The sequence below is a fragment of the Streptomyces brevispora genome, from assembly GCF_007829885.1.
Classification (GTDB): domain Bacteria; phylum Actinomycetota; class Actinomycetes; order Streptomycetales; family Streptomycetaceae; genus Streptomyces; species Streptomyces brevispora.
In genome coordinates, this window is the sequence record NZ_VIWW01000001.1 from 6,282,586 (window position 1) to 6,396,400 (window position 113,815).

Sequence of the window (113,815 nt, forward strand, 5' to 3'; positions counted from 1 at the left end):
CGTCGAGCAGCGCCGTCAGCATCTGGGTGAACGCCTCCGCGTCCGGTCCGTCCAGTCCGCCCAGCGGCGCCAGCATCCCGTCGAGGAGCCGGTGCACCACCTCGACCGCCCGGCCCGTCACGGCGCGTCCTTCGTCCGTCAGCGACAGCTGGACCGCCCTGGTGTCGGAGGGGTCGGCGGTGCGCCCGACGAGCCCGGCGGCCTCCAGCCCGCGTGCCAGCTTCGACACGTAGAGGGGTTCGAGCCCGGTGTGGTCGGCGAGCCCGCGCTGGCTCGGCCGCAGCCCCAACTGCCGCATACCCAGCAGGGATGCCAGCAGTGAGTACTGTGCGTGCGTCAGTCCCAGCGGCGCCAGCGACCGGTCGATGGCCACTCGCCACTTCATCGACAGACGCCAGACCAGGAAGCCGGGGGTCGGACCCTCAAGTGCGTTGCTCATGGCGGATACAGTACATAGATACTATGTCCATGGCTACTAATTGCGAAGGTCTCTGAGGCTGGCTTCCGGCGACAGCACCGGATCCGTGGTGAGGGGCTCAGGACTCAGGGGTTCAGGGGGTACAGGCCCAGCAGGGCGTCGGCGTGCGACAGGCCGCTCTCCGCCGAGAGCGACTCCAGTGACTGGGCGTCGCGCACCGGTGCGAAGCGCACCGCGGTGCCGTCCTGCCCGGTTCCCCCGGCCGTCCCGAATCCGTACACCGCGGGCCGCGGCAGGCTGTTGTAGGACCACGGGGTGGAGAAGTAGTACGCGCCGGTGTCGTACAGCACCACGTAGTCACCCTCCCGCAGCTCCGGCAGCTCCCGGGCATGGGCGACGACGTCCCCGGCGAAGCAGCACGGTCCCGCGATGTCCTGGACGAGCGGCGGCCCGTCCTTGGGACGGCCCTCGGCATCGAACGCGCCGACCCGCAGCGGCCAGGCGTCCGGCATGAAAACGGTCCGGGTGGCGGTCTGGGCGCCCGCGTGGGTGAGTGCGATACGGCGGCCGCCGGCATCCTTCGTGTACTCGACCAGCGCCCCGATGAAGCCGTTCTTGGCCAGCAGGGACCGGCCGAACTCGGTGATCAGCGCATACCGGCCGTCGAGGAGTCCGGGAACCGCCGCGCGCAGCGCCGCCACGTACGCGGCGAAGGTGGGCCGCACCGAGTCGTCGGCGAAGTTGACCGGCAGGCCGCCGCCGATGTCGAGGCCGGTGATCTGCCGGGTGCCGAGCCTGCTATTGATCTCCTCGGCCAGCCGGTACGTCTGCGCGACCCCGTCCGCGATCAGCTCCAGGGAACAGCCCTGCGAACCGACATGGGCGTGCAGACGGTTCAGCCAGGGGTGTGCGGCGAACGCCTCCACGATCCGTTCGCGCGCGCCGGGGTCGCGCAGCGCCACGCCGAACTTGGAGGTGGCGGTGGCCGTGCTCATCGCCCCGATGGAACCGCCGCCGACCTGGGGGTTGACCCGGAGCCCGATGGCGGACACCGAATTGGCGGGCCGCAGCGCGACGATACGGTCCACCTCGTCGAGGTTGTCGGCGTTGAGCGCCACGCCGAGCGCGAGGGCCCGGCGGATCTCCTCCCGTGTCTTGGCGGGGGAGTCCAGGACGATCTTCGAGGGCGCGAAGCCCGCGTCGAGCGCGATCCGCAGCTCACCGGGGCTCGCCACCTCGCAGCCCATGCCGCACTCGGCGAGCAGCCGCAGCACGGGCACGAGCGACGCCGCCTTGGCGGCGAAGGTGTGCAGCACTCCGGGCGCCCCCGGCGCTCCCGGCACCCCGGAGAACGCCTCGTGGAGCGCGGCGACCGAATCGCGTACCCCGTCCGTGTCGACGAAACCGGCGACCGGGCAGGACTCGCCGAGCAGGCCGGTGGCCACGGCGTGCCGGACCGCGGCCGCGACACGCGCGGAGGACGACGGGGCGGAGGACGGCCGCGCGCAGGAGGCCGACGAGGGAAGGCTCATGGAACGAGAGTCGGTGATGGGGGCCCCACAGATCTCTGTCGAGCAGGACAGCATCGGCACGGGTTCTTGGCCGGGCGGCCAAGGACCGTGCGAACAGGGGGCAAATCTAACCGGTGAGACGGACGGCGAGGGTGATGAGCAGCCTGGTGTCGGGCTCGTCCAGGTCCACGCCGAACCGTTCCCGGGCGCGTCGCAGCCGGTACCGGAGCGTGTTCGGGTGAACCACGAGCCGGGCCGCCGCGCGGGTCACGTCGCCCGACGCGTCCAGGTACGCGGCCAGTGAGCGCACCAGTTCACCGCCGGCCGCCAGATCGGCCCGTACGAGGTCGTGCACCGGCCCGCTGCCCGACTCCCACACCGGTCGTACGGCATCCAGGACCCGCACGACGTCGAGCGAGGGGCCGACGCCCGCGGCATCCGCGTACCGCGCCGAGTCCGCCTCGCCCTCTCCGTCCCGGACCGCCCCGCCGCCCCGGGCCGCACGCTCGCGGAGCACCCGTGCGATCAGCGCGGCCTGCTCGCAGGAGGACCTGGCCCGCAGTGCGGTGGGCACCACCGGGCCCGCACCGGCCCGGACCGGGACCCTGCCCGGCAGGGACCGGGCCAGGGCGGCCAGCTCCCGGGCCAGCCCCAGCACGTCACGTTCCCGGCCCGTGTCCACCGGCAGCAGGACCAGCAGCCGGTCACCGTCGCGCAGCACCCGCACCGACGGGCGGTACGACACGGCCTGCAGGGCGAGGACATCGAGCGTGCGGTCGCCCGCCGGTGCCCCGCTGTCGCGTTCCGCCACCACGACCGCACAGGCCGCGTCGGGCGAAAGGCCCAGCGACCAGGCGTGCGTGCGAGCGTCCCCCTCCCCGAACAGCAGCCCCCGCAACGCGAGTTCACTGCGGCGCGCTGATCCGCTCTCGCGCAGCCGGTGCCGCACCAGATGGGGTGCGGCGGCCTCGGCGGCACGGCGCAGCGCGTCCGCCGCCCACGGGGACAGGCTGCGCCCGTCCGCGGCCGCCCAGATGGAGCCGAGGACCTCGGGGCCGCTGCGGACCGCGACGACCAGGCGCTCCGGACCATCGGCGTCCGCGGCACGGTGGATCACGTCCCGGGAGGTCCACAGTGCGCGCAGCATCCCGCTGCGGCGCAGCTCCGCCACCCGCCACTCGGGCACCCGGCCGCCCAGGACGGTGGACCGGCGCAGCCCGTCGGCCTCCGGCCCGGTCGCGGAGTGGGCCAGGACCCGGAACCGGGTGTCCTCGATGGTGATCGCGCCCCCGGTGTACTCGGCGATGGCCGCGGCGAGCGCGGCCAGACTCTCCGCACCGCCGTCCGGCACCGCCGCGCCCTCCTCGCCGCTGCCCGCCCGCGCACAGGCCAGCGCGGAGCGCACCAGAGCCGCGGTGTCCGTCCAGTCGGCCCACACCGCCCGGGTGAGCAGCGCGATGCCCGACTCCTCGGCGGCGGCCAGTACCTCCGGTGCGGCGGCCTCGCCCTCCGCGTCGCGCAGCACCACGCCCGAGGCGCCGCGCCGGGCGGCCTCACGCACCGGCCCCGCCGCCCCGGCCGACGCGGCGGGCGCACCCACCACCAGCACCAGGCACCCGTCGAGCGGCTGCGCGGGTCCCTCGTCCCCGACCGCCACGGCCCGCACGCCGACGTCCTGGCCGGCCGGGGCCAGCAGCAGCCGCAGCGTTCCGCTGTCGTCGAAGGCCAGGATCTCGCGCAGCGTGACCGCGGGCTCCGGTGGGACGGGCGTACGGCTTGTCATGGGAGCCGAGCATACGAGCGCCCGCCCGGGGGGCTGCCGCGCGCATCGGACGACGGCCGGGTCCGTACGGCCTGCGGCGTCGGTTCAGGCGATGATCGGGACCACGGCCTCCGGCGTCAGCATCCGGAAGGTGAACGACTGGTGGAAGTACAGACTGATGGTCGTCGCGTCATGGTCCTGGTAGCCGATCGACAGGTCCTCACCCAGACACAGTTCGAAGTCGCCGCCCCGGGTGGACAGCAGCACCCCGCCCGCCACCGCCGGCGCCCACAGGATCTGGTCGTCCAGCAGCCGCGCCAGATGCGTGGAGACCGGATACCCGTGGTCGGACGTCTCGGTCGCCTCCGTGAACGCGTCGGCGCCCAGCAGCAGCCGGTACGGTCCGTCGACCCCGGCCAGCCGCAGCTGGGTCAGCGCCTGGCTGACCGTGGCCGGATAGTCCCGGGCATCCGCCGGAAGCGGCAGCGCGGTGTGCGAGGAACCGTCCCGCAGACCGGTGATCCCGGCCGCCGCGTAGCCGTCGATGACCGCCATGTCCTCGGCGAACGCACAGGTCCGGGCGGCGTCCTTGACGGGCTGCCAGTCACTGTCGGCGGAGCCGCGCTCGACGTCGTCCACCGCCGCCCGGGTCACCGTGAACGGCACCCGCCACTCGATGACCGGCGTCGATGTGCGGGCACGGGCCATGACGTCGGGGGTGGGCGGGTCGATGTTCCGGAAATGGCCGTCGCCCACGGCCGCCAGCTGCGGGCCCTCGGGCCCGCGGACGTCGATGACCCGGCGGCCCGCCAGATGGCGGCTGAAGGTGCGCCGGGCCTCTTCTTCGATCTGGTCCCAGGCGGCTTGCGTGACAGGGGCGAGTGCGCGGTGGAGGTTGTTCATCACTGGGCGCTTTCTTGCAGGCTGCCGATGTGCAGCGAACCGTCAGGGGCACCACCCGGCGCAACCAGGACCTGCGCCGTCGGCGCGGACGCCGGCTCCGGCAGAGCCCCCGCCCCGGCGGACCCGGGCGACGGCGGCGGGGCGTCGAGGAAGTCGGCGCTGGGGGCGTGGAAGAGCGTGCCGGTGACCGCGGTCGAGAAGTCGAGGATGCGGTCGTGGGTGCCGGGAGGACTGCCGAGGAACATGTTGCGGAGCATCTGCTCGGTGACGCCGGGATCAGCGGCGTACCCGATGAAGTACGTACCGAACTCCCCCTGCCCGAAGCTGCCGAACGGCATGTTGGCACGCAGGATGTCGCGTTCCGTGCCGTCCGGGTCCGTGATGGTGTTCAGCGCCACATGGGAGTCGGCGGGCTTGACGCCGTCGGCGAGCTCGATGTCGGTGAACTTCGTCCGCCCGATCACCCGCTCCTGCTCCTCGGTGCTCAGCGCGTTCCACGACGCCAGATCGTGGAGGTACTTCTGCACGATGACGTAGCTGCCGCCCGCGAAATCCGGGTCCTGGGAACCGACCAGCGCAGCCGACCGCGCATCATCGCCCACCGGGTTCTCGGTGCCGTCGACGAAGCCCAGCAGATCCCTGTGGTCGAGGTAGCGGAACCCGTGCGTCTCGTCGACGACCTTCACCGCACCGCCGAGCCGGTCGAGCAGCTGGGAGGCCCACTCGTAGCACACGTCCATCCGCTCGGCCCGGATGTGGAACAGCAGATCGCCCGGGGTCGCGGGGGCGTGGTGGCGGGCCCCGTGCAGCTCCTGGAAGGGATGGAGCGCGGCAGGCCGCGGACCCGCGAACAGCCGGCTCCACGCGTCGGAACCGAACCCGGTCACACAGACCAGCCCGGCGCCGGGAAAGCGGAACCCGATGGAGCGGGCGAAGGCCGCCAGATCCGGCAGCGCCTCGCGGACCACGGGCTCACCGCCGGGTTCGATCGTGGCTACCAGGATCAGGGCCGCGCTGGTCAGCGGCGCGACGACGGGCTGCGCCGCGGCCGCGTCCTCGGTGGTCTCGGGCATCCGGCGGCTCCATGAAGTGGCTCGGGCGGCAAGGAGGTACGGCGGAACCCGCCGTGCGTGAGGACAGCGGGACCCGCTGCCACTTACCCACACCCTGAGCGGTGCCGCACCCCGGGTCACCCGGCCGGGCGACGCCCCCACCGGTCCTCCGCCCGAGCCGCCGGGTGATGCCCCCGGCCCACCCGCCGGGGCGCCGCGCTCACTCGTCCGCGAGGTCACTCCGGCTGCACGCCAGCACCCCCGTGGTGCCCGACAGCCGGGCCATCAGCGCGTCCGGATCGCCCCTGCCCTGCACGCTGAGCGCGACCTCGACGGTCCGCTCCGGCGGGTGCACGGTCTCCGGCGGGCGACGGCGCCGGAACATTCCCTCGCCGTCGGCGGCGATCGTGGTGAGCTCGGAGATCGCGAACCCCGCCTCCGTGCAGTGCTTCACCAGCTCCCGCAGCGCGCCCAGGCCCTCGGTGTAGGTGATCCGGTAGCCGATCGAGGCATAGCGCAGCGCCGGGAGCCGGTGGGCCAGCGGGCGGACGCCGTACGACACCAGGAAGTAGGCGAGGGTGGCGAGCGTGGCCAGGAAGGGCAGACCCGCTCCGGCCGCGCAGCCGACCGCGGCGGTCAGCCAGATCGACGCGGCCGTGGTCAGTCCCTTGACCGAACCGCGGTGGACGAAGATGACGCCGCCGCCGATGAACCCGAGGCCGGAGACGATCTGCGCCGCCACCCGGGACGGGTCCAACTCGACCTGCCCGGTGACCAGCACGTCCGAGAAGCCGAACTTGCTGACCAGGGTGAAGAGGGCGGCCCCGAGCCCGACGATCGTGTACGTGCGCAGACCGGCCGCCTTCTGGCGGATCTCGCGTTCGATCCCGATCACGCAGGAGAGACCGAACGCGATGCCGAACTGCGTCGCGTGGGTCCAGTTCTGGCCGAACGGTTCATTGATGTCGATTGCCACAGAGCCTCCGATGCGCTCGAACCTTCCGGGCAACCGGCCCCCCGGAAGAAAAGCGCCGTCGCTCCGCCGTGCCGGGCGGTGCGACGGTTGCGGCGGCGCGACGTCCACCGTACCGGCCTCCCTCGCACGGGCCGGGGCTCCGCCACGTCCCGGTCCGCGCGGCGGACGCTCCGCCGGACCGGGACGGATGCCCGCCGTCTGCTCCATTCACGTCATCCCATTGGCTGCGCTGTGGCTCACCGCGCCGAACCTGCCGGGTCCGGCGGGTTCACAGCCGTACGGTCGGGCTCGTCGGCACGATGTCGCTCCGGATCCGAGGCGACATCGTGCGAAACCGTCCCGGGCGGATGACGCCAGGGCCCTGCGGAAGATGTGACATGGCAAAGATCCTTTTCGTGATGACCGGTTCCGACCACTGGACCCTCGCCGACGGGACCGTTCACCCGACCGGCTTCTGGGCGGAGGAGGCCGTCGCGCCCTACGAGCGGTTCAAGGCCGCCGGGTACGAGATCGTCGTCGCCACCCCCGGCGCTGTGGTGCCGACCGTGGACCGGGGGAGCCTGGCGCCGGAGGTCAACGGCGGTCAGGAGAACGCCGACCGGGTGGCGGCCGTCCTCGCCTCCATGACCGAACTCCAGCAGCCGCTGAAACTGGAGGACGTGGATCCGGCGGACTACGCGGCGGTGTTCTACCCCGGCGGGCACGGCCCCATGGAGGACCTGGCCGTGAACGCCGACTCCGGGAAACTGCTGCTCCGGGTGCTGGATTCGGGCTTGCCCCTCGGGATCGTCTGCCACGCCCCGGCCGCCGTGCTGGCGGCCACGAAGGACGACGGCACCAACGCCTTCACCGGCTACCGGCTCACCGGCTTCACCAACGCCGAGGAGAGCCAGGCCGGATTCGCCGACAAGGCCAAGTGGCTGCTCCAGGACCGCCTCGTGGAGATCGGCACCGACTTCCAGGAGCGCGAGCCGTGGGCCCCGCACGTGGTCGTCGACCGCAATCTGGTCACCGGCCAGAACCCGGCCTCCGCCGCCCCGCTCGCCGGCGAACTGCTCAAGAAACTCGCCTGACGCCGCCGGGCCGGCCCGGGTCAGCCCGCCTCGGTCTCCGTCCGGTCCCCGCCCCAGAGGGTGTGGAAGGAGCCCTCGCGGTCGACCCGCCGGTAGGTGTGCGCGCCGAAGAAGTCCCGCTGCCCCTGGGTGAGCGCCGCAGGCAGCCGGTCGGCGCGCAGACCGTCGTAGTACGAGAGCGCCGCGGCGAAACCCGGGGTGGGTACCCCCTGCCGCACCGCCTCGGCCACGACCGCGCGCCAGTCGTCCTGCGCCGCGCCGATCTCCTCGGCGAACTGCGCGTCGGAGAGCAGGCTCAGCAGCTCGGGCCGTGTGGCGTAGGCGGAGCGGATACGGTCCAGGAAGGCGGCCCTGATGATGCAGCCGGCCCGCCAGATCGAGGCCACCGCTCCCAGGTCGACGTTCCAGTCGTACGCCTCGCTGCCGGCCCGGATCTGGTGGAACCCCTGCGTGTACGAGACGATCTTGGACGCGTACAGCGCCTGCTCCACCCGGTCGGCGAAGGCAGCCGCCTCCTGCGCGCCGAGCGGTGCGGCCGAGGGACCGGACAGTCCCTTCGCCGCCTCGCGCAGATCGGCGTGACCGGACAGCGAGCGGGCGAAGACGGCCTCCGCGATGCCCGAGACGGGTACGCCCAGGTCGAGCGCGATCTGCACCGTCCAGCGCCCGGTGCCCTTCTGCTCCGCCCGGTCCTGCACGATGTCGACGAACGGCCTTCCGGTGGCCGCGTCGGTGTGGGCCAGGACCTCGGCCGTGATCTCGATCAGATACGAGTCGAGGCGGCCGGTGTTCCAACTGCGGAACGTCTCGGCGATCTTCGCGGGGGAGTAGCCGGCCACCGCGCGCAGCAGGTCGTACGCCTCCGCGATCAGCTGCATGTCCGCGTACTCGATGCCGTTGTGCACCATCTTGACGAAGTGACCTGCGCCGTCCGGCCCGATGTGGGTGGTGCAGGGCGTGCCGTCCTTCGCCTTCGCCGCGATCCTCTCCAGCATCGGCCCCAGCGATGCGTACGACTCGGCCGAACCGCCCGGCATGATGCTCGGCCCGTTCAGCGCGCCCTCCTCACCGCCCGAGATGCCGGCGCCGACGAAGTGGATACCGCGCTCGCGCAGTTCCTTCTCCCGGCGCCGGGTGTCCTCGAAGTGGGCGTTGCCGCCGTCGATGACGACATCGCCGTCGTCCAGCAGCGGGACGAACTGCTGGATCACCGCGTCCGTCGGCTCGCCCGCCTTCACCATGATGACGAGGCGGCGGGGCCGCTCCAGCGCCGCGACGAACTCCTGCGGCGTGTGCGCGGCGACGAAGGCCCCCTCGTCGCCGAAATCCTCGACCAGGGCATCGGTCTTCGCGGTCGTACGGTTGTGCACCGCGACCGTGAAGCCGTTACGGGCGAAGTTGCGGGCCAGATTGCGGCCCATCACCGCGAGTCCGGTGACGCCGATCTGCGCAGTGCCGCTCATCTGTGTGCTCCTGCAATCTCTGGGGGGCGGGACGCCGGGACGCTGAGATGCCGCGATGTCCAGTATGGCCACGGGACCGGGGAACGTCCTGTTCAGCGGCGGAGCCGGGTGAGCACACCGGCCCACGGCTTCGACGCCGAGCGGGCGCCCCTCCCGGTGCACGCCCGGCAGCGGCGCCGGGGCATGCGAAACCTCCGGCCGCGGTGGTCGTCCACCGCGGCCGGAGGTGCCGGCCCTCAGGGGCCGGCCCGGGACTTCAGGCGGTCCTGCCCGAGTGGCCCGCTGTCGCCTCGCGGATCAGCTCGGCGTAGCGGCGGCCGCTGCTCTTGACGGTGCGGCGCTGCGTCGCGTAGTCGACGTGGACCAGACCGAACCGCTTGTCGTAGCCGTACGCCCACTCGAAGTTGTCCAGCAGCGACCAGGCGAAGTATCCGGCGAGCGGAGCGCCCTTGCGGACGGCGCGCGCACAGGCGGCGAGATGCTCCTCCAGGTACCGGGTCCGCTCCGGGTCGTGCACCGAACCGTCGGCCAGGACGACATCCTGGTAGGCCGAGCCGTTCTCGGTGACGTAGATGCGCTGAACGCCGTACTCCTCGGTCAGGCGCAGCAACAGCTGCTCCAGGCCCTCGGCGTGCACCTCCCAGTCCATGTGGGTGTGCCGCGAGCCGGGCAGGTAGACCTGCTTGGCGTGCGGGACGGGACCGGTCGCGTCGGCGGTGACGACCTGGCGGAAGTAGTAGTTCACGCCCAGCCAGTCGAGCGGCGCCGCGATGATGTCCATGTCGCCCGGTTGTACGGGGAGTTCGACCCCGTACAGGTCGACCATGTCCTGCGGGTAGCCGCGCCCGAGGATCGGGTCGAGCCACCAGCGGTTGGTGTGGCCGTCGCCGCGCACGGCTGCGGCCCGGTCGGCCTCGCGGTCGGTGGCGGCCTCCACCGGGCTGAGGTTGTTGACGATGCCGACGCGCGCGTCCGGGGACGCCGCGCGGATCGCCTGCACGGCGAGACCGTGCCCGAGGTGCAGGTGGTACGAGGCCCGGACGGCGGCGGTCAGGTCGGTGAGACCCGGCGCCATGGTGCCCTCCAGATGGCCGATCCAGGCGGAGCAGAGCGGCTCGTTGAGGGTCGCCCAGTCCTTCACCCGGTCACCGAGGCGCTCCACGACGACCGACGCGTACGCGGCGAAGTGCTCGGCCGTCTCCCGGACCGTCCAGCCGCCCCGGTCCTGGAGCGCCTGCGGGAGGTCCCAGTGGTAGAGCGTGGCGAACGGGGTGATCCCGGCGTCGAGGAGGCCGTCGACCAGCCGGTCGTAGAAGTCGAGTCCGGCCTTGTTGACGGGGCCGTCGCCGCCCGGGACGATACGCGGCCAGGCGAGCGAGAAGCGGTAGGCGCCCGCCCCCACCTCCTTGATGAGGGCGATGTCCTCGGGAACCCGGTGGTAGTGGTCGCAGGCCACGTCGCCGGTGTCGTTGCCGGCCACCTTGCCGGGTGTGTGGGAGAACGTGTCCCAGATCGACGGGGCCCGGCCGTCCTCCGCCACGGCCCCCTCGATCTGGTACGCGGCCGTGGCGACGCCCCAGGCGAAGTCGGCCGGGAGGGCGCTCAGGTCGTTCACTGACTTCCTTTCCGAAGAGGTCACTTGACGGCTCCCGCGGTGAGGCCCGCGACGAGGTACCGCTGAAGCAGCAGGAACCCGGCGACGATCGGGACGCTGACGACGAGCGAGGCGGCCATCACCTGGTTCCAGTACACGTCGTTCTGGGTGGCGTAGCCCTGGAGGCCGACGGCCAGGGTGCGGGTGGTGTCGTTGGTCATGACGGAGGCGAAGAGCACCTCACCCCAGGCCGTCATGAACGCGTACACGGCGACGGCGACGATGCCCGGCACAGCGGCCGGCACGACGACCCGGAACAGGGCGCCGAGCGGTCCGCAGCCGTCCACCAGGGCGGCCTCGTCCAGATCCTTCGGGATCGAGTCGAAGTAGCCGATGAGCATCCAGATGGAGAACGGCAGGGAGAACGTCAGATACGTGAGGATCAGTCCGCCGCGCGAGCCGTACAGGGCGATGCCGGTGCTGTTCCCGATGTTGACGAAGATCAGGAACAGCGGGAGCAGGAAGAGGATGCCGGGGAACATCTGGGTGGAGAGCACCGTGACGGTGAAGACGCGTTTGCCGCGGAACTTGTAGCGGCTCACGGCGTACGCGGAGAACACCGCGATGATCACCGAGAGCACCGTCGCCGAACCGGCCACGACCAGGGAGTTGACGAAGTACCGGGCGAGCGGGACGGTCTCCCAGATGTCGAAGTACGGCTGGACCGTCAGCCCGGAGGGGATCCAGTGGAACTTCCCCGACACGTCCTGGAGAGGCTTGAGTGAACTGCTGATCATCACATAGACGGGCAGCAGGGCGAAGGCGGCCAGGAAGGTCAGGATGACGCGGCGGGTCCAGAGGAAGGACTGCGGCGCGGCCATCGGGGACCGCCTCCGGGCCGGGGACTTCGGCGCCCCCGGCAGTGCGGCCGACTGGGCTTGGCTAGGCATCGGCGCCCTTCCTTCCGCGTGAGGTGATGAGCAGGTACGCGGCCGTCACGACCAGCAGGAAGAGCAGCAGGAGTACGGACATGGCGGATCCGGTGCCGAAGTTCCAGGTGACGAACGACGACTGGTAGATATGGATCGAGATCAGGTCCGCGCTCTCCGGTGCCGCCTTCCCGAACAGCACGTACGGGGTGTTGAAGTCGTTGAACGTCCACAGGAACAGGACGAGCACGAGGACCTGGTTGACCGGGCGAAGCGCCGGCAGCGTGATCTTGCGGATCTGCTGCCAGATGCCGGCGCCGTCGATCGCGGAGGCCTCGTACAGCTCGCGCGGGATGTTCTGCAGCCCCGCCATCACGATGAGGAAGGCGAACGGCCAGCCCTTCCAGACCGAGACGACGATCAGGGCGTAGATGCTGTTGTCGCCGATCAGCCAGAAGGACGGCTGGTCGGTCAGCCCGAGCTGGTCGTGGAGCACGTGGTTGACCAGGCCGTTGTCCCGCTGGAACATGAAGGCCCAGGTGATGACGGCCGCGTAGACCGGCAGGGCGTACGGGACGAGGAAGATCGCCCGGAGGAAGCCCCGGCCGCGGAAGTTCTCCTGCAGCATGATCGCCGCCGCGACCCCGAACAGCCAGGCCAGGCCGACGGCGAAGAACGTGAAGACGCAGGTGACGAAGAACGAGTGGAGCAGCGCCTCGCCGATCGGGGCGTTGACGTCCACGGCGATCTTGTAGTTGTCGAAGCCGCTCCAGGGCGCTCCGCCCCAGTTGTTGATGTAGAACTGCGTGAGCTCGCGGAAGCTCATCACGATTCCGATGATCATCGGAATCACGTGGACGAGGAGTTCGAGCAGGACGGCCGGCAGGAGCAGGAGGTAGGGCAGTCCGCCCTGGCGGATCCGGTCGGGGATGCGCGGCAGTCTCCTGCGCGCACCCCCGGTTCCCCGGCTCGTCACCCTGTCCGACTTCTCCGTGCTGCTGTCGGTGGTCACGGTGGCGGTCATGAGGGAGCCTTACTGCTGCATCGTCTGCTGGGCCTTTTCGAGGCGCGCCTTGACGGATTCGGTGGTCACGGGGCGTCCGGCTGCGGCATCGGCCCACAGCTCCTTGACCGCCGTACCCACGGCCGTCTCGAACTGCGACTCGTTCGGCACCTGCGGCAGCGGGGCGGCACTGGTGGCGAGGGTGTCACGCAGGACCTTCAGGTCGGGGGCGGAGAACGCCGCGTCGGCCTGGGCGGTCTTGACCGGCGGGATCGATCCGTAGGTCTTGTTGAGCAGCTTCTGCTCGGCGTCGCTGGTCATGAACTTCACGAACTTCTTGGCGCCGTCGATGTTCTTGGTGTTCTTGAACACCGCCATGTTGATGCCGGCGACCATGGAGTTGGTGCTCTTGCCGGTGCCCGGGGTGCCGGACCCGACGGGGACCGGGGCCGCTCCCCAGTCCTCGGGCTTCATGCCCTGGGCGGCGAAGGTGGAGGCCGCGGCCTGCCAGAGCACCATCGCGGTCTTGCCCTTGGCGAAGTCCGTCAGCGACTGGTTCTGGGCGTACTCCGCGTTGCCCGGAGCGATGATCTTGTCTTTGGCCATGAAGTCGATGTACTGCTTCACCGCCGCCACGGCGCCGTCCGAGGTGAAGGTCGGCTTGCCGGCGGAGTCGAAGAAGTCCGCACCGTGCTGCTGGCCCAGGACGAAGGTCTGGTGGATGTTGTTGGAGAGGTTGGCGCCCTCGGCGCCCAGCCCCCACTTGCCGTCCTTGGAGAGCTTCTTGCCGTCCGCGACGAGCTCGTCCCAGGTGGCCGGCGGCTTGCTGATGCCCGCGTCGGCGAAGCTCTTCTTGTTGTAGTAGAGGGCGTACGCGAGCGAGTACAGCGGCACCGCGGAGGGGTCCTTGCCCTCCGCGCCGGCCGAGGCGACCGCCGAGTCGACGAAGCGGTCCCGGCCGCCGATCGCGTCGAAGTTCGCCTTGTCCCAGGGGAGCAGCGCGCCCGTCGCCTGCAGCGAGGCCGACCAGGTGTTGCCGATGTTCAGTACGTCCGGGCCCTGACCGGACGTGGTGGCGGCGAGGATCCGGTTGAGCAGATCGGCCCAGGGCACGACCTCCAGCTTGACCTTGATGCCCGTCTGCTCCTCGAACTTCTTCAGTTCGGGGGTGAGGATCTTCTTGTCGGCCTCGATGCTGGGGCCCTGGTTGGACGCCCAGTAGGTGAGGGTCTTCGGCGAATCGTTGCTGCCGCCCTTGGCGGACGAACCGCCTCCGCAGCCGGTGACGCCGGCGGCGATGGAGATCGCGAGGGTGACGGCTGCTGCGGCTCTGATGGTGCGCATGCTGGATGGCCCCTTTCCGGGGAGGAAGGCCGTGCCGTGTTCGGGCACCGAACGGTCTTTCAGGCCTTAATTTATGACGTGATTTAAGAGGTGAGGGAAGGTCGCGTCAAGTCCGGCGGTCACGGTATGTTGCGGGAAGGGAAGGAGCCACATGGCTGAGCGCAACAGACGGACCGTGCGTGACCTGCGACGGGGCAACCGGGCGAGGGTATTGCAACGGTTGTATTTCGACGGCCCGCTGAGCCGCCAGGAGCTCGGTCCCGCCACCGGGCTGAGTTCGGGATCCATCAGCAACGTCGTCGCGGAACTCGCCGCCGAGGGCCTCCTGGAGGAGGCCGGCGTCGTCGACTCCGACGGTGGCCGTCCCCGCACGCTGCTGCGCGTCGCGCCAGGGGGCGGGCTCCTGATCGGTATCGACATCGGCGAGACCCGGATCAGGGTGGAGCTCTTCGACCTCGCCCTCACCGAACTCGCCCGCACCGAAAGGCTGCTGGCCCAGCACGGCTACGACGTCAGCCGCATCGTCGGCCACGTCCGCAGCGGGGTCGCCGATGTGCTGCGCGACGCCGGCGCCGACCCGCGCCGGCTGCTCGGCATCGGGATCGGCGTCCCGGGGATCATCGAGCGGGACGCTCCGGAGGGCGCCGTCGGCGATGTGGGCTCCGTTGTCCACGGCCAGACGATCGGCTGGAGCGCCGTCCCCTTCGAGCAGCTGCTCCGCGACGCGGTCCCGGTCCCGCCGGAGGTGCCGTTCTTCATCGACAACGGTGCCAAGACGCTGGGCCAGGCCGAGATGTGGTTCGGCGGCGGACGCGGTGCGGGAGCCTCGGCCATCGCGCTCATCGGCTCCGGCGTCGGCGCCTGTGTGAACCACGGCGACCTGCTCGACGAGGACCGCAGCAGCATGGCCCTCGAATGGGGCCACACCACTGTGCAGTTGCGCGGACGCCGCTGCCGGTGCGGCTCGATCGGCTGTCTGGAGGCCTACGCGGGCGCCGAGGCGATGCGCGAGCGCTGGCACGAGGCGGGGGGCCCGCTGCCCGCCGAAGCGGACGACGAGACCGCTCTCGCCGCGCTGCTGGCCGCGGCCTACCCCGGTCCCGGCGGTGAGCCGGACCCGCTGGCGGTCTCGCTGCTCGACGAGACGGCCGAATGCCTGGGCGCGGCCCTCGGCGACCTGATCAACCTCTTCCTGCCCGAACGCATTCTGCTCGGGGGGTGGGCGGGCCTGCTGATCGGACCGCACCTGCTGCCCGACATCCGTCGCTACGCGCAGGAGTACGCGCTCCGGCACGCCGCGGCCCGCACCACGATCGAGATGGGCCGGCTGGGCCCCGACGCGGTCACGGTCGGCGCCGCGACGCTTCCGCTGGCCGCCTTCCTCGCCAGAGGCGGCAGCCGCCCCGCTCCCGAGCCCGGGCCCAGCACCCCGGCGCCGGGGTTCCGGACCGCCGCGGACGCCGTGCGGAAGAGGGAGCGCCCGCGGACCGCTTCGGACGCGACGGGGTGAGGCGGGACCGGGCGGGGCGAGGCGTTGTGGGACGGGGCGTTGTGTGACGGGGCGGGGCCTGTGGGGCCGCCGCCCGTGCGTCATGGCGAGGGCGCTGACCGGCGCACCCGCGCGCGGGGCTTCACCGTTCCGTGTCGCGGTGGCCGGGAGGCGCAACGCCCGCCGGGGCTCCGCGGACACGGCCGGGGCTCTGCGCCGGTCTACGCCGAGTCCCGCACCACCAGCGCCGGTTCGAAGATCACAGAGGTCGCCGCCCCGTCCGGCTTCTCCAGCCGTTCGATCAACAGCCGGGCCATCTCGGCGGCCATCGCCTCGACCGGCTGGCGGACCGTGGTCAGCGGCGGGCGGCAGGCGGACGCCGCGCTGCTGTCGTCGAACCCGATCACCGCGACGTCCTCGGGCACCCGTTTCCCGTGTTCCCGCAGGACATGGCAGGCGCCCACCGCCATCAGGTCGTTGGCCGCGAACACCGCGTCCAGGTCGGGATGCTCGACCAGCAGCCGTTCCATCGCGGCCTCGCCGCTCTCCTGGGTGAACTGCCCCTCGGCGATCGGGATGTACGGATGCCCGAGCCGCGCCATCGTGTCGCGGAAACCGGCCAGCCGCTCCTGCCCGGCCGGTACGTTGAGCGGCCCGGTGATGGTCGCGATACGGCGACAGCCCCGCGCCAGCAGATGCTCGGCCGCCAGCCCCGCACCGTCCTGGTGGGCGAGGTCGACATAGCTGATCCGGACCGGGCGGGCCGGCCGGGCGTACAGCACCGCGGGCAGCCCCGCGTCCGTCAGCAGGCCGGGCAGCGGGTCCTCCGCGTGCGTCGAGACGACCAGGGCGCCGTCCGCGCTGCCCTGGCGCAGGAACGAGACCACGTCCTCCCGGGCCCGTGACGTCTCGGCGAACATCAGCACCGGGTGCATTCCGCGCGGCCGCAGGTAGTTGACCACCCCGGTCACCACCCGGCCGAAGAACGGGTCGGCGAAGACCTGCGCGGTGAACACGGAGCCGCTGTCGGGCTCGCCCGCCTCCGCGGCTTCGGCTCCGGCCGCCCGCGTACCGTCCGCGGGTTCGGACTCGACCCCGGCGCCCGAGACCACGAGCGCGATGGCGTCGGTGCGCCGTGTCACCAGGGAGCGTGCCGCGCGGTTGGGCGCGTATCCGGTGCGGGCGACCGCCCGGCGCACGGCCTCCTGGATCACCGGGTCGACATTGCGTACCCCGTTGATCACCCGGGAGACGGTGGCGCGGGAGACGCCGGCCGCCCTCGCCACGTCCTCCAGGGTGGGTGTACCGGCCGAGCGCAGATCATCCGTCATGAGCGCATTTATAGCATTGACGGAGAGCGCTCTCCATCGAGATCCGGCACCTCGGGAACGCCGGTACCGGGCGATGGCGGCGCCCCGGTCGCCGTCAGTGTCGCGGTGAGCGGCAGTTCGCCCGCCGAACGGCCGCCGAGCAGCGTGAACTCGCCGGCCTCCGTCTCCCACCCGTGCCGCTCGGCCGACCAGTGCGCCAGCGCCCGCCCGGACATCCGCACCACCGCGACCACGCTCTCCCCGGGCTTCGCCTCGACGGCCGCGTATCCGATCAGCCGGCGTACCGGCCGCTCGACCGCCGAACCGCTCCTGGCCAGATAGACCTGGACCACCTCGCGGCCGTGCCGCCGTCCCGAGTTGCGCACCCGTACCCGTACGTCGAAGGGCTCCCCGGCCCGTACCCGCGCCGGGGCCGTCAGCTCCTCGTACTCCCAGTCCGTGTAACCCAGCCCGTGGCCGAACCAGTAGGCGGGCGCGGAGCCGGAGCGCAGCCAGGCGCGATGGCCGATGTGCGGGCCCTCCTCGTAGCGGAGCCGCCCGTCGGGGTCCGGGCGGGTGTTGAGCACCGGTACGTCGTCCTGGGCGGCGCCCCAGGTGGTCGGCAGCCGGCCGCCCGGCTCGGCCCGCCCGAACAGCACGTCCGCCAGCGCGTCCCCGGCCTCCTGCCCCGGGAACCAGGCGAGCAGCAGCGCGGGCACCCGGGTGTGCCAGGGCAGGGCGACGGGACCGCCTGAGTTCACCACGACCACCGTGCGCGGGTTGGCCCGCACCACGGCACGTACGAGCGCGTCCTGCCCCTCCGGCAGATCGAGGTTCTCGCGGTCGTGCCCCTCGGACTCGCTCTGCTCGGTCGTACCCACGAACACCACCGCGACCTCCGCCGCGCGTGCGGCGTCCACGGCCTCGGCGAGCGCGGCGGCCGCGTCCCCGGCGGGTGAGGCGGCGGCGAGGATTGTCGCGACTCCGGAACGCGGAGCGAGCGAACGCCGCGCCACCACCTCCACCTCCTCGCCCGCGGCGAGTTCGGCCCGCGCGCAGTGCTCCGGGGGCGCCACATGGACCCGGGTGGGATCGTCGCTGTCCAGCGGGAAGGTGCCGGCCAGCACCTCCCGGCCGCCGACGGACAGCGAGATCGCGCCCCAGCCACCCACCGCCCAGGTCCACACCCCGCCCACCGGGGGCCGGACGAGCGCCCGGATCTCCACACAAGCGGCGCCGTCGACCACGACCGAGGGCTCCACGATCCGGCCGGACAACCGGTGCTCGGCGTGCAGTTCGGCCCCGTTCTCGTCCAACAGCCTCACAAGCACGCCGGGTTCGCCGGACCGGGGATCGCGCGACCAGTCCCGGCCGAGGGGGCGCGGCCGGGGCGACGGCGGCAGTCCCGGCCGGTATGCGACCGTCGCGCCCCCGTCCAGCGCCTCCTGGATCCCTGCCAGCGGAGTCACCACCGAGTCGGGAAAGACCTCCGCGCTGCCGCCTCCCTGAATCCGTACCGCCGTGGCGTGCGGGCCGATGACCGCGACCGAGCGCAGTCCCACCGAGTCCAGCGGGAGGAGCCGCGCTTCGTTGCGGAGCAGCACCGAACCGGCGGCGGCGGCCCGGCGCAGCAGCGCCCGCCGGGCGGCGGGGGTCACCGCGGGCCGCCGCGGCGGCCGGGGCGAGCCGAGCGCACCCACCCGCCACGCCAGCCGCAGCAGTCGCCGCACCTTGTCGTCGACCGCCTCGGCGGAGACCAGTCCCCGTTCCAGCGCGGTGAGCAGGCCGGCCGCCCAGGGGCCCTCGGGGCCGGGCATCGCCAGGTCCTGCGCGGAGCGCGCGGTGTCCAGGAGGGTGCGCACACCTCCCCAGTCCGAGACCACGGCTCCGTCGAACCCCCAGGCGCTCCTGAGCGGGCTCTCCAGCAGCGGGGAGGCGGACATGGTGGCGCCGTCGACCTTGTTGTACGCGGACATGACGGCCCAGACCCCGGCCTCCACCGCGGCCTCGAAGGGGGCGAGGTAGACCTCGTGGAGGGTCTGCTCGTCCACGCGGACATCGACGCTCAGCCGGTCCGTCTCGGCGTCGTTGGCGACGAAGTGCTTGGCGGTGGCCGCGACCCCGCCGGACTGGATGCCCCTGATGAGTGCTGCCCCGGTCCGCCCGGTGAGCAGCGGGTCCTCGGAGAAGCACTCGAAGTGCCGCCCGCCCAGCGGGGACCGGTGCAGATTCAGGGTGGGGGCGAGGAGCACGTCCACGCCCTTGCGGCGGGCCTCGGAGGCGAGCAGCGCACCGAGATCCGTGAGCAGCCGCTCGTCCCAGGAGGCGGCCAGCGCGGTCGGGGAGGGGAGTACGAGCGAGGTCTCGCGCTCGTCCCATGTCTCGCCGCGCACTCCGGCCGGTCCGTCGGAGAAGGTGAGGGGGCGCAGTCCGGCGGCCGGTTCGGGGTAGGTGCGCCAGTTGCTCTCGCCGGTCAGCAGACGCACCTTCTGCGCCGCGTCGAGCTTCTCCAGCAGCGGATCGATCTCTACGTCCGTCATGACGGCCATGCCCTTCAACCCGGCGCCCTCCAGGGCCGGAGAGCGCTCTCCCGAACGTGCCGGGCCCAGCGTCGCTGGCCGACGTCGGCCGTGTCAATGGGGAACGGTCGCGCGGGGCGTACTCGGGTCACCGGTCGCGCCCTTGTCATCACCCGTTGTCAGCACATAAGTTGACCGCTTGCGACGTGTCCTACAGCCAGTGGGGGAGCCAAGTCATGGCCGCGAACGGACGGCACCGCAGATACCAGCCGAGCCGCATCAACCGCGCCTCGGTGATGGTCACGGCGGGTGGTGCGGGATTAGCCCTCCCGCTCATCGCCGCCGCATCGGCGGGTGCCGCGTCAGGGGATGTGTGGGAGAAGGTCGCCGCGTGCGAGTCCACCGGCAACTGGCACATCAACACCGGAAACGGCTACTTCGGCGGGCTGCAGTTCACCCGGTCGACCTGGGCGGCGTACGGCGGCGCGGACTACGCGCCACGTGCCGACCTGGCCAGCAGGGACCAGCAGATCGCCATCGCGGAGAAGGTCCTGAAGGGGCAGGGGCCGGGCGCCTGGCCGGTCTGTTCCGCGGAGGCGGGCCTGACGCAGGGCGGTGGCTCTCCCCGCATCAGCACGCAGAGCGAACGTACGGCCGAGGTCGTGACGCCGAAGCGGGCCGCCACCGACGGCAGGACCCCGGCGCCCAAGAAGGCGCAGGCGAAGCGGACCTCGGGGGCCGCCACGCCGACGACGGTGCCGGGCAAGCGCGATTCGTACACCGTGGCGAGCGGCGACTCGCTCTCCGGGATCGCGGCCGACCGTGATCTCGGCGGCTGGCAGCGGCTGTACTCGGCGAACCGCAAGGTCGTCGGTGACGACCCGGACCTGATCTTCCCCGGTCAGCGACTCAGCCTCGACCTGGCGGGGACCCCGAGGGCGAGCACGAAGACCGCGCCGAAGGCGGACCCGAAGCCCGCGGCCCGGCCCGGGGAAGCGGCCACGCCGAAGCGGGCTCCGCGGCCCGAGCCGAAGCGGACCACGCAACAGGCACACCCGAAGCAGACGGCCCAGCCGAAGCAGCAGCCGAAGAAGGCGCAGACCCACAAGGCCGAGCACACCGCGAAGCACAGCGCGATCATCGCCCCGATAGAGGCCCGTACCGGCACCCAGTACCGCCAGGCCGGTTCCTGGTCGAGCGGGTACCACACCGGCGTCGACTTCCCGGTTCCCACCGGCACCTCGGTCAAGGCGATGGCCTCGGGCACGGTCGTCACGGCAGGCTGGGGCGGGGCGTACGGATACCAGATCGTCATCCGGCACAGCGACGGCAGGTACAGCCAGTACGCGCATCTGTCGGCGCTCCATGTGCGCGCCGGACAGCATGTCGGCGGCGGACAGCGCATCGCCCGCTCCGGCGCAACCGGCAACGTGACGGGACCGCACCTGCACTTCGAGGTCCGTACCGGCCCCGAGTACGGCTCCGACGTCGATCCGCTGGCCTACCTCCGAGCGGCCGGCGTCAAGGTCTGAACGTGCCCGCCCTGCCCGGCGGCACCGGCCGTTACGGCGGCAGCGGCGGGCAGGGTGGTGGGCCCGGCGGACGCCCCGCCGCGTCGTGCGCTGCCGGTGCCCGGCCGTGCGGCCGGGCCGAACCCGACCTGCCCCACCCGGCGCTCCGGTGTCATCCGTACAGGCGGCGACGGCGGGGTGGGAAACGTTTCCGAGGTCGAGAGCCCCGTCCCCGCGGGCTCGGGAAACGCCACCACGGTCGGCGTCGTCCGGACCGGCTGCAGCGGAGCGCCCGCCGGGTCCGGCGAGCCCGCGGGCCCGCCGAAATCCCCGGAATCCGTGCCGACGACGGAGAAGGCGCCTGGTGCGGGCGCGCTGGATGCGACGGGCGCGGTCGCGTCGGGTGAGGCGGGCACGGGCGCGGTCGTGTCGGGCGCGGCGGAGGCGTCCGAAGCGTCCGAAACCTCGTCCTCATTGCTTCCCGCGGCCTGCCGTTCCCCGCCACCGCCGGCCTTCTGCTGCGCCTGCCGGCGCTCCGCACCCATCCGCTCCGTGGTGAGCAGAATCAGCCCGCCGGCCGCGACGACCCCGCAGACGAGGGCGAGCATCGCGCCCGAGGGGCCGTGCCGGAACTGCTCATCGAACAGCGTGATGCCGACGGCCGCCGCGACCACCGGGTTCACCACGGTCACCGTCGCGAGCGGGGCGGTCAGACCCGCACCCCGGTACGCGGCCTGGGACAGCAGCAGGCCGGTGGCCGCGAGGGCCGCGATCACCAGCAGGGTCGGCAGACCGGACCCCACCGAACCCGAGGTCCACTCCATGGCCTCGGTCTTCGTGAACACCGAGGCGATACCGAAGGCCACACCGGCGCCCCCGGCCAGGACCACGCTCCGGAGCACCGGCCGGCGCATCGCCTTGGAGATCAGGACGAGCGCCGCCACCGCACCGAACGTCACCGTGCCGAGCATCAACTGCTGCGGGCCGCCCAGGGTGTGCGCGTCGGAGCTTCCGGTGAGGGCGAGCAGACCCGCCAGGCCGACGCTCGCCATGATCGCGCCGCGCCAGGCGGTGGCCCCGGCCCTGCGGCGCACGAAGAGCGCGGCCATCGGCAGGGCGAAGACGATGGTCAGGGCCCCCAGCGGCTGCACGAGGCTGAGCGGGCCGTACGCCAGTGCCACCACGTGCAAAGCCGCACCCACGCCGTTCAGCGCCACCGCGGCCCACCAGACACGGTTGCGCAGCGGGGCGAGCGAGCGGCCGTCGGAGACCGTGGCCACGCGCTCCTGAACGATCGCGCCGGCCGCGTAGGCGACCGCGGAGACCAGTGACAGCAGCACGGACAGCGCGAGGGAACTCATGTACACCACGATGTCCCTTCAAAGCCGCCGCGTCGTCGTCCTTGAGACGGCGATCCGGCGTACTGCTTTGGTAGTACGGGGGCGGTTCCGGTGTCCTCCTCCTGACGGTAGTCCTCGCTACGACCGGCATCAGAACGATCATCCCTTGCGGATACGGTGAACGGACAGCCGTGGCACTCCTGGTGTCCGCGGCGTCACGACAGGTGGCCGGGAGCGGAGCGGGCAGCACGATGGACGAGCCGGAAGCGGCCTCGGTGGGCGCGTTCTTCGCGCTGCGGGCGACCCCGCCGCAGGACGGCGGGCGCCGGGCGCTGGCGTGCCTGTACGCGGGGGAGGCCGCACCGCTCACCTCGCGGATCGACACCGTCGCCGAACGGCTCGGTACGTCCGAGCGCCGGGTCGCCGCCTCCGTCGCGCAGCTGGGGCTGGCCGCGCGGCTGTGGTCCACCGCGCTGGGGCCGGCTGCGCTCTCCGGCCGCTTTCCCGACCTGCGGGCGCAGACCCTCCACTGGGATCCCCACCGGCAGGCGCCCGAGGACCTGTGGACGGAGTCCGCCGAACTGCTGCCGGGCACCGCCGCCCGGATCAGGGCCGTCGTCCAGTACGGCCACCTCGAACCGCTCGCCGCGGCGGTCCGCCGCGACACGGCCGTCTCGTCCCGGCTCCTGTGGGGCAACGCCGGATCCGCGTTGGCCGGAGCCGTACGCCAGCTGATCGGCTGGGCGCGTACGCACGGCCGGCCGGATGTCGCCGCACGCACCCGCACCCTGGCGGCCGAACTCTTCGACCACCCCGATCTGCGTGACACCGGTACCCCGCACGGCCCGGGCTTCCGCCGGCGCAACTGCTGTCTCTACTACCGCGGTCCGGGTGGCGGCCTGTGCGGTGACTGCGTCTTCGACAGCGCGCCCGGAACACTTGCGCGCCCCCGGGAAGGCAGGCGTCCCGGCAGCGTCTGACGCGGGCTCCTCCCGGGCGCTCACGGGTGCTCAGGGACGCTCCCGGGCCTGCGGCAGCGTACGAAATGGCTGGTGGCGGGCGCGCCGAAGAGCGGCGCGGCGGGGTCGCGCCGTACTGCGCTGCGCGCCGATGCGCCGTGCGATTCTGCCGGTGTCGCTCCTTCCGCACGGGGCTTGTCATGCACCTGGACAGCGCCGCACTCGTCGTGCTGTCATGCCAACTGCCATTCCTTCCAACGTTGTACATCTTGTTGCAACGAGCCGCCACCCTTCCTCACAAGGAGGATCCGTGCGCATCAGAAAGAAGTTGGTCCTGCTCCTCGCCGCCGTCGTGGGCGCCGCGGGACTGTCCGCCGTACCCGCTGCCTCGGCGGCCGATCAGGACCCCGGGGGCTCGGCCGACGTGCACGGGCTGAAGGGGGAGTACTACACCCAGTCCGCCCCGGGAGCCTTCGACTTCGGGGAGCTCAAGGCCACCGGATTCGATCCGGCCATCGACTTCCCGACGCTGGAGTCGCGGCTGGCCTCGGCCACCGGACAGTCCGACGACGTCAGCATCCGGTGGACCGGAAAGATCGTGCCGGAGAAGACCGGCGCGCATGTCTTCTCCATGATCGGGGACAACGGTTTCCGGCTCTGGATCGACGGGAAGCCGGTCATCGACCACTGGGTCGACGACTGGGAGCGGGAACAGACCTCCCAGCCGGTCGAGTTGACCACCGGGACCGCCTACGACCTCAAGGTCGAGTACTTCGAGCACGAAGGCGGCTCCAACCTGCACCTCAAGTGGACCGAACCGGGCGGCACCAAGGTCCCCGTGCCGCAGTCCGCCTTCCGGCTGCCCGACGACTTCGCGTACGACGGGGCGATCGCCGCCACCGTGCTCGCCGACGGCCGCACCCTCAAGCTGGACTTCGCGCAGAAGCTCGGGGCGCCGCCGACCGGTCTGGTGAACCACCTCGACGCCGTGATCGGCGGAGCCGAGTGGCCGCTCGGCGCCGTCAAGGCCGACCCCAAGGATCCACGCGCTCTGACCGTCGCACTCAAGGAACCGGTCGTCGGGAACAAGGCGGGGAACGCCACGGGCCTGGCCGACATCCGCTACGACGGCGACGGCGCGCTGGCCGGCCAGGACGGCAAGCCGGTCGGCGCCTTCTGGTCCAGCGGGCCGAACCACTCCACGCACGAGCTGAGCACGAAGTGGGCCGACGAGGTGGGGCCGAAGAACGCGCTCCCCGAGTACCCGCGTCCCCAGCTCACCCGCGACAACTGGCAAAACCTCAACGGCTCCTGGGAGTTCGCCGCGGCGAAGGCGGGGGAGCGGCCCCCGGTCGGCAGGAAACTCGGCGAGAAGATCCTCGTCCCCTACCCCGTCGAATCCCAGCTCTCCGGGATCGAACGGCACGAGGACCGCATGTGGTACCGCCGGACCTTCACCGTCCCGAAGAACTGGAAGATCGGCTCCGGCAAGCGGCTCCGGCTGAACTTCGGCGCCGTCGACTGGCAGGCCGAGGTGTACGTCAACGGCAAGCGCGTCGTCGAACACAAGGGCGGCTACGACAAGTTCAGCGCCGATGTCACCGACGCGCTGAGGCCCGGCCGCACCCAGGAGCTGATCGTCGGCGTCTACGACCCCACCGACGCCAAGGACGGCGAGAACCCGCCGATGGGCAAGCAGCGCCTCGACCCGAGCGGCATCTGGTACACCCCGTCCTCCGGCATCTGGCAGACCGTGTGGATGGAGCCGGTCGCCGCCGACCACGCGGACTCGCTGAAGCTCACCCCGGACGTCCCGGGCGCGAGCGTCACCGTCGAGGCGTGCGGCGTGCGGGCCGGGGTCCCGGTCACGGCGACCGCGTACGACGGCAAACGCAAGGTGGGCACCGCCACCGGCCGTACCGGATCGGCGCTCAAGGTACCCGTCCCGCGCCCGCACCTGTGGTCCGCGGACGATCCGCATCTCTACCGGCTCGAGGTCACCGTCGGATCCGACCGGGTCGGCAGCTACTTCGGGATGCGGTCCATCGCCGTCGAGAAGGTGAACGGCACCCCGCGCACCGTCCTCAACGGCAAGCCGGTCTTCCTGATGGCCACCCTCGACCAGGGCTTCTGGCCGGACGGGCTGCACACCGCGCCCACCGACGAGGCACTCGCGTACGACCTGAAGATGCACAAGGCGATGGGCTTCAACTCGGTGCGCAAGCACATCAAGGTCGAGCCCGACCGCTGGTTCTACTGGGCGGACAAGCTGGGCCTGATGGTCTGGCAGGACATGCCGGCGATGAACACCGTCAACCCGTCGGCCGCCGCGCGCACGGAGTACGAGCACGAGATGAAGGAGATGATCGACGAACACTCAAGCCACCCGTCCGTCGTCATGTGGGTCACCTTCAACGAGGGCTGGGGCCAGTACGACGAGGCCCGCATCGCCGACCAGGCCAAGTCCTGGGACCCGACACGCCTGGTCAACAGCATGTCCGGGATCAACCTCGGCGTCGACGCAGGCACCGGCGACATCATCGACGAGCACGGCTACCCGAGTCCCGCCCTGCCGAAGCCGGACGGCCGACGGGCCCTGATCAGCGGTGAGTACGGCGGACTCGGCCTCGCGGTTCCGGGCCATGCCTGGGCCGTGCAGCAGTCGTACATCGCGGTCGACCCGGCCACGTACACCGACGACTACCTCGCCAAGATCGACGAGGTGCGCGCGCTGGCATGCAAGGGGGGCAACGGCGCGGTGTACACGCAGATCTCGGACGTGGAGGGCGAGTTGAACGGTCTGCTCACCTATGACCGCAGGGTCGCCAAACCCGATGTGAAGCGGGTCCACGACGCCCAGCAGGCGCTGATCCGCGACGCTTCGAATCCGGTCGTCGCGGGCTGCCCGGCGGCCTGACCGATGGTGCCGCTCCGGCCCGTACCGTGCGCTGGCGGGCCGGAGCGGCACCGTCCGACCCCTTGACGTGAATCAACGGGCAACCAAGAATGTTCGCGCTCTGACAACGTTGTCTGAAGGAGTACCCCCATGCACCGGACCCCACGGCCCCGACTGCGCGGCCCGGCGGCCGCACTCGCCGCCGTCGCTCTCCTGGGAGGTGTCCTGTACCCCGGGGCCACGGCCCAGGCCGCGCCCCGGACCGACGGCCGGCTGACCGATCTGGTCAACCCGTTCATCGGCACCCAGAACGAGGGCAACACCTACCCCGGCGCCTCCGTGCCCTTCGGTATGGTGCAGCTCTCCCCGGACACCGGCCACAACACCGGTTACGACTACGGCGAGAACCACATCCGCGGCTTCTCCGCGGTCCATCTCTCCGGCGTCGGCTGCGGCCTGGGCGGCGACCTGCCGACCCTGCCCACCACCGGCGACGTCACCGAGACCGACTACGCCACGTACGCGGCCGAGTTCAGCCACGACGACGAGAAGGCGAGCCCCGGCTACTATCGGGTCGGCCTCAAGACCGGCATCGGCGCCGAGTTGACCGCGACGCAGCGCACCGGTGTGCAGCGCTACACCTTCCCGGCCACCGACAAGGCCAACGTCCTGCTCAACGCGGGCCAGTCGCTGCACAGGACGCTCTCCTCCGAGGTCGAGATCCTGGACAGCCGCACCGTGCGGACCACGATCACCGGCAGCGGCTTCTGCCAGGACACCAAGCCGTACACGGTCTACACCGTCACCCACTTCGACCGGCCGTTCACCACCTCCGGCACCTGGAACGGCGACACCGTCACCGAGGGCTCCAAGAAGTCCTCCGCCACCGGTGCCCGCAACGGCGCCTGGCTGCGCTTCGACACCAGCCGGGACCGTACCGTCGAGGCCACCACGGCACTGAGCTACGTCGACGCCAAGGGCGCCGCGCTCAACATCCGAGCCGAGGGCGGCCGCAGCTTCGACCGTGTCGAGCGCGCCGCGCAGCGCAGCTGGGAGGACCGCCTCGAAGGCGTGAGGGCCCAGGGCGGCGGCGACGAGCTCCGCCGCACCTTCTACTCCTCCCTCTACCGGTCCTTCCTCGCGCCCAACGTCGGCAGCGACGTGGACGGCCGCTACACCGGCTGGGACCAGCACAAGCACCTCGCCAAGGGCTTCACGTACTACCAGAACTGGTCACTCTGGGACACCTACCGCACCCAGGCCCAGCTCCTCTCGCTGCTCGCCCCGCGCGAGTCCCGCGACATGGCGATATCCGTCCTGCGGATCGACGCCGAGAGCGGCTGGCTGCCCAAGTGGGGCTACGGCACGGTCGAGACGAACATCATGACCGGCGACCCGGTCACCCCCTTCCTCACCAACGCCTACCAGCAGGGCCTGCTGAAGGGGTACGAGGAGCAGGCGTTCCGCGCTCTGAAGAAGAACGCGGACGGTGTGCCGGCCGCGGACTCGGCGCCGGTCGGCCGGGAGGCCAACGCCGAGTACCTGAAGGACGGCTTCGCCCCGTACATCAAGGACCGTCAGCACGCCAAGCCGGGCGACTCGGACTACGACCACGGTGCCTCCGCCACCCTGGAGTACGCACTCTCCGACGGAATGCTCGCCGAGATGGCCCGCGACCTCGGCCATGACGCCGACGCCGCGCGCTACGACGCCCGCGCCCAGAACTACCGGAAGGTCTTCGACCCCTCGACCGGCTTCTTCCGTGCCCGCGACGCCTCCGGAGCCTTCACCGGTCCCGCCGACCCGGCCGCGAGCGAGGGCTTCCACGAGGGCACGTCCTGGCAGTACCAGTGGATGGTGCCGCAGGACATCCCCGGCATGGTCGAGCTGATCGGCGGCAAGGACGCCGCCAACCAGCGGCTCGACTCCTTCTTCGCGTACGACAAGCTGCTGGCCGACCCCGCGAAGACCGCCCGTGAGGTCTGGGTCAACGGCCCGTACGCGTACTACAACGCCGACAAGTACAACCCGCAGAACGAGCCCGACCTCATCGCCCCGTACACCTATCTCTCCACCGGCCGGCCGTGGCAGACGACCGATGTGGTCCACGCGGCCCTGACGCTCTTCACCAACGGTCCGACCGGCATGACGGGCAATGACGACCTGGGCACCATGTCCGCCTGGATGGTGCTGTCCTCGATCGGCGTCTTCCCGGTCCAGCCGGGCACCGACACCTGGGGTCTGTCCACGCCCGTGTTCGAGCGCGTCGACATCGAGCTCGACCGCCGGTACTACCCGCGCGGCTCTCTCACGGTGAGCGCTCCCGGGGTGTCGGACACCAACCGCTACATCCAGTCGGCCCGGCTCGACGGTGCGCGGCAGTCGCGCACCTACCTCACCACGGACGACATCCGCTCGGCCCGCTCGCTCACCTTCACGGTGGGCAGCGAGCCGTCGGCCTGGGGCACCGCGCCCCAGGACGCTCCGCCCGCGCTGGGCTGACCGGGATGGAAGTGGGGCGGGCGGCGTCCCGCCCGCCCCACAGCTCGGACGCTCAACTGCTCAGTTCGAATTCGGCCCGGATGCGCTTGCCCACCGGCACCCGTTCGGCGGTCAGCCGATCGCAGAGCGCCACGACGATCTCCATGCCGTGGCCGCCGGGGCGCGTCGGATCGGGGGAGTAGAACATCGGAAGCGCCGTACTGCTGTCGTACACCGTGACGGTGACCCGCTCGGCGGTGCCTTCGAGCTCCAGAAGATACGGGCCCTGGCTGTAGCGGTCGGCGTTGGTGACCAGCTCGCTGACCGCCAGCATCAGATCGCTGCGGGTGTGCTCCCCGAACACCGCGAGCCACTCGGCGGCCAGCCGCGCGAGGAAGCGGTCGGCGAGGGCCCGGGCCTGCGCGATGCAGCCGGGCTCGCCGTCGAAGACCTCGGAACTGTGCAAGACCTCCATGGGCCGGTCTCCACCGGGGCGGCCGGCCGGCCGGGAGGTGACCTGTTCGTTCATGTGCTCCAGCCAGGGTGACGCAGGGGAGTTCGGTGACCGTGTCCAGACGTTCGCCTACCCGCCCACGACGGTCCCACTCCGGGAAATTCCGGGCAGATCTCAGCCACGGCCGGGCAGCCTGACCAACTGGACGAAGAAATCGTCGATCTGCTGCACCGCGTCGATGAACTGATCCGCGTCGACGGGCTTGGTCACGTAGGCGTTCGCGTGCAGCGTGTAGCTGCGCAGTACATCCTCCTCGGCCGACGACGTGGTGAGCACGACCACCGGGATCAGCGCGAGCTCCGGATCCGTCTTGATCCGTTTCAGCACCTCGCGCCCGTCGTACTTGGGCAGATTCAGATCCAGCAGCACCAGGTCCGGACGGGGCGCGCCGGTGTGGCTTTCCCGCCGGTACAGGAAGTCCAGCGCCTCCTGCCCGTCCCGCACCACATGGAGCGTGTGGCTGACCCCGTTGTCCTCGAACGCCTCACGTGTCATCAGTTCGTCCCCGGCGTCGTCCTCCACGAGCAGGACCTCCAGAGGGTGCTCAGGTGCGTTCACGAGGTCTCTCCCGACGGGGTGGTGGGTGGGGCGGGGGCGAGCAGTTCCGCCGTGGTGTGGATGGGCGTCTCGGCGTCGACGGGCAGGGTGAAACGGATCCGGGTGCCCTCGGAGGACTCCGGATCCAGCCAGATCCGCCCGCCGTGGAATTCGATGATCTTCCGGCAGAGGGCGAGTCCGATGCCCGTGCCCTCGTACTCGTCGCGGCCGTGCAGCCGCTGGAAGATCACGAACACCTTCTCCGAGAACTCCGGCGCGATGCCGATGCCGTTGTCCGCCACGGTGAAGGACCAGTCGTCGTCCTCGCGCACACAGCCGACCGTGATCACACTCGGCACGCCGGGGCGGCGGAACTTCACCGCGTTCCCGATCAGGTTCTGCCACACCATGGAGAGCGCCGTCGCGTCACCGGTCACCTCGGGCAGCGGGCCCTCCCGGACGACGGTGGCGCCGGACTCCTCGACGATCAGGGCCAGATTGGCCAGCGCACGGTCCAGACACCGGTCGAGGCCGACCGTCCGCCACTTGTCGTGAACCCGGCCCACCCGGGAGAAGGTGAGCAGGTCGTTGATGAGTACCTGCATCCGCTTCGCGCCGTCGACCGCGAAGTCGATGTACTGGTGCGCGCGGTCGTCCAGCTCGCCGGCGTACCGCTTCTCCAGGAGCCGGCAGAACGAGGCCACCTTGCGCAACGGCTCCTGGAGATCGTGCGAGGCCACATACGCGAACTGCTCCAGCTCCGCGTTGGACCGCCGCAGCTCCTGAGCCTGCTCGGCCAGCAGCGTCTCGCGCTGCCGGGACTCGGCGAGTTCACCGACGATGCGCCGGCGCATGTCCTCGACCGCGGCCGCCACCGCCCGGACGTCGGACGGGCCCCGGACCTCGATCCTGTTGCCGAAGGCACCCGAGCGCACCCGGTCCGAAGCGGCGCTCAGCCGGTTCAGCGGGCGGCCCACCATGCGGTGCAGCAGCAGACTCAGCGAGACCACGGCCAGCAGGAACCCCGCGACCAGCGCGAGCACCACCCGGTCCCGGGTGGTGCGGGCCTCGCCCAGATCGGCGCGGGCCCGGTCGCGCGCGGTGTCCAGGTGGGCCTGCTGCGCGGTGTACAGCCGGCGCAGCGTGTCGAATTCGTCCTTGCTGCGCCGGATCGGCACCGAGGACTCCGATGCCGGGCCGCCCCCGCGGACCGCGGCGATCAGCGGCTCGGCGTGATGGGCGCGCCAGTTCCGAGCGGCGACGGCGATCCGGTCCAGGTCCCGGTCGAACGGCTGCTCGTCGCCGACCAGAGCCCGCACCCGGGTCAGCCGCAGCCGCTCCGCGCGCATCCCCGCCTCGTACGGCTGGAGGAAGGACGAGTCGCCGGTGAGGGCGAAGCCGCGGACCCCCGTCTCCTGGTCGAGCAGGGCGTTCTGGAGCTGGAAGGAAGCGGAGCGGGCGGGCTGTATGCGGTCCACCAGTTCGGTGGTGCGGTCGGACATCCGGGACAACACGACGGCCCCGGCCACCAGTGCGCCGCAGACGACCAGGACGAAGCCGCCGAGGATCAGATGGACCCAGTTCTGGACCGACAGACGCGAGATGAGACCCGTTCGGTGCGGGTGCGCACGGTTCACCGCCCGCCTCCGAGTGCCCAGCCCAGATGGAGCACGGCCACGTCGTCGGCGAGACCGCCGTACGGGGCCGCGGCTTCGGACGCCTCGTCGACCAGGGTGTCGACGAAGGAGCGCGCCGTGAGCGCCCCGTGCCGGCGGGCCATGGCCAGCAGGCCGTCCTCGCCCAGCCGGGAGCCGGGCCCGGTACGCCCCTCGAAGAGTCCGTCGGTGAACAGGACGATCCGGCCGTCGTCGGGCAGGGTCAGCTCGGTCGTGGTCCACCGGCCCGCGCCGGGCAGCAGACCGAGCGCCATGCCGGGCTCCGGCTCGATCCAGCCCACCTCCGTGCCGCTGCGTATCAGCAGGCCGGGGTGGCCGGCCCGGACCACCTGCACCCGGCGTCCGCCCGGCCGGAAGGCGAGGGTGACGACGGTGGCGAAGAGATGGGAATCCGACCGCTCGGCGACCAGGATCTCCTCCAGGATCCGGACCTGCTCGAGCTGGTCGGTCGCGCACAGCACCGCCGTGCGCCAGGCCACCCGCAGACAGACCCCGAGAGCCGCCTCCGCGGCCCCGTGCCCCGACACATCGCCGATCACCGCGTGCACCGTCCCGTCGGACGTCTGCACCACATCGTAGAAATCGCCGCTCAGCAGCGCGTGCGCCCGGCCCGGCTCGTACCGTGCCACCGCCTCGAAACGGTCGTCGTGCAACAGCGGGACCGGCAGCAGGCCCCGCTCGAGACGGGCGTTCTCCCGAGCCATCAGCTGGTTGGCGCGCAGCGCACCCGCCGCCCGCTCCACCTGCTTGCGCTGCAGGGCGTACCGCACCGAGCGGCTCAGCGCCTGCGGATCGAGCCGGCCCTTGACCAGGTAGTCCTGGGCGCCGGTCGCCACGGCCGAGAGGCCCGTATCGGCCTCGGCCATCCCCGTCAGCACCACGACGGCGGCGTCGGGCGCCGACTCGACGAGCTGCGTGACGGCGTCGAGCCCGTGCACATCGGGAAGATGAAGGTCGAGGAGCACACAGCAGGGAGTACGGCAGCCGGCCAGGAACCGGCGTGCCTCGGCCAGCGTCTTGCACCACGTCAGCGCGGAGTCCAGCTCGCTGTCCGCGAGCATCTCCTCGACCAGGAGCGCATCACCCGCGTCGTCCTCGACCAGCAGGATCACGGCGTCGACGTTCCACACCGAACCGGTGTCGGCCAGCAGGACCCCGTGCTGCGCCGGGACCCCGGTGCTGTGCGCGGAAGGAGCCACCGCCCGGCCCACAGGGAGCTCGGCCACTCTCCACCCCCTCGTACGGACGGCACAGTCCACTCCGAGCCGTATCGGAGGGAAGCATATGTGACCGAAGCGTGGAGGAAGGGCCGGTGTACGACAACCGCCCGGACCGTGAACGGTCCGGGCGGGGAAGACGGCCGGGATCAGCTCTCGACGCACATCCCGGTGCGCAGCCGGCTGACGATCCGCGAGAGCAGCCGCGACACATGCATCTGGGAGACGCCCAGCTCGGCGCCGATCTGGGACTGGGTCAGCTCCTGCCCGAAGCGCATCTGGACGATCCGGCGCTCCCGGACGCCGAGCTGTTCGAGGAGCGGCGCCAGCGTCTGGATGTTCTCGACACTCTCCATCGCGGGATCGGGCTCGCCGAGCAGATCGGCGAAGGTGCGCCGGTCCTTGCCGGAGTCGCTGTCGACCGCGGGGGTGTCCAGCGAACCGGCCGAGTAGCCGTTGGCGGCGACCAGCCCCTCGATGACCTCCTCCTCGGGGAGATCGAGGTACTCGGCGAGCTCCTTGACGGTGGGCTCCCGGTCCTGCTCGATCGAGAGCTGCTCCTTGGCCTTGGCCAGATCGACGCGCAGCTCCTGCAGACGCCGGGGGACATGCACCGCCCACGTGGTGTCACGGAAGAACCGCTTGATCTCGCCCACGATGTACGGCACCGCGAAGGTCGCGAACTCCACCTCGCGGGACAGGTCGAACCGGTCGATCGCCTTGATCAGCCCGATCGTGCCGACCTGGATGATGTCCTCGGTGTCGTCACCGGCCCGGTTGCGGAAACGCGAGGCCGCGTAGCGCACCAGGGAGAGATTCATCTCGATCAGGGTGTTGCGGGCGTACGCGTGGGCCGGGGTGCCCTCCTCCAGTTCCTGGAGGCGGTCGAGGAACAGTTTCGACAGGGCGCGGGCGTCCTGCGGCGCGATCTTCCCGGTGTCCTCGATCCAGGGCAGGTCGCCGGTCCGCTCGATGCCGTGGCGCGGTGTGCCCACTGCTCCGGTCGCCCGTGCGGAACTGACTGCCATGGTGTCGCCCTCCCTGGAACCCGACTGTGTCGATCCGCTCCTGCCCGGCTGACGCGAAGTCATTCCTCGTGATTCCTTCCGGACGTGCCGGCGCCCGGTGGCAGCTCCCGCTTCACGCGAACGGAGCAGCGTCCCGCGCATGGCAAACTTGACCGGGGCGTTCGCCGCCACGAGTGACAAATGACAGAGGAACGGCAATGACGGTGACAGAGGACAGCCCGGAGCTCGCGCCCGGTATCGAGGAGTTCGGTGCCGGTATCGACCCGCAGCGGCTGGCCGTCTGCCTGAGTGTGCTCGACGAACTCGACGGCATCGAGGTCGACCACCCGGACGCCATCGCGGTGCGCCGTGCAACCGCCGGTGTCTACCGGACGGTGAAGCAGCGCCGCCGCCAGGAGCGCCGGGCCGCCAAGACCGCGCACGACAAGGCCGTCACCGAGGCCACCGCGACGGGTTCGGCCGACCGCATCGACGACGAGACGCAGGGCGTCCTGCCGTCCTCCTCGGCCGCCGCGGAGATCGCCGGCGTCCTTCAGCGCCCCCGGTCCTGTTACATCTGCAAGACCCGCTACGTCGAGGTGGACGCGTTCTACCACCAGCTCTGCCAGTCGTGCGCCCGGGAGAACCGCGCCCGCCGCGACGCGCGCACCGACCTGACCGGGCGCCGGGCGCTGCTCACCGGCGGCCGCGCCAAGATCGGTATGTACATCGCGCTGCGGCTGCTGCGCGACGGCGCGCACACCACGATCACCACCCGCTTCCCCAACGACGCGATCCGCCGCTTCAAGGCGATGGAGGACAGCGACGAGTGGATCCACCGGCTGAAGATCGTCGGCATCGATCTGCGCGACCCCGCCCAGGTCGTCGCGCTCGCCGACTCGGTCGCCGCCGAGGGACCGCTGGACATCCTGATCAACAACGCCGCGCAGACGGTGCGCCGCTCGCCGCAGGCGTACAGCGAGCTGCTCGGAGCCGAGTCCGCCCCGCTGCCCGCGGGCGAGCTTCCCACCGCCGAGGTGATCGGCACCTTCGGCAGCGGCACCGTCGACCGCGTCGCCGCGTTGCCCGCCGCCCGCAAGGAGGGGCTCAGCGCGCAGGACGTCACCGGTCTCGCGCTGGTCACCGGATCCGCGTCACTCGAACGCATCGCCGCCGGTACCGCGATCGACGCGGGCGGGCTCGTCCCGGATCTGCACCACACCAACAGCTGGATCCAGACGGTCGACGAGGTCGAGCCGATCGAGCTGCTGGAGGTCCAGCTCTGCAACTCGACCGCGCCGTTCATCCTGATAAGCCGGCTCCGCCCGGCGATGGCGGCGACGGCCGCGAAGCACTCCTATGTGGTCAACGTCTCCGCGATGGAGGGCGTGTTCGGCCGCGGTTACAAGGGCGCCGGTCACCCGCACACCAACATGGCCAAGGCCGCGCTGAACATGCTGACCCGTACCAGTGCCCAGGAGATGTTCGAGAAGGACGGCATCCTGATGACCGCCGTCGACACCGGCTGGATCACCGACGAGCGGCCCCACCCCGACAAGATCCGGCTGGCGGAGGAGGGCTTCCACGCCCCGCTCGACCTGGTCGACGGCGCCGCCCGTGTCTACGACCCGATCGTCCGCGGTGAAGCGGGCGAGACGATGTACGGCTGCTTCCTCAAGGACTACGCCCCCGCGAACTGGTAGCAGTCCGGACCACCACCACTCCACGCAGTCGCGGACCCGGCCCGGGAAGCTTCCCGGGCCGGGTCTTTTCCGCAATCGGTGGCTGAAAGTGATCCAGGGCACACGTTCCATCGAGCGCGGATGCGCTCATTTGGTTACGCTGAGGGGAACGGACGCCACCAAGGGATCCACGAAGGTTCCTCGGCCGTCCTGGGACAGGCCTGTCAACCAGGTCGCCGTCCCGCCCCGTACCCGGCGCCACCGCGACCGAAGCTGATCCTGCCCCCGCCCCTCACGGGCGGTCGACTGCCGGTATCGAAGTCCGGACTGTCGGCGACGCCCGGGGTTACGCGACACAAAGGAGTGCGCGGTGACGACACCGGAACTGACGAAGCGCGAGAAGCGACCGGCCGAACAGTACGGAGAGCGGGCCCGCAGGCCCGAGAAGCTCCGGAACATCGAGGTCTGGGCCAGGTCCGCACCGATCCGGCTGGCCGGCTACGAGGACGACCTCGCCGAGCCGCACATCCTGCCCGGCATCGACTGAGTGCTTCCACCGAGCTCCGGCCCGTACCCCGAGAAGGGGCGGGGCCGGAGCTCGGCCGTGCGGCGACGTGGCTGACGATCTCGTCGGCTCAGAACGCCGCGCGGGCCACGGCCGCCCCGGCGAACGAGAGGCCCACCCCCGCGCACACGGTGAGCAGCAGATAGCCCGCCGCCAGGGTCACGCGGCGCGCGGAGGTCAGGGTCAGCAGTTCGTACGAGAACGTCGACCAGGTCGACAGGGCCCCGCAGAACCCGGCGGCGAGCAGCAGATGGAGCCGGGCGCCCAGGTCCCCGTCGGCCGCCGCCTCGGCGATGAAGCCGAGCAGCAGGGACGCGCCGGCGTTGGCTGCGAAGGTGCCCCACGGGAAGACGCTGTGCAGACGGAACTTCGCGTCGACCCCGAGGTAGTAGCGCAGCGGTGCGCCCACCAGCGCCCCGGCGATGACGAGCAGCCAGTCGGTCATGACGCGTTATTTTCCGTGGCGTAGGAACGCCCGAAGGCGAAGTGGGTGGCCAACGCCCCCGCCGTCACGGCGGCCAGTGCGGCCACCACGGTCAGCACCAGGCAGCCGACCGCGTACCCCGGCTGATGGTTCTCGAACAGCTTCCGGACGTCGTCCGTGTAGTGCGAGAACGAGGTGAATCCGCCGAGCGCACCGGTGCCGAGCAGCGGGCTGATCAGCCGGGGAGCACCTGGGAAGCGCAGCTTCATGGTGACCATCAGGATGCCCATCAGAAAACAGCCCACCGTGTTGACCAGCAGAATCGTCCACGGGAAGGCCGAAGCGCCGGTCGGCCAGAGACGTTCGGCGCTGTGCCGGGCGACGGCTCCGGCCGCACCGCCGATCGCGACGGCGCCCACCACGGACAGCTGCACCCCGGGGTGGTGATCGGGGTGGGTGTGAAGGTTCAGCCGCATCTTGGGGGACATTCCGCGAATCTACGGAGCGGCCCGGGCGGCCCGGGCGGAGCACGCTTGCCGGTCCGAGCCCGTACCCGACTGGCCCAGCCGGAGCCCACGCAGCGCGATAATCCGATCACTTTGTGCCTTGATGGTTTGCATAGATATGTGCTCTTCCGGCCCGCGGGCCGCAGGGGCCCTTCCCCGTCGAGTCGTTGGAGCCAGCCTTGCCTCTCGCCGAGCCGGAAATAGTCCGTCGGCTGGAGAGCCGTCAGCCGTCCGCGTATGTCCTTGCCTCCCTGCGGGGTTTCGGGCAGGTCGATCTCCAGGCCGCTCTGCTGACCGGCGTGGCGATTCTGATCGCGCTGTGGGTGTCGGGCTGGGAGAACGGCCTCTCCGCCACGCTCGGCACACTGATCGCGACCGCGACCGCCTACGCCCTCGCTGTCGACCGGGCGGGTATCGCGCTCGGCCTTCAGGGATATGCGGGCTGTCTGACAGGCATCGCCCTCTTCTCCTCGCTGGGGAACCACCTCGCCACCTATGTGCTGATCGTCATCGGCGCCATGATGTGCACCCTCCTGATGGCTGCTCTGGGCACCTTCCTCACCCCCTACGGGCTCACCCCCCTGACCGCGCCGTTCTGCCTGGTCTCCGGAGTGATGGTGGTGGGTGCCCCCTCGTTCGAGCGGGTCTGGCACGGCGCCCCGGCCGCAGTGGCCAGCACCACCACCGGGGACACCGCGATGTCCTGGAGCGCCCTGTGGCACGCGTTCTTCAACAACATCTCGCAGGTCTTCCTGATCGACAGCTGGTACGTCGGACTGATCATGCTCGTCGGTCTCGCCCTGGCAGGACTGCGCGTCGTGCTCTACGCGGCGGCCGGCAGCGTGCTCGGCATCGTCGCCGCCTGGGTGCTGGGCGCACCGACGGCCCTGATCGCCAACGGCATCTACGGATACAACGCGGTGCTCGTGGCCATCGCGATCGGTGCGGTGTTCATGGCGAACACGGTCTGGACCGGTGTGTACGCGCTGTTCGGCGCCGCGGCGAGCACCGGGCTGACGGCGTCGCTGACGTCCTTCTTCAAGCCCTTCGGCGGCCACACCTTCACCTGGCCGTTCATTCTCACCACCTGGGTGCTGATGGCCGCCGTGCCGCTGCTGCCCCGTCTGCGCCGGAGCGGCTGACCGCCCCGGCCCCCACCGGGCCCTCTGCCCTCCGCCCGTACAACCCGAGGAAGGTACTGACGATGAACCTCGCCCCTCGCGAGATCGACAAGCTGCTGGTGTACGTGGTGGCCGACCTGGCCCGCAAACGCCAGGGACGTGGCCTCAAGCTCAACTACAGCGAGTCGGTCGCGCTGATCACCGAGGCGATCCTCGAAGCGGCGCGCGACGGCCAGAGCGTCGCGGACTGCATGGAACTGGGCCGCCACGTCGTGGGTGAGTCGGACACCATGCCCGGCGTGCGGGAGATGCTCGGCCTGCTCCAGGTCGAGGCGTCCTTCGTGGACGGTACGAAGCTGGTGTCCTGCCACGACCCGATCGGGGGCTGACCCCGGTGGCCGAGCGCTTCGGTGTCATCGCCGTGTGCGGCCGCGAAGCCGCGTACGGGCGGGCTCTGGACGGGGTCGTGGACCCCGGCGTGAACGTCGTGCCGAGCGGGCGCGAGCTGTTCCGGAGCGTCTCCGCGCACCTGCGCCGGGGCGAGGGCACCGTGGTCGTCCCGATGACGCTCGGCCGTGACCCCGAACTCGTCGCGGACACCGCCCGGACCCTGCGCGCCGTCCCCGGCGGTGAACGGGCCGCGACCGTGCTCGCCGAGCCGTTCGGCACCGCCCAGCACCTCGTCGGCTGGCTGCGCGCCGCCGCGGGCCGGGTCCCTGAGACCTCCGCCCTGCTGGTCACGGCCCCGTCCGGGGACCCGTTCGAGGACGCGGAGCTGTACCGGATCGCCGCGCTCGTACGCCGCTACGGGCGGCACGACCTGGTCGAGGTGGCGTTCACCGGAGGGGATCCCGACCCGGCCGAGGGCGTCCGGCGCTGCCGGCTGCTCGGCGCGGAGCGCGTGACGCTGCTTCCGGCCGGATTCGCGCCTCCGGAGGCGCCCGAGGTCTCCGGCGCGGTTCGGCTGCCCGTTGACGTGGCGGGTCCCCTCGTGCCCGCGTCCGCGCTGCGGCGGGTGCTGGCCGAGCGGGTGTCCGACGCCCGGCGGCGATGGCGCGAGCGCGGCGACGACGGTATCGCGACGGGGCTGACCGCGGCGGAGAACCACGGTCACTCCCACACCCACCCACCGGGCGAGGGACACGACCACGGTCATGGTCACCACCACGGCCCCGGACATACGCACATGCATCAGCACCCGTCCGCCGATGGAGCGGGCCAAGTCATCAGGAGCATCGCATGACGTTCCGTCAGAAGTACATCTACGGCAAGGACCCCGTCGAGATCAACGCGGGCCGCCGCACGCTGAAGCTCACCGTGAGCAACACCGGTGACCGTGCGGTGCAGATCAGCTCTCACTACCACTTCTTCGAGGTCAACTCGGCGCTGTCGTTCGACCGCCATGAGACGCTCGGCATGCACCTCAACATCCCCGCCGGCACCTCCGTGCGCTTCGAGCCCGGTGGTTCGCGTGAGGTCGAGCTGTGCGCGTACGCCGGAACCGGCCGTCTGGTCGGCTTCAGCGGGCTGCTCAACGGCAGCCTCTCCTCCCACCCGGCACGCGTCGAAGCCGTCCGCAAGGCCATCGAGCAGGGCTTCCAGGGAGCGCAGGGCACCCCCGCCGCCAAGAACGTCAAGGCAGCCAAGCCCGGCGCCAAGGACTCCAAGGTCACCAAGGAAAAGAAGAAGGGTTCGCGCTGATGCCCATCCTGCCCCGCAAGCAGTACACCGACATGTTCGGCCCGACGGTCGGCGACCGCTTCCACCTCGCCGACACCAACCTCGTCGTCGAGGTCGAGAAGGACTACAGCGAGGGCCAGTACGGCGACGAGGTCCTCTACGGCGGCGGCAAGACCATGCGGGACGGCATGGCCTCCGACCCGCAGGCCACCAGTGCCCAGGGCGCACTCGACACCGTCATCACCAACGTCGTGGTCATCGACCCGATGGTCGGCGTCGTCAAGTGCGACATCGGCATCAAGGACGGCTTCATCGTCGGCATCGGCAAGTCCGGCAATCCGCAGACCCAGAACAACGTCGACCCGGACCTGGTCATCGGTCCCGGTACCGAAGCCATCGCGGGGGAGCACCTCATCGCCACCGCGGGCGCCATCGACACCCACGTGCACCTGATCTCCCCGCAACAGGCCGAGCAGGCGCTCACCAACGGCATCACCACCCTCATCGGCGGCGGCACCGGACCGACCGACGGCACCAACGGCACCACCTGCACCCCCGGCCCGTTCAACATCGCCAGGTTCCTCCAGGCCGCCGAGGGCTTCCCGGTCAACCTGGGCATCATGGGCAAGGGCAACGGCAGCCTGCCGGAAGCGCTCAGCGAGCAGATCGTCGCGGGCGCCTGCGGGCTCAAGGTGCACGAGGACTGGGGCGCCACCCCGGCCGTCATCGACAACGCTCTGAACGTCGCCGACGCGCACGACGTCCAGGTGTCCATCCACACCGACAGCCTGAACGAGAGCGGCTTCTTCGAGGACACCCGCTCCGCGATCGACGGCCGGGCCATCCACACCTTCCACAGCGAGGGCGCGGGCGGCGGCCACGCCCCCGACATCATGCGGGTCGCCGGCGAGCCGAACGTCCTGCCGTCCTCCACCAACCCGACCCTGCCCTACACCAAGAACTCGGTGGACGAGCTCCTGGACATGGTCATGGTCTGCCACCACCTCAGCCATGACATCCCCGAGGACGTGTCCTTCGCCGACAGCCGGGTGCGGGCCGAGACGATCGCCGCCGAGTCGGTGCTGCACGACCTCGGTGTGATCAGCATGTTCTCCTCCGACTCCCAGGCCATGGGCCGGATCGGGGAGTCCGTCACCCGGGCCTTCCAGACCGCGCACCACTGCAAGGACAAGCTCGGCAGGCTGGAGGGCGACTCGGCGCGCAACGACAACCAGCGGGTGCTGCGCTATCTCGCCAAGGTCACCATCAACCCGGCCATCGCTTCCGGCATCGCCGACCACGTGGGATCGATCGAGAAGGGCAAGCTCGCGGACATCGTGCTGTGGCCCATCCACTCCTTCGCGGCCAAGCCGAAGATGGTGATCAAGGGCGGCATCGTCTCCTGGGCGCAGATGGGTGACCCCAACGCCTCGCTGCCGACCCCGCAACCGGTCATCTACCGGCCGATGTTCGGCCAGCTCGGCAAGGCGCTGCAGGCGACTCATGTCACCTTCATGTCCCAGGCGGGCATCGCCGCCGGGGTGCCGGCCGAACTCGGCCTGGAACGGCAGATCCTGCCGGTCCGCCGCACCCGTACTATCGGCAAGCACAACATGATCCGCAACGACGCCCTGCCGGACATCCAGGTCGACCCGGAGACGTTCAAGGTCACGCTCAACGGCAAGGTCGCCACCATCGACCCGGCCGAGACGCTGCCCCTCAACCACCTCTACTTCCTGGTCTAGGGCCGATGTACCGAAACGAGGACGACACCGCGGGCGAACCCCTGTCGGCCGCGGTGACGGCCGGCACGGGTCTCGGACCGCTGCTGGTCAGCCTCCAGCTGACCGACTCCGCGTTCCCGAGCGGCTTCTACACGCTGTCGCACAGCCTGGAGGGGTTCGCCCAGGCCGGGGCCGTCGACCCGGCCACCGTGCCGCTGCTGCTCCACGACCTGCTGCTGCACGGCGTCGGTCCGGCCGACGCCACGGCCCTCGCCCTCGCCCACCGCGCGACCGCGGCGGGCGACCTGACGGCCGTCGTCCGGATCGACGAGCACCTCTTCGCGACCAAGCTGGGCCGCGAGATGCGCCAGGCCGCCACCCGGACCGGGCGGCAACTGCTCGACCTGGGTCATGAGGTCTTCGACCGCCCGGAGATCGGCGACTACTTCGACCGCGTCGTACGCCGTGAGGCCCCCGGAACGCAGGCGGTGGCCGCAGGTGTCATCTACGCCGCGACCGGGGTCCCGGTCCGGCAGGCCGTCGCCTCCGACCTGTTCGCATTCTGCGTCAGCTTCGCGGGCGCGGCCCTCAGACTCCGGCTGACCGACCACCGCTCGGCGCAGACCCTCCTGCGGGGTGCCGCACCCGTCATCGAAGCGGCCGTCGAGGCGGCGCTGCGGCGCGAACTCGACGACGTCGGCGCCACCGTCTTCGCCTCGGACATCATGTCGGGCCGTCATGAACGCGCCGAGGCAAGGCTCTTCGCCAGCTGAAATCCACCCCGTCTCATACCAGGGAGCACCATGGACGACAACGTACTGCGGGTCGGCATCGGCGGACCGGTCGGATCCGGCAAGACCGCGCTCATCGAGGCGCTGGTGCCGATTCTGATCGAGCGCGGGCACCGCCCCTCCGTCATCACCAACGACATCTACACGCAGGAGGACGCCCAGCACGTCCGCCGCACCCTGGCCGGAGTCCTCGAACCGGAGCGGGTCGTCGGCGTCGAGACGGGCGCCTGCCCGCACACCGCCGTACGCGACGACCCCACGATGAACCTGGCGGCCGGCGCGGAGATGCTGGAGCGCTTCCCGGACACCGACACGCTGCTCTACGAGTCCGGCGGCGACAACCTCACCCTGACCTTCAGCCCGGCACTCGTGGACCTCTTCATCTTCGTGCTGGACACCGCGGAGGGCGAGAAGATGCCCCGCAAGCGCGGCCCCGGCATCACCGAGTCCGATCTGCTCGTCATCAACAAGATCGATATCGCGAAGTACGTCCGCACGGACATCGACGTCATGGAGTCCGACGCCCACCGGGTCCGGGACAACCGCCCCGTCGTCCTCACCGACTGCCTGACCGGTGTCGGCATCGACGACATCGCGGTCTATCTCGAATCGCGCCGCAAGGTGCTGATCTGAGATGACGCTCGCCCCGCACCGGCCACCGGTCGACCGGCTCACCGAGGAGTACTACACCGCGGTCCGGGTCCCCCCGGACGTGGCGGCCCTGGCCTCCGTGCCCGACACCCTCGCGCCCGGTTCCCCGGCGAAGGTCGGCATCCTCGACCTGGCCTTCGCCGTACGGGGCGAGCGCACCGAACTCGTCGAGCGCTACCAGAAGACACCGCTGCAGATCATGCGGCCGCTGTGGATCGACCCCGCACTGACCGGCATGAGTTACGTCTATCTGATGGCGACCGGCGGCGGCGTCGCCCAGGCCGACCGCTACCGGATGGACTTCCGCTGCGGCCCCGACACCCAGGTCCATCTGACCACCCAGGCCGCCACCAAGATCTTCCGGATGGAGCACGACTACGCGAGCCAGCGGGTGCACCTCACTGCGGAGGCCGGCAGCTACGTCGAGTACCTGCCGGACCCGCTGATCCCGTTCAAGGACGCGCGCTTCTACCAGCGCACCGAGGTCACGGTCGCAAGCGGCGCCACCGTCGTCGTCGGTGACACCCTCACCGCCGGACGGCTCGCCCGCGGCGAGCGCCACGCCTACCGGGTGCTCGCCACCGACCTGCGCATCAGCCGTCCCGACGGCACCCTGCTCGCCGTCGACACCCTGCGCCTGGCCCCGGGGCGGGACGGCGAAAAAGTCCTCGGACCCGGTGTGTTCGCCGGTCACGACCATGTCGCCTCGCTCTTCGTCGTGACCGACCGCGCCCCGGCCGCCGAACTCGCCGACACCCTGCACGAGGCGCTGGCCCCACTCGGCGTCCTTTACGGGGTGAGCACCCTGCCCCGGGACTGCGGCGCCTGGGTGCGGCTCCTGGACGACAGCCCGATCCGGGTCGCCGCGGCCCACCAGGTCGCCTGGCAGTCCGTACGCCGGCTGCTCACCGGCCATCCCGCCCCCGACCTGCGCAAGCCGTAGCCTCCGCCCCCACGACACCGACGAGGTACCCGCCGATGAACACCGCTCCCGCGCCGATGCCACCCGCGTACAACTCCGGTGACACCGCCTGGCTGCTCGCCTCCACCGCCATGGTGCTGCTGATGACGCCCGGTCTCGCGTTCTTCTACGGCGGCATGGTGCGCACCAAGCACGTGCTGATGATGATCAAGATGAGCTTCGCCGCACTCGCGTTCGGCACCCTCGTTTGGTGGGTCATCGGATACACGCTCGCGTTCGGACCGGATGTCGGAGGAGCCGGAGTCATCGGCAATCTCGACCATGTGTTCATGCGCGGCATCGACCTGACCACGCTGACCGGTTCGATCCCCACCTATGTCTACAGCACCTTCCAGATGGGCTTCGCCATCATCACGGTGGCGCTGATCAGCGGTTCGATCGCCGACCGCGCCACGATGAAGGGCTGGCTCGTCTTCGTCGTGCTGTGGCTGCTCATCGTCTACATCCCCCTCGCGCACTGGGTGTTCGACACGGACGGCTGGATCGTCAAGCACCTCGGCGCCCTCGACTTCGCCGGCGGTCTCCCGGTGGAGCTCAACTCCGGTGTCGCGGGCCTCGCCGTCGCGCTCGTGCTGCGGGCACCACGCGACTTCGCCCGCCGCGAGGAGCGCCCCAACAACATTCCGCTTGTGGTCATCGGAGTGGGGCTGCTCTGGTTCGGCTGGTTCGGCTTCAACTCCGGCTCGGCGCTGAGCGACCAGGGCACCGCCGCCGCGGCCTTCATCAACACCCAGCTCGGGGCCGCGGGCGCGATGGTCACCTGGCCGCTGGTAGAGAAGTGGCGTACCGGCAGGGTCACCACGATGGGGGTCGTCTCGTCCGCCGTCGCGGGCATGGTCGCCATCACCCCGGCCTGCGGCGAGATCAACACGCTCGGCGCGGTCATCACCGGCCTCGTCGTCGGCGCGGTCTGCGCCTTCGCGATCACGCTGAAGTTCCGTTTCAACGTGGACGACACCCTCGACGTAGTGGGTGTGCACGGTGTCGGCGGGCTGATCGGCCTGATCATGGTCGGCCTGTTCGCCACCGCACGCATCAGCGGCAAGAAGGGACTGTTCTACGGAGGCGGCTGGGGGCTGCTGGGCAAGCAGCTGGTCGCTATCGTCGCCGTGATCGCCTTCTCGTTCATCCTGACCTGGCTCATCGCCAAGGCCGTGGAGCTGACCGTCGGGTTCCGTGCCAAGGAGGAGTACGACAGCGTTCCCGGCGCGGAGGCAGAGCGGGCGTACGACTTCCAGACCGCCGAGCGCCTCGGTGCGCTGGTCTCCGGCAAGCCCGTGACCAGCGACGACGAACTCGTCAAGCAGATCAGCACCCTGCTGCGGGCCCGCGAGCACGAGAAGTAGCCGGACGGGGGGCGGGCCGGGCATCGAATGCCCGGCAGCCCCGGTTCTTCGTCGGCGACTCGCGGGTCATCGACGTACCGGCGGCGGCCCGCAGGACCGGCGAGCACCCCCGGGCGTTCAAGATCGCCTGGTCCGGCTGACCGGAGAGGGACCCGGCGGCACCGGGCGCATGAAGTCCCGCACGTAGGTGCGGTGCCACCAGCGTCCGGTGGCCCGCAGTTCGCGCCAGGTCGTGTACCGGTAGCGGTACACCCTGGCGCGGACGTGCGTCGGCGGAGCACCGGGGAACGGGTTGTGCCGCAGCAGCCGCAGCGTGTCCCGGTCGTTCTCCAGCAGCCGCTGTACGAACGGGCCGAACCACGGGCGGGCGTAGGCGGGCGAGAGCGCGGCGAACCACATCATCCAGTCGAGCCGCAGATGGTACGGGGCGAACTGGCGCGGCAGCCGCCGCGGATCGCCCGGCTTCCCGCGGAAGCCGTACTCCCGCCACACCGTTCCCGGGTGCACGACCGGCTCGTCCGTTCCCTCGACCACCACCTCCAGCCGGACCCGGCTGATGCTGCCGAACGCGCCGTACGCGTTGACCAGGTGCAGTGGGTCGAAGGAGCGGTTCATCGCCTGGCGGCGCGAGACCAGATTGCGGGCCGGGCGGTAGCTGAGGACCAGGACCAGGGCGGTGACGGCGATGACCACCACCTCGTACCAGAGGGGCGCGCCGGACTGCGCGGGCGGCTCGGCGACCAGGGACCAGTCGACGGCCGACAGGGCGAGCGCGATCGTCAGCCAGTTGAGCCACGCGAAGTTCCCCGACAGCACCAGCCACAGCTGGGTGAGGACCATCAGACCCGCCGCCGCGCTCGCCACCGGCTGCGGGGTGAAGAGCAGCACGGGTACGAGCAACTGGGTCACATGGTTGGCCGCGACCTCGGCCCGGTGCAGTGGTCTGGGGAGGTGGTGGAAGAACCAGCTCAGCGGTCCGGGCATCGGCTGGGTCTCGTGGTGGAAGTACAGGCACGTCAGCTTGCGCCAGCAGTCGTCGCCGCGGATCTTGATCAGCCCGGCGCCGGACTCCACCCGGAAGAGCACCCAGCGCAGCAGCCACAGCATCAGCACGGGTGGGGCGGTGTCCGCATTGCCGAGGAAGACGGCGAGGAAGCCGGTCTCCAGCAGCAGTGACTCCCAGCCGAAGCCGTACCAGGTGTCGCCGACCTGGACGATCGACAGGTACAGCACCCAGGGCAGGGCCCACAGCAGCATCGCCGCCCACAACGGCAGCCGGCCGTCCACGCCGGCGATCAGCGCGACGGAGATCGCACAGCCGGTCCAGGCGACCAGGGCGAAGAAGCGGTCGGAGTAGTGGAGGCGGAAGAGCCCGGGTGCGGTGCGCCAGTCCGTGCGCCGCAGGAGTTCGGGCACGGGCAGCATGCCGCGTTCACCGATCAGCGCCCGGAACTGGAGCGCGGCGGTGAGGAAGGCGGTCAGATAGATCACGGCGAGCGCTCGCTGAAAGATCAGCCGGCTGAGCCAGTACCCGTCTGCGGTGAACCATTCCATCGCCTCCAGTATCGGCCCCGCGGCGCCTTTCGGCGCGTCAGTTCCGCTGGTCGCGCCCCTCCGAGACGATCCGGCGCAGTGTGCTGCCGAGCCTGCGCGCGTACCAGCGCTGGGCCACCGGTACGAACGGACCGGCGAGCCGGGCGTACCAGCGGGCGGGCCGGCTGAACGCCATGACGGTGAACGACACCGTCCCGTCGTCCGCCAGGTCGACCACGAAGGACTCCTCGCCGCACTCGGGGTGCCGGGGCAGCGTCCCGTACGCGAATCCGATGCGCTGCGGTCCGTACTCGGTCCAGATGACCTGGCAGGGTGCGATGAAGCGGAACGGGCCGACCCCCAGTGCCACCCGAACGGACGCTCCGGGCTCGGCGCGTGGTGCCGATGCCCTGACCCGGGCTCCGGCGGCGCGGTGCATCCGGAATTCGGTGACCGCGGCGCCTGCGGCCTCGAAGTCGGCGCGGCCGTGGCCGATCCGGTCGCGGTGGTGGAGGTGGTGGTAGCCGTCGGGGAGCGGGCCGAGACGGGTGGCGCCCGCTTCCGGATAGGTCAGGGTGCTCATGCGGTGCGTCCTTCGTGATCGGTGCGGTCGCGGAGCCGTTTCCAGGCGAGCACCGAGCAGAGCGCGAAGCCCAGCGCGTTGCCGACGCCGTGCGTGGCGGCCATCCAGGTCAGGGTGGGGTGGGGCAGTCCGGTCGCCTCGCCCAGTGCCCAGCTCAGCGCGAGCACCATGGTCAGCACGAGCACGGCGGCCGAGATGGCGAGCAGCAGCCGGGTGGCGCGGTCGCGGGCGGCCGGCCGGACCGTCTGCCAGGTCAGCAGGGCGACGGTCCACATCCCCGCCGTCAGCACGACGGCCCCGGCCAGCTCGGTCCGGTCTCCGGCGAAGTAGCCGATCAGGACGAGCAGGGTACCCAGCGGCACACTCAGCGCGGCGAATCTGCCCGCCGTGCTGTCGACGAGCCGGCAGACCAGCCCGGAGACCAGCGCGGCGGCGAACCCGGCGAAGTGGAAGTGCGGCACGGTCAGCGCCAGGATGCCGAGGCCGAAGCCGAACAGGGGGTGCCCCGAGCGTTCGGCGACCAGCGCGGTCGCGGCGATCGAGGGGGTCACCAGAGCGGTGAGCAGCGCGATCTCGGCGGGCGCGGTCCGGATGGAGAGCAGCGGGGCGGGGCGGCGGACGAGTCGCGGAAGGCAGTGCAGTGCGAGGGCTGCGGTCCCGAGGGCGTAGCACAGGGCGAGGGCCGTGGCGGGCAGGCCGCGCGGCAGCCAGAGCGAGACGGCTCCGGGTACGGCGAAGGCCGGCCACAGGCGTCGTATCCGGTCGAGGCCCGGTACGCCCGCCAGCAGCAGCCCGGCCGGCACGATCACCAGCATGCCGAGCATCACGATCAGACCGACCAGGACCGACATGACACATCCCTCGTCTTGAACATGTTCAAGTGATGTCGGTGCCGACTCTAGAGCCTTTCTTGAACGTGTTCAAGGTGAGGGGGCGACGCCGTCCGGCGCACTGCGCCCGTCGCGTGCCGCCGGCTTGCGGGGGAGGGCCGACTGCGGCAGACATGAGGGGACCACTCGCGACCGGTGAACCGGCCATGAGGGGACCGCTCGGGACCGGTTGACCGGCAGGAGACCTCTTCGTGCGCTCACCCATAAGCCTGCGACGTGCCGCCGGCGCCACGCTGTCCGCCGGAATCCTGCTCGCCGCGGGCTGCGCGCAGGCCGCCCCCGGCGGCGGCAGGGGCACCAAGGGGACGGCCGACGCCCAGGAGGTCGTCCTGCTGCCGGCCGCGGAGCGGGGGCCCGACCCCTTCACCGGATCGACGGCGAGGCCGGTCGGTGCGGCGCCCGCCCCGTCGCGCACCGGTTCCCGGGCGGCCCCGGCCCCTGGCGGCCCGGCGGTTCACAGGCTCGCCGGCTCCACCCCCGGCCTCTACGGCGGCACCCGCTCCGTCGCCTCCTGTGACGTCGGGAAGCAGATCCGCTTCCTCGCCGCCGACCGCGCCAGGGGTGAGGCCTTCGCGCGGGCCGCGGGCATCGCCCCGGCGGGCATCGCCGGCTTTCTGCGCGGGCTGACCCCGGTCCTGCTGCGCGCCGACACCCGGGTCGCCGGCCACGGCTTCAGCGGGGGAGCCGCGACCACGGTCCAGGCCGTGCTCCAGGCCGGCACCGCGGTGATGGTCGACCGCCACGGGCTGCCGCGCGTGCGCTGCGTCTGCGGAAACCCGCTGACCCCGCCGAACGGTGCGCGCGCGGCGGCCGGCCGGGGGGAGGGGTGGACCGGCTACGACCCGGAACGCACCGTCGTCGTCGAGCCCACCGCGCGCGAGGTCACGGCCCTGGTGATCGTCGACGTGGACGACAACGCCTGGATCGAGCGCCGGGCCGGGGACGGGGCCGCCCGGGACCGTGTGCCCGAGGTGCCGCCGCCGTACGGCCCGGGCACCGACATCACCGGAAGGCTGCCCGGCCTGCCGCCCGCGGAGCCGACCCCGTCGGGAACCACCGCGCCCACCGACTGTCCGACGCCGGGCGTCCCGACGCCGCCCGGGGAGGAGGCCGCCGCGACCGCGAGCCCTTCGGCTGCGCCGTCGGGGACCCTCGCGGACAGCCCGGCGGCGCCGCCGGGCTGTCCGACGGACCCGCCCTCGCGCGACCCCACCGACGAGCCATCGGGCGCACCGTCGGAGTCTGTGCCCGACGAGCCGCCCGGGGACCTGGTGCCGCCCACGGACGAGGAACCGCAGACCGCCATCGAGCTGCCGTGGCCGGACGGTACCGGGGGTGCCGCCGAGCACGTCGCCGGATGAGGCCGGTGAAGGGTTGAGGGCGAGGCCTGAGGGCGGGGCGGGGATCAGGTCTTCGTGCCCGCCCTGAGGGCGTGGAGGGCGGGAAGGTGATCTGATGTCATCCCGCTTATGGTCCAGACCTATTGACGGATGGTCTGGACCACTTTAGCGTGTGCCGCGTTGTGGCGGACGGGATGCCGGAGAGACGATGTACTTCGACCCGAGCGTGTGGGACATGCGCAACAGCGAGGCCGGGGCCTGGAAGGTAGCGGCCGAGGTGCACTTCAACGGCGGCGGTGGTGACACCGACGACAAGAGCCTGACGGTCTACGTCAAGCGCAACTCCCGCCTGACCGTCAACGCCTCGCCCGAACCGGTGTCCAAGGGCAGGACCATCACCGTGACCGGAAAGGTCACGCGGGCCAACTGGGAGACCAGGAAGTACGCCTCCTACGGAGGCCGCACGGTGAGCCTGCAGTTCAAGCCTGCCGGTGCCGCCTCGTACACCAGGGTGAAGAAGGTGTACGCGAACGGCTCGGGTGATCTCAGGACAACCGTGAAGGCCTCCAGGACGGGTACGTGGCGCTGGGTGTACTACGGCAACACCACCACCGCGCCGTCGACATCGTCCGGGGACAACGTTGTGGTGAAGTGATGTCCGCCGTGCCGGCGGGCTGGTGGTGGCCGAGCCGGCGGTATCGGCTGCGACGGCCAAGGCGTCTGGTCCGCCGCGATCGCGGCGGACCAGACGCCTTGCGTCCTGGCCGACCGGCGAGCGGGCGTGCACGGGCCTCAGCGCAGCGTGAGCCGGCGCGCCGTGCTGACCATGAGGCCGGTTACCGCTCTGACGGACGACGCCCCGATGCTCACTCGATGTCCCGGCCGGCCGCGCCGGTCCAGGCCGCGGACCCGATGCAGGCCGAGCTGGCCGCCGCGCGCGAGTGAATCCGCGAGCTGGAGGGGAACACGACATCCTGCGCAAGGCTGCCCGGTATTTCGCCGGGGAGACGCGCTGGTGAACCGCTGCCAGTTCGTTGACGACCACCAGCGCCGTTACGGCGCGGGCCGCCCGCCAGGCCGCCGACGACCGGCTCGCCCGGCGCATACGCACTGTCCACACCGCTTCGGACGGCACCTACGGCGTCCCCAGGATTACCGCCGAACTCCGCGAGGACGGCGAGCGCGTCAACCACAAGCGCATCGCCCGCGTCATGCGCCCGATCGGGCTGGCCGGCCTGCGACTTCGCCTCAGGCACCGCACCACCATCGCTGACCCGGCCGCGGCCAAGGCGCCAGACCTGATCGGTCGCGACTTCACCGCGACGGCGGTGAACACCAAGTACGTCGGCGACATCACGTACGTCGGCGACATCACGTACTTGAACGTCGGCGATGGCAAATGCTGCTTTCTGGCGACGGTGATCGACCTGTGCTCACGCCGCATGGCCGGCTGGGCGATCGCCGACCACATGCGCGCCGAGCTCGTCATCGACGCCCTGGCGGCGGCCGAGCGGTGCCGCGGCAGCCTCAACGGCGCGACTGCTCACACCGATTACAGAGCCCAATTGCTACGCCGGCCACAGCCGCATAAGCCGGTGTCCAACATCCGGGGTCAAGGTCCAAGGCCGGGTAGTTAGCGCTTTCGCTGGTCACGCAAGGGATGTTGACGGGGCCTCGACGTGAAGCAACGGAGCTCGTTGGTACAGGCAGTCGTCCAAGACAGCTTGTCCCGCAAGGAGCTCCGTTGCCTGTTCACTGTGTCTCGCCGTCGGCGCTGGCGGCCATCACCCGTACGGTGACTGTGGCCGCGGGCCGGTTCGCTCCTGGACATCTGGGGGAGCTGACGCCGGTCATGCCGTTCGAGCTGGTCGACGCGGTCTTGTCCGAGACCGGGACCGTGCAGCGGCGGCTGCGTGATCTGCCCTCGCGGGTCGGCGTCTATTTCCTCGTGGCGATGTGCCTGTTCCCCGAGGTCGGCTACCGGCTGGTCTGGGACAAACTGACCGCAGGTCTGTCGGGGATGCCGGTCGTCTGCCCGAGCACGAAAGCGCTACGTGATCTGCGCCGCAGAGTCGGCAGCGCGCCGGTGCGGGCGTTGTTCGAGGTGCTGGCCGGGCCGTTGGCCCAGCCGACCACACCGGGGTACGGTTCGGCCCGTACCGGACGGTGTCGTTCGACGGTTGCAGCTCGATCAAAGTGCCCGACAGTGAGCGCAACCGCGGCTGGCTGGGGCGGTGCGCGCACGGCGGCTATCCCCAGGTCGAGCTGATGACGCTGGTCGAGACCGGCACCCGGGCCGTGATCGGAGCGGTCTTCGGCCCCACCCGGGAGGGCGAAACCTCCTACGCCACCAGGCTGTTGCACCATCTGGGCCCCGAGATGCCGGTGTTGTGGGACCGGGGCTTCGACGGCAACGACTTCCTCGCCGCCGTGCACTCCACCGGCGCGCAGGTCCTGGGCCGCATCAACCAGCGCCGCCGCCCACCGGTTCTGAAGGTGCTCACCGACTCCTCCTACCTCTCGGTCATCGGCGGCGTCCCGGTACGCATCATCGAGGCCCGGGTAAGCGTCCTCTGCACGGACGGCAGCGCCTTCGAGGGTTCCTACCGCCTGGCAACCACACTGATGGACGCCCGTCGCTACCCCGCCGACCGCCTCGTGCACCTGTATCACGAGCGCTGGGAGCACGAGAGCGCCTACTACGCGCTCCGCCACACCATCCTGCATGCACGGAGCCTGCGCTCGCATGATCCGGTCGGCGTCGAGCAGGAGACGTGGGCCTTGCTCACCCTCTACCAGCTTCTGCGCCGCACCATGGTCGAGGCGGCGGAGTCCCGGCCGGGCACCGATCCCGACCGATGCGGCTTCACTATCGCCCTCCAAACCGCTCGCGACCTGCTGGTATGCGCGGAAGGAGTCTTCGAGCAGGGCATCGGGGAGATCGGCTGGCGAGTCCTGTCGACGCTGTCGCCCGCACGGCGAAGCCGCGTCAGCACCCGCAAGGTGAAGTCACCCATCTCCCGTTATGCGGAAAGGAAATTGGACGGCCGGCCCGACAATAGCAAGGTCGTGAACTCGACGACGATCACTCTCCTGCCGCCCCCGCTGCCGCAGCCCGCACTGCCCGCGACGACCGACCGGGAAAACACCGGCAATCGCATGGCACGTGTCCTGACCATCCTGCAGGCGGAGCCCGAACGACTATGGCGCTCAAGGGAGATCGCCGTGCTCCTCGGCGACGTCACCCTCGTCTCCACCTATCGCCAACTTGCCCGCTGGACCGAGAGAGGAAAGATCAAGAGAGTCCGCACGGGCCGCTACGCGGCCATCACACAGATCCCGAACCCCTTGCGTGACCAGCGAAAACACTAACTACCCGGCCTTGGGTCAAGGTCCCTCTGCCCCGGACCCCGGTCCTCAGACGCCGGACGGGCTGAAACCTAATCGGAGTCCGTCGTCCAGGTGCCCAGGGAGATCTCGGCGGTGATGCCGGGGCCGAAGCCCGCTGTCAGGCCGCGGTGGCCGTCGAGGGCCGAAGCCTCGTCGAACATGCGGCCAAGGGCGTCGAGCACCACCGCGCTGGCTATGTTGCCGTACTCGGTGAGCGTGGCGCGGCTGAAGCGGAACGCTTCCGGCGGCACGTCGAGGAAGCGGCTCAGGTCGTCCAGGATGCGCGGGCCGCCCGCGTGGATGATGTAGAAGTCCATCTTGCCGGCGTTCCACTGGTGCTCCTCCGCGACGTCGCTGAGGGCCGGGGCGAGGGGCTCCATGGTTCCGGGCACACGCTTGTCGAGCTGGAAGTGGAATCCGGTGGACCGGACCGCGTAGGAGATCCAGTCCTCGGTGTCCGGGATGATGTACGAGCCGTTGCGTTCCAGGCGGACTCCGGTGCCACCGTGGCCCCGGACCGCGACGGCGGCTATTCCGTCGCCGAACAGGCCGTTGGACAGCAGGGATCCGACACCCAGGTCGGTGGGCTGGTAGCACAGCGAGCAGAACTCGCAGGCGACGATCAGCACGTTGGCCTCGGGGTACGCCCTGCAGAAGTCGTGGGCCCGGTTGACGGCTGCGCCGCCCGCCGCACAGCCGAGTTGGGCGATCGGCATCTGTCGCGTCTGCGGCCGGAAGCCCATCTCGCCGATGAGCCACGCGGTCGGGGGAGGCATCATGAAGCCGGTGCAGGAGACATAGATGATCAAGTCGATCTGCTGCGGCTCCAGTTGGGCCTGATCGAGTGCTTGGCGCACCACCGCCGGCACCCTGGCCTTGGTCTGCTGTTCGTAGGTGATGCTGCGGGCGTCGAAGCCAGGGTGCTGCAGCACCTTCTCGATCGGTTGGATCAGATGCCGTTTCTGTACCCCAGTATGTTCGATCAGACGAAGGACCAGGTCGATCTGCGGATGGTCGCCGTGCAACCGTTGAGCCAGTTCCAGGGTTTCCTCGTTGGTGATGATGTACTCGGGAACCTCGATTGCCGGCTTGCAGAGAACCGCCATGGAACTCCTCCTAGCGGACGTTTGGTCCGCACCGCCGGGCCCGCAACGGTTACGGGGTGTTCACCGACGCGGGAGTGGCCACCACGGCTCCGCACGTGCGGTGCCGCGCGCAACTGAGCTCTGGTGGATTCCCGCGCCGGGTTCGGTACCCCAGATACGGGCGCGGACGGGCCGACCGTCGAAGACTGAGTTCTAGCCGTTCGTGGGCGGATGCCGATCCGCCACGGCTCGGGTGGGTGGCCTTCGGGATCACGCTACGGCAGGTGGATCGGGGCCGCATGTCGAGCCGACGCCCGGCGTGCAGCGCGACGCGGCAAGGCGCACAGCGCGCAGCAAGGCGCCCGGCGGCCCGGAATCGTTCCGGGTTGCCGGGCGCCCTGGTGCGACGCATCATCAGTGACAGTCACTTTCCGTGCGCAGAGGCCCGGTGCGTTGCCGGACCGCCCCTGTTCACCAGGCGACAGGCAGCTTGAGGGGATAGCGCCAGATCGAGGTCTTGTTCCAGCGCACTTCCTCGGCCGGCGTCGCCAGCTTCAGAGCGGGGAAGCGCTCCAGCAGAGTTCCGATGGCGACCTGGAGCTCCGTGGCCGCGAGCGGGGCACCCAGACAGTGATGGCCGCCCCAGCCGAAGGTCATATGGGACGTTCCCTCGCGCTCCAGATCCAGCTCGTCGGGCCGGTCGAACTTCCGGCTGTCGCGGTTGGCCGTCAGATAGGAGACGTGCACGATGTCCCCCGCCCGGATCGCCACGCCGCTCAGTTCCACGTCCTCGGTGGCGACACGTGGGATGCCGACACCCTTGCGGAAGGGAATGAAGCGCAGTAGCTCCTCGATGGCCTGTGGGAGCATGTCGGGGCGGGCGCGCAGCATCGCGAGCTCGTCGGGCCTGGTGAGCAGCGTGTAGGCGATGTTCCCGATCTCGTACGTGGTGGTGTCCTGGCCCGTGATGAGCAGCACCATGGCCATCACGGTCAGTTCCTGGTCATTGAGGATCTCGTCCCCGTCGCGAGCCGTGGCCAGCGCGCTGATCAGGTCGTCGCCCGGGTTCTCGCGCCGCTGCGCCGTCAGCTTCTGGAAGTAGGCGCGGAGACCGGCCTTGGCCCGCACCGCGTCGTCCCGGTTCTCGACGGTCGTGTCCATCATGGTCCGGGCGTGGGCGCGCAACTGTGCGCGGTCGGCCTCGGGAATGTCGAGGACCTCGCAGATGGTGGTCAGGGGCAGCGGGGCCGCCAGATGCTCGAAGAGATCGGCGGGGGTGCCGTGCTCCTCCATCCGGTCCAGCAACTCGTCCACGACATGCTGGGTACGCACCTTCATGCGTTCCATGTGACGAGGCGCGAAGCCCTTGGAGATCAGGCTGCGCAGGCGGCTGCTGCCCGGCGGGTCCATCACATTGATCGCTTCGTCCTGAACGATCGGCTCAGGGGTCATGCGCGGGAAGTTCCGGCCGATGATGGCTCTCCGGCTGAAACGCCGGTCGGTGGTCACCGTGCGCACGTCGTCGTAGCCGGTGACGAGCCATGCCTCGCCGTCGCCGTGCGGCAGCCGGATGCGTGAGACGGGTTCTTCGGTCATCAAGTGCCTGAGCACCGGGTCGAATTCGAGGGCCTCGGCATAGTCGAACGGGCAGTGCCGTGCGCCGGAGACTGGTTCCATACGGAGCTCCAGAGGTGTATCTGACGGGTGGTTCGAGGAATCCGCGGGCTGGACAGGACATGGGTGCCCGGTCACCCGCACGGGCACGCGCCGCTCCGGGCCGATTGGTCCATATGCAGAGCGGATTCGACGGCCGGGGTCGCTGGACCGGCGCAATCGGTCCAGCGACCCCGCCCGGTCGGTACGGCGGGTACGGCGCGTTCGCCGGGGTCGGATTGGGCGGCCGGCTCAGCCGGGAGGCACGACGTCGGTGGCGTCCACCGCGGGGCGCACCGCCCGGGCAAGCTCGACGCCGTCGCCCACGGCCCCAGAAGTGGGTGAAGAAGAGGCGGGGATCCTCCGCCAGGTGATGGTTGTGCAGCTCGACGAGCTTGATCCCGCCGCGCCGCAATGCCTTCAGTACGTTCTGGACCTCATCGGTGAGCATGACGCAGTCGCCGCTGAGCGCGGCCCGGCCGCCGCCCAGTGGCTGGAAGTTGAACGCGCTGGTCGATCCCAGGCCGGGCGGCAGGATCAGATGACCGTCCGCGATGGTCTCCCGGCGGAGGAAGACGATCTTGTAGAGCCCGTCCTCGATGGAACCCTTGGCGCCGAGCACCGCCTCCATTGCGGCGATGTCCAGGTCGACCGGGGTCGGCGGGCCCGGCGGCAGGGCGGGCGGGGTCCCGGTGCGGTCGAATCCGGCGCGCAGTCCGCGGGCCATGGCCACCGCGTCGTTGCCGTGTGCGTGGACGTGGGTCCAGCAGATGTCGGGGGTCTGGGCGAGCAGGTGTTTGTGGAGCGCGGTCTGCTCGATTCCGTGTGCCTGCCAGGCGTCGGTCACCGACTGCAGTTCGTTCTCGGTGACCACCACGTCGCCCATCAGCATCGTGCTGCCGTCGGCATACCGGACGAAGGCCACATGCGTGCCCAGCGCGAGCCCCGCTGTGACGACGACGCCGTCGGAGACCACGTGAAGGTCCTGCCGGGGGAAGCCCGTGTGGTAGGTCGTTCCGCGCAGCATGTTGCCGGTGCGGCCCAGCGCGCTCGCCACGCCCGCCCAGTCGGCCAGGCCGGTCGGCACCGGCTTGACCCGCCTGCCGTGCCCCGGCATGTCCATCCCGGCGGGCAGGGCGCGAGCGGCGGCGGCCATCGATACTTTGCGCTGCAGCTGCTGCTCTTGCTCCTGGTGAAAGCACATATGAAGTTCTTGTCTGGGTGGATCACTTCAAGCCGTCATGGTGCAACACATCACAAGCTGCTGACACGGCTGGGCCGCGAGAGTCGTCATGGAGTGGGCCACTTCGAACCGCTGCAAAGACCCTGCCCTACCGCAGCGAAGCCGAACGACGCGACGCTTCCCGGGATGGCTACACACCTGAAATCGCCACCGCGGGCACACCGCACCGAAAGGCTCACCACCGCCCGGCCGCGTCTCCAACCTCACGAGTCAGTACAGCTAGGGAGACCGGTGACCCGAGGATCCGTTCGGCCGCGCGGTGCCCTGACTGCAGCGCCCCGTCGACGCAGGCCGGGGCGGCTCCCCAGGTTGCTTCTCCCGCGAAGTGGACAACGCCGTCAACCGGGCCCGCCAGCGCTTCGTGATCCTCGTGGGAGGAGCCGACGGCGATGTAGGAGTACGAGCCGAGGGCGAGCGGGTCCATGCCCCAGCGCGTGATCCAGTGGGCGGCGGGCTCGGGAACGCGGTCGCCGTAGATGTTGCGCAGGGGCCGGAGCACCGACGCGACCACCTCTTCATCGGTCATCTGCTCGATTTCCCGGCCCCAAGCACCGCCGGCGAAGGTCAGCAGCATCGGCTTGCCGCTCACCGCGGAGATGTCGTACCAGGAGTGCCAGGGGACACCGGCCTGGCCGTGCTGCCGGATCACGGAGACGCCGTCCTGCCAGAACCGGTCCGGGAACTGCAGGAAGACCTTGTTGAACACGCCCATTCCCAGCCGGTCGATCGGTCCCGCGACGGCCTCGGGCAGGGCGGGCGTGAACCGGATCGCCCCGGCTTTGAGCACGCCCAACGGCACCGTGACAATCACCTGGGCGGCCTGGAAGGACTCCTCGCGCGTGTCGACCCGCACTCCCGCAGCCGACCTGGTGATGGCGGTCACGGCGGTTCCAAGGCGCACGTCGAGCCCGTCGGCCAGCCTCCGGGGGATCTCGTCGTAGCCACCAGGGAAGACCACTTCGTCACCGTCGATGGTGTCCTCGTCGAGTCCGTGAGCGGCGACCTGCTCGACCTCCGCACCGCACTGCTCCTCGGTGCGATGGCGGTAGAACGCGCGGACCCGCTCGACTCGCCCGGGTTCCCAGCCGGTCGCGGCAAGGGCCCGCTCGGCCGCGGCGGCGTAACTCTCATCGTGGCCCATCGACGCGGCAGCCAGCTGCAAAAGGCCGTCCGCCGCGTCGACGTCGACGGTCCACTCTCGTGCCGCGTCATCGCCCAGCAGGCACGAAGACTCGTCATAGTTGGCGATCGGCCGACCACCGGCCTGAAAACTCCCCACCGTGAACTCGTAGGTGTCGATCCCGAGCGCGGAAACGAGTTCGGCGAGCGGGTTGTTGGTGACACCGTGAATCCACGAGGCGCCACGATCGACGCAGAACCCCGCCGTCCGGTCCGTCCACATCCGCCCACCAACGCGGTCTCGCGCCTCGAGCACGACGACACGCTGCCCTGCAGCGCGAAGCAGGCGTGCCGCCGTGAGGCCGGCGATTCCCGCGCCGACGACGATCGTGTCCATCATCTTCGCTGTTCTCCATGGTATTGACGGCGTGTGCAGCGGATTCTCCGCAGTCGTCATGATCCAACCGGCTGGACACCATTAAGGTCAATACTGTTGGTATAAGCGGTGGATCGACAGCGGAGTCGGGATCGGATCAGGTCGGCGAGTTGGTCGGTGGTGCGCGGGGCGAGGTTGGCGATGCTGCGCTTGTCGTCCGGCCATACCGAGCCCGCGACAGTCTGGGATCGCCGCGCCCCTTCGCGCGAACGACCAACCCCGCACAACATCGCCCGTCTCAGCTTGGCGTCTATCCCTGGCCGGCTTGATGTTCCTTGATCGACTCGGCGCGTTTGACCGTCTTTCCGAGGCCCTGCACCACGTCCGCGACACCACCTTCGCCGAGGACGCCTCACAGCTGCGGACCGGCAATGCGCCCCGCGCGATGGCCACCTGGCGCAACCTCGCCATCGGAGCCCTCCTGACAGCCGGGGTGACATCGCGGCCAGCCTCCGTCACAACGCCCGCGACCCCCGTCGCCCCCTCGCGCTCCTCGGTCTCGGATGAGCACAAACCCGGCGTCACGCAACTACGCCGAAGCCCTGCGCCCTTGAACCGGGCTGAAACTGCCAAGTCGAATTACTCACTCGAATGAGTGGTGAAGCTTTCGTACCGGCGCCCGGGAAGGGAAACGCTGCCAGTCTGAGCTCACGAGTAATTGCTCGTGGTCCGGGTCGCGGCGGGCAATTGTTTCGCCCACCGCTCAGGGAAGTTCGAGGTCTTCGCGTGCCGGAAAAATCCATTATCCACAGCAAGGCCCAGCATTACTACAACGTGTTCCATCACGAGCGCGACGGGTGGGTCAGCGAAACCGATGTGTACGCCTGGGCGGGCCGCACGACGCGGGAATTCAAGCTCACGCCAGGAACCGCCCCCGCCGACGCGCTGCAGAGATCCCTTCTGGAGTACTGGAAGAGATTGTTTGTCCCCATGGACGCAGACGGGGACGGCGTCGTATCACGCGACGAATTCCTGACCGGGTTTGTCAGCCTTGGGGACAAGCCGGATGATTACGCGCGGATTGTCACGCCGTCCGCCAAGGTCTTCGTGGCCACCGCCGACGTCGACGGAGACGGCGAACTCGACAAGTCCGAGTTCAAGCGCCTTTTCCAGTCCTCTTTCGCGCTGAGCGACGAAGACATCGACGTGTCGTTCGCCGACATCGACGCCGACAGCTCCGGCTCCATCTCAACTGACGAGTTGAGAGCGGCCATTCGCGTGTTCCACAGCAGTACTGATCCGAACGACCGAGGTCACCGCCTCCTGGGAGCCTTGCGTTCCTGAGCCGACAGAACCGGACAGTGTCCTCTCGTCCAGAGCCTCTCGCCGTCGGACGCTGATTCCACTCGGCACCGGCGATCAGAGGGGCTCCGCCGGTCCCGCATCGAGCCGCGCTCAAACGACACGCCAGGAGAAACGACCGTGACCACCCATCTGCGGACAACCAAGGCCCCACTGGTGACAGCGCACGCCAAGCACTTGGTGGCCGAGACCGGCGTCCTGACCAATCCGTACTTCCGAACGCTGGTAGACGGAAGCATGTCGTTGGAGAGCTTCCGCACAAGCCAGGAGCAACTCGGTTTCGCCGTCACCTACTTCGCCCGCCCGATGGCCGCGCTGGTGTCGCGGATCGAGCACCCCGCGGACCGCATCGGAATCCTGGGCAATGTCGTGGAAGAACACGGCGGATTCCGCCCTCAGGAATTCCATCACGAGACCTTCCGCCGATTTCTGGCCAGTATCGGCAGCGACACCGCACAGCTGAACGGCCTGAAGATGATGCCGGCCGTCCACGCGTACAACAGCGTTCTCAGTGCGGTGTGTACGTGGGAGGACCCGCAGGTAGGAATTGGCTGCATGGGCGCGATCGAGTACGCATTCGCCTCGGTATCGGCCATCACGGGCAACGCGATTGTGAACCGCGGTTGGGTCGCTCAAGCCGACCTGATGCACTACGGACTCCACTCCGAGATCGACGAACAACACGCAGAGGACTTCTTCCTGCTGCTAGAACCCCACTACCGAAACCCAGCCGCACGACGCCGAATCGACCAGGGCCTCGGCCTGGGCGCGTACGCGCTGAACCGCCTCTACAGCGATCTGTCCGAACTGGGTCGTTCACAGCAAAACTGATCACGGCTGGGCGAGCAGGAAGGCTGCGAGCGCGGGGAATACAGACAGGATCGCGTTTTCCGCTGCCCTGGTCGACCGCCCCAGAAGCGGTGAACGTGCGCGACCGCATGCCCCTCCACCCTACGTTTCCGCAGGTCAGAGGGTTGCCCCGAACAACAACGCCAGTTGGCGCATGATCAGGTTCGTGCGCCAGTACGCTGCGACCAGCAGCGCCCGGTCCTCCAGCGGCAGACCCCAGGGCCGACCCCTGCGGACCGCATCCGCACCCTCGCCCCGCAGAACCGACACCAGCTGGTCGAACTGCCGCGGGCTCAGCCCGGTGAACGGGGCTATCCAGGACGGCTCCGATGCCGTGAGAACACCAGCCACAACAAGATCATCTCACCCGTGACCAGAGGGTTGCCTCAGATGCGGACGCTCAGCCGCAGGTTAGCCTCGCGCTTTCACGAAGCGGGCTGTCCGACGGGTGGTCAGGTAAGCGAAAAGCGCCTCTGACCAGCAAGAATGAGGATTGTCGAGGTCCTTGTTCCTGCCACAGCCGGAGGCACTTCCCAGGTGAAGAAGAGTATCGGGTCGTACCGCGTGTCCGCATCGAGGGCGGTGGCCGCGGGGTGGTGTCCCAGGCCGGCGCCGTGCTGCTGGTCGAGACGGTCCGCAAAGCCGGGCTGGACCAGGTGATATCGGCGGCGCTGGCACCATGGCAACGCCCTCGGGCGGTGCACGATCCGGGGAAGATCCTGCTGGATGTGGCACTGGCGGTCGCGCTCGGCGGGGACTGCCTCGCGGATGTCGGGATGTTGTGGGCTGAGCCGGCCGTGTTCGGACCGGTAGCCTCCGACCCGACCGTTTCCCGCCTCATCGACACCCGCGCCACGGCCGGGCCGAAGGCCCATACCGCGACACGGGCCGCGCGGGCCGAAGCGCGCGAGCACGTCTGGAGCATGGCCAAGAACGCAGCCCCGGACGCCGCAGGGCAGGTGATTGTGGACCTGGACGGGGCAGGGCTTCGGTGTAGTCGGGCCTCGTCCTTTTTGATCATGCGAGGCCGAGAAGGGCGAGGGCGCGGGTTTGGTCCCGGGCTGTCCGGCGGCGATGTTGCGGACGTCGGCGAGGCGGAGGGCTCCGACCGCAGGTTTCTGGAGGTCGCCATCGCTCGGGGTGCGATCCCGGTCCGCAACTGGGAGGCGTCCTCGGTGAAGGTGACATCTCTGACGTGATGCAGGGCCTCGATCGTCCAGTGCCCGCAGGCCAGTTGGGCAAGCTGGGCGGGTGGGGCCTGCTGCGCGGCGAGGCTGGTGACCGCGTAGACGGTCTTGAGGCTGATCTTCTCCGTCGTGCAGTGGACACGGCGCCGGACGATCTGGGCGGCCTGACGGGCGCCGGGGAAGAGCAGGTTGTTGACCGTGCAGACCTTCAGCCTGCGGGTCTCGGAGCGTCCGTGACCAGTCGTGCGTGTCCGGTCCTGGAGCGGTATCTGCTTCCAGGGAAGGGACTTCAACTGCTTGCAGAGCCTCTTCGTGTTGCGCTTCACGATCACGATGTGGTGGGCGTCCCGCCCGCGCAGATAGGTGGCGTGGTCGTACTGGGTGTGCATGGCATCGCTGGTCACGACGGTGCTGGACAGGTCGGGCAGCGTGTCCAGGAGGGGCTGGAAACGCGTGATCTCGTTGGTCTTCTCACCGACGTCCATCTCCGCGAGGACCAGCCCGTCGGCGTGGTGGCAGGCGGCCAGGAGGTGGATCCTCCGTCCGTTGGCTCGGGCCGCACCCCGCAGCGACTTCCCGTCGACGGACAGCCCCTGCAGCCCGTCGCTTCGGCCCTGCCGGTCCGCGAGCCAGCTCTTGCGCGCGGCCCGCGACATGCTGCCCAACCCGGAGAACAGCATCGAGTCCATCGCGAAACTCCTTGGCGTCTCCGCCGGCACCCTCTACAACCACATCCCAGACCTGCGTGAACTTCGCGCCTTCCGAGTTCAGCGCCAGCTCGAGAGCAGTACCTCGTAACTCAGGGCGGAGCCGTTGTGGCTTTTGGCCTCACCTTGGCCGGACCCCTGCAAGGGGGTGGCGTAGGTCCTCGGCGAGTGGTCGGGCGGAGCTGGGTGTGTGCGGTGACGATCAGCCAGGTCCACGGGCCGGCCGTGGCGGGGTAGCGGACAAGTGGCGCGGTCCAGCCGAGCGTCTGCTTGATCATTCTGAAGGTGTGCTCGATGCCGCACCGCCTGTGGGTCTCATCACAATTCGTGTCGAAACGGGACATGAGTGATGAGGGTTACTTCACCTTGCACATATTTCATCTACTTTCGCCATGCAATTCCATTTTAGCGACCCATTGCGGAGGCCTGTCCGACCATGCCCTACTCGCATTCCATATCTCATTCGAAGACCTCAGCCAGGCACCGAGGCAGCCGTGCCGGCGCTTGCGCCGGTGTGCTTCTGGCTTCGATGACATCCCTCTTCTCCTTCGCCGCGGTGCACGCGGCGCCCGCTGTCGCCGCGCCCGCGCCGTCGGAGCAGACCCGTGCCACGGCTGGCGTTGACGCCGCGGTGCAGCCTCAGAGCAAGCCGCGTGTGACGGCGGCGGTGCTCAGCCTGGACGGCGGGAGCCGGAAGCCTTTGCTGTATGGCGAGGATGCCCCTTACGACACCGCCAGCATCATCAAGGTCGACATTCTCGCGGCGCTGCTGCTGCAGGCACAGGACGCGGGCCGGCATCTCACGGTCCAGGAACGCGCGCTAGCCGAACCGATGATCCGGAACAGCGACAATGCGGCGGCGAACGCCCTGTGGCGCGAGATCGGCCGGGCACCGGGCCTGGAGGCGGCCAACAAGCGCCTGGGACTGGCCTCGACCAAGGGCGGTCCCGGTACGAAGTGGGGGCTGACGCGGACGACGGCGAGTGATCAGATCAGGCTCCTGCTCTCCGTGTTCGACAGCGCCGCGACGTCGAAGACCGACTCCCCGCTGAACAAGGAATCCCAGGCCTACATCCAGACCCTTATGAGCCGTATCGCGAGCGACCAGGCGTGGGGTGTATCGAAAGCCTCTGGCGCCGAGTATGCGTTGAAGAACGGCTGGCTGCAGCGCACTGCCTCCGGGCTCTGGGACGTCAACAGTGTCGGCCGGGTCACTGCGGACGGACACCGCTACCTCGTCGCCGTGCTGTCGGACGGCAGTGCGTCGATGAGCGACGGCATCTCACTGGTGGAGCGGGCGGCCCGGCAGGCCGTGTCCGCGACTGCCCGGACCTGACGAGCCGAGACACCCTCGCCTGCCCGCGGGCGTGACGCCTGCCTGGGCAAGCGCGCCGGGCAGCCGCCTGAACCACCGGGTCCCTCCCTACGCCGACCGGCGCCACGCGCCAGAACCCAAAGCGATACAGGTCGCGCGGAAGCAGCAGCGCCGAGAATTGCGGGCGGTCCCCGAACCGATCACCGATCTCGGGTGAATCTCCCGTCCGGACATACGCCGCCGAGACCGGCTCGTCGGAGTGATCCACGAGTACCGGCAAGCCGCCTGACCTGGTCGGATGAAATCGGAATCCGTAGTTCTGCAGCGAACGTGGTCCGGCGACCGTACAGGAGTCGACCGGTGGTGCGCCGGTTCGTCGGCAGCGGGTGAAGGCGCCGATGCGGCTGGTGTCGTCTGCAGCCTACGACGATGTCGCGCTGTCGGTGTACGTGAAAGTGAAGGCTCTCGGTGCACGGCCGGAAGGGTGCCAGGCGAAGGCTGCGACGATCGCTTCGTACCTGGGGCTGTCGACGGCGTCGGTGGAGCGTGGCCTGACGCTGCTGTCGCGTCCGGCTCCGGACGCTGTGATTGAGCTGCGGTCGGACCGCCGGACCTCGCCGAGCGGCCGTGGCACGTCGGCGGTGCCCCGGCCCCGGCCGGTGCGCCCAGCGCGTCAGCACCCCGCGCGGCAGCACTGCAGTCTCCGGCCTGGAGCTGATGACCGCGCTGCGCCGGCCGACCGGCCCGGTGCGCGATGAGGAGACAGGCAACTGGGTGTCCGGCCACAACCCGGGTTCGCCGGGTACGCAGCCGATGGACCCGGCGCCCTCCAGGACCGCATCAACTACCTGCTCAAGCAGATGGGCACCGCGAAGGCCGTGGCGGCGGAGCTCGGGGTCACCGCCGAATCCGTGAACCGCTACCGGCGCGGTGCCCGCAAGCATCCGCAGCAACGACCCGTCCTGACGAGCAGCCGAACACCTCGGAGCAGTGGAATCCGACGCCCACCCGACGTGACTGCCGGGCCGTCAACCTGCCCACCACAGACCCGAAAAGCCGAAGCGGCCCGCCGATCGAACCGGCAGACCGTCACGAAAGAACGAGGTTAGGCAAGTCACTTGTCGGAATCATGACTGTCGGATTGCACACGGACCGGTGCCAGCGTTGGTGCAGCCTCCAACCGGGCCGAGCACACGCGAAGCTGCTCACTTTTACGATACGGACGTCGGCTATTCTGCGATCCGCTCCGGGCATCCGAAGCGGAGGTACCGCACCACTACACAGACACTGCACCCGTACTGCGGTCGTGTTGTGGCATAGCGCAAGCTCTCCTTCGCAGGAGCGTCGGACTCACGGCGGCCGAAGGCTGCCATACGAATGGGGTGGGGATTGTCCAGTCATCGGCTGTCCAAAAAGGGTCGCTACATCGCCTGGGCGACGACGGGTGTCGTCGTCGCTGCGGGTGCAGGAATCGCAGCACAGACGTCCATGGCGGCCACCGCTTGGCCTGCGCAGAAGACCTACACCGGTCGAGCGTTCGATGCGTGCACTGCGCCCTCGCTCGCAGCGATGAAAGCGTGGAACACGAAGTTTTACGGCGCCGCCGCTGTCTACATCGGCGGCAAGAACCGTGGCTGCGCCCAGCCCAACCTGACCAAGTCCTGGGTGAAGTCGGTCAACTCCACCGGCTGGAAGCTCATACCGCTCTACGTCGGCGCGCAGCCGCCCTGCCAGAAGAGCGTAAACCCGGAAAGATTCACCGCTTCCACGGCAGCCTCCCTCGGTGCGAGTAACGCGAAGGACGCGGTGGCCAAGGCATCAGCCCTCGGGATGAATGCCGGCAGCCCGATCTACCTGAATATGGAGTCGTACGACATCACCGACAAGGCGTGCAACGACGCCACCCTCACCTACGTGCGCTCCTTCACCAAAACGCTGCGGAACGCAACCTACCGTGGCGGCCTCTACGGCTTCAGCAGCTCCAGTGCCAAGGCCATTGCCACCGCCCCGAACAAGACGGACCTGCCAGGCAACCTCTGGTACGCGCTGTGGGATAAAAGGAACACGACCACCACCGACTGGCCGTGGAACCCCGCTCAGTACACCGACCACAGCCGCGGCCATCAGTACATGGTAAATAGCAAGGAAACGCGGGGCGGTTACACCATCACAGTCGACCGCAACGCCTGGGACGCTCCTGTCGCCATCGTCGGCTGAGAAGCTCCAACCAAGCGAGACCCCGGCTGGTTGGGGAGGCCGGCCGGGGCAGCACGGGTACCCGAAAGCAGTCGTCTCTCGAGGGCAGGCGCCAAGCGCCTGCAACCGGACGGTCCCGAGTTCAATCTCAGTAGGAATGGCACGATCCGCATCCGTTGGCGGGTCGGCCGAAGGGCATACCGCTTGGACTGCAAGATACGGCTTGTCCCCCTGAAGCTCCGTGAGGAGGGTGAGTACCGGGACGTTCCCGCCGCAGGTCTTCTCTGCGCTGAGATTGAGGCCCACGAGGAGTTGTTGAAGCCGGTCCCGCTCACCTTCCAGAACAGGGCAGGGAAGACCAGGCAGGTCGAGGTCTTCTTCACACCCCGCGATCGCGGCAAGGGGACGATGCCCACTGCAAACACCTACGTGCACTATTCTAAGAAGGCGTGCGTGGCGGCCGGGCTGGTAGACGCAGAGGGCAAGCCGAAGTACCACCCACACTCGTTGAGGCACTTCTTCGCCTCGACCGCGCTGGCAGCCGGCATCCCGATCCACGAGGTCTCGCGCTGGCTCGGCCACAGATCGGTCAAGACCACCGTGGACATCTACGGTCACCTCGTCCCCGAGTCGTGGGGGCGCTGCCGCGACATCGTTCAATCGGCGCTCACGTCCGCGGTTTGAGTGACGCCGATGCCGGGATGAATCCCCGTGCTGGGACGGACCGTTCGACAGCGCCCTTTTCGCAGGTGGGAGCTCTGAAATCGACGTTCGGCGACAACGTCGAGGCACTGCAGGGGCGCTGACCGCCCCGGTCCGGCAACGGCCGACGGCCCCGGGAGGCTCTCCCGCGCGGGGACCTTCCGGGGCCGTCGGTCGTGATGTCAGTTGCCGGGATCCGAGGCATCCAGCATGGCGTCGCGCTCCACGACCTTGACCCGCTCGCGCCCCTGCTCCTCGCCGAGGGCGCGCTCGTGGGCGTCCAGGCGGTACCAGCCCTCGCGGGTGGTGTAGCGGATGCCGCGGGCCTGCAGGAACTCGGTGACGGCCTCCGGCTCGGGCTGTGCCGGGGCGGGCAGCCGGCCGGTGCTGTGGTCCTCCAGCAGGCAGGCGACGGTTTCGTTGGCGTCGCCCTTGGTGTGGCCGATCAGGCCGATCGGACCGCGCTTGATCCAGCCGGTGACGTACACCGATTCCATCGGCTCCTCACCGGCGAGGACCCGTCCGGCGGCGTGCGGAACGGTGCCGGAGGCGACGTCGAAGGGGAGCTTGGGCAGCTCCTGCGAGTAGTAGCCGACCGCACGGTAGACGCTCTGCACGTCCCAGTCGTTGAAGCGGCCGGTGCCGCGCACGTTGCCGGTGCCGTCCAGCTCGGTGCGCTCGGTGCGCAGCCCGACGACCTTGCCGTCCTCGCCGAGGATCTCGACCGGGGACTCGAAGAAGTGCAGGAAGAGCTTGTGCGGCCGGTCGCCGACGTCGCGGATCGCCCACTTCTCCAGCGTGGAGGCGACCATGTTGGCCTGCTTGTTGCCGCGCCGGGTCTCGATCGAGCCCTGGTCGTAGTCGATGTCCTCGGGGTTGACGATGACCTCGATGTTCGGCGAGTGGTCCAGCTCGCGCAGCTCCATCGGGCTGAACTTGGCCTGGGCCGGACCGCGCCGCCCGAAGACGTGCACCTCCAGCGCCTTGTTGGCCTTGAGGCCCTCGTAGACGTTGGCGGGTATCTCCGTCGGCAGCAGCTCGTCGCCGGTCTTGGCCAGCATGCGGGCCACGTCCAGGGCCACGTTGCCGACACCCAGGACCGCGACCTTCTCGGCCTCCAGGGGCCAGCTGCGCGCCACGTCGGGGTGGCCGTCGTACCAGGAGACGAAGTCGGCGGCTCCGTGCGAGCCCTCCAGGTCGCCGCCGGGGATGTCCAGGGCCCGGTCCGCGTCGGCGCCGGTGGAGAAGATCACCGCGTCGTAGAAGGTCCGCAGCTCGTCGAGGCCTATGTCGTTCGGATAGTCGACATTGCCGATGAGCCGTAGCTGCGGCTTGTCCAGGACCTGGTGCAGCGCCTGCACGATGCCCTTGATCCGGGGGTGGTCCGGGGCCACGCCGTAACGGATCAGGCCAAAGGGGGCGGGCATCCGCTCGAACAGGTCGATCGACACGCCCGGGTCGGAGGCGGCCTCGGATTTGAGCAGCGCGTCCGCTGCGTAGATTCCGGCGGGACCGGCTCCGACGATGGCTACGCGGACGGGGCGTGTCATGGAGGGCTGTTCCTTAGAACGGGCGAACACGGACAGGGCGGGCCGTGGTGGGTAAGGCTTGACTTAGTTCGCCCTCCACACACGTTAGCCGCTGGCTCCGTCCGGTTTCGGGGCGGGTCGGGGTTCTGTGGCGGTATCCGGCACCTCGGGCCGGCACTGTTTCCGCTGATTCCTTGGGATTCGGCCCCTAGGACCGGCCCGGAGAGTGTGTTCCATCGCACGTTCAACTGATGGACAGCCCACTCGAAGAATTGGACAAATGATGACAGAGTGACCCGCATGGATGATCGGGTAGCGGGTGCCCTGTCACTCCCGGACGACTGGCCCGCCCACCCGGACCTCAGTCTCGCCCTGAACCGTATGGGCAGCTTCGACTGGGACCTCGACAGCGGCCTCATGCACATGGACCAGCCCGCCCTCGACGTGTTCGACCTCCGGGCCGACGAGTACGACAACAGTCCGGTGACACTCGCGACACGAGTGCCGCCCGGCGAGGGCATGCGGCTGGACGCCATGGTCGCGCAGGCGCTCAAGAGCGGGCGGAGCAACTACGGGGCGTACTTCCGCATCGTGCGCCGCGACGGGAGCCTGCGCTGGACCCACACCCAGGGTTTCGTCCGGCGCGACGCGACCGGGCGGCCCCGCCGGATCATCGGCATCGTCCGGGACGCCACCCAGGAGCTGGCCGACTCCACCGCCCGCCGCGAGCTGGACGAGGAGCGTCGGCGTCGCACCAGCCTGGTGGAGAGCACCACGGCCGCGCTGGCCCACGCACGTACCGTCAAGGACGTCACGGACGTGCTCAAGGACTCCCAGGGGCTGGCGCTCCTGGGGGCGACGAGCCTGGTCATGGGGCTGCTGGAGGCCGGGCGCATCCATCTGGTGGCGGACGGTCCCGAGGGCTCCTTCGTGCCGGGCACCCGTTACACCCGGACGGACGAGCCGTACCCGATGAGTGAGGTCGTCCGCACGCTCACCCCCCGCTTCATCGAGTCCGCCAAGGACTTCGCCACCTCGTACCCGATCCTGTGGCCCCACATCAGCCACCTCGGCATCACCTCGGCGGCCTATCTGCCGCTGATCGCCCAGGCCCGCCCCATCGGCGCACTCGGGCTGCTCTACAGCGACAAGGACGGGTTCACCCTCGACGAACGCAATCTGCTGGTCGCCCTCGGCAGCTCCATCGCCCAGAGCCTGCAACGGGCCATGCTCTACGAGCAGGAGCACGACCTCGCCGAGGGGCTCCAGCAGGCCATGCTGCCGCGCCGGATTCCCGAGGTGCAGGGCGCGCAGATCGCCGTCCGCTACCGTCCGGCCCGGATGGGCCGGGACATCGGCGGCGACTGGTACGACATCATCCCGCTGCCCGGTGGCCGGGTGGGCGCCGTCATCGGTGACGTCCAGGGGCACGACATCCGTGCGGCCGCCGTCATGGGCCAGCTGCGCATCGTGCTGCGGGCCTACGCGGCCGAGGGCCACAGCCCCGCGACGGTGGTGGCCCGGGCCTCCGTCTTCCTGCACGAGCTCGACACCGACCGCTTCGCCACCTGCACCTATGCCGAGGCCGACCTGACCACCGGAGTCGTGCAGGTGGTCCGGGCCGGTCATGTGGACCCGCTGGTGCGCGACGCCGACGGGAGCTGTCGCAAGGTGCCCGTGGACGGCGGGCTGCCGTTGGGGCTCTCCGCCGAGTTCGGCCGGCTGGAGTACCCGGTCAGCACCGTCGAGCTGGATCCCGGCCAGACCATGGTGCTGTTCACCGACGGCCTGGTGGAACTGCCCGGCGCCGACCTCGACGAGGGGATGCAGCTGCTGGCCGACATGGTCAGGAACGGCCCGCAGGACCTCCAGCAACTGGCCGACCGGCTCTGCCGGTCGGCCGACCAGCGCGGTGGCGAGGACGACGTCGCGGTGCTGCTGCTGCGGCGCAAGGCCGCCCACGCCCCGCAGCCCGGCGGCCGGCTCCAGCAGCAGGTGGCGCACAACGACCCCGAGGCGCTGAGCTCGGCACGCCACATGATCCGGGCGGCGGTGCGGGCCTGGGGCGCGAAGGACCGGGCCGACGAGGTCGAACTGGCCGCCGACGAGCTGATCACCAACGCGCTGATGCACACCGACGGCGGAGCGATCGTCACCATCCGGGTGCTCACCGGCTCCGGGCGGCGGCTCCGGGTCGACGTCGAGGACCGGTCGAGCGCACTGCCGCGCCGCCGGGACGCCGGCGAATCGGGGGTGTCGGGCCGGGGGCTGCTGCTCGTGGACCGGCTGGCGGACGCCTGGGGTGTCGAGTCCCGGGGCACCGGCAAGTGCGTCTGGTGCGAGTTCGGCATTCCGCCGCGCGACTGACCTGCCGAATGAATGCCGCCTTGCGGCGGCAATGAGCACAATCTGAAAGTAACAGAACGTAACATGTCTGCACTTGACCGTAACCGACCGAGAGAGATTGACTGCGACTTCGTCAGTCTTTGTCTTCGATGACATGAGGACCCGTTGGGTACTGAGCTACTGGCACCACTCGATCTGGCCTTCTGGCACCTCGAGTCCGATGCCCATCCCATGCACCTCGGCGCGCTGGCCGTCTTCTCCCCGGACGAGGGGCGGACTCCCGGCCCGGACGCCCTGCTGGAGCTGCTCGGCACCCGGGCCGCCGCGATCCCCCGGCTGCGCATGCGGGTACGGGACGTGCTGCTGCCGGTCGGCGGCGCGGCCTGGTCGGTGGACAAGGACTTCGACGTCCACCGCCACGTCATGCGGGTGGAGCCGCCCGGGGCGCGGGTGGCGGACGAGGCCGCGTTCATGGCGGCGGCCACCGGGCTCGCCGGTGAGCTGATGGAGCAGCCACTGCGAAGGGGGCTGCCGCCCTGGCAGATGTACGTCATCGGCGGCGCCGCCGACGGCCCCTTCGCCGTCCTGGTCAAGCTCCACCACGCGCTCGCCGACGGGATGCGCGCGGTCGCGATCGGGGCCGGGATCTTCGACGAGATCGCCTCCCTCGCGGGCCGCGGACGGGCCGGAGCGCCGGCCGTCCGGGCCCGGACGGTGCCGCCGCGCTCCTGGATGCCCGGCCCGCGTCAGGTCGCCGGACTCGCGCTCGGGCGGATCGAGGACCTCGGCCGGGCCTTCGGCGTCGGCGCCTCGCTGGTACGGGCCGGCCGCCTCGATCTGCGCGGCGCGACGGCGCTCAGTGCCAGCTCCAGCGGCACCCGCCGGCTGGCCACCGCCGATCTGGACCTCGACGCCGTACAGCGCATCCGCCGGGCCGCGGGCGGCACGTCCAACGACGTCCTGCTCGCGGTCGTCGCCGGGGCGCTGCGCCGCTGGATGCTGGAGCGCGGTGAGCCGCTGCCCGGCGCCGATCCGCGCGCACTGGTCCCCGTCTCCCGGCGCCGTCCCGGCGGCTCCGCCGCCACCGGGAACCGGCTGTCCGCCTATCTGCTCGGCCTCCCCGTCTCCGAACCCGACCCCTGGGAGCGGCTGCGGGCGGTACGCGGCGCCATGGACCGCAACAAGTCCGCCGGGCCGCTGCGCGGGGCCGGCGCGGTCGCCGTGCTCGCCGATCAACTGCCGTCACTGGCCCACCGCTTCGGCGCCCCACTCGCCGGGAGCGCGGCCAGGATGCTCTTCGACGTCCTGGTCACCAGCGTGCCGCTGCCGCGTTCGGCACTCTCGCTCGGCGGCTGCCCGCTGCGCGCGCTGTACCCGATGGCGCCGCTGGCCCGCGGCCAGTCGCTGGCCGTGGCGCTCACGACGTACGGCGGCAAGGTACAGGTCGGGCTGGTGGCCGACGGCAAGGCGCTGCCGGATCTGGAGCGGCTGGGGCGCTGCGCCGAGGACGAGGTGGCGGAGCTGCTCGCGCTGCTGCCCGTCCCCTGACCGGCTGGGTTCGCGATCCGGGTGCCGGACCGGGAGGCTGGCACCATAGATCGGACAGATTCCCGAATATCTGCCGGAGTTGATGGTCTCCGAAGTGTTGACGTGCCCAAGTGATCCGATGAATATTTGCTTGGTGCACGAAGCGATCATCGGGGAGGGCGGCGGAGCCATGCGGCGCAACAGGCTGGCAAGCAGCGGGGTCGAGGTCACCGAACTGTCCTTCGGGGCGGCCGCCATCGGCAATCTCTTCAGCGCCGTCGAACCGGCGCAGGCCGCGGCCGCCGTCGACGCGGCCTGGGACGAGGGCATCCGCTACTACGACACCGCCCCGCACTACGGACTGGGCCTCTCGGAGCGACGGCTCGGCGAGGCGCTGCGCGGCCGGCCCCGCGACTCGTACGTACTGTCCACCAAGGTCGGCCGGGTGCTCGACCCGCTGCCCGACTCCGGCCCCGCACCCTCCGAAGGGCTCTCCGAGGGCTTCGCCGTGCGGTCCACCCACCGCCGCCGCTGGGACTTCAGCGCCGCCGGTGTCCGTCGCAGCATCGAGGACAGCCTGGAACGGCTCGGCCTCGACCGCATCGACATCGCCTATCTGCACGACCCGGACGACCACGCGGAAGCCGCCTTCCACGAGGCCTATCCGGAACTGGAGAAGCTGCGCGCGCAGGGCGTGATCGGCGCGATCGGGGCCGGCATGAACCAGACCGGGATGCTCACCCGCTTCGTCCACGACACCGACGTCGACGTGGTGCTCTGCGCCGGCCGCTACACCCTCCTCGACCAGTCCGCCCTGACCGATCTGCTGCCCGCCGCCGCGGCCCGCGGCCGCAGCGTCGTCGTCGGCGGGGTCTTCAACTCCGGCCTCCTCGCCGACCCGCGCCCCGGCGCCACGTACGACTACGCCGCCGCGCCCCTGAACGTCCTGGACCGGGCCCTGCGGCTGAAGGCCGTCACCGAGGGCCACGGCGTGCCGCTGCGCGCCGCCGCACTGCACTACCCGCTCACCCATCCGGCCGTCGCCGGTGTGCTCGTCGGAACCCGCTCCGCGGACGAGGTGCGCGACGCCGCCGCGCTGCTGCGCGAACCGGTCCCCGACGAACTCTGGGACGAACTGCGTGACGAGGGCCTGCTGACCGAGAACGGACACTGACATGCGTATCGCCCTGCACACCAAGGTCCGCGCCGACCGCATAGCGCAGTACGAGGCCGCGCACCGCGAGGTCCCGGCCGAGCTGACCCGTGCGATCCGCGCGGCCGGTGCCACCTCCTGGACGATCTGGCGCAGCGGAACCGAGCTGTTCCACGTCATCGAGTGCGACGACTACGCCCGGCTCCTCGCCGAGCTGGAGGAGCTTCCCGTCAACGTCGCCTGGCAGGCCAGGATGGACGAACTCCTCGACGTCGCGCACGACTACTCCTCGGACGGCGCGGAAGCCGGACTCCCCGTCGCCTGGGAGCTGTGAGATGACCGTCCGCCCACGGATCGTCGACGCCCACCACCACGTCTGGGAGCTCGCGGTACGCGACCAGGAATGGATCACCGGCGAGGAACTCGCTCCCCTGCGCCGCGACTTCACCCTCGACGACCTGGAGCCGGAGACCCGTGCCAACGGCGTGAGCGCCACCGTGCTCGTGCAGACCGTCACCGTCCCGGAGGAGACCCCCGAGCTCCTCGCACTCGCCGACGGCAGCGATCTGGTCGCCGGCGTCGTGGGCTGGAGCGATCTCACCGCACCGGACATCGCCGGCACCCTGGCCGCCCTTCGGGAGCTCCCCGGCGGCGACCGGCTCGTCTCACTGCGCCACCAGGTCCAGGGCGAACCCGACCCCGAATGGCTGCTGCGCGCCGACGTCCTGCGCGGACTGGCGGCGGTGGCCGACGCCGGGCTCGCCTACGACCTGGTGGTCCAGCCGCACCAGCTGCCCGCCGCCGCCAGGGCCGCCGCGCTCCTGCCCGGACTCACCTTCGTGCTCGACCACGCGGGCAAACCGCCGGTCGCCACCGGGCAACTGCACCCCTGGGCCGACGATCTACGGGCACTCGCCGCCCTCCCCAACACCGTGTGCAAACTCTCCGGCCTGGTCACCGAGGCCGATGTGCACACCTGGACCGTGGACGGCCTGCGCCCGTACGCCGACACCGTCATCGACGCCTTCGGGCCGTCCCGGCTGATGTTCGGCTCGGACTGGCCGGTGTGCCGGCTCGCGGCCACGTACACCGAGGTCGTCGAGGCCGCCCGCACCCTCGTGGACGGCCTCGGACACGACGAGCGCAACGCCGTCCTCGCCACCACCGCCGAGCGCGTGTACGGCCTCCGGTAGGCACCGAGGCGACGGCTGCGGCAGGCTGGGAGCCATGCCCGAACTGCCGGAAGTCGAAGCCCTGCGGGTCTTCCTCGACGACCACCTGGTCGGCAGGGAGATCGACCGCGTACTGCCGCTCGCCGTCAGCGTCCTGAAGACCTACGACCCGCCGCTCACCGCCCTGCACGGCGGCACGGTCACCGGCGTCCTGCGGCACGGCAAGTTCCTGGACATCGCCGTCGGCCCGCTGCACCTGGTCACCCACCTCGCGCGGGCCGGCTGGCTCCGGTGGAGGGACGGCTTCCCCGCCACCCCGCCGCGCCCCGGCAAGGGACCCCTGGCCCTGCGCACCGTACTCACCGGCGGCGACGGCTTCGACCTCACCGAGGCGGGCACCACCAAACGCCTCGCCGTCCACCTCGTGCACGACCCTGCCGCGGTGCCCGGCGTGGCCCGCCTCGGGCCCGACCCGCTGGCCCCCTCCTTCGACCGTGCCACGTTCGCCGCACTGCTCGACGGGGAAAACCGCCGGATCAAGGGGGCGCTGCGCGACCAGTCGCTCATCGCCGGCATCGGCAACGCCTACAGCGACGAGATCCTGCACGTCGCGAAGATGTCGCCCTTCAAGCTCACCGCGCACCTCACCGACGACGAGATCACCCGGCTCCACACGGCCCTGCGCACCACCCTGGACGACGCCGTCGCCCGCTCCAGCGGACTCGCGGCGGGAAAGCTCAAGGCCGAGAAACGGAGCGGGATGCGGGTCCACGGACGTACCGGCCAGGCCTGCCCGGTCTGCGGGGACACCGTCCGCGAGGTCTCCTTCAGTGACTCCTCGCTCCAGTACTGCCCGACCTGCCAGACCGGCGGGAAACCACTGGCCGACCGCAGGCTCTCCAGACTGCTCAAGTAGCCCGCGCGGCGCGTGAGATCACGCGGCCGTGAACCACTCGTCCCATCGCACCGCCCGGCAGCTGGAGAGCGGTCTAAACTCCGGCCTCATGCTGCGCGTACTCGCCGTCGACGACGAAGAACCCGCCCTCGAGGAGCTCCTGTACCTCCTGCGCGCCGATCCCCGCATCCGCAGTGCCGAAGGAGCCACCGGGGCCACCGAGGCGCTGCGCCGCATCGGCGGCGCCGTCGATGCGGGGCCCGAGGACGCCGCCGCCATCGACGTCGTCTTCCTCGACATCCACATGGCGGGGCTCACCGGACTCGACGTCGCCCAGCTGCTGGCCGGGTTCGCCGCGCCCCCGCTCATCGTCTTCGTCACCGCCCACGAGGGTTTCGCGGTGCACGCCTTCGACCTCAAGGCCGTCGACTACGTCCTCAAGCCCGTACGCCGCGAACGCCTCGCCGAAGCGGTACGCCGCGTCGCCGAACAGGTCGGCGACCGCTCCGCACCCGGCCACGACACCGCGCAGGACCAGATCCCGGTCGAACTGGGCGGAGTCATCCGCTTCGTCCCGATCGACGACATCGCGTACGCCGAGGCCCAGGGCGACTACGCGCGGCTGCACACCGCCACCGGCAGCCACCTGGTCCGCGTCCCCCTGACCACCCTGGAGGAACGCTGGCGCACCCGCGGTTTCGTACGCATCCACCGCCGCCACCTCGTGGCGCTCGGCCGGATCGACGAACTGCGGCTCGACGCGGGCAGCATGAGCGTGCGCATCGGCACCGCGGAACTAGCCGTCAGCCGTCGCCACACCCGCGCACTGCGCGATCTGCTGATGCGGCAGGGCGCCCGCTGACCAGGGGCTACCCGCGTTCGAATCCCTTCCCAGCGGGGTCAGGTGCTGCGTACACTCCGGCCCCATGTCCGCAGAGTCAACACCCCGGCGAGAAGTGGTGACGGGGGAGCCCCGGCGCGTGCGTCCGCTGCCGCGCTACCGCACCCAGTCGGAGATCGACGAACAGACCGCGCTGGGCGGTGCCTACGTACGCTCGTTGATGCGCAGCCAACTGCGCGCGGGGCTCACCGCCTTCGCCGTGCTCGCCGTCGTCACCGGCACCCTGCCGCTGGTCTTCGCGGCGCTGCACAGCGACGCGATCGTCTGGGCCGTGCTCGGCTTCGCCGCCTACCCGCCGCTCACGCTGATCGCCTGGTGGTACGTGCGCCGGGCCGAACGCAACGAGCACGACTTCGCCCGGCTCGTGGAAGGCCGCCCCGCACAGTGAGCCGCACGTACGCGGTGGCGGCCGTCGCCGCGGTCGTACTCGCCACCGTCCTCGTCGGCGGATTCGGGCTGCGCATATCCCGCACCACCTCCGACTTCTACGTCGCCTCCCGCACCGTACGGCCACGCCTCAACGCGGCCGCGATCAGCGGCGAGTACCTCTCCGCCGCCTCCTTCCTCGGCATCGCGGGACTGGTACTGGTGCACGGGCCCGACATGCTCTGGTACCCGGTGGGCTACACCGCCGGGTATCTGGTGCTGCTGGTCTTCGTCGCCGCGCCGCTGCGCCGCTCGGGGGCGTACACGCTGCCCGACTTCGCCGAGGGACGGCTCGAGTCCCGGCAGGTGCGCCGGCTCGTCAGCGTGCTCGTCGTCGGAGCGGGGTGGCTCTACCTCGTCCCCCAGCTCCAGGGCGCCGGACTCACCCTCAAGATCCTCACCGGGGCGCCCGGCTGGCTCGGCGATGTCCTCGTCGCCTCCGTGGTCGTACTCGCCGTCGCCGCGGGCGGGATGCGCTCCATCACCTTCGTCCAGGTCTTCCAGTACTGGCTGAAACTGACCGCGCTCCTCGTGCCCGCCATCTTCCTCGTACTGGCCTGGCAGGGTGACGGACGGCCCCGCGTCACCTTCGATGAGCAACTGTCCGTCTTCCGCGCCGACCACCCGCTCTACGCCACCTACGGGCTCATCGTCGCCACCTTCCTCGGCACCATGGGCCTGCCGCACGTCGTCGTCCGCTTCTACACCAGCCCCAACGGCCGCGACGCCCGCCGCACCACCGTCGCCGTCCTCGCCCTGATCGGCGTCTTCTACCTGCTGCCGCCCGTCTACGGCGCCCTCGGCAGGCTGTACGCCCCCGAGCTCATCCGGGGCGGCGACGCGGACGCGGCCGTACTGCTGCTGCCCGGCCGGGTCATCGACGGACTCGGCGGCGACCTGCTCGGCGCGCTCATCGCGGGCGGCGCCTTCGCCGCCTTCCTGTCCACCGCCTCCGGACTGACCATGGCCGTCGCCGGAGTGATCACCCAGGACGTCCTGCCCTCGCGCGGTGTACGGCACTTCCGGCTGGCCACCGTCCTCGCCATCTCCGTCCCGCTGGCCGGCTCCCTGATGGTCAGCCGGGTGCCCGTCGCCGACTCGGTGGGGATGGCGTTCGCCGTGTCCGCGTCCTCGTTCTGCCCGCTGCTCGTCCTCGGCATCTGGTGGCGCCGGCTCACCCCGCCCGGAGCCGCCGCCGGACTCCTCCTCGGCGGCGGCTCCGCACTGCTCTCCGTCGCGATCACCGTCAGTGGCGCGGTGCGCCCGCCCGGCTGGCCGCACGCCCTGCTCGCCTGGCCGGCCGTCTGGTCCGTGCCCGTCGGCTTCCTCGCCATGATCCTCGTCTCGCTCGCCAGCCAGAGCCGGATTCCGGCCGGCACGAACGCCGCCATGACCCGCTTCCACCTGCCCGAAGCGCTCACCTCAGGGAGGCACCGGTGACCGGGGCCGGATACGCGGTCATCGTGCTCCTCGCCCTGCTGCTGTTCGGCGCGGGCCTGCTGCTGGGCCGGCGCACCGTCCGCCCCGTCCGTCCCAGCGACGTCGGCACCCCCGTGGAGCACGCCACCTTCGAGACCCTGCACACCGCCTCCCTGGCCGCGCCGCCGCTGCGCGCCGGGCTCACCGAGGACAGCGCCCGCAAGTCCGCCGGCCGGCTGCGCTCACTGCTCGGCACCGACGCCCTGTGCCTCACCGACCGCGAGCGAGTCCTGGTCTGGGACGGCGCGGGCGACCACCACGACCGGCACGTCATGGAGGAGGTGCGTGACCTGCTCGCCAGCGGCCGTGACACCGCCTTCCGCAGTGACTGCGACGATCTGGACTGCCCGCTGCGATGGGCCGTCGCCGTGCCGCTCACCGTCGACCACCGGGTCCTCGGAGCCCTGATCGCCTATGCCCCGCGGGAGTCCGCGGTCCTGGCGAGGGCCGCCGGCGAGGTCGCCCGCTGGGTCTGCGTACAACTGGAACTCACCGAGCTCGACCGCTCGCGCACCCAGCTCATCGAGGCCGAGATCAGGGCCCTGCGCGCGCAGATCTCCCCGCACTTCATCTTCAACTCGCTGGCCGCCATCGCCTCGTTCGTCCGCACCGACCCCGAGCAGGCCCGTGAACTCCTGCTGGAATTCGCCGACTTCACCCGGTATTCGTTTCGCAGCCACGGCGACTTCACCACCCTCGCCGACGAGTTGCACTCCATCGACCAGTACCTGGCCCTGGTCCGGGCCCGCTTCGGCGAACGGCTCGCGGTCACCCTCCAGGTCGCCCCCGAGGTGCTGCCCGTCGCCCTGCCGTTCCTCTGCCTCCAGCCCCTCGTCGAGAACGCCGTCAAACACGGGCTCGAAGGAGCGGTCACCTCCAGCCGCATCACCATCAGCGCCCTGGACGCCGGCTCCGAGGCCGAGGTCGTCATCGAGGACGACGGCATCGGCATGGACCCGGAACGGCTGCGCCACATCCTGCGCGGCGAGGGCGGGAAGTCCACCGGCGTCGGCCTGCTCAACGTGGACGAGCGGCTGCGCCAGGTGTACGGGGACGACTACGGGCTCGTCATCGAGACGGGCATCGGCGCCGGGATGCGGATCACGGTACGGCTGCCGAAATACCGCGCCGGAGTGCACGGCACCTGATGCGGCGACGGCCGGGCCCCGGCGAAACGGAGACGGGCGATGCCCTCGGCGGAGACGGACGCCCTCAGTACAGATGGATGGACAGGTGCCCCAGCGGCAGACCCAGCTGCCAGGCCGGCGTCCACACCTGGGCGGCGGCCCCCTGCGCCTCCGGGTCCTGCGGCCCGTCGGCCGGCTCCCAGGGCGGCGGGCCGATCGCGTCGAGGTCGGCCGCCAGCAGTTCGGTGTCCTCCAGCCACCGCCAGGCCGCGCGGGCCAGCGCGAGGTCCGGGCCGGGGGCGCCCGGCACCGCCTCCAGCGCGTCGAGACGTTCGCAGACCCAGCCGCGCCACGGGGTCCCGTACGCCGTCAGCAGCCGCAGTTCGTCCACCCGGGTGGCGGGGAGGGTCTCGGCCACCGCGCCGTCGGAGAGGAAGACGGTGAGGGCGAGCGCATCGCGCCCCGCCCGGTACTCCAGTGTCGCCGGCTCCATCAGCTCGCCGGTCCGCAGCAGTTCGTCGGCGATGTACTCCGCGTACATCCAGGCCATCGGGATCAGCAGCCCGCCGCCACTGGATCCGTCATGACGTTCCGGACGCATCCGTCTCGCCTCATTCCGTTCTCGGTACGGCCCTACACGCAGCATTGAACCGGGGGAGCGTGCCCCGCGTGGCCAGAAGGACAGGATCCGTCGGACCCGGTCCGTCACAGACATGAGGTTGCGATGACCGCCGACCCCGAGGAGGGACCGCACATGAGGCAACTGCTCGGCGCCTACGTGCTGGACGCGCTCCCGGCCCCGGAGGCGCTGACGGTCTCCCGCCATCTGCAGACCTGCGACCGCTGCGCCGCCGACTACGTGGCGGTGGCGGAGGCCGCGGCGCTGCTGCCGCTGCTCAGCGAGGAGGACCTGCTGGAGTAGCCGGGCAGGTTGCGCGAGAGCAGGCGCAACGCGTAGTACGAACGGGACTTGACGGTGCCGGCCGGGATCCCGAGCACCTGAGCCGTCTCGCCCACACTCAGCCCGCGGAAATAGATCTGCACCAGCACCGCCCGGTGCTCCGGGCTGAGGGTGCGCACCGCCTCGCGCACATCGAGCGCGGCGACGGCGGACTCCGCGGTGTCCTCCCCGCAGGGGGTGCTCTCCAGCACGGCGTCACCCACCTCGGCCGGCCGGGCCAGCCGTGATCTGCGGGCGTCGATCGCCAGCCGGCGTCCCACGGTGAACAGCCACGGCCGCATCGACTCGTACGCGCCGTCGAAGGCCTCCGGGTGCTGCCAGGCCCGCACCAGTGTCTCCTGGAGCAGGTCCTCGGCCCGCTGCCGGTCGCCGAAGGTCAGACCGAGCAGGAAGTGGAACAGGGCCGGACCGTGGTCACGCTGCAGATCCGCGAGGGCCCGCTCATCGGTCGTCGTCGTGGTCATGGTGAACGCCCTTTCCCCGCGGAGGTCCCTGCCGCCTCGCTGCTGACTGGCGTATACGAACGCATTCAGGCCGTGGGGAACAGGACAAACGCCGCCCCTTGCGACGAGCGGTCGCACGGGGCGGCGAATGGTGCGGTGAACGGTCGGGCGGCGTCGGCGCGGGGTGCGCGGGACGGGGAGAGCGCAGGGTTTACGGGACGACGGTCACGGGCCAGCGCCCCGCTTTGACGAGACGGACGGCCACCGAGCCGATGAACCGGTGCCCCGCCGACTCCGACGCTCCCACCACCACGGCGTCCGCCTTGAGGTCGTTCGCCGCCGTCACCAGCCCGCTGTACGGATCACCGCGGAAGGTGTGGAACTCCCAGCGCACATCCCATATGTCCTTCATCTTCTCGGCCGTCTCCCGGATCTCGGTCACCAGCCCCTGCGCGACCTCTCCGGTCGCATCGGCGACCGGCGCGCCGAGCGAGGCACCCGCGGGCATCACGGGCTGTACATAGACGAGGGCGAGCATGGCCCTCTGCCGACGGGCGAGCCCGGCGGCATATGCCGCGGCGCGCATGGAGGATCCGGAACCGTCGAGGCCCGCGACGATCACTTTGGGGCCGTCTGTGCCACGTTCGAACTGGTGAGGCTGCTGGTCTTTCACGGCAGTGAGGTTATCCGCTCCCGTCACAGCCGCCCGTCCGGGGACCCGGCCGCCCGGCGCGTAGACGCCGGCTGCCGTGGACGGGCTCCCTCCATTGGGTGCAATACCCCGCGCAACCGGTGTCGTTGAGGAGCGTGAGAGTACGAACGTGCGAGCAGTTGGTCATGAAAAATTATCAGAGGCTGCCGATGCGCAGGACGCTGCTGAGGCTGGCCGCCGGGATGTCCGCGGCCACCGTCGTGCGCCTGGTCGCCGCGGACACCGCGGGCACCCCCTTCTGGCGCCCCGCGGAGCCGTCTACCGTCGCGGCCGGGCCGCAGGCGGCCTTTCGGACCAAGCCGCTGTCCTATCGTCTTAGACCCATGACAGCGAACACTCCGCCTCGCTACCGCCCCGCGGCGCCCCCGGTCCGTACCCGGCCGTTCGAGCAGCTGCCCGACATCGGCCGTGCGATGGTGCTGACCTTCGACGACGGCCCGGACCCGCTCTACACCCCGCACATCCTGGACACGCTGCGCAAGCACGACGTACGGGCGATGTTCTTCCTCTGCGGGGAAATGGCCAACGACAACCAGAACCTGGTGCGCAGGATCTCCGATGACGGACACACGGTGGGCAACCACTCGTGGACGCACCCGCTGGTCACCAAGCTCTCCCGGGCGGGCATCACCGACGAACTGGGCCGTACCAGCGACGTGATCGAGAAGATCACCGGTGATCCGCCGCTCTGGTACCGGGCGCCCTACGGGGCCTGGAACCGCAATTCCTTCGAGATCGGCGCGGCGATGGGTATGGAACCGATGGCCTGGACCGTGGATACGCTGGACTGGACGGTTCCCGGCACCGACAGCATCGTCCGCCGGGTCAGGGAGGGGGCGGCCCCCGGCGTCGTGGTGCTCTCGCACGACGCGGGGGGCAACCGTTCGCAGAGCGTGGCCGCGCTGGGCCGCTATCTGCCGGAACTGCTGGACGACGGCTACCGGCTCACGGTGCCGCAGCGCAGTTGACGCGTGCGGCGGCCGCTGCCTGGGACGGGCCCGCCCCCGGCAGCAGCTGTCAGAGGGTCCCGACCGGCAGGGCGAAGACCACGACGTCGCCGTCGTGGCCGCCGGTCTTCGTGAATTCGCCCCCACGGGTGACGACCCGCGGTTCCGCCCTGCCGGTGTCGCCGTACACCCGGGCGCCGGGGGCGTACGCCGACGGCTTCACCGCCGGTCCGGCCACCGGGGCGGGGGCGGTGTCCATCCGGTGACCGGCCGAAGTGGCGGCGGCCGACCGCGGTGGTCCGGGCGAGTGGTCGTCGCCGCTGCGCAACAGTGCGAGACCGGTGAGCAGCACGAGGGCGAGTGCGCCCCACGGCGAGTATCTGATCCGTTCGGGGCGCCAGTTGTCCCGGCCCATGGTTCTCCCTTCGTCGCGACGAGGAGAACGCTAGGCGCGGGGCGGCCGGGCGGCGATCAGGGAAGTGCGAACGGGTGGTGGCCGCGCGCGGCGGCCGTATGGCGGCACGGCACCCGGACAGCGGATCTGACGCCTCGTGACCTGCGGATCCATCAGTTCCACGGGTACGCACACGGGTGCGGTCGGGTCATCGGGGTGGAGCAGCGCCAAAATTCGTTGGTTCAAGGCTCCGGTGACGGTCAGTCCGCCCCCGGAGGACGAGTCATGGTGTGGATCCGGCCTCGCAGACGCAGACGCATCCGCCCGCCCGGCAACCACGTCGCCCCGGGGCTTGTGGCAGGTCCCGGGGCGACTTCCGCTTCCGACTGCGGTGCCGGTCAGTGCGAACGGCCCTCCTTGCGCCGTCGCGCCACGAAGACGGTGCTGGTCGCGGCCGCCACTGCCAGCGCCGTGCCGCCCACGATCATCGAGGTGTTCGGGCTGTCGATGCTGCCGCCGAGACCACCTTGCGCGCCGGCAGGGGAGGCCGTCGAACCCGTCGCGCTCGTGGAGTCGGCGGTCGGTGTGCTCGTGGCCGCTCGGATCGTGAGGTTCACCTTGGCCGTGGAGCTCGGCGAGGTGTTGCAGGTGAACGTCGTCTCGTAGGCGGCGGCCGGTTCGGCGTCCCAGTCGACCGTCGCTCTGGCGGTGCCGCCCCTGGGGATGGTGACGGTGTCGAACATGCCGGAGGACGCCGTGCCCGTCGTCGGGCAGCCCTTGGCAGACAGGGTCACCTGGCCGCCCGGCGCGATCACCGACGGCGTGACGGTGTATCCGCTCCCGCTGCCGGAAGGCCCTCCCGGTGGGGCGGCATACGAGGTCACGGCCGGGGCGGTCACGGCGAGTACCGCGGCGCCGAGCAGAGCGACGGGGGCGACACGCATTGCGCGCATGGTGAGTTCTCCGGGTCCCCGAGGAGCAGCTGCGGAACGAATTTCCACAGAACGTCAGAAATACACCTCGAAGCGGCCAACGCTAGAAGTGGCTTATTTCGCCCGCGATCGGGATCCGTCCAATGGGGCGTCACTGTCCCCCGAGCGGCGCACCTTCCGGGGCGGACGGGGAATCAGGGCACGTGCTACCCGCCCGACGCGCCGGGGAACAGGTCGAGGAACGGTCCGGCGGTGGCCGAGAGACCCCGGCCGAAGGGCGAGTCGAAGTCCCAGATCAGAAAGAGAAGGAAGGCGATCAGGACACTGAAGAGGCCGGCCAGCAGGAGTTCGCGGAAGGTGCGGCGGATCTGCAGGGTGAAGATCAGCCCCACGGTCACCAGCGCCCCGATGATCAGACCGAACCAGACGACGCCCGGCATGGTGGCTCCGGCGCTCTGACCGCGCGCACTGCGGGCGTCGTCCGCCGCGGCGACCTGGTCGACCAGTGGCTGATATGCCTGTCCTTCGTGGTCCGTCTTCGGCTTGTAGTCCGTGACATCGGCGCGTACCCGGCCCAGGAGGTCCGCGCCGCGGTCGCCGAGTGTGCCGTGGGAGATCATGGTGCGCCACTCGTCATGTACGACATAGCTGACGTAGGCGTCGACATCGGCCCGGATGCGGGTGCGCACCTCCTCCGGGTAGACGGACGAGCGCGCGTCGACCTCGTGGAGCGCCTGGGCCTCCTGGCGTACGTACTCCTGGGCGGCGCTTCGGCCCTCCCATACACCCGCGATGGCGAGACCGAGCACGATCGCGTAGACCACGCCGATCATCATCGTCATGTACTCGATGACGTCAGGGGTTTCGGACGGGTCGTCGTCCTCGGGGAGCCTGCGGTTGTTGAGTACGGCGATGGTCAGCACCACGGCGCTGGCCGCGACCATGGCGAAGGTGAGGACAAGCCATTCCGACATGAGGGTCTCCGGAGGTCATCGGGAACGGGGCCGCAGTACGGCGACGGCGAATACCGCGGGGGCAGTGATCATCAAGGTGAGCGTGACCAGGGAGGTATGACGCTCCGGGGCCTTCCGCACCGCTCTGCGGTAGGCGGGAAGGGCCACCGGCCGGGGCGTGGGGCGCGCGGACGGAGAAGGCGACGGCGAGGGAGACGGCGAGGGAGGCGGCGAGGGCGAGGGGGGCGGAGGCGGCGGCGGGGGAGGGGGCGGTGGTGCGGGCTCGGGCATGGGCGGTGCGGGCGGCGCGGGCGGCGCGGGCGGTGCGAGCCGCGGTGGCGGAGGAGGCGGTGGAGGTGGTGGTGGGGGTGTAGGCGGGGGAGGGGGCGGCGGCGTGGGTGATGGGGTGGGCGATGGAGAGGGCTGTGGCGTCGGCCCCGCGTGACAGCTGCCGTCACCGCTGCTGGCGACCGCCAAGATGCCCCCGTCGTCGCCGATGGAGGCGTACGCACAGCTGTCGGCCACTGCGGGCGCCGGAGCGGTCAGCAGCCAGATGAGTGCGACGGCCGCGGAGAGCCGGCCGATGAGTGATCCGTACACGACGGGGAGCATGTTCCGGCCCGCACGGCGGCACGCCGGACATCCGCCGGATTCCCCTGATGGTGGGGACTCGAAGCACTGGGTGTTTGCGGCTGGGGAAAATTCTGCGGACGTATTGAACAAAGAGGACCCCGGCGGACCGGCCCATGGGCATGAACGACACGATCCCGCATGGCAACTGGCTCACGTGCCAGTGGAGTTGGCATGGGCGCCCGGCGGAACGTCTCGCTCCCGGCGGTCGCGGCCCTGTTGGTGCTGATGACGACGGCGTGCGGTCCGGACAAGGGCTCCGAGCCGCCGGGTGGCCGGAACGTGGCAGCGCGAGTCCCGACGGACAAGTGGGGGACGGCCGTGGACCGGAGAGCGGATACCGCTCCGGCGCCGTGCCCGAGCCGGTCGGGCGAAGCGCGCAGGCCGGCTCGCGGTGTGGGACAGCGCGAAGTTCGGCAAGGTGCTGACGGGCAGTGGGGGATTCGGAGGATTCACTCCTCACCGATTCGGCCAGGACGCCGCGGGCCCGCCGAAGTCGAATTGCGAAGGCGACTGTGCGAAAGTCCGGCCACGGGTCCACGTCGGCAATGTCACGGCCGCGGTGGGCACCGGCCCCGCACTCGTCGGAAGGATCACCCGGACCGACGGCAGCCGACAACTCGCGCTTGGCTGACCGCCGATGTGCCGCGCGAGCCCGGCGAGGGACAGGGGCACGGCGTGGGCGGAACCTGATGCGCGGCGACGCCGGACGGCAAGAAGGCGGTGGTGAACGCTGACGGCCCGTCCGGCGCGGAACCCGCAGGTCCTGCCGGGTTTTCGGTGCACAACGATCCGGAACTCGGCGATTTCGTCGTGGACAAATACGGCATGACTGTCCACCGGTTCACGAAGGATGTCGCGCGGGCGATGAAGTTGGCCTGTCTCGGGGCCTGTCTCTCGAAGTGGCCGGTTGGCGCGCCCCACTCGACAGGAATGACGACAAGGCGGCACCCAGGGCTTTGTCGTTCTCGGCCGGCCAAACGGTCTCAAGCGGCAGGCCGTCGGTTGCCGGATCCTCTGCACCTGCTCCGACGGCATCGAACCCGGTGACACCAACGGCCGGGCTGTCGGGGGCACATGGTACGCGGTGCCCTCCAACGCGAAGGTCGCCGCTGCATCAAAGCGGTTCCCTCGTGAACCTTCTCGCGCCGACCCGTCGTCAAATGTGACACGCAGCGACGGGACGGTTGCAGTTGCCACGTTTGTGACCAATAACGGACCGCTAATTTCCGTTTCCGCTCGCTCTCCTGGCAGTCGATCAGTAGCCTCTGGTCAACACAGACCGTGAACATGGCCGGACCGCCGTGGCGACTTGTTGGAGAGATCGATGGAGCGTCCCGCCTGGGCACCGCAAGGCATTGACATTTCGATGCCGAGTGTGTCCCGAATGTACGACTTCTATCTGGGCGGATCGCACAATTTCGAGGTGGACCGAGAAGCGGCCCGCAAGGCCATGGAGTTCATGCCGGGACTTCCCAAGATCATGCAGGCGAACCGCGCCTTTATGCGCAGGGCAGTGCGCTACGCACTCGGCGAGGGGATCACCCAGTTCCTGGACATCGGCTCCGGGATACCGACCTTCGGTAATGTTCATGAGGTCGCCCAGGGGATCGACCCGCAGGCCCGGGTGGCGTACGTCGACCACGATCCGGTCGCGGTCGCACACAGCCAGGCCGTACTCGAGGGCAATTCCGGCGCGGTGATCGCCACCGCCGATCTTCGCCGGCCGAAGGAGATCCGGGACAACGCGGAGATCTCCGAACTCCTCGACTTCGACCGTCCGGTGGCGCTGCTGCTCGTCGCCATACTCCACTTCATCGAGGACTCCGACGACCCGCAAACGGCTGTCGCCGAACTGCGCGACCTCCTGGCCCCCGGCAGTCTCCTGGTCATCACCCACGCCTCGTACGAGGGCGTTCCGCTGACGCAGGAGGAGGCGGGCGGCGCGGTCGGGGTGTACAAGAACATCCGCAACCCCCTCATCATGCGCTCGCGCGACGAGGTCGGCCGGTTCTTCGAGGGATACGAGATGATCGACCCCGGCCTGGTTCCCATGCCGAACTGGCGCCCCGACACCCCCGCCGGGCAGGAGAACGAAGACCCATACGCCTTCTCGGGCTTCGCAGGAGTGGGACGCAAGGCGTGACCATTCCCGCCCAGTCGCCCGGAACACCGGACGCGGAGCCCGACGGCCCCGAGGACCGGCTCCGGCGATTCGCCACGATCTGGAGCCGGGCCATCTTCCCGTCGACGGCCACCTCACTGACCCGGGCGGAGTTCGAGCAGCATCTGCTCCCGCTGGCCCGCACGCTCAGCGACATCCTGCACGCCCGCCCGTTCGACGCCGCATCGGCGGCGGGAGTGGGCGGCGAGCTCGTCGCGGCGCACTGCACGGACCCGGACGCGCTCAGCTCCACGCTCGGCGTCGTCGACTCCTACCTCGTCCTCTACTGCGGAAGCAACGGACCGGTGGCGCTGGCGACCGAGGAGAGCCGGTCCCGCTGCGCCCGGATCCAGCACGCCGTCGCGGGCGGTTTCACCCAGGCACTGCGCGAGCGCACCCTCGCCGAGCAGGAGGCCATCGCCCGCTCGGCGCTCTCCGCGCGCTCCCACGCCGAGCAGGCGCTGCACGCGACCGAGGCGCGGTTCCGGGCCGTTTTCAAGGATGCCGCCATCGGCATCGGGATCGCCGACCTCGACGGCAATGTGCTGGAGGTCAACGACACCCTCACCCGGATGTTCGGCGGGCTCGACCACCACGTCCGCAGCCACCGCGTCAACGAGTGGGTCCACCCCGAGGACTCCCCGAACGTCTGGAAGTACTACAGCGAGCTGGTGAGCGGCGAGCGCGAGCACTACCGGGTCGAGAAGGCGTTCTACCGCAACGACGGCACCGTCCTGTGGACCAATCTGACGGTGTCGCTGCTGCGCGACGCCGAGGGCCGGCCGGAGTACCAGCTGGCGTTGCTGGAGGACACCACCGAACGCAGGCTGCTGAATCTGCGTCTTCGGTACGAGGCCACGCACGACGCGCTCACCGGCCTGCCGAACCGGACGCTTTTTTTCGAGCGTCTCGAGAAAGCGCTCTCGGCTCGTGACGGCAGCCGCTTCGGTCTCTGCTATCTGGATCTGGACGGCTTCAAGGCGATCAACGACAGCCTGGGCCACGCCTCGGGAGACCGGCTGCTCGTCGAGGTCGCCGACCGGCTGCAGAGCTGTGCGACCGCTCCGGGCGAGATGGTGGCGCGGCTCGGCGGCGACGAGTTCGTGGCTCTGACGACCGGCCCCGACACGGCGTCGGAGGTCGACGACCTCGCCTGCCGGATTCTCGGGGTGCTGGCCACCCCGATCCGGCTCGACGGGCGTGAGCTGACCGTCCGCGGATCCATCGGGGTCGTCGAGGGTGCGGCCGCCGAACGCAGCGCCGCCGAGGTACTGCGCAGCGCCGACATCACGATGTACCGGGCCAAGTCCGCCGGCGGCAACCGCTTCGAGCTGGCCGACGCCGAGGCGGACGCCCGCGCCATCACCCGGCACGGGCTGACCACGGCGCTGCCGACCGCGCTGGAGCGCGGCGAGTTCTTCATTGAGTACCAGCCGCTGGTGAACCTCGGGGACGGCTCCGTGCACGGGGCGGAGGCGCTGGTGCGCTGGTGCCACCCGCAGCACGGCGTGCTGGGCCCCGACCGGTTCATCGCCCTCGCCGAGCACACCGGGCTGATCGTGCCGCTCGGCCGCTGGGTACTGGAGGAGTCGGTACGGCAGGCCAACTTCTGGCAGGAGCGGCACACCGACGGCGGCCCGCTGCGGATCAACGTCAACCTCTCACCTGCCCAGCTGCACCATCCGCGCCTCGTCAGTGAGACCGTCGATGTCCTGGAGCGGTCGGGGCTGGAGCCGACGGCACTGTGTCTGGAGGTCACCGAGTCGGCGCTCATCGGCGCCGATGACGACCTGCTGAAGCCGCTGCGCCAACTGGCCGACATGGGCGTCGGCATAGCGCTCGACGACTTCGGCACGGGGTACTCGAACCTGGCGAATCTGCGCCGGCTGCCGGTGAGCGTGCTGAAGCTGGACCGTTCCTTCACCCAGGGGATGCAGCACCATCCGGCCGATCCGGTCGACCTGAAGATCGTCGAGGGGATCGTGTCGCTCGCGCACAGCCTGGACCTGGCGGTGACGGTGGAGGGCGTGGAGACGGGGGCCCAGGCGGAGCAGCTGCGGGAGCTGGGCTGCGACACGGCTCAGGGCTGGTACTACGCACGGCCGGGGGCCCCGGACCGGATCCACTCGCTGCTGCTGGCCGACGCGGTGTGAGCCGGCGGATGCTCCGTCCTCAGGCGCGTCCGGCGCTCGGGGACGAGGCGTCCGCCCGGCTCGCCAGCAGCACTCGCTGCAGTTCGCGCGCCGCCCGCGGTGGAGCCACGTCACTGCGGTGCGCCAGCGCGATCGTGCGGCGCAGCCCCGGCTTCGCCAGCGGCGTCGTCCACAGGTCGTGGCCCGCCCGGGTGGCCACCATGCTCGGGACCACCGCGATGCCGAGGCCGGCCCGGACGAATCCGAGCACCGCGTCCATCTCGCCGCCCTCGATCGTGAACGACGGCTCGAAGCCCTCGGCCCGGCAGGCGGCCACCGTCAGTTCCCGCAGGTCGTAGCCGTGCCGGAACATCACCAGCGGTTCGCCCTGCAGATCCGCGATCCGGACGCGCCCGCCCCGGCCGGGCCGCGGGCCGTCCGTCGACGAGACCACCACCAGATCCTCCTGGAGCAGCTCGACCGTGGTCAGGGCCGGCGAGGCGGCGGGCAGCGGCAGCACCACCAGGGCCAGATCGAGCGCGCCGCGGGCCAGCTCCCGTACCAGGTCGTGCGAACCGCCCTCCTCCAGCAGCAACTGGATGCCCGGGTGCAGATCGTGGAAGGCGCGCAGTACGTCGGGCAGCAGCCCCGTGCAGACGCTGGGCGTCGCACCGAGCCGGACCCGCCCGCGGCGCAGTTGGGCCAGCTCCTGGACCTCGTGCCGGGCGGTGTCGGCGTCGGCCAGGATGCGCCGGGCCAGCGGCAGCAGTGCCTCGCCCGCGTCGGTCAGCGTGATGTTTCCGCGGGCGCGGCTGAACAGCTCGGCCCCCAGTTCGTTCTCCAGCGCCCTGATCTGCTGCGAGAGCGAGGGCTGCGACACATGTACGTCCTCCGCGGCGCGGGTGAAGTGCCGGGCCTCGGCCACGGCCACGAAGTACATGAGCTGTTGGAACTGCATATACGCACCATAGCTCGCCCGATAGTCAAAGCCTATGGACATAAGCTGCTCCATGTCTTGGACTGATCGGGGTCCTCGGTCTTAGCGTCGTGTCCATGGCATTGGCAACACGGACGGACCGACGGCCGTCCATGACGCGCAGGCTCTGGGACTCGTCCGTCGGCAAGAAGACGATCATGGCTGTGAGCGGCCTGATCATGCTCCTCTACTTGGTTGTCCACATGGTCGGCAACCTGAAGATCTTCTTCGGCGCGGACGAGTTCAACGGCTACGCGCACTGGCTGCGCGTGATGGGCGAGCCGTTCCTGCACCACGAGTGGGCGCTGTGGATCGTCCGGCTGGTGCTCGTCGCCGCCGTGGTGCTGCACGCCGTCTCCGCGTACCAGCTCAGCCGCCGCGATCTCCGGGCGCGCCCCAGCAAGTACGTGCACAGGAAGCCCCGTGCGAGCTATGCCACCAACACCATGCGTTACGGCGGCATCATCCTCGCGCTGTTCATCGTCTGGCACATCCTGGACCTGACCACCGGCACCGTGCACTCGGGTGGCTTCCAGTCCGGACACCCGTACCAGAACGTCATCGACACCTTCTCCACCTGGTACGGCAACGTCATCTACATCGTCGCCATGCTCGCCATGGGGCTGCACGTCCAGCACGGGTTCTGGAGTGCGGCGCAGACCCTCGGCGCAGGCCGCGCGAACCGCGAGCGCGTCCTGAAGACCATCGCCAATCTGCTCGCGGTCGTACTGACGGTGGGCTTCGTCTCCGTACCCGTCGCCGTCATGACCGGAGTGGTGAGCTGACATGAACGACTACACGGACTACGCGACCGGCGAGCCCCTCGCCGACACCCGCGCTCCCGGGGGACCCGTCGCCGAACGCTGGGACACCCGCCGCTTCGAGGCGAAACTCGTCAACCCGGCCAACCGCCGCAAGCACACCGTCATCGTCGTCGGTACCGGCCTGGCCGGCGGTTCGGCCGGTGCCACGCTGGCCGAACAGGGCTACCACGTCGTCCAGTTCTGCTTCCAGGACTCGCCCCGCCGGGCGCACTCGGTCGCCGCCCAGGGCGGTATCAACGCGGCGAAGAACTACCGCAACGACGGCGACTCGGTCCACCGGCTCTTCTACGACACCGTCAAGGGCGGCGACTTCCGCGCCCGCGAGTCCAACGTGCACCGGCTCGCCCAGATCTCCGTCGAGATCATCGACCAGTGCGTGGCACAGGGCGTCCCCTTCGCCCGTGAGTACGGCGGCCTCCTCGACAACCGCTCCTTCGGCGGCGTCCAGGTCTCCCGCACCTTCTACGCCCGCGGCCAGACGGGGCAGCAACTCCTCCTCGGCGCGTACCAAGCGCTGTCCCGGCAGATCGCCGCGGGCAACGTCGAACTGCACTCCCGTACGGAGATGCTCGACCTGATCGTCGTCGACGGAAAGGCCCGCGGCATCGTCGCCCGCGACCTGGTCACGGGGAGGATCGACACGTACTTCGCCGACGCGGTCGTGCTGGCCAGCGGCGGCTACGGCAACGTCTTCTACCTGTCGACCAACGCCATGAACTCCAACGCCACCGCTATCTGGCGCGCCCACCGGCGCGGCGCGTACTTCGCCAACCCGTGCTTCACCCAGATCCACCCCACCTGCATCCCGCGCACCGGCGAGCACCAGTCCAAGCTGACGCTGATGAGTGAGTCGCTGCGCAACGACGGCCGCATCTGGGTGCCGAAGGCCAAGGGCGACACCCGCCCCGCGAACGAGATCCCCGAGGACGAGCGCGACTACTACCTGGAGCGCATCTACCCCGCGTTCGGGAACCTCGTGCCCCGCGACATCGCCTCCCGCGCCGCGAAGAACGTCTGCGACGAGGGCCGCGGTGTCGGTCCCGGCGGCCAGGGCGTCTACCTGGACTTCGCCGAGGCCATCCAGCGGATGGGCCGCGCGAAGGTCGAGGAGAAGTACGGCAACCTCTTCGACATGTACGCGCAGATCACCGCGGAGAACCCGTACGAGACACCGATGCGGATCTACCCCGCCGTGCACTACACGATGGGCGGACTCTGGGTCGACTACGACCTCCAGACCACCGTTCCCGGCCTGTTCGCGATCGGCGAGGCCAACTTCTCCGACCACGGGGCCAACCGGCTCGGCGCCTCCGCGCTGATGCAGGGCCTCGCCGACGGCTACTTCGTCCTGCCGTCCACCATCAACGACTACCTGGCCCGCAACCCGCACCAGGAACCTGTCGACGCCTCCCATCCCGAGGTGGAGGAGGCCGTCGCCGAGACCGAGGACCGGCTCAACCTGCTGCTCGCCGTCGACGGCGACCGGACCCCCGACTCCTTCCACCGGGAGATCGGCGAACTCATGTGGGAGTACTGCGGCATGGCCCGCACCGAGGACGGGCTGCGCAAGGCGCTCGACCGGATCCCGCAGATCCGCGAGGAGTTCTGGCGCCGCATCAAGGTCCCCGGCACCGGCGAGGAGTTCAACCAGTCGCTGGAGAAGGCCAACCGCATCGTCGACTACCTGGAACTCGCCGAGCTGATGTGCCTCGACGCACTGCACCGGGCGGAGTCCTGCGGAGGCCACTTCCGCGAGGAGTCGCAGACCCCGGACGGCGAGGCCGCCCGGCGCGACGAGGAGTTCTCCTACGCCGCGGCCTGGGAGTTCACCGCCACCGGCGACACGCCCGTCCTGCACAAGGAAGACCTCGTCTTCGAGTACGTCCACCCCACTCAGCGGAGCTACGCATGAAGCTCACCCTGCGCGTCTGGCGCCAGAAGAACGCCGACGCCCCCGGCGCCATGTCCACCTACCAGGTGGAGGGCATCTCGCAGGACATGTCGTTCCTGGAGATGCTCGACACCCTCAACGAGGAACTCACCCTGGCCGGCGACGACCCCGTCGCCTTCGACCACGACTGCCGCGAGGGCATCTGCGGTGCGTGCAGCCTGGTCATCAACGGCGACGCCCACGGTCCGGAGCGCACCACCACGTGCCAGCTCCACATGCGGTCCTTCGAGGACGGCGACACCATCGACATCGAGCCCTGGCGGGCCTCGGCCTTCCCGGTCGTCAAGGACCTGGTCGTGGACCGCTCCGCCTTCGACCGGATCATCCAGGCCGGCGGCTACATCTCCGCCCCGACCGGAACGGCACCGGACGCGCACGCCACCCCCGTGCCCAAGCCCGATGCCGACTTCGCCTTCGAGCACGCCGAGTGCATCGGCTGCGGTGCCTGCGTCGCGGCGTGCCCCAACGGCTCGGCGATGCTGTTCACTTCGGCGAAGGTCAACCATCTGAACGTCCTGCCGCAGGGCGCCCCCGAGCGCGAGACCAGGGTCCTGGACATGGTGGGGCAGATGGACAGTGAGGGCTTCGGCGGCTGCACGCTCACGGGGGAGTGCGCCACCGCCTGCCCGAAGGGAATCCCGCTGCCGTCGATCTCCGCGATGAACAAGGAGTGGCTGCGGGCGACTCGCAAGGTGCGGCGCTGAGCCGGATCGTGCGAGGTGCGCCGCAGAGCCCCCGGCCCCGGAGGCCGCCCACCTCCGGGACCGGGGACTCAGCTGTCCCGGCAGGTCAGGACGTTACGGAGAGATCGTCACCGTAGACCGTGCCCTGCCCGTACCAGCCGTGCAGATAGACCGTCACCGCACCGCTGGACCCGGTGGTGAAGGACACCGACTGCTTGGCGTAACCGCTGGAGGAGCCCCAGGTATTCGCCGTCGCACCGCCCCGGACACCGAGGTAGCCGTAGTTGCCCTGCACCCAACCGCTGAGCGTGTACTTGGTGTTGGGGGACAGGGTGAGCGTCTGCGTGCACTCGCCGGTCTGCGACGAGGTGGCCGCCACGGCGAGCGCGTGCGTACCGCCGTGCACCGGGGTGGAGACGACCGAGCCGCCGGACTCACAGGTCCAGGGGCCGAGCGAACCCGTCTCGAAGTCGCCGTTCACCAGCGCTCCGGTGCCGCCGCCCGGACCGGAGACCGTGAGCGTGAAGGTTGCCGCGTGGCTGAGCGTGCCCGCCGCACCGGTCACATTGATCTTGTACGTGCCGGGCGCCGCCGATGCCGAGGCGTTGACCGTCAGCGTCGACGTGCCGCCCGCGGTGACCGAGGCCGGGCTGAGCGCCGCCGTCACACCGGCCGGCGCGCCGCTCGCCGTCAGCGCGACGGTCTTGGCGCTGCCGGAGGTGACCGCGGTGCTCACGGTCGCCTTGGCCGTTCCGCCGGGGGCGACCGTCGCCGAACCGGGGGCGACGGCCACCGAGTAGTCGTCCGTCACCGGGTCCGTGCCACCGGTGGTGAAGGGCGCGAACGTGTGGCTGAAATACCACGTGTCCTGCGCGATCCCGGAGCAGGTGTCGCTGCCACCGGTGCCGGGGCAGCCGCCGTTGTCGCGCTGCAGTGCCCAGAACGACAGGGTGCTGACGCCCTTGGAGACGGCCCAGTCGTAGACCGTGGTGGCGTTGGCCGTGGTGAACGTCTCGGCGGGGCCGTAGTCGTCGATGCCCGGCATCTCGATGATGCCGGTCATGCCCCACAGCTGCGCGTCGGTCTTCGACGGGTAGAGCTTGGCCAGCTGGCCCTTCAGACCGGTGATCGAGGTCTGGGTGTCCTGCGCCATGTTGTGCGAGGCACCGTCGTAGTAGTCGAACGTCATGAGGTTCACGACGTCGACCTGGGCGCCGTTGGCCACCGCGTTCTTGAGCACGGCGAGCCCGCTGGCGGCGAGACCACTGGTCGTGGTGGGCAGGGTGTACGAGATCTGCACCGAGCGGCCGTTGGCGGCGGCCCAGTCCTGCACCTTCTTGATCGCCTTGTTGCGGCGGTCGATTCCGGCGCTGTTCTCCAGCGAGTTGTCCTCGATGTCCATGTCGAGGCGGGACACGTCGTAGGTCGTGATGACCTTCTCGTACGCCGCGGCGATGGAGTCGACCTTCGTGCAGCTGTCGGCGATCTCGGTGCCGCCGTTGTCGGCCGCGTACCCGCCGAACGACGGAATCACATCGCCGCCGCGCGACCGGATGGTCGTGAAGTCCGCGCCGTACTCGGACCGGGCGATGGGAGTGCTCGAATCGCCGTTCCAGTACGGGGTACAGGAACCGCGGGCCTCGGTCTGGACGAAGGCCATGGTCAGGTACTTGACACCGGACGCCTGCGCGAGCGCGGCCGGGCTGTCCCCGTTGTAGGCCTCGAAGTACGGGGCGAAGACATGCGCGGGCAGGGGAGTGGCGGCGGTTGCGGCGGCCTGCGCGCCGGCGCCTGATCCGAGGACCAGACCTGCGGACGCGACGGCCGTGGCCAGAGCGCTCAGGACGGTGGCGACTGTTCTTGGACGTCTCATGGGGTAGCTCCCAGCGGAGTGAGACAACGGGCGGATCGCACGGCTCTGCCGCGCCCGTCGAGGGCGCGGCCCGTTCCTGTGATTCCCGGCCGGGGGTCACGTGCCGCACGGTGAGGAGAGGCCGTGAGGCATGCCCATAATTGGTCTGGACCAACTGACTGTCAATGTTCTTTACTGTTTCATTCCTCTTTGCTTGCCCGAACGGGCAACGCCCAAGACAAAAGGGGGAGTTGGGTATGAAGAAGCGGTCAGCCGAGGTGGAGCGAGGCCCGGAGGTACGCCGCCGTCCTGCCGGCCTCCGACCGGGCCACGTCCACGGGCGGGCCCGTCGCCACGATCCGGCCGCCCCGGTCGCCGCCACCCGGCCCGAGGTCGATCACCCAGTCGGCACCCGCGACCACGGCCATGTCGTGCTCGACGACCACCACGCTGCTGCCGGCGTCGACCAGCCCGTGCAACTGCCGCATCAGCACCTCGACATCGGCCGGATGCAGCCCCGTCGTCGGCTCGTCGAGCAGATAGAGGGTGTGGCCCCGGCGGGCGCGCTGAAGCTCCGCGGCCAGCTTGATCCGCTGCGCCTCGCCACCGGACAGCTCCGTCGCCGGCTGACCGAGCCGCAGGTAGCCGAGCCCCACATCGAGCAGGGTCCGCAGACTGCGTTCGGCGGCCGGGGTGCCGGCGAAGAAACCGGCAGCCGACTCCACCGTCAGGTCCAGTACCTGGGCGATGTTCAGCCCGCGCAGGGTCACTTCGAGAGTCTCCGGGTTGTACCGCGCGCCGTGGCAGTCCGGGCAGGGCGCATACGTGCTGGGCAGGAAGAGCAGCTCCACGGACACGAACCCCTCGCCCTGGCAGGTCTCGCACCGGCCGCCCGCCACGTTGAAGGAGAACCGCCCGGCCCGGTAACCGCGCTCAACTGCCGTACCGGTACCGGCGAACAGCTTGCGCACGACGTCGAAGAGCCCGGTGTACGTGGCCAGGTTGGAACGCGGAGTGCGGCCGATGGGCTTCTGATCGACCTGGACGAGGCGGTCCACCGCCTCCAGCCCCTCGGCCCAGGCGCACCCGGGTGCGGGCCGCTCCTGCGGCTGTCCGGCATCGGCCGGGGACCGCCGGTCGGCCAGGACATCCGCCAGCACCTGCCCCACCAGCGTCGACTTGCCCGAGCCCGAGACCCCCGTGACGGCGGTGAACACCCCGAGCGGGAACGCGGCGTCCACGCCGTGCACATTGTGGCGCTCGACCCCGTGCAGCCGCAGCCACCCGGAGGGCGCGCGCACCTCGCGCACCGGGACGGGTGCAGCGTCGAAGAGGAAGCGCCGCGTCGCCGACTCCGCGACGTCGGCGAGCCCGGCCGGCGGGCCGCTGTGCAGTACCCGACCGCCGTGCTCACCGGCCAATGGCCCCACATCGACGAGCCAGTCGGCCTGCCGCACCACATCCAGTTGGTGCTCCACGACGAACACCGTGTTCCCGGCCTCCTTCAGCCGCCCCAGCACCGCGAGCAGCGACTCGGTGTCCGCCGGGTGCAGACCGGCGGACGGCTCGTCCAGGACGTAGACGACGCCGAAGAGCCCGGAACGCAACTGCGTGGCCAGTCGCAGCCGTTGGAGCTCACCGGAAGAGAGCGTCGGAGCCGTGCGGTCCAGGCTGAGGTAGCCGAGACCGAGTTCGGCGACCGGCTCGATCCGGGCCAGCAGATCGGCCGTCAGCACCCGGGCGGTGCCGCCGCCACCGGCCGCCGCCAGCACCTCGGCGAGCCCGGTCAGCGGGAGTCCCGCCAGCTCCGCGATCGTACGGCCGGCGAAGGTGACCGCCATGGCCTCCGGCCGCAGCCGCGCGCCGCCACAGACCGGACACGGCTCACTGGTCAGGAAGCGCTCGGCCTTAGCCCGCAGGGCCCGGCTCCGGGAGTCGGCGAACGTATGCATCACATAGCGACGCGCGCTCATGTACGTGCCCTGGTACGGGCGTTGGATCCGGCCCGCATCGCGCACGGGATGGACGGTCACCACCGGCTGCTCGTCGGTGAACAGGATCCACTCCCGGTCGGCCGGGTCGAGCTCGTGCCACGGCCGTTCGACGTCGTACCCCAGGGCGTCCAGCACATCGCGCAGGTTCTTGCCCTGCCACGCCCCCGGCCAGGCAGCGATCGCGCCGCCCCTGATCGACAGCGAGGGATCGGGGACCAGCAACTCCTCGGTGGTGCGGTGGACCCGGCCGAGGCCGTGGCACCGCGGACAGGCCCCCGCGGCGGTGTTCGGCGAGAACGCGTCGGAGTCCAGCCGCTCGGCGCCCGCCGGATACGTTCCGGCCCGGGAGAACAGCATGCGCAGGGAGTTGGACAACGTGGTCACCGTACCGACGGAGGACCGGGCGCCCGGCGCCGACCTGCGCTGCTCCAGTGAGACGGCCGGCGGCAGCCCGGTGATCTCACCCACCGCGGGTGCGCCGACCTGATGAATCAGCCGCCGGGCGTACGGTGCGACGGACTCGAAATAGCGGCGCTGGGCCTCCGCGTAGATCGTCCCGAAGGCCAGCGAGGACTTCCCGGAGCCGGAGACACCGGTGAAGACGGTGAGGGTGTCGCGCGGGATGTCGACGTGGACGTCCTGGAGATTGTGCTCGCGGGCGCCGCGGACCCTGACGTACGGATCGTGGGGGGTGGGCATGGGGGCGGGGACTCCATACGGTTCGGGGCGGGCCGGCCGGGGCGAACAGTCCGATTTTAGTGCCTTCCGTCCGGATCGGGCCGATTGGTTGAGCCGTCCGCACCGCGCCGGGTCGTCGAAGGCCGCGCCGCCTCGGTCTGCCGGCCCCGTGAGCGACGACGCCCGGCCGGAACGCTGCCGCAAGGACGTGGTGGCCCGGCCGGCCGGCCCGACGGGCGCCTGCACATGCGGTGCGACGGCTACCGCCGGGCGGCCCGCCGGACCGAGCCGGGGATCCTTGAGCGGCTGGGCCGGGCGTGTGAGGTGGGGATGCTGGTCGACGACGACGAACTGGTCTGCGACGCGGCGGAGCCGGCCGGATTCACCGTGCGGCGCCCGCTGGACGCAGGTGTCGCCCGTGCTGAAGGAGGCGCAGGAGCGGGAAGGGCGTACCTGACCCGGCCGGGTCCCTCAGCCCTTTTCGTCGAGCCGGAAGCCGACTTTCAGGCTGACCTGGTAGTGCTCGATCTGGCCATCCTTGATCTGGCCGCGCACCTCGGTGATCTCGAACCAGTCGAGATTGTGCAACGTTTCCGATGCTTTCGCGACCCCGTTGCGGATCGCCGCATCAGTGCCCTCATGGGAGGTTCCTACGATCTCAGTGACGCGATACGTGTGATGTGACATGATTTGTCTCCTCTCGTCTCTACCAAGGTGCCCCACCTTTGTGGGGTTCGCGAGAGTTCACATTGTGGTTGCGTGTCCGGAACCGGCCTTGACCAAACTATTGGTCCATACCAAAATCCAGCCACGCCCGTGCGAGCGCAGCCCGCAGTCCCCCACACCGGGTCATGAGTTTGTCGTGCTGTTTCGCAGAAGGTGACCCCGTGAAGAACCGCATGCTCGTAGGAGCTGTTGCCCTGATATCCGTTGCCGCGCTGGGTGGGTGCGGTTTGATCCCGGGTTCGGGCGGCTCAGGCAGCAAGAAAGTCACGATCTGGCTGATGAAGGACAGTGTTACCCCCGACTTCCTGGAAACTTTCAAGAAGTCGTACGAAGAGGAGCACTCGTCGATTGAGCTGGAGTTCAAGATCCAGAGCTGGAGCGGCATCGGGCCGAAGGTCATCGACGCCCTGGGCGGAAAGGACACCCCGGACGTCATCGAGGTCGGGAACACCCAGGTCGCCCAGTACGCGGAGAGCGGCGGTCTGCGTGATCTGACCCTGGAGTCGATGCGTGACCTCGGCAGCGAGGACTGGCTGCCCGGTCTCGCCGAACCCGGCAGCATCGGGGGCGTACAGTACGGAATCCCCTGGTACGCGGCCAACCGCGTAGTGATCTACAACAAGGACCTCTTCGAGCAGGCGGGCATCACATCCCCGCCGAAGACCCGCGAGCAGTGGATCGCGGACAGCAAGAAGCTGAACCGCGACGGCATTCAGGGCATGTACCTGCCTGGCCAGAACTGGTACGTACTTTCCGGGTTCATCTGGGACGAGGGCGGTGAACTCGCCAGCGAGAAGGGCGGCGACTGGCAGGGCACCCTCAACACCCCCGCCGCCCTCAAGGGCATGGAGTTCTACCAGGAGCTCCAGGCGCTGGGCGCTGGGCCCAAGAACGCGGATGAGGAAAAGCCCCCGCAGGGCGATGTGTTCGCCGAGGGGAACGTCGCACAGATCATTTCAACCCCCAGCACCGCGACGCTGATCGAGAAGGCGAATCCCGAACTCAAGGGGAAACTCGGCTACTTCCCGATCCCGGGCAAGACCTCGAAGGCTCCCGGTTCCGTATTCACCGGCGGATCCGATTTGATCGTTCCGGAGAAGGCGCATCAGCGGAGCGCCGGAATCGCCGTGATCAAGGAGCTGGCCGGCGCGAAGTGGCAGGAGGTGCTGGCCAAGACCATGAGCTACGTGCCCAACAAGACCACTCTGGCCCATGTCATCGAGGGCGAGGAGAGCACCGCCGTGATGGCCGAGGGCGCCGCCGAAGGCCACGCCACCCCCAACTCGCCTCAGTGGGCGGCGGTGGAGGCCGACAACCCGATCAAGCTGTACATGACGGCGGTCCTGCAGGGCGAGGACCCGGCGAAGGCGGCGAAGACCGCCTCGGAGAAGATCACGGCAGCGCTCGCGGGTAGCTGACCGGGCAGTCCCACGGAGCACGCGAGCCCGTGCGCACCGTGGGATTCAGCCGTCGCACATCCCGGCTCTCCATGGCGGACACGTCGAATCCAGCCGGTCACGGAAGAAGTAAGGAGCCGGGCCGCCGCACCACTGCGGCGGCCCGGCAGCCGCCCTTGCCGACCCGTCCCCGGAGACCGTCATGCATGCGCTGCCCACCGCTTCCACCGCCGTCCCCCTCACCGCCGCCCCGCCCGCCGCGGTGCGGAAGTCGGCACGGCCGTCCGCCCCGCCGCGCTACCGCGTCTCCCTCGCCGTGGACCAGGCGGAGATACGCGCCGCCCAGCGCCTACGCCACCAGGTCTTCGCCGCCGAGTTCGGCGCCCGGCTGGAGGGGCCCGAACCGGGTCTGGACAGCGACGCGTTCGACGCGTACTGCGACCACCTCCTCGTCCGGGAGGTGGCCACCGGCGACATCGTCGCCACCTACCGCCTCCTGCCGCCCGAGCGAGCCCGGATCGCCGGACGCCTCTACGCCGAGGGCGAGTTCGACCTCTCCCGGCTCGCCCCGATCCGCGACGACCTGGTCGAGGTCGGCCGCTCCTGCGTCCACCCGGCCCACCGCGACGGCGCGGTCATCGCCCTGATCTGGGCCGGTCTGGCCCGCTACATGGAACGCGGCGGACACAACTGGCTGGCCGGCTGCTGCTCGATCCCCCTCACCGACGGTGGCGCGGCAGCGGCCCGCGCCTGGGAGACGGTGCGGAACAAGCACCTGGCGCCCGAGGACTACTGGGTCTCCCCGCACCGCCTCTGGCAGCCTCCGACCCCGTTCCCGGGCGGCCCCGGCGGGCTCTCCTCGCTCCCGGCCCTGCTGCGCGGCTATCTGCGCCTCGGCGCCCGGATCTGCGGGGCACCCGCCCACGACCCCGATTTCAACGTCGCCGATCTGTACGTCCTGCTGTCGCTGCGCGGCACCGACCCGCGCTATCTGCGCCACTTCCTCTCGCTCGCCCCGCAGCAGTGAGTCACTGGCTGCCCGCCTCACCCTGCACCCCGTCCACCTGCGCAGGCCACCTGGGGCCGGCCAGGCACCCGGTCCCGGCGGCGGCCCTGCTCCTGGCCGGATGCGCACTGACCCTCACCGGAGCGCTGTGCGCCCCGCTCGCGCTACCGCTGCTCGGCCGGTCCCGGCGGGAGCGGCTGATCAGGTGCTGGGCGTACGGGGTGGTGCGGGCCTTCGGGGTGCGGGTGCGGGTCCTCGGCCCGCCGGTCGTGCGGGGCGGCCCCTCGCTCGCGCAGGGAGACCTCTCGGCGGCGCGGGGCGGCGCCTCGCTCGCGCAGGGAGACCTCTCGGCGGCGCGGGGCGGCGCCTCGCTCGTGCAGGGCGGCGCTCAGGGTTTGCTCGTCGTCGCGAACCATGTCTCGTGGCTGGACATCCCGCTGGTCGCGGCTGTGTTCCCCGGCCGGATGCTGGCCAAGAGCGACATCCGGCACTGGCCGCTGCTCGGTCCGCTCGCGGCGCTCGGCGGCACCCTGTTCGTCGAGCGTGAGCGGCTGCGCGCGCTGCCCGACACGGTGCGCGCCGTCGCCTCGGCGCTGCGGGACGGGGCACGGGTCGTGGTCTTCCCGGAGGGCAGCACCTGGTGCGGGCGCGGGCCGGGCGGCCGGTTCCGCCCCGCCGCGTTCCAGGCCGCGATCGATGCCGGGGCCGCGGTCCAGCCGCTACGCATCCGCTACCGCGGTGGTCCACCGCGAAACCTCGCCCCGGCAGGCGCCGCCGCGTTCGTCGGCGACGACCCGCTGACCGCCTCGCTCTGGCGGGTGGTGACGTCGGCCGGGCTGACCGCCGAGATCCGCGTTCTGCCGCAGATCCCGGCGGGCAGCCTGCCCGGCCGACGGGCGCTTGCCCGGCTGGCTCAGTCCACCGTGGCCAGCGACAGCGCGAACCGGCCCGCCGAGTCGGTCCACCACTGAGCAAGGCGTAGTCCGGCCCGGTCCAGTTCGTCCCGTACGCCCTCCTTGCGGAACTTCGCGGACACCTCGGTCCGCAGCTCCTCACCGGCCTCGAACGGCACCACCAGATCCAGTTCCGGAATCTTCACGATGAGATCCCGGCGGGCCCGCAGCCGCATCTCGATCCACTCCTGTTCGGGGTTCCACCGGGCCACGTGCTCGAAGTCGGCAGGCTGGAAGTCCGCGCCCAGCTCCCGGTCGACGACCGACAGCACATTCCGGTTGAACGCCGCCGTCACCCCCGAGGCGTCGTCGTACGCGGCCACCAGCACCTCCTCGTCCTTCACCAGATCCGTTCCGAGCAGCAGGCTGTCACCGGGGGAGAGCAGCGACCGTACCGACGCCAGGAACGCGGCCCGCTCCTGCGGCAGCAGGTTGCCGATGGTGCCGCCCAGGAACGCGACCAGCCGAGGCCCCGGGGTTCCGGGCAGCGACAGCGCGCCCGTGAAGTCGGCGATGAGCGCGTGCACGGACAGGCCGGGCCGCTCCTCCAGCAGCGCCTCGGCCGCCCCGCGCAGCGCGCTCTCGCTCACGTCGACCGGCACGTAGGTGTGCAACTCCGGCAGGGCGTCCAGCAGATGCCGGGTCTTCTCCGAGGACCCCGAGCCCAGTTCCACCAGGGTCCGGGCGCCGGACGCGGCGGCGATCGCGTCGGCCCGGTCGATCAGGATCTCCCGCTCGGCACGTGTGGGGTAGTACTCGGGCAGCCGGGTGATCTCCTCGAACAGCTCACTGCCGCGGGCGTCGTAGAACCACTTGGGCGGCAGCGTCTTCGGGCGGTGGGTCAGGCCGTGCAGGACATCGGCGCGCAGCGCCGCGTCCGTCGCGTCCACCGGCAGGGTGCGGGTCAGCAGAAGGGGACTCACTCGGTGGGCTCCTTGAGCGGGGTCAGCAGGACTTCGGCGCGGGTCGCGGTCAGCAGAGTGCGGTCGGGGACCTCGCGCCAGCGCGGATCGTCGTCGTACGGCTCCGAGGCCACGACCACGTGCCGGCCGGGTTCGGACAGCTGCCACAGGGTGTCGCCCCAGGCCGTCGCCACGATGGTGCCGCCGTCGGTGAGCAGCAGGTTGAGCCGGGAGGCGGGCGCCGCCTCGGCGACCTCCAGCACGGTGTCGGTGACGGCCTGTGGGAGCGCGTCGCCCGCCGCGAGCCGGTGCTGCACCAGGGCCCAGATCAGCGCCGAGTCGCAGCGCGCGGTGAGCCTGAGCAGTTCGGATGCGGGGAGCGCCGCCGCGAGCGGCGCCATCGATCCGGGCCAGCCCTTCACCGCGCCGTTGTGGCTGAAGAGCAGCCCGCCCTCGGCAAAGGGCGCTGCCGCGGCCTCGCCGTCCGGATCGGCCTCCGTGGCGTCCCGGACCGCGGCGAGCAGGGCATGGCTGCGCACCACCCTGGCCAGATCGGTGAACGTCCGGTCGCCCCAGACGGGTCCCTGCCGCCGGTAACGTCCGGGGACCGGGTCCCCGGGCGCGTACCAGCCGACGCCGAAGCCGTCCGCGTTGACCGTCCCGTACCGCTGCCGGCGTGGCTCCCAGGACTGGCGCACCAAGGAGTGCGCGGGTCGCGTCAGCACCTCGCCCAGCGGAACCGGCGGCCCCAAGTAGGCGATATGACGGCACATCAGGCATCCCTCGCGGTGCGGAAGCCCGAGAAGATCTGCCGCCGGACCGGCAGGTCCCAGTTGCGGAACGTACCCCGGCAGGCCACCGCGTCCACCGCGAACGACCCGCCGCGCAGTACCTTGTGCCCCGGGCCGAAGAACACCTCCGAGTACTCGCGGTACGGGAACGGCGCGAAGCGCGGGTAGGGCTGGAAGTCGCTCGACGTCCACTCCCACACGTCACCGATCAACTGCCCGGCGCCGCAGGGCGACCGCCCGGCGGCGTACGCCCCCGCGGGAGCGGGCCGCAGATGGCGCTGGCCCAGGTTGGCGTGCTCCGGTGTCGGGTCCTCGTCGCCCCACGGATAGCGCAGGGATCGCCCGGATGCGGGGTCGTGGCGGGCCGCCTTCTCCCATTCCGCCTCGGTGGGAAGCCGGCGTCCGGCCCAGCGCGCGTACGCGTCCGCCTCGTACCAGCTGACGTGCAGCACCGGTTCGTCCGCCGGTACCGGCTCGGTCACGCCGAAGCGGCGGCGCAGCCACTGTCCGGTGTCCCGGTGCCAGAACAGCGGTGCCGTCAGCTCGTGTTCACGGACCATCGCCCATCCCTCGGGTGCCCACCAGCGCTGCTCGGTGTAGCCGCCGTCCTCGATGAACGCCCGGTACTCCCCGCATGTCACGGGGGCGGTGTCGATGTGGAACCCGGGCAGCTCGCGCCGGTGCGCGGGGCGTTCGTTGTCCAGCGCCCAGGGTTCGGTCGAGGTACCCATGGTGAACGGGCCGCCCGGAACCAGTACTTCGGCCGCGAGCGAGGCCGCATCGGTGGCCAGGGGCGGCTCGGGGGCGCTGAGTGCGGCGGGCCCCGAACGCAGCTGATGAGTGATCAGCATGGTCTCGTCGTGCTGCTGTTCGTGTTGCGCGATCATCCCGAAGGCGAATCCTTCCTGCACCAGGGGACGGCCGCCGAGCGGTGTCGATCCGAGCACGTCCAAGGCCCGGCCGCGCACCTCGGCGGCGTACGACCGGGCCTCGGCGGGGGCCAGCAGCGGCAGGGACGGGCGGGTGGCGCGTGGGTGCTCGAACGCGTCGTACAGTCCGTCGATGTCCGGGCGCATCGCCTCCCGCCCGGCGACGCCGCGCAGCAGCCACAGCTCTTCCTGGTTGCCGATGTGCGCGAGGTCCCAGACCAGCGGCGACATCAACGGTGAGTGCTGGGCGGTGAGTTCGTGGTCGTCCACGCTGTCGGTGAGGAGTGTGGTGCGCTCGCGTGCGGTGAGGAGTGCGGCGACCGCGCGCTCACGGAGCACCTCGGCGTCCTGTGCCTCCGGACTCCGTGGCCTGTTCGGCGAAGGTGCGGGGGAGTCGGTCATGAGGGGGTCCCCTTCGGGTCGTACCGGCCGTCCGCCCGGTCGGGGGCGAACAGCTCCCGGAGATCGTCGGCAGGGCACCGGCCCCGCGCGACGTAACGGTCGTGGAAGCCCGCCACCGTGTCCCGCACCGCCCGCGTCGCGCCCATCCGGGGCAGCGCCTCCAGGGCCAGCTCGAAGCACGCGGCGGCCGCCACCCGCAGTTCGGTATCGGTCAGTCCGTCACGGGCGGCTCGGAGCCAGAGCGGATTGCGCGGAGCGGCCAGCGGCCCCGCGGTTTCGGCCAGTGGTTTGACGGTGCGGTACACGGTCTCGGCGGCCTCCGGGTCGTCGAACAGGGCAGTGGTGACCGCGAGCGGCACCAGCCACCCGTCGTCACCCGACTGCGCGTCGATCATGCGCAGCTCCAGGTGCCCGCGCGGCCGGACCGGCGGGAACAGCGTGGTGATGTGGTAGTCGAGATCGGCCCGGACCGGACCCCGCGGCACCCCGCTGCGGATCCAGTCCCGGAAGCTGAGCCCCTCGGGCACGGCCCACGGCCCCGCTTCGCCACGGATGCACATGACCGGGGTGTCGAGGACGTGCGAGGCCCAGGCGTCGCGGGGCGGCAGCTGACCGGCGGGGGCCAGTGTGCGCAGCGGGTCGAGGTCGGTCCACAGGGACTGACGCGTCGACCGCCACGGCGTCGGCATGCCCTGCCGGAACGGCGAGTTGGCGAACACCGCCACCAGCACCGCACCCAGCAGATGGGCCAGTTGCCAGCGCCGCCCGTACCCGAGCGGACCGGGCTCCTCCTCCCCGGCGTCCAGGCACACCTGGACGGACGCGGTCGTGCACATCATGGCGCGGCCGGCCGGCCCCCACCGGTCGAGGGCGACCTCCATGGCGTCGTACCGGGGTTCGCGCAGCAGCCTGCGGGGCGATTGCCAGGGATCGACGCCGATTCCGACCGGAGCGAGATCCAGTCGGCCGAGCGCGTCACGTACGGCGATGAGGTCGGCGGCGGTGTCGTTGACACACGCCATGAGGGAATCCGCGGGGCGCGAGCTGAGCTCCAGCTGGCCGCCGGGTTCGAAGGTGACCGCGGCGTTCAGGGGCAGCGCCCGGACGGCGGTTGCGGCCGCTTCGAGACGGTGGTGCGGGACGGGACTTCGTGGGTGGTCGCGATCGTGCAGGAGCCATTCGAGCTCGACTCCCACGATGTGCGGCGGTCCCGTTTTGAAGCAGATGCCGCGCAGTAAGTCCTCCGCCTCGCCCTCGTCGAGGGGCGTGGTGTGGCCGGGCGGACCGTGGCCGCCGGGTGTGTCGGGTGACATGCCGGGCCTCCTTTTCCGGTGCGTCCGTACTACCCAAACCCCTGCCGGGAGTTCGCACAAGAGTGCCCCTGTGCGTCGGAAATTCGGTTGCGTTCATGGTTCGAGGGCGTCGATCATGCCCTGTATGCACCATAAGGGGGAGGAACGGTGAGCGCCCGGCTGCGCGGCATCGCGCGTGAGACCGAGTCCATTGTCGAGGCGGGCTTCTACCGCACGCCGCAGGGGCGGGAAGTGAGCATCGTGCGGGCCCTGACGGCCGCCCTCTCGGGGACCAGGTTGTACGGCCCCGAGCCGGTTGCGGTGGCGGCGCTGGACCGTGACCGCACACCGGTCATCGAGGTCACCGGGGAGAGCAGCCTGCGGGCGGCCGCCCGGATGACCGGCGAACGGCCGGGCAAGGTGGCCGTCCTGAACTACGCCTCCGCCCGCAACCCCGGGGGCGGATACCTCAACGGGGCCCAGGCGCAGGAGGAGGCGCTGTGCCGCGGCTCAGCGCTGTACGCCACCCTGCGCCGGGCCCCGGAGTACTACGCGCACCATCGCGCCGGACGCAGTGCTTTCTACACCGACCGGGTCATTCACTCACCGGGCGTGCCGGTCTTCCGCGACGACCGCGGCCGACTGCTCGACACCCCGTACACGGCGGGATTCCTCACCTCGCCCGCCCCCAACGCCGGGGTGATCCGGCGTACTGCCCCCGAGTCGGCGCACCTCATTCCCGCCGCGCTCGCCTCACGGGCCGAGCGGGTGCTGGAGGTCGCGGCGGTACGCGGATACCGCAGGCTGGTGCTGGGTGCCTGGGGGTGCGGTGTGTTCCAGAACGACCCGGCCGAGGTGGCGGGCGTCTTCCGCACCCTGCTCACTGACGGCGGCCGGTTCGCGGGCCACTTCGAGCAGGTCGTCTTCGGCATTCTCGACCGCGACGGCGAATCGCCCACCAGGGCAGCCTTCGATGGCACGTTCGAGGTGGTGGCCGACCGTAACGCTGACGTTGAGCCATAGGCTTCGACATCATCCGGCGTGGCCGGTCTGGGCCGTTCGGGTCCGCGGCCCGGCACGGTCGCAAGGGCACCCATGGGACATGACGGGGCGCCCATCGACGTGACGGGCCGCGGAAGCCGTCACCTCCAGCCGTAGAGCTCCCGCAGCCGCCCGGCGACCAGGTCGAACCTGTCCCGGTCCAGGGCGCACGCCTCGCGTCGCATCCCGGCCTCGTGCACCCGCAGCACCCGGTCCAGATCGACCCAGGACGGGCGGCCCGAGCTGTCCCAGGGGCCGGCCCCCAACGCCACCCATTCGCGGTCCTGGTCGTGCTGCTTGCTGGAGAGCTGTACGGCGAGCAGGGTGCCCGTCGCCTCACGTGCCACGACTAGAACCGGGCGGTCCTTGCCGCGTCCGTCGTTCTCCTCGAACGGCACAAAGGTCCAGACGATTTCGCCGGGGTCGGGGGCGCCGTCCCGGTCGGGGGCGTACACGGCGCGGACCGGGCCCACGTCGTGCGGGTCGGCCTGGGAAGTGGCGCCGGGACCGGTACGGCCGGGGGAGTCGGGCGAACCGTCATTGATGTCGCTGCGGTGCTGGATGGTCATCGCAACACCGTAGAACCCGTACGGCCGCTCGCGTGGAGCGGGTCCCGCACAACGGGCCCACGGCCGACACCCTGACCAGCCATCACCCATCCGGACCACGCCGGGCGACCGGCCCCGGTACGGACCTCTTCCCGAGGTTCACACACGGGTACGGGGGCCGGAGCGCACCCCTGCGGCCCGGGTCTGTAAGACTGCCCGACGCCATGAGTCAGTTACCCGAGCAGCCCACCGAAGGCCCCGTCCCGACCAGCGCCGATGTGGCGCGGCTCGCCGGGGTGTCCCGGGCCACCGTGTCGTACGTACTGAACAACAACGCGGCCGTCCGGATCAGTGATCCGACCCGCCGCCGCGTGCGGGAGGCGGCCACCGAACTCGGCTACGTACCGCACGCGGCCGCCCGGAGCCTGCGCGCCGGACACTCCCGCATGGTGTTGCTGCCCACCGGGAACTTCCCGGCCGCTCCGCTGCACCACCACTTCCTGCACGAGCTGGAAGCCGGTCTGCGCCGCCTCGACTACACCGTGGTCCAGTACGGCTCCCTCGGACTCGACGCCGAGGACGCGGCCCGCGCCTGGGCCGAGCTCCGGCCCGTCGCCGTCATCGCACCCGGTTCCGTCCCCCTCACCCCGCAGGGCATAGCCGTTCTCCGGCGCTCCGGTGCCAAGGCGGTGTTCACGCTCGGACCGGAACCGGTGGCGGGCGCCCACGCCCTGATCATGGATCAGCGTCAGGTCGGCGGCTGCGCGGTCCGGCACCTGATGGAGCGCGGCCGGCGCCGGATCGGCGTGGTCATGCCCGAGGAACCCGCCCTGGCACTGTTCGCCGAACCCAGACTCGCCGGTGCCCGGCAGGCCGCGTCGGCCGGCACGGCCCGGATCGAGCCACTGCCGCTGCACCACGACGAGGAATCCGCCGCCGCGCTCGCCGCCCGCTGGCGCACACTCGGCCTGGACGCCGTCTTCGCCTACGACGACCTCCACGCGATGCTCCTGATGCGGGCGCTGCAGGACGCCGGCATCGAGGTACCAGGCGAAACCGCCGTGGTGGGCGCGGATGATCTGATGCTGGGGAGGCTGCTGAGGCCCAGGCTCAGCAGCGTACGGATGGAACTGGATACGGTGCAGCCGCTCGCCGATCTGGTCGACCGCCTGGTGCGGCGTCCCGGTAAGGAACCCGAGCGCCACGACCTGCTGCGGGCCACGGCCGTCCACCGGGAATCCAGCTGAGCCCGCCCGCCCGCGCGGCAACGTGCGCGGCGGACATCCCTTGCCTAGCGTCATGACCATGAGCCATCCGCAGAGTTACGAGATCCTCCTGGTGCCCGAGTTCACCGAGACCGGGAACTCCGGCACCGGGGGCCCCGGCCAGGCCATCCGCTCGGCGGTCGTGGAGGCGACCGGGGAGACGGGGGAGTCGGGGTACCCCCGCTACTCCGGCGACGGCATGGTGGCGGACATCGACCCGGCGACGCACACCGTCGAGGCCCTGCTGGTCGACGGCTCGGAAATCGACTACGGACTCTCGGCCCGGATCGCGGAGAGGCGCGGCCCGGAGAGCGGCCCGGGGAACGGCCCCGAGAGCGGCCCGGAGAAGAACGACGACTGAGGCGGCTCGCGGGAAACGGGGCCGGGGCCCGGCCGCCAACGGCCGGGCCCCGACTGCCCCTCAAACGTCCGCGAGCCACCCGCTCCGGCGCCCGCTTCTGCGCCTACTTCTGGTCCTTCTGCTGGTCCTCGATGGACTTGCGGACCTCGTCCATGTCCAGCTTCCGGGCCTGGCCGATGACGTCCTCCAGCGCGGCCTCGGGCAGCGCGCCCGGCTGCGAGAAGACCGCCACATTGTCCCGGACGATCATGAGCGTCGGAATCGAACGGATCTCGAAGGCCGCGGCCAGCTCCTGCTGCGCCTCCGTGTCGACCTTGGCGAAGACCAGATCGGCGTGACGCTCGGACGCCGAGTCGTAGACCGGCGCGAACTGCCGACACGGGCCGCACCAGGAAGCCCAGAAGTCGATCAGGACGAACTCGTTCGCACTGACGACCTGATCGAAGTTTTCCTTGGTGAGCTCTACGGTGCTCATGCTCTGCTACCTCTTCCTGTGCCCGTGCCGATATGTCCCCGGACAACGGTGTCTGTGCTTGCGCTATTCCGCCTGCCCATGTGGCCGTCGCGCACACCCGCGACCAAAATGGGTCTCATGACACATGCTGTGGAGTCTGTGGAGTACGACGTCGTGGTCATCGGTGCAGGTCCGGTGGGTGAGAACGTGGCGGACCGGGCCCGGGCCGCCGGGCTGAGCACCGCCATCGTGGAGTCCGAGCTCATCGGCGGTGAGTGTTCGTACTGGGCCTGTATGCCGAGCAAGGCCCTGCTGCGCCCGGTCGTCGCCCGCGCCGACGCCCGTCGCGTCCCCGGCCTCGCCGGATCCGTACAGGGGCCGCTGGACACCGCGGCCGTCCTCGCCCACCGGGACGTGTACGCATCCCATTGGAAGGACGACGGGCAGGTGGCCTGGCTGGAGAGCATCGGCGCGGACATCTACCGCGGCATCGGCCGCCTGACCGGAACGAAGGAGGTCTCCGTCACGGCGCCCGACGGCGCGGAGCACCGGTTCACCGCCCGGCACGCCGTCGCCGTGTCCACCGGCAGCCGGGCCGTGGTGCCCGCTCTGCCCGGCATCGCCGACGCCCGTCCCTGGACGAGCCGTGAGGCGACGAGCGCCAAGGAGGTGCCCGGACGGCTCGTCGTCGTCGGCGGGGGAGTGGTCGGCGTGGAGATGGCAACCGTGTGGGGCGCCCTGGGCGCCGAGGTCACCATGCTGGTCCGCGGCAAGGGGCTGCTGCCCCGGATGGAGCCGTTCGCCGGTGAGCTGGTCGCGGAGGCGCTGACCGAGGCCGGAGCCGATGTCCGCTTCGGCGTCTCGGCCACCTCCCTGCGGCGCCCGGCCCCGGACGGACCGGTCACCGTCGAACTCGACAACGGCGAAAGTGTCGAGGCCGACGAGATCCTCTTCGCCACCGGCCGCGCGCCGCGCACCGATGACCTGGGACTGGAGACGGTGAACCTGAAGCCCGGTTCCTGGCTCACCGTGGACGAAAGCTGCCGGGTCGAGGGCACCGACTGGCTCTATGCCGTCGGTGACGTCAACCATCGGGCGCTCCTGACCCACCAGGGCAAGTACCAGGCCCGCATCGCCGGAGCCGCGATCGCCGCCCGGGCCCAGGGCATCCCGCTGCTGGAGACCGACCGCTGGGGCGCCCACGCGGCCACCGCCGACCACGCGGCCGTTTCCCAGGTCGTCTTCACCGACCCGGAGGCCGCCTCGGTCGGCCTCACCCTCGCCGAGGCGGAACAGGCCGGACACCGGGTCCGGGCCGTCGATCACGACCTCGGAGCGGTGGCGGGCGCCGGCCTGTACGCGGACGGCTACCGGGGCCGTGCCCGCATGATCGTCGACCTCGACCGGGAGATCCTGCTCGGGGTCACTTTCGTGGGCCCAGGGATCGGCGAACTGCTGCACTCGGCGACGGTCGCGGTCGCGGGGGAAGTCCCGATCGAGCGGCTCTGGCACGCGGTCCCCGCCTACCCGACGATCAGCGAGATCTGGCTGCGGCTCCTGGAGACGTACCGGGGCGCGTAGCGCGGCCGGCCGAGCCCGGACACGGTCCTGCCCGGCCACACGCCCATGTCCCGCCCCATATGTCCATGTCCCGTCCGGGCGCATGGTCCCGCCGTGCAGTTGGCGCGGCGGGACCATGGCGTGCTCAGGCCGGGGGCTGGCTGTCGCTGGTGGTGACGCGTACGTGGTCGACGACGAGTTGCTGGGGGAAGGTGGTGTTGTTGTCGGGGTCGCCGGGCCAGTAGCCGCCGACGGCGAGGTTGAGGATGAGGAAGAAGGGCTTGTTGAAGGCCCAGGTGTTGCCGCCGGTGTCGGCGGGGGTGCGGTGCTGGTAGACGTTGCCGTCGACGGACCAGGAGATGGAGTTGGGGGCCCAGTCGATGGCGAAGGTGTGGAAGTCGTCGGCGAAGGCCTGGCCGCCGGGGAGGGTGTATCCGGCGCCGATGCCGGCGGCGCCCGAGTAGCCGGGTCCGTGCAGGGTGCCGTGGACGGTGGAGGGTTCGAAGCCGACGTTCTCCATGATGTCGATCTCGCCGGAGTTGGGCCAGCCGACCTGTCCGATGTCGTCGCCGATCATCCAGAAGGCGGGCCACATGCCCTGGCCGCGCGGGATCTTCATCCGGGCCTCGACATGGCCGTAGGCCTGGGTGAACTTGCCGGAGGTGTTCAGCCGGGCCGAGGTGTACTGGCAGGTGCCGTACCAGCACTGGTAGTTGTTCGGGTTCTCCTTGCGCGCGGTGATGACCAGATGACCCTGGCCGTCCAGTGCGGCATTGCTGTTGCCCGCCGTGTAGTACTGCCGCTCGTGGTTGTTGACGTTGTCACCGGTCTCGGTCTGCCACTTGCTGCCGTCCACGGCAGAGCCCGCGGCGCCGTCGAAGTCGTCGGTGAACGACGCGGCGGCGGCGGACGCCTGGGCCGTGACGGATCCCTGTGCCGCGGGAGACGGCGTGGGGGCGCCGGAAGCGAAGCCGGAGGTGGCCGACACGAGAGCGAGCACCGAAAGTGCGGAGACCAGGAGGCGCCTGTTCAGGTGGGGGGAACTCATGGAATTTCCTTTCCGTACAGGACGGAGGAAAAGTGACTAGCCATGCATATGACAAGTGGGGGCATGGTGGCCACGTGGGGGAGTTGGGGCCTTAGTTCACTACGTGATTTAAGAAGTGAACCAAGACTGTGTCAAGGCTCCGTACGGGCCACAGTTCTTGCACGCACCGAGTCGACCGCCCCTTCGGTACGGTCGTCAGCTCCGCGGCTCCGGGGTGAGTGGCCGGCCGCAGCGCAGGTTCCACCGCCCCGACCTGCCGCTGAACTCCGTCACCGTCAGAGGGGCCACGTCCAGCCGCCAGAAGACCTGCGGCGGGAGTGCCAGCGCATGGACGGCCGCGGCGCGGATCACGGCGGGCTCGGCCACCCCCAGCACCCGCCCGGAATCACTGCCGTTCAGGGAGTCGAGCCACGCGCCCGCTCGGGCGCACAGGTCCAGCAGCGACTCGCCCCCGTGCGGAGCGACGGACGGATCCGCCAGCCAGGCCGCCACCTGATCCGGCTCGTCCGCACCTACCTCGGCCAGTCGTGCGCCGGACCAGCGGCCCATCTCCCAGTCCCGGAGGGCGTGCTCGGTATCGGACCGGAGCCCGAGCGCGTCCGCGGTGGCGGCGCAGCGCAGGGACGGACCCCGCAGGCACAGGTCCGCGTCAGGCACCGCGTCCGCGGCGGCGTGGGCCTGCCGGAGCCCGGAGCCGTCGAGCGGTGCGTCACTCGCGAACCGGGCCTCACGCAGTGCGGCGTTCATCGCTGGTGAGATCAACATCACCCGTACTGTCATTACCGCTCTCAACTCCCTGAACTGTGGCCACTTGGCCAAGCACACCATGGCGTCCGCGGCCTCAGGTCCGCCCGTGACACCATGGCGGCGCCC

The 113,815-nt window shown here is 70.5% G+C and carries 95 protein-coding genes and 10 pseudogenes (1 of these 105 cut by a window edge); 55 read left to right on the top strand and 50 right to left on the bottom strand.

Going from position 1 to position 113,815, the window contains the following annotated elements; all coding sequences use genetic code 11:
- From FHX80_RS28890 to FHX80_RS28915, 6 genes are all read right to left on the bottom strand, one after another.
- Positions 1 to 439, bottom strand: partial view of a MarR family winged helix-turn-helix transcriptional regulator gene (locus tag FHX80_RS28890; protein ID WP_145766877.1) — the 5' portion only. The gene continues 41 nt to the left of window position 1, outside the view; 439 of the gene's 480 nt are visible here — the first part of the coding sequence; its start codon is at positions 437 to 439; the stop codon falls past the left edge of the window.
- Between the two features lie 104 nt (positions 440 to 543).
- On the bottom strand, positions 544 to 1,950 hold the full coding sequence (locus tag FHX80_RS28895; protein ID WP_145766878.1) for a type III PLP-dependent enzyme domain-containing protein: 1,407 nt from the start codon (positions 1,948 to 1,950) through the stop codon (positions 544 to 546).
- Positions 1,951 to 2,056: 106 nt separating this feature from the next.
- The gene (locus FHX80_RS28900) at positions 2,057 to 3,712 is read right to left on the bottom strand and encodes a PucR family transcriptional regulator (RefSeq protein WP_145766879.1); all 1,656 of its coding nucleotides are present in this window, start codon (positions 3,710 to 3,712) and stop codon (positions 2,057 to 2,059) included.
- A gap of 84 nt (positions 3,713 to 3,796) precedes the next feature.
- Positions 3,797 to 4,594, bottom strand: a complete 798-nt coding sequence (locus FHX80_RS28905) for a family 1 encapsulin nanocompartment shell protein (RefSeq protein WP_145766880.1) — start codon at positions 4,592 to 4,594, stop codon at positions 3,797 to 3,799.
- Complete coding sequence (locus FHX80_RS28910; protein WP_145766881.1) at positions 4,594 to 5,667, bottom strand: Dyp-type peroxidase; 1,074 nt, start codon at positions 5,665 to 5,667, stop codon at positions 4,594 to 4,596. Before FHX80_RS28910 ends, FHX80_RS28905 begins: the two co-directional genes overlap by 1 nt.
- A 199-nt stretch (positions 5,668 to 5,866) precedes the next feature.
- The gene (locus FHX80_RS28915) at positions 5,867 to 6,622 is read right to left on the bottom strand and encodes an MgtC/SapB family protein (RefSeq protein WP_145766882.1); all 756 of its coding nucleotides are present in this window, start codon (positions 6,620 to 6,622) and stop codon (positions 5,867 to 5,869) included.
- Between the two features lie 377 nt (positions 6,623 to 6,999).
- Here FHX80_RS28915 and FHX80_RS28920 point away from each other — a divergent pair, with 377 nt between their 5' ends.
- Positions 7,000 to 7,695, top strand: a complete 696-nt coding sequence (locus FHX80_RS28920; RefSeq protein WP_145766883.1) for a type 1 glutamine amidotransferase domain-containing protein — start codon at positions 7,000 to 7,002, stop codon at positions 7,693 to 7,695.
- Positions 7,696 to 7,715: 20 nt separating this feature from the next.
- On the opposite strand, the gene gndA is transcribed toward FHX80_RS28920, so the two are convergent.
- From gndA to FHX80_RS28945, 5 genes are all read right to left on the bottom strand, one after another.
- Entirely contained in the window at positions 7,716 to 9,158 is a 1,443-nt protein-coding gene (gene gndA / locus FHX80_RS28925; RefSeq protein WP_145766884.1) for an NADP-dependent phosphogluconate dehydrogenase, read from the bottom strand.
- A gap of 256 nt (positions 9,159 to 9,414) precedes the next feature.
- On the bottom strand, positions 9,415 to 10,773 hold the full coding sequence (locus FHX80_RS28930) for a GH1 family beta-glucosidase (protein WP_145766885.1): 1,359 nt from the start codon (positions 10,771 to 10,773) through the stop codon (positions 9,415 to 9,417).
- A 20-nt stretch (positions 10,774 to 10,793) separates the two neighbouring features.
- Entirely contained in the window at positions 10,794 to 11,702 is a 909-nt protein-coding gene (locus tag FHX80_RS28935) for a carbohydrate ABC transporter permease (RefSeq protein WP_145766886.1), read from the bottom strand.
- The gene (locus FHX80_RS28940; RefSeq protein ID WP_145766887.1) at positions 11,695 to 12,705 is read right to left on the bottom strand and encodes a carbohydrate ABC transporter permease; all 1,011 of its coding nucleotides are present in this window, start codon (positions 12,703 to 12,705) and stop codon (positions 11,695 to 11,697) included. The genes FHX80_RS28935 and FHX80_RS28940 overlap by 8 nt, the downstream gene beginning before the upstream one ends.
- A gap of 9 nt (positions 12,706 to 12,714) precedes the next feature.
- Entirely contained in the window at positions 12,715 to 14,028 is a 1,314-nt protein-coding gene (locus FHX80_RS28945; protein ID WP_145766888.1) for an ABC transporter substrate-binding protein, read from the bottom strand.
- A gap of 151 nt (positions 14,029 to 14,179) precedes the next feature.
- Here FHX80_RS28945 and FHX80_RS28950 point away from each other — a divergent pair, with 151 nt between their 5' ends.
- Positions 14,180 to 15,538, top strand: coding sequence for an ROK family transcriptional regulator (locus tag FHX80_RS28950; protein ID WP_208764755.1), 1,359 nt, complete (start codon positions 14,180 to 14,182; stop codon positions 15,536 to 15,538).
- A 200-nt stretch (positions 15,539 to 15,738) separates the two neighbouring features.
- On the opposite strand, the gene FHX80_RS28955 is transcribed toward FHX80_RS28950, so the two are convergent.
- Both FHX80_RS28955 and FHX80_RS28960 read right to left on the bottom strand, forming a co-directional pair.
- Positions 15,739 to 16,848 carry a LacI family DNA-binding transcriptional regulator gene (locus FHX80_RS28955; protein ID WP_145766889.1) on the bottom strand — a complete coding sequence of 370 codons (1,110 nt, stop codon included), beginning with the start codon at positions 16,846 to 16,848 and terminating at the stop codon, positions 15,739 to 15,741.
- 8 nt (positions 16,849 to 16,856) lie between these two features.
- Positions 16,857 to 19,376, bottom strand: a complete 2,520-nt coding sequence (locus FHX80_RS28960; RefSeq protein WP_425281698.1) for a glycoside hydrolase family 3 C-terminal domain-containing protein — start codon at positions 19,374 to 19,376, stop codon at positions 16,857 to 16,859.
- 206 nt (positions 19,377 to 19,582) lie between these two features.
- Between FHX80_RS28960 and FHX80_RS28965 the strand changes: the two genes are divergently transcribed.
- Entirely contained in the window at positions 19,583 to 20,878 is a 1,296-nt protein-coding gene (locus FHX80_RS28965; RefSeq protein WP_145766891.1) for a transglycosylase family protein, read from the top strand.
- Here the strand turns inward: FHX80_RS28965 and FHX80_RS28970 are convergent.
- A complete protein-coding gene (locus tag FHX80_RS28970) occupies positions 20,848 to 22,218 on the bottom strand; it encodes a DMT family transporter (protein ID WP_280118765.1) in 1,371 nt (456 codons plus the stop codon). The two genes, FHX80_RS28965 and FHX80_RS28970, sit on opposite strands and share 31 nt — an antisense overlap.
- Positions 22,219 to 22,448: 230 nt before the next feature.
- Here FHX80_RS28970 and FHX80_RS28975 point away from each other — a divergent pair, with 230 nt between their 5' ends.
- From FHX80_RS28975 to FHX80_RS28985, 3 genes are all read left to right on the top strand, one after another.
- Complete coding sequence (locus tag FHX80_RS28975) at positions 22,449 to 23,177, top strand: (2Fe-2S)-binding protein (protein ID WP_145766893.1); 729 nt, start codon at positions 22,449 to 22,451, stop codon at positions 23,175 to 23,177.
- Between the two features lie 214 nt (positions 23,178 to 23,391).
- On the top strand, positions 23,392 to 26,073 hold the full coding sequence (locus tag FHX80_RS28980) for a PA14 domain-containing protein (protein WP_145766894.1): 2,682 nt from the start codon (positions 23,392 to 23,394) through the stop codon (positions 26,071 to 26,073).
- Positions 26,074 to 26,202: 129 nt separating this feature from the next.
- Positions 26,203 to 28,554, top strand: coding sequence for a GH92 family glycosyl hydrolase (locus FHX80_RS28985; protein WP_145766895.1), 2,352 nt, complete (start codon positions 26,203 to 26,205; stop codon positions 28,552 to 28,554).
- A gap of 52 nt (positions 28,555 to 28,606) precedes the next feature.
- On the opposite strand, the gene FHX80_RS28990 is transcribed toward FHX80_RS28985, so the two are convergent.
- The 5 genes from FHX80_RS28990 to FHX80_RS29010 all read right to left on the bottom strand — a co-directional run bounded on the left by FHX80_RS28990 (position 28,607) and on the right by FHX80_RS29010 (position 33,505).
- Positions 28,607 to 29,062, bottom strand: coding sequence for an ATP-binding protein (locus FHX80_RS28990; protein ID WP_145766896.1), 456 nt, complete (start codon positions 29,060 to 29,062; stop codon positions 28,607 to 28,609).
- A gap of 99 nt (positions 29,063 to 29,161) precedes the next feature.
- Positions 29,162 to 29,605: a response regulator gene (locus FHX80_RS28995; protein WP_145766897.1), complete on the bottom strand. Its 444-nt coding sequence runs from the start codon at positions 29,603 to 29,605 to the stop codon at positions 29,162 to 29,164.
- Complete coding sequence (locus FHX80_RS29000) at positions 29,602 to 31,221, bottom strand: sensor histidine kinase (RefSeq protein ID WP_145766898.1); 1,620 nt, start codon at positions 31,219 to 31,221, stop codon at positions 29,602 to 29,604. The genes FHX80_RS28995 and FHX80_RS29000 overlap by 4 nt, the downstream gene beginning before the upstream one ends.
- Positions 31,218 to 32,486: a PP2C family protein-serine/threonine phosphatase gene (locus FHX80_RS29005; protein WP_145766899.1), complete on the bottom strand. Its 1,269-nt coding sequence runs from the start codon at positions 32,484 to 32,486 to the stop codon at positions 31,218 to 31,220. Before FHX80_RS29005 ends, FHX80_RS29000 begins: the two co-directional genes overlap by 4 nt.
- Positions 32,487 to 32,626: 140 nt before the next feature.
- Positions 32,627 to 33,505, bottom strand: a complete 879-nt coding sequence (locus FHX80_RS29010) for an RNA polymerase sigma factor SigF (protein ID WP_145766900.1) — start codon at positions 33,503 to 33,505, stop codon at positions 32,627 to 32,629.
- 197 nt (positions 33,506 to 33,702) lie between these two features.
- Between FHX80_RS29010 and FHX80_RS29015 the strand changes: the two genes are divergently transcribed.
- Both FHX80_RS29015 and FHX80_RS34900 read left to right on the top strand, forming a co-directional pair.
- On the top strand, positions 33,703 to 35,187 hold the full coding sequence (locus FHX80_RS29015) for an SDR family NAD(P)-dependent oxidoreductase (protein ID WP_145766901.1): 1,485 nt from the start codon (positions 33,703 to 33,705) through the stop codon (positions 35,185 to 35,187).
- Positions 35,188 to 35,536: 349 nt separating this feature from the next.
- Positions 35,537 to 35,713, top strand: a complete 177-nt coding sequence (locus FHX80_RS34900) for a hypothetical protein (protein WP_167523687.1) — start codon at positions 35,537 to 35,539, stop codon at positions 35,711 to 35,713.
- Between the two features lie 88 nt (positions 35,714 to 35,801).
- Here FHX80_RS34900 and FHX80_RS29020 read toward each other — a convergent pair whose 3' ends face one another.
- Both FHX80_RS29020 and FHX80_RS29025 read right to left on the bottom strand, forming a co-directional pair.
- Positions 35,802 to 36,176 carry a fluoride efflux transporter FluC gene (locus FHX80_RS29020; protein ID WP_145766902.1) on the bottom strand — a complete coding sequence of 125 codons (375 nt, stop codon included), beginning with the start codon at positions 36,174 to 36,176 and terminating at the stop codon, positions 35,802 to 35,804.
- Positions 36,173 to 36,643 carry a fluoride efflux transporter FluC gene (locus tag FHX80_RS29025; protein ID WP_145766903.1) on the bottom strand — a complete coding sequence of 157 codons (471 nt, stop codon included), beginning with the start codon at positions 36,641 to 36,643 and terminating at the stop codon, positions 36,173 to 36,175. Before FHX80_RS29025 ends, FHX80_RS29020 begins: the two co-directional genes overlap by 4 nt.
- Before the next feature lie 197 nt (positions 36,644 to 36,840).
- Here FHX80_RS29025 and FHX80_RS29030 point away from each other — a divergent pair, with 197 nt between their 5' ends.
- From FHX80_RS29030 to FHX80_RS29070, 9 genes are all read left to right on the top strand, one after another.
- Complete coding sequence (locus FHX80_RS29030) at positions 36,841 to 37,803, top strand: urea transporter (protein ID WP_145766904.1); 963 nt, start codon at positions 36,841 to 36,843, stop codon at positions 37,801 to 37,803.
- Between the two features lie 62 nt (positions 37,804 to 37,865).
- A complete protein-coding gene (locus FHX80_RS29035; RefSeq protein WP_145766905.1) occupies positions 37,866 to 38,171 on the top strand; it encodes an urease subunit gamma in 306 nt (101 codons plus the stop codon).
- A gap of 5 nt (positions 38,172 to 38,176) precedes the next feature.
- Complete coding sequence (locus tag FHX80_RS29040; RefSeq protein WP_145766906.1) at positions 38,177 to 39,025, top strand: sirohydrochlorin chelatase; 849 nt, start codon at positions 38,177 to 38,179, stop codon at positions 39,023 to 39,025.
- Entirely contained in the window at positions 39,022 to 39,483 is a 462-nt protein-coding gene (locus FHX80_RS29045; RefSeq protein WP_145766907.1) for an urease subunit beta, read from the top strand. Before FHX80_RS29040 ends, FHX80_RS29045 begins: the two co-directional genes overlap by 4 nt.
- A complete protein-coding gene (gene ureC / locus FHX80_RS29050; protein WP_145766908.1) occupies positions 39,483 to 41,207 on the top strand; it encodes an urease subunit alpha in 1,725 nt (574 codons plus the stop codon). The genes FHX80_RS29045 and ureC overlap by 1 nt, the downstream gene beginning before the upstream one ends.
- 5 nt (positions 41,208 to 41,212) lie before the next feature.
- Positions 41,213 to 41,959: an urease accessory protein UreF gene (locus FHX80_RS29055; protein ID WP_145766909.1), complete on the top strand. Its 747-nt coding sequence runs from the start codon at positions 41,213 to 41,215 to the stop codon at positions 41,957 to 41,959.
- A 30-nt stretch (positions 41,960 to 41,989) separates the two neighbouring features.
- The gene (gene ureG / locus FHX80_RS29060; RefSeq protein WP_145766910.1) at positions 41,990 to 42,610 is read left to right on the top strand and encodes an urease accessory protein UreG; all 621 of its coding nucleotides are present in this window, start codon (positions 41,990 to 41,992) and stop codon (positions 42,608 to 42,610) included.
- 1 nt (position 42,611) lies between these two features.
- On the top strand, positions 42,612 to 43,571 hold the full coding sequence (locus tag FHX80_RS29065; protein WP_145766911.1) for an urease accessory protein UreD: 960 nt from the start codon (positions 42,612 to 42,614) through the stop codon (positions 43,569 to 43,571).
- A 35-nt stretch (positions 43,572 to 43,606) separates the two neighbouring features.
- Entirely contained in the window at positions 43,607 to 44,956 is a 1,350-nt protein-coding gene (locus tag FHX80_RS29070; RefSeq protein WP_145766912.1) for an ammonium transporter, read from the top strand.
- A 117-nt stretch (positions 44,957 to 45,073) separates the two neighbouring features.
- Here the strand turns inward: FHX80_RS29070 and FHX80_RS29075 are convergent, their stop codons facing one another.
- The 3 genes from FHX80_RS29075 to FHX80_RS29085 are packed head-to-tail and all read right to left on the bottom strand — an operon-like array spanning position 45,074 to position 47,923.
- Entirely contained in the window at positions 45,074 to 46,510 is a 1,437-nt protein-coding gene (locus FHX80_RS29075; RefSeq protein ID WP_145766913.1) for a lipase maturation factor family protein, read from the bottom strand.
- Between the two features lie 37 nt (positions 46,511 to 46,547).
- Positions 46,548 to 47,072 carry a DUF1990 family protein gene (locus tag FHX80_RS29080; RefSeq protein WP_145766914.1) on the bottom strand — a complete coding sequence of 175 codons (525 nt, stop codon included), beginning with the start codon at positions 47,070 to 47,072 and terminating at the stop codon, positions 46,548 to 46,550.
- Positions 47,069 to 47,923, bottom strand: a complete 855-nt coding sequence (locus FHX80_RS29085; protein WP_145766915.1) for a YndJ family protein — start codon at positions 47,921 to 47,923, stop codon at positions 47,069 to 47,071. The genes FHX80_RS29080 and FHX80_RS29085 overlap by 4 nt, the downstream gene beginning before the upstream one ends.
- A 230-nt stretch (positions 47,924 to 48,153) precedes the next feature.
- On the opposite strand from FHX80_RS29085, the gene FHX80_RS29090 reads away from it, so the two are divergent.
- The 5 genes and pseudogenes from FHX80_RS29090 (at position 48,154) to FHX80_RS29110 (ending at position 52,674) form a co-directional block, all read left to right on the top strand.
- Positions 48,154 to 49,323, top strand: coding sequence for a DUF6777 domain-containing protein (locus FHX80_RS29090; RefSeq protein WP_145766916.1), 1,170 nt, complete (start codon positions 48,154 to 48,156; stop codon positions 49,321 to 49,323).
- Between the two features lie 172 nt (positions 49,324 to 49,495).
- Positions 49,496 to 49,957 (top strand): annotated as a pseudogene (locus tag FHX80_RS29095) (hypothetical protein); the annotation flags it as partial.
- 307 nt (positions 49,958 to 50,264) lie between these two features.
- Positions 50,265 to 50,867, top strand: a pseudogene (locus tag FHX80_RS29100) (IS3 family transposase); the annotation flags it as partial.
- Positions 50,868 to 51,154: 287 nt separating this feature from the next.
- Positions 51,155 to 51,571, top strand: coding sequence for a transposase domain-containing protein (locus tag FHX80_RS29105; protein WP_167523689.1), 417 nt, complete (start codon positions 51,155 to 51,157; stop codon positions 51,569 to 51,571).
- Positions 51,499 to 52,674 carry a transposase gene (locus tag FHX80_RS29110; RefSeq protein ID WP_167523691.1) on the top strand — a complete coding sequence of 392 codons (1,176 nt, stop codon included), beginning with the start codon at positions 51,499 to 51,501 and terminating at the stop codon, positions 52,672 to 52,674. Before FHX80_RS29105 ends, FHX80_RS29110 begins: the two co-directional genes overlap by 73 nt.
- Positions 52,675 to 52,742: 68 nt before the next feature.
- Here FHX80_RS29110 and FHX80_RS29115 read toward each other — a convergent pair whose 3' ends face one another.
- The 4 genes and pseudogenes from FHX80_RS29115 to FHX80_RS29135 form a co-directional block, all read right to left on the bottom strand.
- Positions 52,743 to 53,798, bottom strand: coding sequence for a type III polyketide synthase (locus FHX80_RS29115; RefSeq protein WP_145766920.1), 1,056 nt, complete (start codon positions 53,796 to 53,798; stop codon positions 52,743 to 52,745).
- Between the two features lie 450 nt (positions 53,799 to 54,248).
- Positions 54,249 to 55,454 (bottom strand): cytochrome P450, encoded by a 1,206-nt coding sequence (locus FHX80_RS29120; RefSeq protein ID WP_145766921.1) that lies wholly within the window; start codon positions 55,452 to 55,454, stop codon positions 54,249 to 54,251.
- Between the two features lie 355 nt (positions 55,455 to 55,809).
- Positions 55,810 to 56,634 (bottom strand): annotated as a pseudogene (locus tag FHX80_RS36875) (LppY/LpqO family protein); the annotation flags it as partial.
- A gap of 214 nt (positions 56,635 to 56,848) precedes the next feature.
- Positions 56,849 to 58,192, bottom strand: coding sequence for a flavin monoamine oxidase family protein (locus FHX80_RS29135; RefSeq protein ID WP_280118766.1), 1,344 nt, complete (start codon positions 58,190 to 58,192; stop codon positions 56,849 to 56,851).
- A gap of 762 nt (positions 58,193 to 58,954) precedes the next feature.
- Here FHX80_RS29135 and FHX80_RS29145 point away from each other — a divergent pair.
- Together FHX80_RS29145 and FHX80_RS29150 are read left to right on the top strand one after the other, a co-directional pair.
- On the top strand, positions 58,955 to 59,512 hold the full coding sequence (locus FHX80_RS29145) for an EF-hand domain-containing protein (protein WP_167523693.1): 558 nt from the start codon (positions 58,955 to 58,957) through the stop codon (positions 59,510 to 59,512).
- Between the two features lie 138 nt (positions 59,513 to 59,650).
- On the top strand, positions 59,651 to 60,361 hold the full coding sequence (locus tag FHX80_RS29150) for an iron-containing redox enzyme family protein (protein WP_145766924.1): 711 nt from the start codon (positions 59,651 to 59,653) through the stop codon (positions 60,359 to 60,361).
- Between the two features lie 141 nt (positions 60,362 to 60,502).
- On the opposite strand, the pseudogene FHX80_RS29155 reads toward FHX80_RS29150, so the two are convergent.
- Positions 60,503 to 60,730 (bottom strand): annotated as a pseudogene (locus tag FHX80_RS29155) (transposase family protein); the annotation flags it as partial.
- 186 nt (positions 60,731 to 60,916) lie between these two features.
- Here FHX80_RS29155 and FHX80_RS29160 point away from each other — a divergent pair.
- Positions 60,917 to 61,359: pseudogene (locus FHX80_RS29160) on the top strand (transposase); the annotation flags it as partial.
- Between the two features lie 191 nt (positions 61,360 to 61,550).
- On the opposite strand, the pseudogene FHX80_RS29165 reads toward FHX80_RS29160, so the two are convergent.
- Together FHX80_RS29165 and FHX80_RS36665 are read right to left on the bottom strand one after the other, a co-directional pair.
- A pseudogene (locus FHX80_RS29165) lies at positions 61,551 to 62,255 on the bottom strand (ISAs1 family transposase); the annotation flags it as partial.
- A gap of 163 nt (positions 62,256 to 62,418) precedes the next feature.
- Positions 62,419 to 62,581, bottom strand: a pseudogene (locus FHX80_RS36665) (NF041680 family putative transposase); the annotation flags it as partial.
- Between the two features lie 128 nt (positions 62,582 to 62,709).
- On the opposite strand from FHX80_RS36665, the gene FHX80_RS29180 reads away from it, so the two are divergent.
- From FHX80_RS29180 to FHX80_RS36090, 4 genes and pseudogenes are all read left to right on the top strand, one after another.
- Positions 62,710 to 63,609 carry a serine hydrolase gene (locus tag FHX80_RS29180; protein WP_145766926.1) on the top strand — a complete coding sequence of 300 codons (900 nt, stop codon included), beginning with the start codon at positions 62,710 to 62,712 and terminating at the stop codon, positions 63,607 to 63,609.
- 749 nt (positions 63,610 to 64,358) lie between these two features.
- A pseudogene (locus FHX80_RS36085) lies at positions 64,359 to 64,538 on the top strand (hypothetical protein); the annotation flags it as partial.
- 439 nt (positions 64,539 to 64,977) lie between these two features.
- Entirely contained in the window at positions 64,978 to 65,805 is an 828-nt protein-coding gene (locus FHX80_RS29195) for a glycoside hydrolase domain-containing protein (protein WP_145766927.1), read from the top strand.
- Positions 65,806 to 65,988: 183 nt separating this feature from the next.
- The gene (locus FHX80_RS36090; protein WP_244318491.1) at positions 65,989 to 66,468 is read left to right on the top strand and encodes a tyrosine-type recombinase/integrase; all 480 of its coding nucleotides are present in this window, start codon (positions 65,989 to 65,991) and stop codon (positions 66,466 to 66,468) included.
- 200 nt (positions 66,469 to 66,668) lie between these two features.
- Here the strand turns inward: FHX80_RS36090 and FHX80_RS29205 are convergent, their stop codons facing one another.
- On the bottom strand, positions 66,669 to 68,036 hold the full coding sequence (locus FHX80_RS29205) for an FAD-dependent oxidoreductase (RefSeq protein WP_145766928.1): 1,368 nt from the start codon (positions 68,034 to 68,036) through the stop codon (positions 66,669 to 66,671).
- 279 nt (positions 68,037 to 68,315) lie between these two features.
- On the opposite strand from FHX80_RS29205, the gene FHX80_RS29210 reads away from it, so the two are divergent.
- The 10 genes from FHX80_RS29210 (at position 68,316) to FHX80_RS29255 (ending at position 79,062) form a co-directional block, all read left to right on the top strand.
- Positions 68,316 to 70,382 carry a SpoIIE family protein phosphatase gene (locus tag FHX80_RS29210; protein WP_145766929.1) on the top strand — a complete coding sequence of 689 codons (2,067 nt, stop codon included), beginning with the start codon at positions 68,316 to 68,318 and terminating at the stop codon, positions 70,380 to 70,382.
- A 144-nt stretch (positions 70,383 to 70,526) separates the two neighbouring features.
- Positions 70,527 to 71,909, top strand: a complete 1,383-nt coding sequence (locus FHX80_RS29215; protein ID WP_145766930.1) for a wax ester/triacylglycerol synthase family O-acyltransferase — start codon at positions 70,527 to 70,529, stop codon at positions 71,907 to 71,909.
- 169 nt (positions 71,910 to 72,078) lie between these two features.
- Positions 72,079 to 73,062 (top strand): aldo/keto reductase, encoded by a 984-nt coding sequence (locus FHX80_RS29220; RefSeq protein WP_145767559.1) that lies wholly within the window; start codon positions 72,079 to 72,081, stop codon positions 73,060 to 73,062.
- 1 nt (position 73,063) lies between these two features.
- On the top strand, positions 73,064 to 73,375 hold the full coding sequence (locus FHX80_RS29225; protein ID WP_145766931.1) for an L-rhamnose mutarotase: 312 nt from the start codon (positions 73,064 to 73,066) through the stop codon (positions 73,373 to 73,375).
- 1 nt (position 73,376) lies between these two features.
- A complete protein-coding gene (locus tag FHX80_RS29230) occupies positions 73,377 to 74,234 on the top strand; it encodes an amidohydrolase family protein (protein ID WP_145766932.1) in 858 nt (285 codons plus the stop codon).
- A gap of 34 nt (positions 74,235 to 74,268) precedes the next feature.
- Positions 74,269 to 75,129: an Fpg/Nei family DNA glycosylase gene (locus FHX80_RS29235; protein ID WP_145766933.1), complete on the top strand. Its 861-nt coding sequence runs from the start codon at positions 74,269 to 74,271 to the stop codon at positions 75,127 to 75,129.
- An 88-nt stretch (positions 75,130 to 75,217) separates the two neighbouring features.
- A complete protein-coding gene (locus tag FHX80_RS29240) occupies positions 75,218 to 75,970 on the top strand; it encodes a LytR/AlgR family response regulator transcription factor (RefSeq protein ID WP_145766934.1) in 753 nt (250 codons plus the stop codon).
- Between the two features lie 64 nt (positions 75,971 to 76,034).
- On the top strand, positions 76,035 to 76,397 hold the full coding sequence (locus FHX80_RS29245; protein WP_145766935.1) for a hypothetical protein: 363 nt from the start codon (positions 76,035 to 76,037) through the stop codon (positions 76,395 to 76,397).
- Positions 76,394 to 77,875, top strand: a complete 1,482-nt coding sequence (locus FHX80_RS29250; protein ID WP_145766936.1) for a sodium/solute symporter — start codon at positions 76,394 to 76,396, stop codon at positions 77,873 to 77,875. Before FHX80_RS29245 ends, FHX80_RS29250 begins: the two co-directional genes overlap by 4 nt.
- Positions 77,872 to 79,062, top strand: coding sequence for a sensor histidine kinase (locus FHX80_RS29255; RefSeq protein ID WP_145766937.1), 1,191 nt, complete (start codon positions 77,872 to 77,874; stop codon positions 79,060 to 79,062). Before FHX80_RS29250 ends, FHX80_RS29255 begins: the two co-directional genes overlap by 4 nt.
- Positions 79,063 to 79,126: 64 nt before the next feature.
- Here FHX80_RS29255 and FHX80_RS29260 read toward each other — a convergent pair whose 3' ends face one another.
- A complete protein-coding gene (locus FHX80_RS29260) occupies positions 79,127 to 79,642 on the bottom strand; it encodes a hypothetical protein (RefSeq protein ID WP_145766938.1) in 516 nt (171 codons plus the stop codon).
- Positions 79,643 to 79,765: 123 nt separating this feature from the next.
- Between FHX80_RS29260 and FHX80_RS29265 the strand changes: the two genes are divergently transcribed.
- The gene (locus FHX80_RS29265; protein WP_145766939.1) at positions 79,766 to 79,963 is read left to right on the top strand and encodes a zf-HC2 domain-containing protein; all 198 of its coding nucleotides are present in this window, start codon (positions 79,766 to 79,768) and stop codon (positions 79,961 to 79,963) included.
- Here the strand turns inward: FHX80_RS29265 and FHX80_RS29270 are convergent.
- Both FHX80_RS29270 and FHX80_RS29275 read right to left on the bottom strand, forming a co-directional pair.
- Positions 79,897 to 80,466, bottom strand: coding sequence for a sigma-70 family RNA polymerase sigma factor (locus FHX80_RS29270; RefSeq protein WP_145766940.1), 570 nt, complete (start codon positions 80,464 to 80,466; stop codon positions 79,897 to 79,899). The genes FHX80_RS29265 and FHX80_RS29270 overlap by 67 nt on opposite strands.
- Before the next feature lie 190 nt (positions 80,467 to 80,656).
- Complete coding sequence (locus tag FHX80_RS29275) at positions 80,657 to 81,118, bottom strand: universal stress protein (RefSeq protein WP_145766941.1); 462 nt, start codon at positions 81,116 to 81,118, stop codon at positions 80,657 to 80,659.
- A 164-nt stretch (positions 81,119 to 81,282) separates the two neighbouring features.
- On the opposite strand from FHX80_RS29275, the gene FHX80_RS29280 reads away from it, so the two are divergent.
- A complete protein-coding gene (locus FHX80_RS29280) occupies positions 81,283 to 82,125 on the top strand; it encodes a polysaccharide deacetylase family protein (RefSeq protein ID WP_145766942.1) in 843 nt (280 codons plus the stop codon).
- A gap of 49 nt (positions 82,126 to 82,174) precedes the next feature.
- Here FHX80_RS29280 and FHX80_RS29285 read toward each other — a convergent pair whose 3' ends face one another.
- The 3 genes from FHX80_RS29285 to FHX80_RS29295 all read right to left on the bottom strand — a co-directional run bounded on the left by FHX80_RS29285 (position 82,175) and on the right by FHX80_RS29295 (position 84,404).
- Complete coding sequence (locus FHX80_RS29285; protein WP_145766943.1) at positions 82,175 to 82,519, bottom strand: hypothetical protein; 345 nt, start codon at positions 82,517 to 82,519, stop codon at positions 82,175 to 82,177.
- Positions 82,520 to 82,896: 377 nt separating this feature from the next.
- The gene (locus tag FHX80_RS29290; RefSeq protein ID WP_145766944.1) at positions 82,897 to 83,451 is read right to left on the bottom strand and encodes a hypothetical protein; all 555 of its coding nucleotides are present in this window, start codon (positions 83,449 to 83,451) and stop codon (positions 82,897 to 82,899) included.
- A 185-nt stretch (positions 83,452 to 83,636) separates the two neighbouring features.
- Positions 83,637 to 84,404, bottom strand: a complete 768-nt coding sequence (locus tag FHX80_RS29295; protein ID WP_145766945.1) for a bestrophin-like domain — start codon at positions 84,402 to 84,404, stop codon at positions 83,637 to 83,639.
- A 1,437-nt stretch (positions 84,405 to 85,841) separates the two neighbouring features.
- On the opposite strand from FHX80_RS29295, the gene FHX80_RS36095 reads away from it, so the two are divergent.
- From FHX80_RS36095 to FHX80_RS29315, 3 genes are all read left to right on the top strand, one after another.
- Positions 85,842 to 86,063: a hypothetical protein gene (locus tag FHX80_RS36095; RefSeq protein WP_244318654.1), complete on the top strand. Its 222-nt coding sequence runs from the start codon at positions 85,842 to 85,844 to the stop codon at positions 86,061 to 86,063.
- Positions 86,064 to 86,340: 277 nt separating this feature from the next.
- Complete coding sequence (locus FHX80_RS29310; RefSeq protein WP_145766947.1) at positions 86,341 to 87,159, top strand: SAM-dependent methyltransferase; 819 nt, start codon at positions 86,341 to 86,343, stop codon at positions 87,157 to 87,159.
- Positions 87,156 to 89,330, top strand: a complete 2,175-nt coding sequence (locus FHX80_RS29315) for a putative bifunctional diguanylate cyclase/phosphodiesterase (protein WP_145766948.1) — start codon at positions 87,156 to 87,158, stop codon at positions 89,328 to 89,330. The genes FHX80_RS29310 and FHX80_RS29315 overlap by 4 nt, the downstream gene beginning before the upstream one ends.
- 19 nt (positions 89,331 to 89,349) lie before the next feature.
- Here the strand turns inward: FHX80_RS29315 and FHX80_RS29320 are convergent, their stop codons facing one another.
- Positions 89,350 to 90,267 (bottom strand): LysR family transcriptional regulator, encoded by a 918-nt coding sequence (locus FHX80_RS29320; protein ID WP_145766949.1) that lies wholly within the window; start codon positions 90,265 to 90,267, stop codon positions 89,350 to 89,352.
- 95 nt (positions 90,268 to 90,362) lie between these two features.
- Between FHX80_RS29320 and FHX80_RS29325 the strand changes: the two genes are divergently transcribed.
- From FHX80_RS29325 to FHX80_RS29335, 3 genes are read left to right on the top strand one after another with little or no spacing between them, the layout of a single operon-like run.
- Entirely contained in the window at positions 90,363 to 91,070 is a 708-nt protein-coding gene (locus FHX80_RS29325) for a succinate dehydrogenase (RefSeq protein WP_145766950.1), read from the top strand.
- 1 nt (position 91,071) lies between these two features.
- Positions 91,072 to 93,021 carry a fumarate reductase/succinate dehydrogenase flavoprotein subunit gene (locus FHX80_RS29330; protein WP_145766951.1) on the top strand — a complete coding sequence of 650 codons (1,950 nt, stop codon included), beginning with the start codon at positions 91,072 to 91,074 and terminating at the stop codon, positions 93,019 to 93,021.
- On the top strand, positions 93,018 to 93,764 hold the full coding sequence (locus FHX80_RS29335) for a succinate dehydrogenase/fumarate reductase iron-sulfur subunit (protein ID WP_145766952.1): 747 nt from the start codon (positions 93,018 to 93,020) through the stop codon (positions 93,762 to 93,764). The genes FHX80_RS29330 and FHX80_RS29335 overlap by 4 nt, the downstream gene beginning before the upstream one ends.
- Before the next feature lie 85 nt (positions 93,765 to 93,849).
- Here FHX80_RS29335 and FHX80_RS29340 read toward each other — a convergent pair whose 3' ends face one another.
- Both FHX80_RS29340 and FHX80_RS29345 read right to left on the bottom strand, forming a co-directional pair.
- A complete protein-coding gene (locus FHX80_RS29340) occupies positions 93,850 to 95,616 on the bottom strand; it encodes a glycosyl hydrolase family 18 protein (protein ID WP_244318492.1) in 1,767 nt (588 codons plus the stop codon).
- A 248-nt stretch (positions 95,617 to 95,864) separates the two neighbouring features.
- On the bottom strand, positions 95,865 to 98,288 hold the full coding sequence (locus FHX80_RS29345) for an excinuclease ABC subunit UvrA (protein ID WP_145766953.1): 2,424 nt from the start codon (positions 98,286 to 98,288) through the stop codon (positions 95,865 to 95,867).
- A gap of 163 nt (positions 98,289 to 98,451) precedes the next feature.
- Between FHX80_RS29345 and FHX80_RS36100 the strand changes: the two are divergent.
- A pseudogene (locus tag FHX80_RS36100) lies at positions 98,452 to 98,724 on the top strand (HAD family hydrolase); the annotation flags it as partial.
- Between the two features lie 14 nt (positions 98,725 to 98,738).
- On the opposite strand, the gene FHX80_RS29355 reads toward FHX80_RS36100, so the two are convergent.
- A complete protein-coding gene (locus FHX80_RS29355) occupies positions 98,739 to 98,954 on the bottom strand; it encodes a dodecin (protein WP_145766954.1) in 216 nt (71 codons plus the stop codon).
- Between the two features lie 200 nt (positions 98,955 to 99,154).
- On the opposite strand from FHX80_RS29355, the gene FHX80_RS29360 reads away from it, so the two are divergent.
- From FHX80_RS29360 to FHX80_RS29370, 3 genes are all read left to right on the top strand, one after another.
- Positions 99,155 to 100,411, top strand: a complete 1,257-nt coding sequence (locus FHX80_RS29360) for an extracellular solute-binding protein (RefSeq protein WP_145766955.1) — start codon at positions 99,155 to 99,157, stop codon at positions 100,409 to 100,411.
- Positions 100,412 to 100,592: 181 nt separating this feature from the next.
- Positions 100,593 to 101,417, top strand: a complete 825-nt coding sequence (locus tag FHX80_RS29365; protein WP_145766956.1) for a GNAT family N-acetyltransferase — start codon at positions 100,593 to 100,595, stop codon at positions 101,415 to 101,417.
- The gene (locus FHX80_RS29370; RefSeq protein WP_145766957.1) at positions 101,414 to 102,367 is read left to right on the top strand and encodes a lysophospholipid acyltransferase family protein; all 954 of its coding nucleotides are present in this window, start codon (positions 101,414 to 101,416) and stop codon (positions 102,365 to 102,367) included. Before FHX80_RS29365 ends, FHX80_RS29370 begins: the two co-directional genes overlap by 4 nt.
- On the opposite strand, the gene egtD is transcribed toward FHX80_RS29370, so the two are convergent.
- Genes egtD through egtA form a run of 4 tightly spaced genes read right to left on the bottom strand, consistent with a single transcriptional unit; the run spans position 102,310 to position 106,686 of the window.
- Positions 102,310 to 103,272, bottom strand: a complete 963-nt coding sequence (gene egtD, locus FHX80_RS29375; protein WP_145766958.1) for an L-histidine N(alpha)-methyltransferase — start codon at positions 103,270 to 103,272, stop codon at positions 102,310 to 102,312. The genes FHX80_RS29370 and egtD overlap by 58 nt on opposite strands.
- Positions 103,269 to 104,024 carry an ergothioneine biosynthesis protein EgtC gene (gene egtC, locus FHX80_RS29380; protein WP_145766959.1) on the bottom strand — a complete coding sequence of 252 codons (756 nt, stop codon included), beginning with the start codon at positions 104,022 to 104,024 and terminating at the stop codon, positions 103,269 to 103,271. The genes egtD and egtC overlap by 4 nt, the downstream gene beginning before the upstream one ends.
- A complete protein-coding gene (gene egtB, locus FHX80_RS29385; RefSeq protein WP_145766960.1) occupies positions 104,024 to 105,373 on the bottom strand; it encodes an ergothioneine biosynthesis protein EgtB in 1,350 nt (449 codons plus the stop codon). The genes egtC and egtB overlap by 1 nt, the downstream gene beginning before the upstream one ends.
- Positions 105,370 to 106,686, bottom strand: a complete 1,317-nt coding sequence (egtA, locus tag FHX80_RS29390; RefSeq protein ID WP_145766961.1) for an ergothioneine biosynthesis glutamate--cysteine ligase EgtA — start codon at positions 106,684 to 106,686, stop codon at positions 105,370 to 105,372. The genes egtB and egtA overlap by 4 nt, the downstream gene beginning before the upstream one ends.
- A gap of 147 nt (positions 106,687 to 106,833) precedes the next feature.
- Between egtA and FHX80_RS29395 the strand changes: the two genes are divergently transcribed.
- Entirely contained in the window at positions 106,834 to 107,688 is an 855-nt protein-coding gene (locus FHX80_RS29395) for a TIGR02452 family protein (RefSeq protein WP_145766962.1), read from the top strand.
- 119 nt (positions 107,689 to 107,807) lie between these two features.
- On the opposite strand, the gene FHX80_RS29400 is transcribed toward FHX80_RS29395, so the two are convergent.
- A complete protein-coding gene (locus FHX80_RS29400) occupies positions 107,808 to 108,275 on the bottom strand; it encodes a type II toxin-antitoxin system PemK/MazF family toxin (RefSeq protein WP_145766963.1) in 468 nt (155 codons plus the stop codon).
- Positions 108,276 to 108,478: 203 nt separating this feature from the next.
- On the opposite strand from FHX80_RS29400, the gene FHX80_RS29405 reads away from it, so the two are divergent.
- Complete coding sequence (locus FHX80_RS29405) at positions 108,479 to 109,501, top strand: LacI family DNA-binding transcriptional regulator (RefSeq protein ID WP_145766964.1); 1,023 nt, start codon at positions 108,479 to 108,481, stop codon at positions 109,499 to 109,501.
- 58 nt (positions 109,502 to 109,559) lie between these two features.
- Positions 109,560 to 109,880: a hypothetical protein gene (locus FHX80_RS29410; protein WP_244318494.1), complete on the top strand. Its 321-nt coding sequence runs from the start codon at positions 109,560 to 109,562 to the stop codon at positions 109,878 to 109,880.
- Positions 109,881 to 109,983: 103 nt separating this feature from the next.
- Here FHX80_RS29410 and trxA read toward each other — a convergent pair whose 3' ends face one another.
- Positions 109,984 to 110,355, bottom strand: a complete 372-nt coding sequence (gene trxA, locus FHX80_RS29415; RefSeq protein WP_145766966.1) for a thioredoxin — start codon at positions 110,353 to 110,355, stop codon at positions 109,984 to 109,986.
- Positions 110,356 to 110,472: 117 nt separating this feature from the next.
- On the opposite strand from trxA, the gene FHX80_RS29420 reads away from it, so the two are divergent.
- Positions 110,473 to 111,915: a dihydrolipoyl dehydrogenase family protein gene (locus tag FHX80_RS29420; protein WP_208764756.1), complete on the top strand. Its 1,443-nt coding sequence runs from the start codon at positions 110,473 to 110,475 to the stop codon at positions 111,913 to 111,915.
- Positions 111,916 to 112,054: 139 nt separating this feature from the next.
- On the opposite strand, the pseudogene FHX80_RS29425 reads toward FHX80_RS29420, so the two are convergent.
- A pseudogene (locus tag FHX80_RS29425) lies at positions 112,055 to 112,942 on the bottom strand (glycoside hydrolase family 16 protein); the annotation flags it as partial.
- 195 nt (positions 112,943 to 113,137) lie between these two features.
- On the bottom strand, positions 113,138 to 113,722 hold the full coding sequence (locus FHX80_RS29430) for a histidine phosphatase family protein (protein ID WP_145766968.1): 585 nt from the start codon (positions 113,720 to 113,722) through the stop codon (positions 113,138 to 113,140).
- Between the last annotated feature and the right edge of the window lie 93 nt (positions 113,723 to 113,815).

What these genes read in the sequence shown, in the direction of transcription:
- FHX80_RS28895 (WP_145766878.1), bottom strand. Translation starts at nt 1,950, where the DNA reads ATGAGCCTTCCCTCGTCGGCCTCCTGCGCGCGGCCGTCCTCCGCCCCG.
- FHX80_RS28900 (WP_145766879.1), bottom strand. Translation starts at nt 3,712, where the DNA reads ATGACAAGCCGTACGCCCGTCCCACCGGAGCCCGCGGTCACGCTGCGC.
- FHX80_RS28905 (WP_145766880.1), bottom strand. Translation starts at nt 4,594, where the DNA reads ATGAACAACCTCCACCGCGCACTCGCCCCTGTCACGCAAGCCGCCTGG.
- FHX80_RS28910 (WP_145766881.1), bottom strand. Translation starts at nt 5,667, where the DNA reads ATGCCCGAGACCACCGAGGACGCGGCCGCGGCGCAGCCCGTCGTCGCG.
- FHX80_RS28920 (WP_145766883.1), top strand. Translation starts at nt 7,000, where the DNA reads ATGGCAAAGATCCTTTTCGTGATGACCGGTTCCGACCACTGGACCCTC.
- gndA (WP_145766884.1), bottom strand. Translation starts at nt 9,158, where the DNA reads ATGAGCGGCACTGCGCAGATCGGCGTCACCGGACTCGCGGTGATGGGC.
- FHX80_RS28935 (WP_145766886.1), bottom strand. Translation starts at nt 11,702, where the DNA reads ATGCCTAGCCAAGCCCAGTCGGCCGCACTGCCGGGGGCGCCGAAGTCC.
- FHX80_RS28940 (WP_145766887.1), bottom strand. Translation starts at nt 12,705, where the DNA reads ATGACCGCCACCGTGACCACCGACAGCAGCACGGAGAAGTCGGACAGG.
- FHX80_RS28945 (WP_145766888.1), bottom strand. Translation starts at nt 14,028, where the DNA reads ATGCGCACCATCAGAGCCGCAGCAGCCGTCACCCTCGCGATCTCCATC.
- FHX80_RS28950 (WP_208764755.1), top strand. Translation starts at nt 14,180, where the DNA reads ATGGCTGAGCGCAACAGACGGACCGTGCGTGACCTGCGACGGGGCAAC.
- FHX80_RS28955 (WP_145766889.1), bottom strand. Translation starts at nt 16,848, where the DNA reads ATGACGGATGATCTGCGCTCGGCCGGTACACCCACCCTGGAGGACGTG.
- FHX80_RS28960 (WP_425281698.1), bottom strand. Translation starts at nt 19,376, where the DNA reads ATGGCCGTCATGACGGACGTAGAGATCGATCCGCTGCTGGAGAAGCTC.
- FHX80_RS28965 (WP_145766891.1), top strand. Translation starts at nt 19,583, where the DNA reads ATGGCCGCGAACGGACGGCACCGCAGATACCAGCCGAGCCGCATCAAC.
- FHX80_RS28970 (WP_280118765.1), bottom strand. Translation starts at nt 22,218, where the DNA reads ATGAGTTCCCTCGCGCTGTCCGTGCTGCTGTCACTGGTCTCCGCGGTC.
- FHX80_RS28975 (WP_145766893.1), top strand. Translation starts at nt 22,449, where the DNA reads ATGGACGAGCCGGAAGCGGCCTCGGTGGGCGCGTTCTTCGCGCTGCGG.
- FHX80_RS28980 (WP_145766894.1), top strand. Translation starts at nt 23,392, where the DNA reads ATGCCAACTGCCATTCCTTCCAACGTTGTACATCTTGTTGCAACGAGC.
- FHX80_RS28985 (WP_145766895.1), top strand. Translation starts at nt 26,203, where the DNA reads ATGCACCGGACCCCACGGCCCCGACTGCGCGGCCCGGCGGCCGCACTC.
- FHX80_RS28990 (WP_145766896.1), bottom strand. Translation starts at nt 29,062, where the DNA reads ATGAACGAACAGGTCACCTCCCGGCCGGCCGGCCGCCCCGGTGGAGAC.
- FHX80_RS29010 (WP_145766900.1), bottom strand. Translation starts at nt 33,505, where the DNA reads ATGGCAGTCAGTTCCGCACGGGCGACCGGAGCAGTGGGCACACCGCGC.
- FHX80_RS29015 (WP_145766901.1), top strand. Translation starts at nt 33,703, where the DNA reads ATGACGGTGACAGAGGACAGCCCGGAGCTCGCGCCCGGTATCGAGGAG.
- FHX80_RS29020 (WP_145766902.1), bottom strand. Translation starts at nt 36,176, where the DNA reads ATGACCGACTGGCTGCTCGTCATCGCCGGGGCGCTGGTGGGCGCACCG.
- FHX80_RS29025 (WP_145766903.1), bottom strand. Translation starts at nt 36,643, where the DNA reads ATGTCCCCCAAGATGCGGCTGAACCTTCACACCCACCCCGATCACCAC.
- FHX80_RS29035 (WP_145766905.1), top strand. Translation starts at nt 37,866, where the DNA reads ATGAACCTCGCCCCTCGCGAGATCGACAAGCTGCTGGTGTACGTGGTG.
- FHX80_RS29045 (WP_145766907.1), top strand. Translation starts at nt 39,022, where the DNA reads ATGACGTTCCGTCAGAAGTACATCTACGGCAAGGACCCCGTCGAGATC.
- ureC (WP_145766908.1), top strand. Translation starts at nt 39,483, where the DNA reads ATGCCCATCCTGCCCCGCAAGCAGTACACCGACATGTTCGGCCCGACG.
- FHX80_RS29055 (WP_145766909.1), top strand. Translation starts at nt 41,213, where the DNA reads ATGTACCGAAACGAGGACGACACCGCGGGCGAACCCCTGTCGGCCGCG.
- ureG (WP_145766910.1), top strand. Translation starts at nt 41,990, where the DNA reads ATGGACGACAACGTACTGCGGGTCGGCATCGGCGGACCGGTCGGATCC.
- FHX80_RS29065 (WP_145766911.1), top strand. Translation starts at nt 42,612, where the DNA reads ATGACGCTCGCCCCGCACCGGCCACCGGTCGACCGGCTCACCGAGGAG.
- FHX80_RS29070 (WP_145766912.1), top strand. Translation starts at nt 43,607, where the DNA reads ATGAACACCGCTCCCGCGCCGATGCCACCCGCGTACAACTCCGGTGAC.
- FHX80_RS29075 (WP_145766913.1), bottom strand. Translation starts at nt 46,510, where the DNA reads ATGGAATGGTTCACCGCAGACGGGTACTGGCTCAGCCGGCTGATCTTT.
- FHX80_RS29080 (WP_145766914.1), bottom strand. Translation starts at nt 47,072, where the DNA reads ATGAGCACCCTGACCTATCCGGAAGCGGGCGCCACCCGTCTCGGCCCG.
- FHX80_RS29085 (WP_145766915.1), bottom strand. Translation starts at nt 47,923, where the DNA reads ATGTCGGTCCTGGTCGGTCTGATCGTGATGCTCGGCATGCTGGTGATC.
- FHX80_RS29105 (WP_167523689.1), top strand. Translation starts at nt 51,155, where the DNA reads ATGCCGTTCGAGCTGGTCGACGCGGTCTTGTCCGAGACCGGGACCGTG.
- FHX80_RS29115 (WP_145766920.1), bottom strand. Translation starts at nt 53,798, where the DNA reads ATGGCGGTTCTCTGCAAGCCGGCAATCGAGGTTCCCGAGTACATCATC.
- FHX80_RS29120 (WP_145766921.1), bottom strand. Translation starts at nt 55,454, where the DNA reads ATGGAACCAGTCTCCGGCGCACGGCACTGCCCGTTCGACTATGCCGAG.
- FHX80_RS29135 (WP_280118766.1), bottom strand. Translation starts at nt 58,192, where the DNA reads ATGATGGACACGATCGTCGTCGGCGCGGGAATCGCCGGCCTCACGGCG.
- FHX80_RS29180 (WP_145766926.1), top strand. Translation starts at nt 62,710, where the DNA reads ATGCCCTACTCGCATTCCATATCTCATTCGAAGACCTCAGCCAGGCAC.
- FHX80_RS29205 (WP_145766928.1), bottom strand. Translation starts at nt 68,036, where the DNA reads ATGACACGCCCCGTCCGCGTAGCCATCGTCGGAGCCGGTCCCGCCGGA.
- FHX80_RS29210 (WP_145766929.1), top strand. Translation starts at nt 68,316, where the DNA reads ATGGATGATCGGGTAGCGGGTGCCCTGTCACTCCCGGACGACTGGCCC.
- FHX80_RS29220 (WP_145767559.1), top strand. Translation starts at nt 72,079, where the DNA reads ATGCGGCGCAACAGGCTGGCAAGCAGCGGGGTCGAGGTCACCGAACTG.
- FHX80_RS29225 (WP_145766931.1), top strand. Translation starts at nt 73,064, where the DNA reads ATGCGTATCGCCCTGCACACCAAGGTCCGCGCCGACCGCATAGCGCAG.
- FHX80_RS29230 (WP_145766932.1), top strand. Translation starts at nt 73,377, where the DNA reads ATGACCGTCCGCCCACGGATCGTCGACGCCCACCACCACGTCTGGGAG.
- FHX80_RS29235 (WP_145766933.1), top strand. Translation starts at nt 74,269, where the DNA reads ATGCCCGAACTGCCGGAAGTCGAAGCCCTGCGGGTCTTCCTCGACGAC.
- FHX80_RS29240 (WP_145766934.1), top strand. Translation starts at nt 75,218, where the DNA reads ATGCTGCGCGTACTCGCCGTCGACGACGAAGAACCCGCCCTCGAGGAG.
- FHX80_RS29245 (WP_145766935.1), top strand. Translation starts at nt 76,035, where the DNA reads ATGTCCGCAGAGTCAACACCCCGGCGAGAAGTGGTGACGGGGGAGCCC.
- FHX80_RS29260 (WP_145766938.1), bottom strand. Translation starts at nt 79,642, where the DNA reads ATGCGTCCGGAACGTCATGACGGATCCAGTGGCGGCGGGCTGCTGATC.
- FHX80_RS29265 (WP_145766939.1), top strand. Translation starts at nt 79,766, where the DNA reads ATGACCGCCGACCCCGAGGAGGGACCGCACATGAGGCAACTGCTCGGC.
- FHX80_RS29270 (WP_145766940.1), bottom strand. Translation starts at nt 80,466, where the DNA reads ATGACCACGACGACGACCGATGAGCGGGCCCTCGCGGATCTGCAGCGT.
- FHX80_RS29280 (WP_145766942.1), top strand. Translation starts at nt 81,283, where the DNA reads ATGAAAAATTATCAGAGGCTGCCGATGCGCAGGACGCTGCTGAGGCTG.
- FHX80_RS29285 (WP_145766943.1), bottom strand. Translation starts at nt 82,519, where the DNA reads ATGGGCCGGGACAACTGGCGCCCCGAACGGATCAGATACTCGCCGTGG.
- FHX80_RS29290 (WP_145766944.1), bottom strand. Translation starts at nt 83,451, where the DNA reads ATGCGCGCAATGCGTGTCGCCCCCGTCGCTCTGCTCGGCGCCGCGGTA.
- FHX80_RS29295 (WP_145766945.1), bottom strand. Translation starts at nt 84,404, where the DNA reads ATGTCGGAATGGCTTGTCCTCACCTTCGCCATGGTCGCGGCCAGCGCC.
- FHX80_RS36095 (WP_244318654.1), top strand. Translation starts at nt 85,842, where the DNA reads ATGACTGTCCACCGGTTCACGAAGGATGTCGCGCGGGCGATGAAGTTG.
- FHX80_RS29310 (WP_145766947.1), top strand. Translation starts at nt 86,341, where the DNA reads ATGGAGCGTCCCGCCTGGGCACCGCAAGGCATTGACATTTCGATGCCG.
- FHX80_RS29320 (WP_145766949.1), bottom strand. Translation starts at nt 90,267, where the DNA reads ATGCAGTTCCAACAGCTCATGTACTTCGTGGCCGTGGCCGAGGCCCGG.
- FHX80_RS29325 (WP_145766950.1), top strand. Translation starts at nt 90,363, where the DNA reads ATGGCATTGGCAACACGGACGGACCGACGGCCGTCCATGACGCGCAGG.
- FHX80_RS29330 (WP_145766951.1), top strand. Translation starts at nt 91,072, where the DNA reads ATGAACGACTACACGGACTACGCGACCGGCGAGCCCCTCGCCGACACC.
- FHX80_RS29335 (WP_145766952.1), top strand. Translation starts at nt 93,018, where the DNA reads ATGAAGCTCACCCTGCGCGTCTGGCGCCAGAAGAACGCCGACGCCCCC.
- FHX80_RS29340 (WP_244318492.1), bottom strand. Translation starts at nt 95,616, where the DNA reads ATGAGACGTCCAAGAACAGTCGCCACCGTCCTGAGCGCTCTGGCCACG.
- FHX80_RS29345 (WP_145766953.1), bottom strand. Translation starts at nt 98,288, where the DNA reads ATGCCCACCCCCCACGATCCGTACGTCAGGGTCCGCGGCGCCCGCGAG.
- FHX80_RS29355 (WP_145766954.1), bottom strand. Translation starts at nt 98,954, where the DNA reads ATGTCACATCACACGTATCGCGTCACTGAGATCGTAGGAACCTCCCAT.
- FHX80_RS29365 (WP_145766956.1), top strand. Translation starts at nt 100,593, where the DNA reads ATGCATGCGCTGCCCACCGCTTCCACCGCCGTCCCCCTCACCGCCGCC.
- egtC (WP_145766959.1), bottom strand. Translation starts at nt 104,024, where the DNA reads ATGTGCCGTCATATCGCCTACTTGGGGCCGCCGGTTCCGCTGGGCGAG.
- egtB (WP_145766960.1), bottom strand. Translation starts at nt 105,373, where the DNA reads ATGACCGACTCCCCCGCACCTTCGCCGAACAGGCCACGGAGTCCGGAG.
- egtA (WP_145766961.1), bottom strand. Translation starts at nt 106,686, where the DNA reads ATGTCACCCGACACACCCGGCGGCCACGGTCCGCCCGGCCACACCACG.
- FHX80_RS29400 (WP_145766963.1), bottom strand. Translation starts at nt 108,275, where the DNA reads ATGACCATCCAGCACCGCAGCGACATCAATGACGGTTCGCCCGACTCC.
- FHX80_RS29405 (WP_145766964.1), top strand. Translation starts at nt 108,479, where the DNA reads ATGAGTCAGTTACCCGAGCAGCCCACCGAAGGCCCCGTCCCGACCAGC.
- FHX80_RS29410 (WP_244318494.1), top strand. Translation starts at nt 109,560, where the DNA reads ATGAGCCATCCGCAGAGTTACGAGATCCTCCTGGTGCCCGAGTTCACC.
- trxA (WP_145766966.1), bottom strand. Translation starts at nt 110,355, where the DNA reads ATGAGCACCGTAGAGCTCACCAAGGAAAACTTCGATCAGGTCGTCAGT.
- FHX80_RS29420 (WP_208764756.1), top strand. Translation starts at nt 110,473, where the DNA reads ATGACACATGCTGTGGAGTCTGTGGAGTACGACGTCGTGGTCATCGGT.
- FHX80_RS29430 (WP_145766968.1), bottom strand. Translation starts at nt 113,722, where the DNA reads ATGACAGTACGGGTGATGTTGATCTCACCAGCGATGAACGCCGCACTG.